This window comes from Flavobacterium notoginsengisoli, assembly GCF_042686225.1.
In the GTDB taxonomy this organism is placed as follows: domain Bacteria; phylum Bacteroidota; class Bacteroidia; order Flavobacteriales; family Flavobacteriaceae; genus Flavobacterium; species Flavobacterium notoginsengisoli.
Window position 1 is genome coordinate 1 of sequence record NZ_JBHUOT010000015.1, and the last position, 115,343, is coordinate 115,343.

At 36.7% G+C, this 115,343-nt stretch carries 94 protein-coding genes (1 of these 94 running past the window's edge); 63 read left to right on the forward strand and 31 right to left on the reverse strand.

Going from position 1 to position 115,343, the window contains the following annotated elements; genetic code table 11:
• The first annotated feature begins 538 nt into the window (after positions 1 to 538).
• Together ACFS3A_RS24665 and ACFS3A_RS24670 are read left to right on the forward strand one after the other, a co-directional pair.
• Positions 539 to 1,999 carry a hypothetical protein gene (locus ACFS3A_RS24665; RefSeq protein WP_379828214.1) on the forward strand — a complete coding sequence of 487 codons (1,461 nt, stop codon included), beginning with the start codon at positions 539 to 541 and terminating at the stop codon, positions 1,997 to 1,999.
• Between the two features lie 8 nt (positions 2,000 to 2,007).
• Positions 2,008 to 2,619 carry a hypothetical protein gene (locus ACFS3A_RS24670; RefSeq protein WP_379828215.1) on the forward strand — a complete coding sequence of 204 codons (612 nt, stop codon included), beginning with the start codon at positions 2,008 to 2,010 and terminating at the stop codon, positions 2,617 to 2,619.
• Between the two features lie 344 nt (positions 2,620 to 2,963).
• Here ACFS3A_RS24670 and ACFS3A_RS24675 read toward each other — a convergent pair whose 3' ends face one another.
• A complete protein-coding gene (locus tag ACFS3A_RS24675) occupies positions 2,964 to 3,248 on the reverse strand; it encodes a hypothetical protein (RefSeq protein ID WP_379828216.1) in 285 nt (94 codons plus the stop codon).
• 428 nt (positions 3,249 to 3,676) lie between these two features.
• Between ACFS3A_RS24675 and ACFS3A_RS24680 the strand changes: the two genes are divergently transcribed.
• A complete protein-coding gene (locus tag ACFS3A_RS24680) occupies positions 3,677 to 4,030 on the forward strand; it encodes an SH3 domain-containing protein (protein ID WP_379828217.1) in 354 nt (117 codons plus the stop codon).
• A 237-nt stretch (positions 4,031 to 4,267) separates the two neighbouring features.
• Here the strand turns inward: ACFS3A_RS24680 and ACFS3A_RS24685 are convergent, their stop codons facing one another.
• The 7 genes from ACFS3A_RS24685 to ACFS3A_RS24715 all read right to left on the reverse strand — a co-directional run bounded on the left by ACFS3A_RS24685 (position 4,268) and on the right by ACFS3A_RS24715 (position 10,543).
• The gene (locus tag ACFS3A_RS24685) at positions 4,268 to 5,158 is read right to left on the reverse strand and encodes a hypothetical protein (protein WP_379828218.1); all 891 of its coding nucleotides are present in this window, start codon (positions 5,156 to 5,158) and stop codon (positions 4,268 to 4,270) included.
• A gap of 296 nt (positions 5,159 to 5,454) precedes the next feature.
• Entirely contained in the window at positions 5,455 to 6,192 is a 738-nt protein-coding gene (locus tag ACFS3A_RS24690) for a hypothetical protein (RefSeq protein ID WP_379828219.1), read from the reverse strand.
• An 82-nt stretch (positions 6,193 to 6,274) separates the two neighbouring features.
• The gene (locus tag ACFS3A_RS24695; protein WP_379828220.1) at positions 6,275 to 7,411 is read right to left on the reverse strand and encodes a hypothetical protein; all 1,137 of its coding nucleotides are present in this window, start codon (positions 7,409 to 7,411) and stop codon (positions 6,275 to 6,277) included.
• A gap of 440 nt (positions 7,412 to 7,851) precedes the next feature.
• Positions 7,852 to 8,385, reverse strand: a complete 534-nt coding sequence (locus ACFS3A_RS24700) for a hypothetical protein (protein ID WP_379828221.1) — start codon at positions 8,383 to 8,385, stop codon at positions 7,852 to 7,854.
• A gap of 172 nt (positions 8,386 to 8,557) precedes the next feature.
• Entirely contained in the window at positions 8,558 to 9,379 is an 822-nt protein-coding gene (locus tag ACFS3A_RS24705; protein WP_379828222.1) for a hypothetical protein, read from the reverse strand.
• An 82-nt stretch (positions 9,380 to 9,461) separates the two neighbouring features.
• On the reverse strand, positions 9,462 to 9,692 hold the full coding sequence (locus tag ACFS3A_RS24710; protein ID WP_379828223.1) for a hypothetical protein: 231 nt from the start codon (positions 9,690 to 9,692) through the stop codon (positions 9,462 to 9,464).
• A gap of 176 nt (positions 9,693 to 9,868) precedes the next feature.
• Positions 9,869 to 10,543, reverse strand: a complete 675-nt coding sequence (locus tag ACFS3A_RS24715) for a hypothetical protein (RefSeq protein WP_379828224.1) — start codon at positions 10,541 to 10,543, stop codon at positions 9,869 to 9,871.
• A 582-nt stretch (positions 10,544 to 11,125) separates the two neighbouring features.
• On the opposite strand from ACFS3A_RS24715, the gene ACFS3A_RS24720 reads away from it, so the two are divergent.
• A complete protein-coding gene (locus tag ACFS3A_RS24720) occupies positions 11,126 to 11,530 on the forward strand; it encodes a hypothetical protein (RefSeq protein ID WP_379828225.1) in 405 nt (134 codons plus the stop codon).
• Positions 11,531 to 11,556: 26 nt separating this feature from the next.
• The gene (locus tag ACFS3A_RS24725; RefSeq protein WP_379828226.1) at positions 11,557 to 11,835 is read left to right on the forward strand and encodes a hypothetical protein; all 279 of its coding nucleotides are present in this window, start codon (positions 11,557 to 11,559) and stop codon (positions 11,833 to 11,835) included.
• Positions 11,836 to 12,153: 318 nt separating this feature from the next.
• Here the strand turns inward: ACFS3A_RS24725 and ACFS3A_RS24730 are convergent, their stop codons facing one another.
• Complete coding sequence (locus tag ACFS3A_RS24730; protein ID WP_379828227.1) at positions 12,154 to 12,438, reverse strand: hypothetical protein; 285 nt, start codon at positions 12,436 to 12,438, stop codon at positions 12,154 to 12,156.
• A gap of 206 nt (positions 12,439 to 12,644) precedes the next feature.
• Between ACFS3A_RS24730 and ACFS3A_RS24735 the strand changes: the two genes are divergently transcribed.
• Complete coding sequence (locus tag ACFS3A_RS24735) at positions 12,645 to 13,223, forward strand: hypothetical protein (protein ID WP_379828228.1); 579 nt, start codon at positions 12,645 to 12,647, stop codon at positions 13,221 to 13,223.
• 468 nt (positions 13,224 to 13,691) lie between these two features.
• On the opposite strand, the gene ACFS3A_RS24740 is transcribed toward ACFS3A_RS24735, so the two are convergent.
• The 3 genes from ACFS3A_RS24740 to ACFS3A_RS24750 form a co-directional block, all read right to left on the reverse strand.
• Positions 13,692 to 15,272, reverse strand: a complete 1,581-nt coding sequence (locus ACFS3A_RS24740; RefSeq protein ID WP_379828229.1) for an HD domain-containing protein — start codon at positions 15,270 to 15,272, stop codon at positions 13,692 to 13,694.
• A gap of 327 nt (positions 15,273 to 15,599) precedes the next feature.
• Positions 15,600 to 16,178, reverse strand: coding sequence for a hypothetical protein (locus ACFS3A_RS24745; protein ID WP_379828230.1), 579 nt, complete (start codon positions 16,176 to 16,178; stop codon positions 15,600 to 15,602).
• 132 nt (positions 16,179 to 16,310) lie between these two features.
• Positions 16,311 to 16,868, reverse strand: coding sequence for a hypothetical protein (locus tag ACFS3A_RS24750; RefSeq protein ID WP_379828231.1), 558 nt, complete (start codon positions 16,866 to 16,868; stop codon positions 16,311 to 16,313).
• Between the two features lie 468 nt (positions 16,869 to 17,336).
• Here ACFS3A_RS24750 and ACFS3A_RS24755 point away from each other — a divergent pair, with 468 nt between their 5' ends.
• The 4 genes from ACFS3A_RS24755 to ACFS3A_RS24770 all read left to right on the forward strand — a co-directional run bounded on the left by ACFS3A_RS24755 (position 17,337) and on the right by ACFS3A_RS24770 (position 28,245).
• Positions 17,337 to 23,624 carry a hypothetical protein gene (locus tag ACFS3A_RS24755; RefSeq protein WP_379828232.1) on the forward strand — a complete coding sequence of 2,096 codons (6,288 nt, stop codon included), beginning with the start codon at positions 17,337 to 17,339 and terminating at the stop codon, positions 23,622 to 23,624.
• The gene (locus ACFS3A_RS24760) at positions 23,569 to 24,291 is read left to right on the forward strand and encodes a hypothetical protein (protein WP_379828233.1); all 723 of its coding nucleotides are present in this window, start codon (positions 23,569 to 23,571) and stop codon (positions 24,289 to 24,291) included. Before ACFS3A_RS24755 ends, ACFS3A_RS24760 begins: the two co-directional genes overlap by 56 nt.
• 282 nt (positions 24,292 to 24,573) lie before the next feature.
• Positions 24,574 to 26,274: a hypothetical protein gene (locus tag ACFS3A_RS24765; protein ID WP_379828234.1), complete on the forward strand. Its 1,701-nt coding sequence runs from the start codon at positions 24,574 to 24,576 to the stop codon at positions 26,272 to 26,274.
• A gap of 111 nt (positions 26,275 to 26,385) precedes the next feature.
• Positions 26,386 to 28,245 (forward strand): DUF4365 domain-containing protein, encoded by a 1,860-nt coding sequence (locus ACFS3A_RS24770; protein WP_379828235.1) that lies wholly within the window; start codon positions 26,386 to 26,388, stop codon positions 28,243 to 28,245.
• 77 nt (positions 28,246 to 28,322) lie between these two features.
• On the opposite strand, the gene ACFS3A_RS24775 is transcribed toward ACFS3A_RS24770, so the two are convergent.
• Positions 28,323 to 31,010: a DUF4365 domain-containing protein gene (locus tag ACFS3A_RS24775; RefSeq protein WP_379828236.1), complete on the reverse strand. Its 2,688-nt coding sequence runs from the start codon at positions 31,008 to 31,010 to the stop codon at positions 28,323 to 28,325.
• A gap of 792 nt (positions 31,011 to 31,802) precedes the next feature.
• On the opposite strand from ACFS3A_RS24775, the gene ACFS3A_RS24780 reads away from it, so the two are divergent.
• The 4 genes from ACFS3A_RS24780 to ACFS3A_RS24795 all read left to right on the forward strand — a co-directional run bounded on the left by ACFS3A_RS24780 (position 31,803) and on the right by ACFS3A_RS24795 (position 35,451).
• Positions 31,803 to 32,219 (forward strand): single-stranded DNA-binding protein, encoded by a 417-nt coding sequence (locus tag ACFS3A_RS24780; protein WP_379828237.1) that lies wholly within the window; start codon positions 31,803 to 31,805, stop codon positions 32,217 to 32,219.
• A gap of 34 nt (positions 32,220 to 32,253) precedes the next feature.
• Positions 32,254 to 33,315: a DUF932 domain-containing protein gene (locus ACFS3A_RS24785; RefSeq protein WP_379828238.1), complete on the forward strand. Its 1,062-nt coding sequence runs from the start codon at positions 32,254 to 32,256 to the stop codon at positions 33,313 to 33,315.
• A 240-nt stretch (positions 33,316 to 33,555) separates the two neighbouring features.
• Positions 33,556 to 35,088: a DoxX family protein gene (locus ACFS3A_RS24790; RefSeq protein ID WP_379828239.1), complete on the forward strand. Its 1,533-nt coding sequence runs from the start codon at positions 33,556 to 33,558 to the stop codon at positions 35,086 to 35,088.
• A gap of 87 nt (positions 35,089 to 35,175) precedes the next feature.
• Complete coding sequence (locus ACFS3A_RS24795) at positions 35,176 to 35,451, forward strand: DUF6520 family protein (protein WP_379828240.1); 276 nt, start codon at positions 35,176 to 35,178, stop codon at positions 35,449 to 35,451.
• A gap of 73 nt (positions 35,452 to 35,524) precedes the next feature.
• Here ACFS3A_RS24795 and ACFS3A_RS24800 read toward each other — a convergent pair whose 3' ends face one another.
• From ACFS3A_RS24800 to ACFS3A_RS24810, 3 genes are read right to left on the reverse strand one after another with little or no spacing between them, the layout of a single operon-like run.
• Entirely contained in the window at positions 35,525 to 38,158 is a 2,634-nt protein-coding gene (locus tag ACFS3A_RS24800) for a S9 family peptidase (protein WP_379828241.1), read from the reverse strand.
• An 11-nt stretch (positions 38,159 to 38,169) separates the two neighbouring features.
• The gene (locus tag ACFS3A_RS24805; RefSeq protein WP_379828242.1) at positions 38,170 to 39,546 is read right to left on the reverse strand and encodes a RagB/SusD family nutrient uptake outer membrane protein; all 1,377 of its coding nucleotides are present in this window, start codon (positions 39,544 to 39,546) and stop codon (positions 38,170 to 38,172) included.
• A gap of 10 nt (positions 39,547 to 39,556) precedes the next feature.
• Positions 39,557 to 42,523, reverse strand: coding sequence for a SusC/RagA family TonB-linked outer membrane protein (locus ACFS3A_RS24810; RefSeq protein ID WP_379828243.1), 2,967 nt, complete (start codon positions 42,521 to 42,523; stop codon positions 39,557 to 39,559).
• A 618-nt stretch (positions 42,524 to 43,141) separates the two neighbouring features.
• Between ACFS3A_RS24810 and ACFS3A_RS24815 the strand changes: the two genes are divergently transcribed.
• From ACFS3A_RS24815 to ACFS3A_RS24850, 8 genes are all read left to right on the forward strand, one after another.
• Positions 43,142 to 43,390: a transcriptional regulator gene (locus tag ACFS3A_RS24815; RefSeq protein ID WP_379828244.1), complete on the forward strand. Its 249-nt coding sequence runs from the start codon at positions 43,142 to 43,144 to the stop codon at positions 43,388 to 43,390.
• A gap of 31 nt (positions 43,391 to 43,421) precedes the next feature.
• Complete coding sequence (locus tag ACFS3A_RS24820; RefSeq protein ID WP_379828245.1) at positions 43,422 to 43,544, forward strand: hypothetical protein; 123 nt, start codon at positions 43,422 to 43,424, stop codon at positions 43,542 to 43,544.
• A gap of 146 nt (positions 43,545 to 43,690) precedes the next feature.
• Positions 43,691 to 44,554 (forward strand): HNH endonuclease, encoded by an 864-nt coding sequence (locus tag ACFS3A_RS24825; RefSeq protein WP_379828246.1) that lies wholly within the window; start codon positions 43,691 to 43,693, stop codon positions 44,552 to 44,554.
• 171 nt (positions 44,555 to 44,725) lie between these two features.
• Entirely contained in the window at positions 44,726 to 45,640 is a 915-nt protein-coding gene (locus ACFS3A_RS24830; RefSeq protein WP_379828247.1) for a DUF2971 domain-containing protein, read from the forward strand.
• 168 nt (positions 45,641 to 45,808) lie between these two features.
• The gene (locus ACFS3A_RS24835) at positions 45,809 to 46,384 is read left to right on the forward strand and encodes a hypothetical protein (RefSeq protein ID WP_379828248.1); all 576 of its coding nucleotides are present in this window, start codon (positions 45,809 to 45,811) and stop codon (positions 46,382 to 46,384) included.
• A 531-nt stretch (positions 46,385 to 46,915) separates the two neighbouring features.
• Positions 46,916 to 47,875, forward strand: coding sequence for a hypothetical protein (locus ACFS3A_RS24840; RefSeq protein ID WP_379828249.1), 960 nt, complete (start codon positions 46,916 to 46,918; stop codon positions 47,873 to 47,875).
• A 278-nt stretch (positions 47,876 to 48,153) separates the two neighbouring features.
• Entirely contained in the window at positions 48,154 to 48,444 is a 291-nt protein-coding gene (locus ACFS3A_RS24845) for a hypothetical protein (protein WP_379828250.1), read from the forward strand.
• A gap of 117 nt (positions 48,445 to 48,561) precedes the next feature.
• Complete coding sequence (locus tag ACFS3A_RS24850; RefSeq protein WP_379828251.1) at positions 48,562 to 49,365, forward strand: hypothetical protein; 804 nt, start codon at positions 48,562 to 48,564, stop codon at positions 49,363 to 49,365.
• Positions 49,366 to 49,491: 126 nt separating this feature from the next.
• Here ACFS3A_RS24850 and ACFS3A_RS24855 read toward each other — a convergent pair whose 3' ends face one another.
• On the reverse strand, positions 49,492 to 51,255 hold the full coding sequence (locus tag ACFS3A_RS24855) for a DUF4209 domain-containing protein (RefSeq protein WP_379828252.1): 1,764 nt from the start codon (positions 51,253 to 51,255) through the stop codon (positions 49,492 to 49,494).
• Between the two features lie 71 nt (positions 51,256 to 51,326).
• Between ACFS3A_RS24855 and ACFS3A_RS24860 the strand changes: the two genes are divergently transcribed.
• From ACFS3A_RS24860 to ACFS3A_RS24880, 5 genes are all read left to right on the forward strand, one after another.
• Entirely contained in the window at positions 51,327 to 52,115 is a 789-nt protein-coding gene (locus tag ACFS3A_RS24860) for a hypothetical protein (protein WP_379828253.1), read from the forward strand.
• A 66-nt stretch (positions 52,116 to 52,181) separates the two neighbouring features.
• Positions 52,182 to 53,171 carry a hypothetical protein gene (locus tag ACFS3A_RS24865; RefSeq protein ID WP_379828254.1) on the forward strand — a complete coding sequence of 330 codons (990 nt, stop codon included), beginning with the start codon at positions 52,182 to 52,184 and terminating at the stop codon, positions 53,169 to 53,171.
• Positions 53,172 to 53,832: 661 nt separating this feature from the next.
• The gene (locus tag ACFS3A_RS24870) at positions 53,833 to 54,045 is read left to right on the forward strand and encodes a hypothetical protein (protein WP_379828255.1); all 213 of its coding nucleotides are present in this window, start codon (positions 53,833 to 53,835) and stop codon (positions 54,043 to 54,045) included.
• A 91-nt stretch (positions 54,046 to 54,136) separates the two neighbouring features.
• A complete protein-coding gene (locus tag ACFS3A_RS24875; RefSeq protein ID WP_379828256.1) occupies positions 54,137 to 54,604 on the forward strand; it encodes an N-acetyltransferase in 468 nt (155 codons plus the stop codon).
• Complete coding sequence (locus ACFS3A_RS24880) at positions 54,597 to 55,145, forward strand: hypothetical protein (RefSeq protein WP_379828257.1); 549 nt, start codon at positions 54,597 to 54,599, stop codon at positions 55,143 to 55,145. Before ACFS3A_RS24875 ends, ACFS3A_RS24880 begins: the two co-directional genes overlap by 8 nt.
• A gap of 169 nt (positions 55,146 to 55,314) precedes the next feature.
• Here the strand turns inward: ACFS3A_RS24880 and ACFS3A_RS24885 are convergent, their stop codons facing one another.
• Positions 55,315 to 55,491 carry a histone H1 gene (locus ACFS3A_RS24885; protein ID WP_379828258.1) on the reverse strand — a complete coding sequence of 59 codons (177 nt, stop codon included), beginning with the start codon at positions 55,489 to 55,491 and terminating at the stop codon, positions 55,315 to 55,317.
• A gap of 76 nt (positions 55,492 to 55,567) precedes the next feature.
• A complete protein-coding gene (locus ACFS3A_RS24890) occupies positions 55,568 to 57,265 on the reverse strand; it encodes an AraC family transcriptional regulator (protein WP_379828259.1) in 1,698 nt (565 codons plus the stop codon).
• 327 nt (positions 57,266 to 57,592) lie between these two features.
• On the opposite strand from ACFS3A_RS24890, the gene ACFS3A_RS24895 reads away from it, so the two are divergent.
• From ACFS3A_RS24895 to ACFS3A_RS24980, 18 genes are all read left to right on the forward strand, one after another.
• Positions 57,593 to 58,285, forward strand: a complete 693-nt coding sequence (locus ACFS3A_RS24895) for a hypothetical protein (RefSeq protein ID WP_379828260.1) — start codon at positions 57,593 to 57,595, stop codon at positions 58,283 to 58,285.
• 284 nt (positions 58,286 to 58,569) lie between these two features.
• Complete coding sequence (locus tag ACFS3A_RS24900) at positions 58,570 to 59,454, forward strand: helix-turn-helix domain-containing protein (protein ID WP_379828261.1); 885 nt, start codon at positions 58,570 to 58,572, stop codon at positions 59,452 to 59,454.
• Positions 59,455 to 59,486: 32 nt separating this feature from the next.
• Positions 59,487 to 60,683, forward strand: coding sequence for a hypothetical protein (locus ACFS3A_RS24905; RefSeq protein ID WP_379828262.1), 1,197 nt, complete (start codon positions 59,487 to 59,489; stop codon positions 60,681 to 60,683).
• A 155-nt stretch (positions 60,684 to 60,838) separates the two neighbouring features.
• Positions 60,839 to 61,036 (forward strand): YqaE/Pmp3 family membrane protein, encoded by a 198-nt coding sequence (locus ACFS3A_RS24910; protein WP_379828308.1) that lies wholly within the window; start codon positions 60,839 to 60,841, stop codon positions 61,034 to 61,036.
• A gap of 219 nt (positions 61,037 to 61,255) precedes the next feature.
• Positions 61,256 to 61,699, forward strand: coding sequence for a hypothetical protein (locus ACFS3A_RS24915; RefSeq protein WP_379828263.1), 444 nt, complete (start codon positions 61,256 to 61,258; stop codon positions 61,697 to 61,699).
• Between the two features lie 131 nt (positions 61,700 to 61,830).
• Entirely contained in the window at positions 61,831 to 62,169 is a 339-nt protein-coding gene (locus tag ACFS3A_RS24920; RefSeq protein WP_449267448.1) for a DUF4134 domain-containing protein, read from the forward strand.
• Positions 62,169 to 62,483 (forward strand): DUF4133 domain-containing protein, encoded by a 315-nt coding sequence (locus ACFS3A_RS24925; protein ID WP_379828264.1) that lies wholly within the window; start codon positions 62,169 to 62,171, stop codon positions 62,481 to 62,483. Before ACFS3A_RS24920 ends, ACFS3A_RS24925 begins: the two co-directional genes overlap by 1 nt.
• A 32-nt stretch (positions 62,484 to 62,515) precedes the next feature.
• Positions 62,516 to 64,999: a TraG family conjugative transposon ATPase gene (locus tag ACFS3A_RS24930; RefSeq protein ID WP_379828265.1), complete on the forward strand. Its 2,484-nt coding sequence runs from the start codon at positions 62,516 to 62,518 to the stop codon at positions 64,997 to 64,999.
• Positions 65,000 to 65,013: 14 nt separating this feature from the next.
• Complete coding sequence (locus ACFS3A_RS24935; protein WP_379828266.1) at positions 65,014 to 65,697, forward strand: conjugal transfer protein TraI; 684 nt, start codon at positions 65,014 to 65,016, stop codon at positions 65,695 to 65,697.
• Positions 65,698 to 65,714: 17 nt separating this feature from the next.
• Positions 65,715 to 66,335 (forward strand): hypothetical protein, encoded by a 621-nt coding sequence (locus tag ACFS3A_RS24940; protein WP_379828267.1) that lies wholly within the window; start codon positions 65,715 to 65,717, stop codon positions 66,333 to 66,335.
• 11 nt (positions 66,336 to 66,346) lie between these two features.
• The gene (locus tag ACFS3A_RS24945; RefSeq protein WP_379828268.1) at positions 66,347 to 66,988 is read left to right on the forward strand and encodes a TerB family tellurite resistance protein; all 642 of its coding nucleotides are present in this window, start codon (positions 66,347 to 66,349) and stop codon (positions 66,986 to 66,988) included.
• Between the two features lie 32 nt (positions 66,989 to 67,020).
• Entirely contained in the window at positions 67,021 to 68,193 is a 1,173-nt protein-coding gene (gene traJ / locus ACFS3A_RS24950; RefSeq protein WP_379828269.1) for a conjugative transposon protein TraJ, read from the forward strand.
• A 25-nt stretch (positions 68,194 to 68,218) separates the two neighbouring features.
• Positions 68,219 to 68,839, forward strand: coding sequence for a conjugative transposon protein TraK (gene traK / locus ACFS3A_RS24955; protein ID WP_379828270.1), 621 nt, complete (start codon positions 68,219 to 68,221; stop codon positions 68,837 to 68,839).
• Positions 68,840 to 69,114: 275 nt separating this feature from the next.
• On the forward strand, positions 69,115 to 70,398 hold the full coding sequence (gene traM, locus ACFS3A_RS24960) for a conjugative transposon protein TraM (RefSeq protein WP_379828271.1): 1,284 nt from the start codon (positions 69,115 to 69,117) through the stop codon (positions 70,396 to 70,398).
• Positions 70,399 to 70,407: 9 nt separating this feature from the next.
• Positions 70,408 to 71,289 carry a conjugative transposon protein TraN gene (traN, locus tag ACFS3A_RS24965; protein WP_379828272.1) on the forward strand — a complete coding sequence of 294 codons (882 nt, stop codon included), beginning with the start codon at positions 70,408 to 70,410 and terminating at the stop codon, positions 71,287 to 71,289.
• A gap of 38 nt (positions 71,290 to 71,327) precedes the next feature.
• Positions 71,328 to 72,128, forward strand: coding sequence for a hypothetical protein (locus ACFS3A_RS24970; RefSeq protein ID WP_379828273.1), 801 nt, complete (start codon positions 71,328 to 71,330; stop codon positions 72,126 to 72,128).
• A gap of 28 nt (positions 72,129 to 72,156) precedes the next feature.
• On the forward strand, positions 72,157 to 73,191 hold the full coding sequence (locus tag ACFS3A_RS24975; RefSeq protein WP_379828274.1) for a hypothetical protein: 1,035 nt from the start codon (positions 72,157 to 72,159) through the stop codon (positions 73,189 to 73,191).
• Between the two features lie 320 nt (positions 73,192 to 73,511).
• Complete coding sequence (locus ACFS3A_RS24980; RefSeq protein WP_379828275.1) at positions 73,512 to 73,844, forward strand: helix-turn-helix domain-containing protein; 333 nt, start codon at positions 73,512 to 73,514, stop codon at positions 73,842 to 73,844.
• Between the two features lie 68 nt (positions 73,845 to 73,912).
• Here ACFS3A_RS24980 and ACFS3A_RS24985 read toward each other — a convergent pair whose 3' ends face one another.
• Entirely contained in the window at positions 73,913 to 74,521 is a 609-nt protein-coding gene (locus ACFS3A_RS24985) for an NAD(P)-binding domain-containing protein (protein ID WP_379828276.1), read from the reverse strand.
• 660 nt (positions 74,522 to 75,181) lie between these two features.
• Between ACFS3A_RS24985 and ACFS3A_RS24990 the strand changes: the two genes are divergently transcribed.
• The 9 genes from ACFS3A_RS24990 to ACFS3A_RS25030 all read left to right on the forward strand — a co-directional run bounded on the left by ACFS3A_RS24990 (position 75,182) and on the right by ACFS3A_RS25030 (position 86,239).
• On the forward strand, positions 75,182 to 75,451 hold the full coding sequence (locus tag ACFS3A_RS24990; RefSeq protein WP_379828277.1) for a hypothetical protein: 270 nt from the start codon (positions 75,182 to 75,184) through the stop codon (positions 75,449 to 75,451).
• A gap of 62 nt (positions 75,452 to 75,513) precedes the next feature.
• Positions 75,514 to 77,562 carry a DUF4365 domain-containing protein gene (locus ACFS3A_RS24995; RefSeq protein WP_379828278.1) on the forward strand — a complete coding sequence of 683 codons (2,049 nt, stop codon included), beginning with the start codon at positions 75,514 to 75,516 and terminating at the stop codon, positions 77,560 to 77,562.
• 519 nt (positions 77,563 to 78,081) lie between these two features.
• Positions 78,082 to 79,398 carry an AAA family ATPase gene (locus tag ACFS3A_RS25000; protein WP_379828279.1) on the forward strand — a complete coding sequence of 439 codons (1,317 nt, stop codon included), beginning with the start codon at positions 78,082 to 78,084 and terminating at the stop codon, positions 79,396 to 79,398.
• Entirely contained in the window at positions 79,382 to 80,011 is a 630-nt protein-coding gene (locus tag ACFS3A_RS25005; protein ID WP_379828280.1) for a hypothetical protein, read from the forward strand. The genes ACFS3A_RS25000 and ACFS3A_RS25005 overlap by 17 nt, the downstream gene beginning before the upstream one ends.
• Before the next feature lie 1,085 nt (positions 80,012 to 81,096).
• Positions 81,097 to 81,720: a papain-like cysteine protease family protein gene (locus ACFS3A_RS25010; protein WP_379828281.1), complete on the forward strand. Its 624-nt coding sequence runs from the start codon at positions 81,097 to 81,099 to the stop codon at positions 81,718 to 81,720.
• 179 nt (positions 81,721 to 81,899) lie between these two features.
• Entirely contained in the window at positions 81,900 to 82,469 is a 570-nt protein-coding gene (locus ACFS3A_RS25015) for a papain-like cysteine protease family protein (RefSeq protein WP_379828282.1), read from the forward strand.
• A gap of 25 nt (positions 82,470 to 82,494) precedes the next feature.
• Positions 82,495 to 82,983 (forward strand): hypothetical protein, encoded by a 489-nt coding sequence (locus ACFS3A_RS25020; RefSeq protein WP_379828283.1) that lies wholly within the window; start codon positions 82,495 to 82,497, stop codon positions 82,981 to 82,983.
• A 243-nt stretch (positions 82,984 to 83,226) separates the two neighbouring features.
• Entirely contained in the window at positions 83,227 to 84,846 is a 1,620-nt protein-coding gene (locus ACFS3A_RS25025) for a hypothetical protein (RefSeq protein ID WP_379828284.1), read from the forward strand.
• An 898-nt stretch (positions 84,847 to 85,744) separates the two neighbouring features.
• A complete protein-coding gene (locus ACFS3A_RS25030; RefSeq protein ID WP_379828285.1) occupies positions 85,745 to 86,239 on the forward strand; it encodes a M16 family metallopeptidase in 495 nt (164 codons plus the stop codon).
• Positions 86,240 to 86,721: 482 nt separating this feature from the next.
• On the opposite strand, the gene ACFS3A_RS25035 is transcribed toward ACFS3A_RS25030, so the two are convergent.
• The 10 genes from ACFS3A_RS25035 to ACFS3A_RS25080 form a co-directional block, all read right to left on the reverse strand.
• Entirely contained in the window at positions 86,722 to 87,621 is a 900-nt protein-coding gene (locus tag ACFS3A_RS25035) for an oxidoreductase (protein WP_379828286.1), read from the reverse strand.
• Between the two features lie 87 nt (positions 87,622 to 87,708).
• Positions 87,709 to 88,614: a helix-turn-helix domain-containing protein gene (locus ACFS3A_RS25040; RefSeq protein WP_379828287.1), complete on the reverse strand. Its 906-nt coding sequence runs from the start codon at positions 88,612 to 88,614 to the stop codon at positions 87,709 to 87,711.
• 1,885 nt (positions 88,615 to 90,499) lie between these two features.
• The gene (locus ACFS3A_RS25045; protein ID WP_379828288.1) at positions 90,500 to 91,234 is read right to left on the reverse strand and encodes an SDR family oxidoreductase; all 735 of its coding nucleotides are present in this window, start codon (positions 91,232 to 91,234) and stop codon (positions 90,500 to 90,502) included.
• A 78-nt stretch (positions 91,235 to 91,312) separates the two neighbouring features.
• Positions 91,313 to 91,879: a Crp/Fnr family transcriptional regulator gene (locus ACFS3A_RS25050; RefSeq protein ID WP_379828289.1), complete on the reverse strand. Its 567-nt coding sequence runs from the start codon at positions 91,877 to 91,879 to the stop codon at positions 91,313 to 91,315.
• Positions 91,880 to 92,710: 831 nt separating this feature from the next.
• Positions 92,711 to 93,916 (reverse strand): sialidase family protein, encoded by a 1,206-nt coding sequence (locus ACFS3A_RS25055; protein ID WP_379828290.1) that lies wholly within the window; start codon positions 93,914 to 93,916, stop codon positions 92,711 to 92,713.
• A gap of 36 nt (positions 93,917 to 93,952) precedes the next feature.
• Positions 93,953 to 95,449, reverse strand: coding sequence for a TlpA family protein disulfide reductase (locus ACFS3A_RS25060; protein ID WP_379828291.1), 1,497 nt, complete (start codon positions 95,447 to 95,449; stop codon positions 93,953 to 93,955).
• A gap of 77 nt (positions 95,450 to 95,526) precedes the next feature.
• Entirely contained in the window at positions 95,527 to 96,762 is a 1,236-nt protein-coding gene (locus ACFS3A_RS25065) for a TlpA family protein disulfide reductase (protein WP_379828292.1), read from the reverse strand.
• A 50-nt stretch (positions 96,763 to 96,812) separates the two neighbouring features.
• Complete coding sequence (locus tag ACFS3A_RS25070; RefSeq protein ID WP_379828293.1) at positions 96,813 to 98,759, reverse strand: protein-disulfide reductase DsbD family protein; 1,947 nt, start codon at positions 98,757 to 98,759, stop codon at positions 96,813 to 96,815.
• A gap of 12 nt (positions 98,760 to 98,771) precedes the next feature.
• A complete protein-coding gene (locus ACFS3A_RS25075) occupies positions 98,772 to 99,218 on the reverse strand; it encodes a protein-disulfide reductase DsbD domain-containing protein (RefSeq protein ID WP_379828294.1) in 447 nt (148 codons plus the stop codon).
• Positions 99,219 to 99,232: 14 nt separating this feature from the next.
• A complete protein-coding gene (locus ACFS3A_RS25080) occupies positions 99,233 to 102,049 on the reverse strand; it encodes a M16 family metallopeptidase (RefSeq protein ID WP_379828295.1) in 2,817 nt (938 codons plus the stop codon).
• A 565-nt stretch (positions 102,050 to 102,614) separates the two neighbouring features.
• Here ACFS3A_RS25080 and ACFS3A_RS25085 point away from each other — a divergent pair.
• The 8 genes from ACFS3A_RS25085 to ACFS3A_RS25120 all read left to right on the forward strand — a co-directional run bounded on the left by ACFS3A_RS25085 (position 102,615) and on the right by ACFS3A_RS25120 (position 113,279).
• A complete protein-coding gene (locus ACFS3A_RS25085; RefSeq protein WP_379828296.1) occupies positions 102,615 to 105,992 on the forward strand; it encodes a SusC/RagA family TonB-linked outer membrane protein in 3,378 nt (1,125 codons plus the stop codon).
• Between the two features lie 11 nt (positions 105,993 to 106,003).
• Complete coding sequence (locus ACFS3A_RS25090) at positions 106,004 to 107,419, forward strand: RagB/SusD family nutrient uptake outer membrane protein (RefSeq protein WP_379828297.1); 1,416 nt, start codon at positions 106,004 to 106,006, stop codon at positions 107,417 to 107,419.
• Positions 107,420 to 107,432: 13 nt separating this feature from the next.
• Positions 107,433 to 108,212 (forward strand): DUF4843 domain-containing protein, encoded by a 780-nt coding sequence (locus tag ACFS3A_RS25095; protein ID WP_379828298.1) that lies wholly within the window; start codon positions 107,433 to 107,435, stop codon positions 108,210 to 108,212.
• Between the two features lie 17 nt (positions 108,213 to 108,229).
• On the forward strand, positions 108,230 to 109,711 hold the full coding sequence (locus tag ACFS3A_RS25100) for a PKD-like family lipoprotein (protein ID WP_379828299.1): 1,482 nt from the start codon (positions 108,230 to 108,232) through the stop codon (positions 109,709 to 109,711).
• Between the two features lie 132 nt (positions 109,712 to 109,843).
• Positions 109,844 to 110,401, forward strand: coding sequence for an RNA polymerase sigma factor (locus ACFS3A_RS25105; protein ID WP_379828300.1), 558 nt, complete (start codon positions 109,844 to 109,846; stop codon positions 110,399 to 110,401).
• Positions 110,402 to 110,406: 5 nt separating this feature from the next.
• On the forward strand, positions 110,407 to 111,582 hold the full coding sequence (locus tag ACFS3A_RS25110) for a FecR family protein (protein ID WP_379828301.1): 1,176 nt from the start codon (positions 110,407 to 110,409) through the stop codon (positions 111,580 to 111,582).
• Between the two features lie 320 nt (positions 111,583 to 111,902).
• Positions 111,903 to 112,142: an IS3 family transposase gene (locus ACFS3A_RS25115; RefSeq protein ID WP_379828302.1), complete on the forward strand. Its 240-nt coding sequence runs from the start codon at positions 111,903 to 111,905 to the stop codon at positions 112,140 to 112,142.
• A 387-nt stretch (positions 112,143 to 112,529) separates the two neighbouring features.
• Entirely contained in the window at positions 112,530 to 113,279 is a 750-nt protein-coding gene (locus ACFS3A_RS25120) for a thioesterase II family protein (protein WP_379828303.1), read from the forward strand.
• Positions 113,280 to 113,403: 124 nt separating this feature from the next.
• On the opposite strand, the gene ACFS3A_RS25125 is transcribed toward ACFS3A_RS25120, so the two are convergent.
• Positions 113,404 to 114,060, reverse strand: a complete 657-nt coding sequence (locus ACFS3A_RS25125; protein WP_379828304.1) for a 4'-phosphopantetheinyl transferase family protein — start codon at positions 114,058 to 114,060, stop codon at positions 113,404 to 113,406.
• A 298-nt stretch (positions 114,061 to 114,358) separates the two neighbouring features.
• On the opposite strand from ACFS3A_RS25125, the gene ACFS3A_RS25130 reads away from it, so the two are divergent.
• Positions 114,359 to 115,343, forward strand: partial view of a cyclic peptide export ABC transporter gene (locus ACFS3A_RS25130; protein ID WP_379828305.1) — the 5' portion only. It continues 680 nt past the right edge of the window; only the first 985 of its 1,665 coding nucleotides appear in the window; the start codon lies at positions 114,359 to 114,361; its stop codon lies off the right edge, out of view.

Here is a 115,343-nt window from a genome sequence, read left to right on the forward strand (position 1 = left end):
GTTAGTTAGTTAGTTAGTTAGTTAGTTAGTTAGTTAGTTAGTTAGTTAGTTAGTTAGTTAGTTAGTTAGTTAGTTAGTTAGTTAGTTAGTTAGTTAGTTAGTTAGTTAGTTAGTTAGTTAGTTATGTGTTTTCTCTTTGTTTAGATTTTTTTATTTTTTGTTTTGGCCGGTGAATGAGAGGTTGGTTTGAATGGGAATGTTTTTAGAATTAGAGGATTAAACTTAATATTTATTTGATTTACTAGGCTTTGCAAACCAAATATGCAGTAGAGTTCCATCTGAAGAATTAAATGAAGATAGTTCTGCATCTGATGGATTAATAATTGAGAAAAAAATTCTGAAGATTGATGCTTTTCTTCTTAAGCTCTGCAAAAATTACATTAAAAAAAGGTATAAGTACGTATTGTTTTGAGTATATAAAATTATTAATTTACAATCATAAATAATTTATTAATTGTTTGATAAATAGTGTTTTGTATGGTGGTGTTAGAATACCATACAAGAGTTACAAATGTTAATATATTTATTTCTGAACCGAATGAGAAAACAATTTAAATCATTATTTGTATTTCTTATCTTAGGATGTTCCTTTTTTAGCACATTTGCTCAAAAGGGCAGGTCTATTGGTGAGCGCCCCAATCATTACCAGTCAGTTCACGAATCCAGTCAAAAATTCGATCTATCAAGAAGAAGAGAAGATGTTTTAAAGGAAGGGGATCCTTATAAAGAAAAAAGTAGTGAGCAATCGCGAATTGACTATTGTAGAGTACAATATGAGTTATTAGAACAAAAAAGAATCAACTTTTTTAGTAATCCTAAAAATTATACTGAAGATATTTCAAAACTGTTTATTTTCATTTCGAATGTTCCATTAACAATACAGAACCGCAGAAATGATAAAGAATATAATGAGACTAAATTCTATAGTAATTACGGCACAAAATTAGGGAATGCACATGATATAGAATTTCAAATTAAATTAGGAGATTACAAAAAATATAATTCTTTATTTAAAAGCTCGTTTGGCGATAATAGCGTCAAAGACATAATAAAAAATGCTCATTTTGTATTTGAAATTGGTAGTGCAATCGGTAAAAATGAACGAGAGATACTGGCCCTGTCAAAAAGGACTTATCTACAGTTACCGGGGAAATTAGCTGAATGTGTGTACAATGAAAAAAATAATAAACTGTATTACAGAAATGGTAATCATTTTATGGAAGCCCCCAAAAGCATTGAAGACTATTTTATTGTTAAAGAAGCAATTGAAAGAGAAATGAACTTTGAGAAAAACATAATAATTTCTTTTGTAGATGACAGACTAACTGAAGAGAAACTGAAAAGAAATTTTGGAGGCAGCTATATTAAAATTGACAATCAGAAAAAGTTGGACGGTATCGAAGAATTATTGATTAGCCACAAAAATGACAGAATAATATTAGTGGGCCATATGGAGGATAATGCATTTGCCTCAAATAATAAAAATAAATTTGATTTTAATTTATCACTTGATAAAATCAACCAAATTCAAGCCGATAATAGTCTTTTTTTAAATGCATTAGGATGTAATTCAATAGAAAATGGATCCAATGCCGGATTTTCTAATAATGTGAATTCGACAAAAGTTGCTGATGCAGTTTATAGTGCAACGCAAAAGAAAACATATCGTGAATTTTTTGATGCCATGTCTGTTAAAAACAGCAAATTCTTTGTTAATACACAATCTGTAGGAAATCAAATTCGCTTTGAAGCTGAATTTAAAGAATATCAGCAAAAAGTAACAAAGGAAATCAATGAAAAGATAGAAAGAAAAGGTGAAATTTCAAAAGCTATTGTCTATTCCAAATTAATTGAAGTTCAAAATACCAGCAAAGCCGATAAAGAAACAATACACGATGCTAATACAGCTCTAAATTTTTTATTTAGGGCTTTGGGAATCGTGATAGTTATTTTAATTATTTTTTGGCTTTTTTTGAAATTATTTCTTTATTCAAAATAAATATGAAAATGGATACACAAATAAACGAAATGATTTATGCTTTGGAAAAGCTAAATCCTGCAAAGCTTAACCAAATAAGAACAAGATACTCTGATCACTCCGAAATACTGGAGTCAGGAGTAGTCTTGGGAGAAGAAGTAAATAAAAATCCAGACGCTGAGATTCTTATTAAAGCGGAAATTTGCAAAGAGTCAAACAATGAAATTCTAAAAAAATGCGATGTTGAATTTCCCATTATAAAACGAAGAATAAAAAATTATCGCAAGCTAAATCTGTTATCACAAATAATTACGGCATTAAGCAGTGCAGGAGTGGTTTCAACATTATTAGCAGATAACATTAAAAACCAAAAAAGTATTGGATTGATAATGGGGTTTATTGGTTTGGTATCCTCACTTATTCCTATTATTAATGAACATATTATAACGGGAATCAACAATAAAAAAATAAATGAATCATTTGAGGATATAGTAAAATACCGCTTGGAAATTGAGAGTAATAATAAAGAGCTATTTTATTTCATTACCGCTAAAATACCTGACTATGAAAAGATCTCGGCTATTATAAATAACTGCAATGAAAAAACATCCTTAATCATGCAAATTTTAATTTTAGCATAAAAAAATTATACAATTTTACAGATCATTAGATCCAGATTGGTTTTAATTGTACTGATTTGCTTCGCCGGTTTACTATTGATCGGGTGGCGAATCCAAAGAATGTTTTACTTTAGTATGTAAACTATTTTTTTATCAGGTGATTGTGTGCTGTTTTCAATCTTAGCATATTAAGCTAATGTAAGTAAGGGGATTTTACGGCTTAATTTGTTTAATACTGTTTTTATTTTTTTGTGATTGGTTTTGTGTGGAGAGAGAGGAGATAGTCTTGTATTATTCTGTTTAAACAAATCCTCTTGTTTCTGATGCAGGTAAAAGAATAAGAAAAGAAGAGCTGGCTGTGGAACCTAATTACACAAAACCTTATCATTCACCTGCATCATGCCTTTTATGGTGATGGCGCTCTGGTCGGTCTCAGGATCTAAAAAGACAAGGCGCTGCTGGTCTAATAACATCAGGGTTTCCAGTAGCATTGCTTGTTTATGGTTTTCGGCATTGAGCAGGCCTTGTGCATATTCGAAGCCTTTAAAGGCAGGATATACCTGCTGTGCAAGCTCTTCCAGAGAACAGCTCTTGGTGTAACTGGAAGCTAGTACCTGAAGCACTTTCTGGATGATCGTAGATGTTTCCATTAGATTAAGATTTTTAATTATTTACGCAAATAAATGAACTGCGGTTTTATCACAGGACATGATCTAAAATACGGCTTGCGGCCTGAGTTTCGCCTGGAAGAACTCAGTATATAATCTGCTGTACCAAAAAAAGTGCCATCATTATGGAAAACCGTAAGATCCCTTACAGGCCTTTTTTTAAGTTTGCTTCAAAACCAAAATATTTAACCATGTTTAAAACAATATCTTTTTACATTTTATTCTTTTTTAGTGCATTGGCAGCTGATGCGCAGAACAGTAAACTGGTGGCAAGCTGCTGCGAGCCAAAAAAGGAAGAGGCGGGCAGATGTACCTGAAGCGCCTACTGCAGTGCATGCTCCAATTGCAGCCGATGCGCGCACTGTTCCAGCGGGGGAAGCTGCGGGGTATGCGCTTCTTATTCAGCGCCTGTGAGGTATACTGCCCCGCGCAGCTCTAATAGCAGTTCAGGCTCAGGTTCTTCAAAGGGGACTTCTAAAGCTTCCGTAAAGGCTTCTTCAAAAAATAGCATTTATACGGCTCCCAAAAAAGAACCTTCCAATGCAAAAGTGAAGGAGGTTTACCGCTCGGAAGATATGCTGGCAGCTAGTTCCGATAATGTGAGACTGCTTGAAGGGCCGGGCAACGAGTACGAAGTTATCGAAGTGCTGAAAAAATATGCGGTACTGAAGGTGATAGCCGTGGACGGGGAGTGGCTGCAGGTGGTGGTGATCGAGTCTAAGAATTTTGGGTATGTGAATGCGAAGCTGGTGTATAAGATTTAGGGGATTGTGACACGATGGTTTGGCTCCATTTGTTTTTTTTCTTTTTTCTTTTTGGCCAGTGATGGGGATGATGGTTGGTACAGGGAGTTGATTAGAAAGGTTAAGATTCTTTTGGCATTATTTGATTGTAGAATTCATAATATCTACTATTGGAGAATTATTTGTCAAATGTTGGGTAGTCTCTTGTTCATGTTATCAAATAAAAAGCTTCAGATTCATCTGAAGCTTTTTATATATTTAACCTTCCTGAACAATTCTATTGATCACAACAATAGGAAACTTTTTGGGCTTAAAGAAAGAAAAGAAAAATATTAAAGGTTTTTTAGGTATAGTCAAATATCTGTCTCCAGTGCTTCCAGGGAATAGAAAATTTGGAAGTTTATATTTGCCGCAGGTGACGACTAAAGTTTCTATTAGTCTATCCCAGTCTGAGGATTTAGAAATGTCGAAATCTTCACCTTCTCTTCCTTTGAGCATTCCAATTATAAGAGAACCCATTGATTCTTTACACTCTTCTTCATAAACTGGTCTGCCGATATACCATTTTTTTGAATTATAGCCCGCAAATTTCGCATTTGGTTTTGTAGAGTCGAGCTGAATATTATTCAGTAAAGGGGTTTTAGATTTCGAGGTTTGATACAAATCAAATTCAGGCCATGAACTTAGCAATGCTAATTCTTTACTGGTGGATGATACGCGACTGTCTGATATTTTTGCAATTGGAACTTTAGGATTTTTATCGCCTGCAATTTTTGCTTGAACGATGGCTGCTCTGTTTTCAGCCGATTGAACCTCCGTCCCTTTTGAAGTAATATTTATTCGGTTATGAGTATAAATGAGCAATAGATCTCCTAATTCCATTTTTGTTTTGATAGGATTGCCGTTTACATCATTTACGGCATGAACAAATTTCGCCAGCGGAATTTTGTCAATCCATCCGACGCTCACTTCATATCGATCTTTGTAGTGCTTTTCCATGCGGCTGTTTTTGTTAAGAATATTTTCCAATTCCTTTAAAAATGCTGTATCAAAAAGTTTGGAAAGAGCCTTCAGTTCTCCATAATTTGAAGATGAGTATTGAGCGCTAACTAATTTATCAATTTCTTTTATCTGCTGTGTTTCTGTCATATATAATTTTTATAAAGGTTGCTTATTTATTCTTTTCGGTGACCGAAGGCGGATATTATGGAACAGTTGTCAATTATTAGTAAATTATTTTTTAGATTGTTCCTAGGTTATAAGCTGCTGCTTATCCATCTAATTATGATATAATCATTGATAGCAATTAAGATTTTTTAGCGCAATTACTGTTTCGGCATAAGCATCTGCCATTTTACGTTTGTTTTCTTTGATTGATAAATGCTTCCATTTTCAATATTTCTTTGTTGTTGAGTTCATTTTTATTTGATGCATTGAATTATTTTTTAAGATGTTCTTTTAAATTTTTTTTTCGAATTGCTAAAAACTTGTAAGAATTCCTTTGTGAAAATAACGTGGTGCACTTCACTGTCACTGAAAATAAAAGTATGCATTTTCCCTTTTTCATCCTTTGCGAGTATGAAATACCGCCCATTCATGGATGATATAAATCTGCCTCTTGTCCTGGATCCGTCATTGCAGAAAATCTCCATATCGGGGTTTTTAGAATCCTTCACCAGTTTTTCTGCATCGTTTCTGCCTTTAGCACTGTAGACAAAAAAGGAAACTAAATACATTATGAGTAACGAGAAGTAAATAAAGATCCTCTTATCAAAAGATCTGGAAGGGATTTTGAATTTAGGGGCTAGAAATAAATAAAGGCAGAATAAAAAAACTGCTCCTGTAAGCAGAATCGGAAAAATTACGTTATTGAAGTACTTTTCAAATACGCATAGGACAGCCAGAATAATAGTTGCTATTGCCGTGTGGGCATCTATCCTGCTTCCTGTGCTGTCATATGCATGCACTGCGCTTATCGAGAAAGAGAAGATAATAAGTACGGAAATATTCCATGTTGTCGCAATTAATTTTTCAAAAGACATTTCTACAAAGGAAGAGTTTATGCTGAGTGCTGAAAAATAGCTCGTCCAGTAAATCCATCCCATTTGATATAAAATTATTCCACCGACGGTTATGACAGCGGCAGTGTCAACTAATTTAATTTCCGATGTTATTTTTGCCATATATTTTAATTTATTTTTTGCAAAGCACATTCTTTTCGGTCTTTGAATTAAATGCTGCTTCAAAGATCAAAATAAGAAGTTTTCATTTAAATTGGAGAAAGCCGGTACGTTTGTCTTCAAGTTTTTCGATTATTTGCGGAAGTGATTCAAGTGCTTTTTTATATCGTGCTATTAATTCATTCATATTATCCAATACATAATCTTTTTCTGAATCTACAGCACGGAGATCATTATATAAAACAGATGTGGATGTTGTAATAGGCAAGATGCGATCATCCTTCTTTAGCTTTTCCAATTCGATTATAGCAGGTTCTAAAAAATCCTTGTTTAAGTTATGCATATTATAATTTGCATTCTGCCGTAGCTGTAAAATAAACTGAAAATACAAATTGAAAAAAGGCTCGTAATCCGCTTTCTGATATATTTTCAAAACGTCGTTTGAAATATGAAATCTAAAGGTATTAAACTGAATATTTAATGTTTCCATGTCCTGATTTAATTTCTTTGTGGTTGCGGAAATTCCATCTTGAAATTGGTCCCAGTTGTAGTTAAGCATCTGAAAATTATGATTAAGAACATCAATGAAGCCGTGTATGTGATTTGAAATCTTTACAGCTTTGTTGTTCTGCTCTTGATTTTTACTGCTAAAAAGCTGTTTATACCAGGGAAATCTGGTGGTATAATCTATGTAATCCATTAAATCATTTTTGTCCAGCGATGAAAACCTATCACTATTGATTGTGGTCATTAATTCTAAGGAATCGTATTTCCATTCTCTTTTTGCAACACTAGTCTTAAATGCTTCGATATATTTAATCTGATCTTTTATTGGTTCTTCCAATGTCTTCAGCTCAATGTTCCATCTCTTTCCGCTTTTCTTAATTTTCTTTTTATTGGTATACCATTCGTAAAGTCTGTTCATGAAAAAACCAGTAACCAGACCCGTTAATGTAAAGATCAGGGGAAGTAACCTGCTCAGGCTGTCAGATGAATCTTTTTCTTTAACTATGATAGTTTGGACAGCTGGATTTCTTTGCTGGGATATCGAGGAAGGTTTATCATCCAATTCTATTCTAAGGGTATCGGTGAGTTTTATTTGTGGTTCGCTTCCGGCTTTAGCCATTTGAATCTTGGCTTTTGGTGTATCGGGAGGATTAGTTTGTTTGGATTCAGCTGGGAATGAAACCGCGATTAGGAAAGAAATAAATATAGGGGCCATATTCTATTTATTTTTGTGTAAAATATTTCAAACTTATTGATTACGAGTCAAAAAATAGTAAGTATAAATACTTGTTTTAAATGTTTAGAGTTTTCTAGATTTTATTGAATTAAATATAACAGCAACAAACAGGCCTCCTTTCTTTTTTTTGCTTCCCATGGATATGTAATCTTTGAATCTTCTTACTATTTTTAGTATTATTTTGGCGGGATGTTATATCGTTAATCAGATACTGAATTTATTAAAATGGATAGACTATTAAAAAGTTAGTTAGTTAGTTAGTTAGTTAGTTATATTTATTTATGTTTTTCTTTTCTTTTTCCTTCCTTTTTTAAGACTATTTTTAAATGTTTCAGATTTTTTTTAGTTTGATTTTGACCAGTGAAAGGGGAAGTTGGTTGGAAAGGCTGGTTATTTTAATGAAAAGGATTATTTAAACTTTATTTTTCTTTACTTTTTGAAGGTCTGTTGTAAATACAGTCAAATGCAAGTTCAGCCTGTTCTCTGATCATTTTTGAACTATCTTTCATTTTATGTACAATTATTTTCCAGGAGTAATTACAATAGGGTTGTTGGTTAATATTTATTCCTTCAACACCATCCTCGATTTTTAAACAGACCGTATATTTGGTTCTGTGTTTTGAAGGATTTTTATTGTAATCCAGATTGAATAGATGGCTCATAATTCTGTCCTTTACAAAATACGAATGTCCACGATAGATAGCCTGAAAGTCATCATGTTGAAATAAACAGTTATTGTCTTCAAATTTTAAATCGGTCATCAGGATATAAAATCCAGGACCCGAGTAAATAGCCTGAAGGTCCTTAAGATTTTTGATATCAATAACTTGAAAAGAACTTGAAGGGCTTGCATAATTACATTCTTTCAGATATCCGATTATATTAGTGCGAATTCGCTGCTCTTCCGCCTGCATTCTGATTTTGCTTTTGCTTTCTTTTATAATATTTATCATTATTGTGGTCTGTTATTTTTTTATTTTGATTAAGCTGACCTGATCTTCTCGTATTGGTTGTGTTTTCATTTTCATTTAAATTGCTCAATTCTTTATCTGTAAAACATGTATATTCGGGTTGTTTTTGAATAAGATTCCGAATTTAAAAACAAGTACTGAATTTCATTAAAAATTAAAACTCAAGGGGATATCCCATTTTGTCTGCCAGTTCTTTACAGATCGAATACGGGAATTTATCAACAGAGCGGTAAAATGCAATTTTTTTCAGGTTTTCTTTTTGAGTCTTCAAATCAGAATAACACAATTCGGCCAGGTCACTTTTGCTGAAGCTGTTACCTTTTTCTATTCTGTTCAGATATTTATTTAAGTCATTGTTCAAATCCAGGTTTTCATCATTACCTGAAAAGAAGGCCTCAAAAATTTCGATATATTCCTCAATGGTAATCTTTCTCCCTTTTCTTTTAAACCTGTCTCCGAAACAGATTTCAAGCCATTTCAATAAGGTTCTTTTACTGCATCCGAATTCTGCGGCAATACGCTCCTTGGTGGTAAAAAATATTTTTTTTGTAAGGATCTTGCTTTCTTCTCTGGTTTTGTTTTCTAAATGAATGCCAAAAACTGCTTTTAACTGACACTCAGCCAATGATTTTTGAATCGAAAGACTCCTTTTCAGGCCTTCGGGATTCTTAATAAGACTCAGTAACTCACTGCCGTCCTTTTGCTGTGCGCAGAGCATTTTAATTAATCCTGAGATATTTTCCAACTGAAAAGTTTGAAGTGCCATGCACCAGAAATCCAGATTGGTTTCATTTTTGAGGATTTCGAAAATTTCCTCATCAGTGTATGACTGCTCCTTTAATTCCTTTAATCGGGATATTAGTTCAGTCTCATCATTATAAAACAGGTTGAAGAACTGGTCTGTTAATTCCTGTTGCTGCTCCAAGGAAAGCCTTTTATAATTTATGGCATAATTATCTAAGAATTTATTTAACATATAAAGCGTGGATTGTCAAGAGGTAGTAAGCTAATAACAGCGAGGTTTCAGGATTCGAAACTAAATATATATATTATAAAAATTAATCATGATTGAACTCCCAGTCATCACCAAAAGTATCCTCTTTCCAGTCACAATCATCCTGGTTTTTATAATTTGTTTTTGTACAGCTCTTTGCATAAGACTTGCAATATTGAATATTATTTGGATTTAATTGATTAGCCCTGTTGTCCAATGATTTTTGGTCAGTCTGTCCTGTCGCGTTTTTTTTAACATTTCTATTGTTTGTTGTGACTTGATTCTTTTTTGACATTTTGTATAATTTTATTATTGCTCTTTCAAAATTAACACAAAGAAAAACGGCAGATCCAGATTATGCACGATAAGGAATTATTCCTTGTTTTTTTCACTACATGCTCTGATATTGATTGTACAAATATCGTGGTCTGATACATATGGAATTTGGGTTGCAAAAAATATGACATAGGGTTAATAGTTGATTTCCACTTCAACACATTTTATGTTCAATTTTTGCCAGTTGCCTTGTCTGAAATCTGATCTGCTTCTCAAATTTCTTAAAATATCCGATTTCTCACTCATGTTAGATGCATTCCATTCCTTGATTACTTTAGTGCCGTCGTTATAAAAAATGGACAGATTGGCCCTTTTGTATTTCAGTAGTAATTCCTTGAATTTCAAAATATCATTAGGTATCAGTTCGATATCCAGTGTGGTTTTAAGCAGCCTGTTATCTTGTTGCTTTTCGATGGACTGGTTATCTTCGCCGCTCTCTACGCTTATATTTTCGATAGTGATACTTTCCGTAACATTGTCATATTTTCTGTGGCATTCCTTACAAAGGATCATAAAAGATTTTTCCAGGGGATAGTGCAGTTTGACAAATGTCTTTTCAAACAGATTCAAATCCAGATCAACTATTCTGCCATCAACAATACTTTCACCCAGTGATTTTTTGATAAGAGTCTTTCTATCATTTCCGTGTATATGTGCAGCTTCGAGATTTTCTGTAGTGCCACACTTTTCAAATTGGCATTGGGCAATACTCCTTTTGTATTTTCTTGCAATGGAAGTTTGAACAATGTTTCTTAATCTTGGACCAACGAATTTTTCAAAGTCCTTGATAGTACCATTAAATTTAGCCATTTTGATCTGTTTTGATTAGAGGGGTGTACTGATTTGCAATTTCTTTTTTCTCTTAGGCTTAAGGAACCTTTCCACAGGTGCTGCGAGTTCGCTTTTAAACCCAAGGTTGGATGGTTGCCTGTGATAAGTGTCGGTGCTTTTTATTCTCAAAAATAGGATTTTTATTTCATAAAATATATGATGTATTTTTATTTGCTTCATAGTTTTCATGCGGAGGGAGGGTGTGTTTTATGGTCATGCACCACTAAATTGCATTATATGGGGCTGTAAGGCTTTTGTCTGATCATCAGCCGATTTAAAAAGGATTCTTTTAAAGTGCAAATTCTGGATTAGTTCTATTTTTAAAATGTATTCAGGGGTTTCCACCTGCTGCTTCTTTTATAAAATAGCTGATTTTTGCAGTTACGGAAAGCCGTAGGATTTATCCATTTTATTGTTTCATTTTTGCTGAACGCCAGAGCATGAAATGTCTGAGGATATAAGAGGCCAGTATAGGATGTTTTTGCAGAACTAGACAAATAGGGTCTCCTGCTTCAGACAGCCGACTATAAAGATTAATATATTACATAAAAAAAAACAGTTATGAACAAAGAACAGCTACATGCATTGACAGGGGACATTGAGGTGATTTCGAAATACTTTGAAGAGAAACCTTTTACTGATAGCGTTAAGATGCTTAAGGAGAATTTCGACACTGAATCGGTCCAGTCGCCCGGACATTACCTGCAGGTGATGGATCAGGTTTCAGAGCTCCTTAGGCAGACCAGGTTCCTGTTTATCTGCTCGGTATTGAACAAGGTATGTTTGGAGGAAAACAAATGGTATTCTTTCAGCGAGCCTTTTCAGGCAAAAATGGCGTACAGTGCCGTGATGAAAAGGGACGGATTTTTTTATGTTCTGGACGAGGACGGTGATCATAACGAAATATTCACCAGTGAAAATTTCATGCAGTTTATTGATGACCAGTACTGGGAGCTGTATGAATAATTAGTTTTTAATTAAAACCATTTTTGATGACTGCAACAAAAGAAGAGCTGATTCAATTTTTGGAAGAAAACGTACTGACACCTACCGAGACCAATCCGGATGCGGATGCAACAATCAGAAAGAAAATTAAGTTTACCCGTATGAGGCTGAACAGTCAGGTAAGCGCAGAGAAGGTGAGGGATTATTTCTGGAGTGCCATGGCAACCGATAACGGAATAGATTCTTATCACAAGATATCCAATATAGGGGCACCTACATTTGAGGATGTAAGATTTGAGTTTAAGAGATTATGCGGGGACAGGTAAGGCTTTTTACTTTCAAAAGGTAGTCTATTGTAAAAAAATATGCATAATAGGAATAGAATGAAATTATATGTAGATGAAAGCGGAAACACTGGCGGTATCATACGAAATAGGCTTTTTATTTAAGTGACCTTGACGGGATTCGAACCAGTGCTTTTCAGTAAAGATTTGTTTAGTTAGTTATTTTTTTAGATTGTTTTTAATTTTTGTTTTGGCCGGCGGGAGTGATGTCGGTTACAAAGGAATGTTTATTTGAATAGGAAGATTGTATCAGCTGTTTTTCATTTATATAAAAGAAAAGCAGGATGTTGCCTGCTTAAACTAATTGCACAAAACGGTATTGTTAACCTGCATCAGCCCCTTAATGGTGATGACGCTGCGGTCGGTATCGGAGTCCAGAAAGATAAGCCCCTGCTGGTCCAGAAGCATCAGAGCGTCTAACAGCACGGCCTGTTTGTGCTTTTCGTCATTGGGCAGGCCGTGATCATCCGAAAAGCTTTTAAAAGCAGTATCTGTTCTCTGTGCCAGCTCCTCAAGGGAACAGCTTCTTAAGTAACTGCAGGCAAGTATCCGAAGCACTTTCTGCATGACGGCTGATGTTTTCATAGGATACGGTTTTTAATTTATATACGGCAATAAATCGGATACAGTTTTAAACGTAAGGCTGATTCTAAAATCTTCGGTTGGGAAACTTTATTGATATAGGCCTTGCATGTAATCCACTGCTTCAAAAAACATTCCACGATTACGGAAAACCGTAGCAACGGTTTGAAACCTTTTTTTATGTTTGCCGTAAACCAAATTATTGAACCATGATAAAAACCATATTTTTTTACATATTATTCTTTTTTACGGCACTGGCGGCTGATGCCCAGAACACCAAACTTGTGGCGAGCTGCTGTGAGACAAAAAAGGAAGAGGCGGGAAGATGTACCGGAAGCGCGTACTGCAGTGCCTGTTCCAACTGCAGCCGTTGCGCGCACTGTTCCAGCGGGGGAAGCTGCGGGGTGTGCGCCTCCTATTCCGCGCCTGTGAGATATACGGCTCCTCGAACAAGCGGTTCGGGCAGCAGAAAGGTTTCTTCCGGCTCAGGGATTTCTTCTAAAAGTACCGTAAAAGCTTTTTCAAAGACTGATGTATACAGCACACCTAAAAAAGAAGCCGTAAGTGCAAAAGTGAAAGTAATCTACCGCTCTGAAGACATGCTTGGGGTTAAGCTGGAGAATCTGAAGCTGTACGATGGACCAGGGACCGAATATGAAGTACTTGAAGTGCTTGAGAAATATGCAATCTTAAAAGTGATAGCCGTGGATGGGGAGTGGCTGCAGGTAGTGGTGGTGGAGTCCAGGAATTTTGGGTTTGTGAATGCGAAGCATGTTTATAAGATTTAGATTTTCTCCTATAATGATTTTATATTTTATTTTGGCCGGCGGTTATTGTCGCTTTGCTCTGTCAAAATGCTTATTTAAAGAATAAGATTATATAGCATTATTTTTTTGAGAATTAAAATTTTATATTATGAAATCTCGATAATTAAGATAATCTAGAGGAACTTTACGCAGATTAAAGGAAGTGTTAAATAAAGCTTCAAAATCGAAATGGATATAATGCAAAATGATTCTGTGCTGAAGCATTTGGTGTTAGTGGAGAAGAAAAAAATTAAGCCTGAGAAATCTATATTTCTTTCTCAGGCTTTTAATTGTTAAGGCTTACACTGGATAGCAGAATTACCACAATTTTTAATGCATAATCAAAAAAAATGAAAATAATGAGTTAGTTCGAGATATCGTGAAATTGCGGTACTAATCTTGTTAATTTACTTTGATTTTTATCCTTGTTTTTTACTGTAAAATAGGGAATCAAGCGCTCGCATATTTTTCCAATTCAGAAATTTCTTTAGAAACGGTTTCATGGATAATTGTTTTTTTTGCTTCAAAATCACTGGAACTGATAAAGGTCCTTCTCAAATAGATTCTGACCATTACGACATTCATGTTCATTAGCGAGAATTCTTTATTCACATTTTCCCACTTCGCATTGAACTGATAATTTCCTTTTCCTTTTTGTGCTATCAGAATGCATTTTAAATCCGAATCCTTAAATGTCTTATTCTGGTAAATATCTGTTGCAGCATAAATCTCATCGGAAACCAAAGGTTTTAATTTTTCATTAATGGCTTCCTTTATGTTTTTTATTTTATTAAAGTCTTCGAAGTTGTCCTTGGTCAATATAATTTTTACCTGATAGACCCTCTTGAATAATTTTCTTTTCAATAAATCATCTAAAACTTCTTTTTCTGCTTTTTGTGTGCTTACTTTTTCTTTTACTGTGTAATTTAGAAAAACTTCATCGCTGTTTTTAATATAAAAATCCATCAAGGACTGTATCGTTGTCCTTTTATCCAAGAGTTTTATGCCTGAAATTTTACTTGAACTGCTTGCGTAGGCCAGCATTGAATTGGCTGATCTGTTTGTTTTATGAAAATATACTTGGTTATAAAGGTGGGATCTGGACTGTATGAAACGCAGCATGGAGTCTAATCCGCTTTCCTTGTAGGCTAAAAAAACATTTTTATTGCTGTCAATAGTCGCCATAAAAGAGGCGAAGATCCTATTGATATCATAGATCCCGTAGGTGACTCCGGAAAAATAGCTGTCCCTTAAAAGGTAATCCATCCTGTCGGCATCAATTGGAAATGAAGTGATTATTCGGGAAAAGAAAGAAGTATAGTTATTGTCTTTTGAATCTTTAAAATCTTCAAGATTTTCAAAATCGGGCTCAATCAGTTTGACAATCCTTTCAGCAGATAAACTTTCAATGATAAACTTAGCTGATGGTGAAAACCTATGGACATCATGTATGTTTTCATTTTTTAATTCGTCGATTAAAATAAAGATGAATGCGCATGATATAATTTCATGTTCCACTTTATCATTATTAGCCGTTATAAGATTTTCAAATCCTTTAGAGTAATTTTTAAGTGCTGAAGAATGATTTACAATCTTTAGAAAAGCATCTTTGCTTATTGCGAATTCATCAAAAAGATGAGATAGCGGGCCATGGCCGATATCATGCAGAAGGGCGGCAAGCCTTAATTCCTGATAATAAAACTGTTCTCGGTTATCCAAATTATTAAGATTATAAAAACTGGTTTCCCCTTTGATGGAATATTTCTCTTTTTTCTTCTGTCCCGTGGCAAAATTTTCCTTGCAGGAATCAAATATTTTTCCTGCCAGATGCATTACTCCGATGGAATGTTCAAATCTTGTATGATTTGCTGAAGGAAATACATAATATAGAAATGTGTTCTGTTTTACTCTTCTCAACCGAGTAAAAATAGGCTGTTTTATTATCCATTTTTCAATTTCCGATAATTTGATATCGCCATGTAATGGATCGAGAATGCTTCCGTAGTAATTATCTCTGTAATTGTCAATCATAATATTCCATTTGCTTGTAAAACCGATTATATAAAAAACTTTTCCAATGCGATCTGCATCAGTTTTTCCAGACCTATCCCAGCTTATAATTCACAGCTCTCTTATTAGGGAACCTATGAAAAGTCATGATAAAAACATCGGGATGGCACCCCATGGCGAAATGAACTGGGAATCGTTAAAGTTCCAGTTTTCCTCCTTCATGAGCCTGAATGCCGCCTGCTAAGGGACTGCTGTTGAAAATGCTGTAGGATTAGGGGTAAAAATATAAACTTTTTTCCGTTGAAAACAGGGGGTTTATACTTGATTTGATTATATATATAGGATTGATCAGTTCCTATGGGAACCTAATACGGGTTTTAATTTTTTGGCCAGCTCAATTTCAAGTATGCCGATTAAGGTCTTCATCTCCGGCTCGAGAACTATATAGTTTAATTTTAGATTGCCGTACAGTAGGGTGTCGTACCAATAGGTCAGCTGAAGGCTTCCTGTCTTTGCGTTTACAGAATGCCCTAAATGATTGACAAATCTGTAATGGAATTTATCTTTCACTTTGCCGACATACAGCGTCCCGCAGGATTCTCGTGGAATTTTCGGTATTTCCGCTGTTTTTCTTTTTTGGACAAGTCCATTTATGCTTCCCAGCGCCTGCTGCAGAGTTTCATTTTTTAATTTTTCCGTATCGAAGCTGAACCAATACAAGACCGGTTTGTTTTTCGGCAGGCTGTCATATAGGCCTTTAAATTCCCTGCACGTTGAAAATGTCTTGGTCTGCCTGTAGCATTCAGCGAGGTGTGTGCTGTCTATATCGATCGATTTAATTTCCAGGCCATTTTTTGCCAGGTCATCAAAGTAAGCTGTTAATTTATCAATCTGGTCGCCAAGAATGTTTTGTATGATTTCTTCCATGTGTTTCTGCTGTTTTTTTAGCATTAATATGCGGCATGCAGTTTCCAAAGCCTTTTTATGCCGCCTGTTGGTTTGTTGGATTTTCTCCCAGCACTGGAATATCGCTTTTGTGCGTATTGGCCTGCAGTGCTGTCAGTATGCACTGCTGCCTGAAATGGTCAGCACGTGCGGGGTTCTGATGGAGGGACAGCAGTGCCCGTCATTTTCTGCATATTCCAGCAGTTCGACATGAATGCGACCACCGGTGATTTTATCGAACTGGAACAGCGTTGCAGGTTCGTATCCGGCGATCACCTTGACATCGTGTCCGCTGTTCTGGTAAAGCGTTAAACCCTGTGCAACAATTGCATTTCCCCCGTCTTTTGGAACCAGACAGAAATATACCGCTACATCTTCAATGCCGTCACCAGTGAAATCTCCTGTATAAGACTGTTGGAGATCAAGTGCCGCGTCATGGGAAGCCAGGATTTTAGGCAGGTATTTTTTGAACTGCCTCTCGGCAAGTCGAACCGCATCGTTGGTAGTTATTTTTGGCCTCTCAGCCTGCTGTTCCTTAAGGGAAAGTTCCCTCTCCTTCAGCAGCAGCTCTTTTTCCTTAAGCTCCAGTTCTTTTTCTTTATTTGAATTGTTGCAGCCAAGCAATGCTGCAGAAATAAGGATCAGTAGGCTGAATTTGATGTTGAGGTTCATTTTATAATGCCTGGTTTTGGTTAAGTTAGTGGTTAAAAGATGTTATACTTCTAACGAAGCTTGTATGGAACTAAATTAAGCTATTATTTGGATTTGGCAAATTAACATCTTCAAAAGCTCTTTTTAAATAGGACTGCTGTGGTTTTCCATCTTGCTATCTTTTTTTGGGATTGCTTTAATTTTTAAAGATTGTTTATAATTCACCATTTCCTTGCCATCAAGTGCTGACACGCCTTAAGAAGGAGAAGCCCGTGGCATTCTTTTTTTAATTGAACTACTCAAGCTGTAAAAAATAAAGGAGCATTAAGATGCATTTTAACTTTTTATTCAGATTAAAAAGTAAACAGAGGGCTCTGAATGCGGGTGTCCCTGCATGAAATTACTAAATCCGGTAATCGAAGATTAAGAAGAAAAATAGTATATTAGGTGCTTGTAAATTCAGTTTCACAGCGTAAAAAAAAAGAGAGAATGTCAAATGATTTAGTTGCCTATTCAAGGGCAGGTGATGTATTTCACTACAGATGGGCAGCAAGACGCTGCTTAGCGCTTGTGCATCCTAACTCAGAACTTACCCACATGGTGATCGAGGGGTCTGATCCTAAACAGGACCAGAAAGAAGGAGAGTATGTAATAGATGTTTCTGAATATTACGAACAGTCGGGTAGAAAGCGGGTTAAATACTATCAGCTCAAGCATACAACTGTGCAGATGGACAGCCCATTTACGCTTAGTGATCTTGAGGAAACCATTATTGGTTTTTCCAATAGGTTTTGCGAGCATATGCAACAGAGCGATGCCCCTGAATTCTCCTTTGCTGTGGTTACAAACCGCCCGATCAATGCGGAATTTAAAAGCAATATTTTGCTGCTGGCAAAGGGAAAAAAGGTTCCGGCGAGGTTTAGAAAAACAATTGAGGGATACACCGGATTAAAGGATACAGCACTTTCGAAGTTTTGCAGTCTGCTCGGCCTAAACGATGGCGAAGGCAGTTATCACAGCCAAAAAGACAGCCTAAGGATGGAAATGGCACATCTGCTTGCAGGAACTCCGGACAATTCACAGATTGAGAGCCTTGTTGCAATGGTACAGGAAAGAGTGCTGCCAAAATCAGCTAGGGTGATTTCACGTGAGGATGTTCTGAAAAGATTTGATGTTTACTTTGAGAAAGACCTTTTTCCTGCACCTGCGCTTTGGGAAAACAGTGTAAGCTTAATCGGAAGAGCACAGCATGAAAGTTTAATAAAAGAAATAGCAGCATCCGATTATCCGGTAATAGTGCATGCGCCGGGAGGCGTCGGGAAATCTGTTTTCTGCAGACAGCTGGCCGATTCGCTTCCCATTGGATCTTTTGCAGTAGCCTATGACTGCTTCGGTGCCGGCAAGTATCGAAGCAGCAGCGGATTAAGGCACAGGCATCGTGATGCACTGGTGCAGATCGTCAATGAGATGGCTGTGAAGGGTTTGTGCGATCCGCTGCTTGTTACCAATACGTCTCAGGATAGTGATATTATGAAAAAGTTCCTGATCAGAATTGCATCGGCTGTTGAAACGCTTCAAAAAGCAGCAAACGGTTCAGAGCTTTTTATTCTCATTGACGCGGCGGACAATGCCGAGATGGCCGCAAAGGAATACAGCAGTCTTTGTTTTGCCAGTGAACTGCTGCGGGAAGATATTCCGAAAGGCTGCAGGCTGGTCATGCTCTGCAGGACCGAGCGCATCGAAATTTTAAAACCAATATCAAAAATTGTGAGGCTGGAGTTGGAAGGTTTTTCGGAAAATGAGACACTGCAGCATCTAAAACTGAAATTTCCGGATGCCGGTAAAAAAGAGGCACGGGAGTTTCACCGCCTTACCAGCGGTAATCCGCGCGTGCAGTCCAATTCTTTAAACGTTCCCGCAGATGCGGTTTCCGAACTTCTTGCTAGACTGGGGCCTTCGGGAAAAAGTGTGGAAGAGCTTATAGAAAAGCAGTTAAGGGAGGCCGTTTCTTCTATGAAAGATCTGCGGGCTGAGCTATATCATGAACAGATTGATGCAATCTGCGTTGGTCTGTCGAGCCTCCCTCCTCATATTCCGCTTGAGATACTGGCGGTATCAGCAGGAGTGTCTGCCAGTGATGTCAGAAGCTTTGTCTATGACATAGGGCGATCTCTCTGGCTGACTGATAACGCGGTCCAGTTCAGGGACGAGCCCACTGAAACCTGGTTCAGAAAGACATTTCTTGCGGAAAAGAAAAATTTTGAATCATACGTCAATCTATTGGAACCCCTTGCCTCAAAGCATACCTATGTGGCAGAAGTGCTTCCGCAACTCTATCTTCAGGCTGAAAAGTATGATAAGCTCATTGAAATGGCTTTATCTGATGATCTGCTTCCGGAAAATAATCCCATAGATGCAAGAAATGTAAGGGTGTATAGGCTACAGTTTGCATTTCGGGCGGCGATAAGAACCGGTAAAATCAATGATGCCGTGAGGATTGCAATCCTTGCCGGGGAGCATTCCGCGGGAAGCGAGAGACAGAATCAACTTTTTGAGAAAAACTTATATCTTCTAGCTGCTCTTCAAGATAAGGAGAAAGTTCAGGAGATCGCATTTAAACGACTGCTTCATGGCGGCTGGAATGGTTCTGAAAATATTTATACGGCTTCTCTACTGTCCGGTATTGAAGAGTACAAAGGGGAGGCAGCGGGCTACTACAGGTCGGCTATCAACTGGATCCAGATCTACTATGAGGAACACAAAAAAAGAAAAGAGAAGTATCACAGAAGTGAGGTCAGCGAGAGGGACGTAACGGAATTGGCTTATGCCTGTTTTAATATTTACGGCGAACAAGAATGCGTAGCTCTTTTAAACCGCTTTAAACCTAAAACATTTATTTTTTCCGTAGTGATGAATCTAGCCAAGAGGCTGATTGACCAGGGAAATTTTGCAGCAGTCGACTCTTTCTTGCAATACAGCAGATTAGAGCCCTATTATATCATAGCTATTGCTGATGAACTTTTAAAAGTCGGCAGATATCCTCAAAAAAATGATCTTGAAGACTGCCTAAAGATGTTAGCTTCCGCATCAAAACGCATTAAAATGAAAGGCCGTTTCTACGAAAATGAAGCCATAGTGACAGCTGTAATCTCTTTTCTGGAGGTGGCCATCCATCGAGGGCTGCCTGCGGTAAAGATCAGGGGAGTCCTGGAACATTACATGCCGCAGAAAGCAGGCCGGATGGTCAGCAATGAAAACCAGTTTGCAGAAAGATCCGTTTTTTTAAGGGCGACTGCCCTGAAAAATTTAATTGACGGCAGACCGGAAATGGATTTAGATGCGTTAATGCCTGATGAACTTCTGGAAAAAAAGAAGAGTAAAAACTATCAATATGACAATGATATAAGCAGTTTTAATGAAAAGGTAGGCGGAATGTATCCTTGGTACCTCCTTCGGGCCAGAATCATAATGGGGCAGGAGTTTAATTTTAAGCAGGAAATCAAAGATACAGCGCAGCAGTCCAGCAAAGCCAGAGGCAACCGATACCGTGCATATGACATATTGCCGAGGGAGACAGCAGCGGTCCATTCTTCAATTTTAGCTGTATACAATGTTGGAACTGCTGAAGAAGTCCAATGGTTCTACACTGCCTACATGAAGGATAATAAGGCGTTTGGAATTAAAAAACAGATTGAAACATTAAGGTCGACTGTCCGTTTGAAGCACTTGAGCGGGATTAAAGATGAGATGGAAATTGCTATTTATAATACCCTGACAAGCATTACGGACGAAGGGCCTGAAGATACTGCTGACAGATATATGCTGCTGGCAGATGTGGTCTTAATTGCTTCACCCCAGGATGCTGCGGTATATTTTGAGCAGGCGGTTGATATCGTATCTAAATTCGGTGATGAAATAGTCAGAAGGTGGGAGGCAGTAATCGGCCTTGCAAATCAAGTCTGTCTCGGCGGTTCTGTTTCAGAGGAACTCGCCTATCGATTTATCCGCTGTGCGGAACTTGTAGGTAATTATGTAGACCGCGAAAAATACTGGGAACGCAGTGAGGCGTCTGCTCTATGCGCAAAAATGTCACATGGAACCGGAATAGCTGCTTTAAGCAGATGGAGAGACCGAAACATCGGAAGATTTGAAATTCAGCTCGAGGCTCTGCTTACTGAAGTGCTGGAGTCAGGCAGCATATCGCCAGCAGCAGGATGGGCAATGTGCAGGTTTTTCTCTGAGCATCAGAAAGAAGGACTTCTCAGGCTCTGTCTGGAAAAAGAAGCAGATAACGACATAAAGCAAAAGCTGTTTGAGGACGCCGTAAGGCTTGTCCAGATGCAGGGAGGCGATGCAGCATACTGGAGAAAAATTATAAAGATTGCCAAAGATCATAAGATTGCAAGCGAATATATTACAGAGCTGCAGGTTTTAGTGCCCGAGCATAAAGAAATGGAGATCGAACCGCTTGCTGATGATTTTTTTGTAGGTTCCCAAAAAAAGAAGTCGCCCATGCCTTGGACTTCTATCTTTGGCAGTCTGGATATTCTCAATGCTGAACAATTTGAAAAATGCAGGCAGGCATACCAAAAAAAGGCTGGCAATTTTTACCAGGCAGGCGAATTTTGGAGCCAGACAGTTGTAAGGCTAACTGAGAAAAATCTCTGGACTTTCATTGATATGCTGATGCTTTCAGCCGATATCAGCCGTTATGATCTTAAGTCATTTCTTGACGCCGTGCCTGCGATGTGGAAGGAGAAGGCAAGCTTTAGGAAAAATAGAATCCTGCTGCTAAAAGCAATTGGAAGAAAATTCGCACTTGAACTTTCGTCAAGATATGGTTTGAAATATTTTTTGGATGAATTTGGACTGGATGGACCTGATATAGAACTTGTAAAGCAGGGAATATTTGAAGGGCTTGGCAGCGGTTATGAATTCTCTGATGCAGAAACGTATTTTGGTTTTGCCTGCCTGGCCGCGCCAATGATTGCACCGGCACAGGCAGCCGAATTACTCGATTTTGCAGTCTCCAGATTTGAAATCCATATGGAAGATGGTTTTGCAGATGGTAATTGGGACAGCTGGCTGAAAGTAGAAGACGGAATCGAAAACCAGATTGCCGGTTTCATCTGGTCTGCTTTGGGGTCGCCTAGTTCAAAGCAAAGATGGAATGCCGCTCATGCAGTGCGTGTACTGGGTAGCCTTGGATGCCAAAATATTATAGCAGAACTTATGAAATGTCTGGATCGTGGGACGGCAGGTGCGTTTTCAAGCAGGGAATTTCCTTTTTATAATCTTCATGCCCGGCTTTACCTTCTGTTTGCCCTTGCAAGAATTTCACTCGATAATCCTCAGATTCTTCGAGAATATACCGAAATGTTTATTGGGATTGCCAAAGGGCAGCCTCATATCATTATCCAGAAGACAGCCGCTGACACGGTGATAAATCTAGCGGCTGGCTTCCCCGATTTATGTGGTGCGAAAATTCTTGAAACCATGAAGTATGCAGCAAAAAGCAAGCTTCCACTTTTGCAGCAGAGAGATGGAGAATCTGTGGAGAGCTGGTGGCACCTGAATGATCAGATTATAAAAGATTATTCTTTTTACTTTTCCCATGATTTTGACAGTTATTGGTTTGAGCCTCTGGGAAGTGCTTTTGGCATATCAGCAAGGCAGACAGAGCAGATCGCTGCAACAGTACTTGTCAACGACTGGAGGATTGATGCCCAGGAAGACTTCGGCATTGATCCCAGACAGAATCTATGGAGCAGGAGTTCAAAAGAAATGGATACATGGCACGATCACAGCAGTTATCCTCTGACTGACAATCTGGAGTTTTATTATTCTTATCATTCTCTGATGGCAGCAGCTTCAATGCTTCTGGATAAAATGCCGCTGGTCATAGACAGGTATTCAGTACATAGTGAATGGAAAGATTGGCTGTCAGGACATCTTCTTACTTGCAGGAAAGGGAAATGGCTGTCGGATTACCGAGATGCCGTGCCGATGAACAGACCGCAGTGGACAGAAGGCGAAGTAACTGAAAACTGGCAGGAAAATATTTCGGAAAATGAGTTTTATGAAGCACTTTGTGCTGAAAAAAAAGACGGAATTGACTTTTTTAATGTACGCGGAGGCTGGGAAGAAATAAGCAGCGGAAGGTCTGAAAAAATTTCTTTTTCCTCTGCGATGGTATCGAAAGATGCATCGCAGGCACTATTACGGGCTTTAGAGAGCTGTGAAGATGATTACAGCAGTAACCTGCCGGATTACAATGAAAAAAGAATGGAAATCCATTCGGATATTTTTCAGCTCAAAGGCTGGATTAAAAGCAGGAATGTTTCCAAGGCATTAGATGAACTGGATCCCTATGCGGACAATATTTCCTATCCCTGCTTTGCAGTCGGAAAAAAAATAGCCAGGCAGCTGGAGTTATCCAAGGCTACAGAACACGGCCAGTGGATTTTAAACGGATCGCAGATTCCTGATCTGAAGTATACGGGCTGGAGCAGCTATAGAACAGACCGTGACCGAAGTCCCACCCAGTCAGGAGGAGTGATGACAGCATCGATTACGCTCCTGTTAAAGATCTGCAGAACTTATGATTACGATTTGATTTTCAAAGTTAACATCAAAAGGGATGACCCGCAGGCCAAAGCAAATACCAAAGAAAAACAGCGATACACAAAACCAAAAGCAAAATTTTTTATACTCTCATCAGATGGAGAAATCAGAACAGCAGCAGAAACTCATAGAACTGGGGAAAAAGATCGTTAAAGAGCTCGAAAATGAAAAGGGATTGACTACCCTGTCAAGATGGATGGCACATTATCTGGCTGAAAAAATAACTGCAGCCGAACAGGCTGAAGGAACTAAAAAGAAAGCCTTGGAGAAGGAGTGTTCAGATCTGATACAAGAACTCTGGAATAAACGCTCTTTTTTTCCTCCCGAAACTAAACCTTTGAAGAGTTTTGACCCATTGCTCAGAGCACTGCAAAATATCAATCCGGATAATAAGCAATCCTATTTTTATGAATTGCGGAGCAAGAGAAATAGAAAGGAGCTGGATATAGATAATTTAAAAGAAAAATCTGTTGATATGTGGCTTGAAATCATGCTGGCAGCAGACCGATCCGCAAGAATCTGGATCGAGTTTGCCCTGAAAAAGGCCGCTGCAGCGGCTGAAGATGAAAAAACCAGACAGTGGATTGAAAATGCATCAGCTGTTTCAGAAGAACATACCGATATCAGGATAATAAATTCTTTGGTTCATGAAAGCCCATTGTTTTTTTTTGATGGAGAAGAAGATGAGTATATCAGAAATCTTGAAATCGACCGCTTAAAATTACGGATATCCGACCTTGAAAAATTCGCGCATTTAAACGAGGTCCTTTTGGAGAACTACCAGCAGGAACTTAAAAAAATTACTGAAGAAAAAAAATAGCGTCAATACCATATTATAGTGTAGAAATAGGGAGAGCTGCAGGAACTCCCCAATATCAAAAGCCCTTCTGATGAATTCGCAGTAATACTATCTGCTTTCACTATTTTTAAGCTGTTTTTTAAATGACGCCAAACAGATAATTGCTCAGGGGAAGCTATTATATCATAAAGTCTGCTGTTCTTGAAATTGATCTAATCTTATCTGCACCTTTAAAAAGAATTTGTGATATTTGTATTTAAAAGCTAAAACATAAAGAACAAGGTTATTAAAAAAAAGCAGCTGATGGCACTACAGGCAAAAGGGATTTTTTATAAAAAATTAAATGATAATGAAATAATTGATTTAGATATTACTATTGATTATGAAATTATTCTTGATCAGTCTGTTATCAACTGGAACCGAAGAACTATAAAAGGAATAATTTTTAAGGAGAAAGTGCTCATCAAAGACGCTGAAATAAATTTTGGCTTTTTATTTATTGACTGCAGATTTGAAAAAGGAATTAGATTTAATAACGTAAAAGCATCAGGTTTTGACGGTGCATATAAATACAGTATAGAATTTGAAAACTGCCATTCCGCATCCTTTGTTATTGAAAACAAAAGCATCCTGACAAGAAATATTTTTATAAACAAATGCCAGATTGAAAAAATTATTATAAGCGAAACAGCAGCTGATAATGATGCTATTGCCATTCATGATTCTACAGTATCTTTTTTGCATATTCTCAATTCTAAATCCAATCTGAATTTAAGGCAGTCTGTTTTTAATAAGCAGGTCAGGTTTGACTCTATAGCAGGGGATTTCAGTTTTTACGGCAATGAATTTAATAAGGACATTGAATTCTGGGATATTGAATGTTACAGCAGTTTTTCATCAATTCATAATGTATATAAAGAAGAATTTGAGATAAGTGCATCAAGAATTAAAAAGCTTTCCTTGTTTGGCGATCACTTCCTGAAAAAATCAGAACTTGAAAATAGGGATATTTCGGTCAGATCAGCAGAACCAGTCAAGTCATTTATTAAGGAAATTTATATATCCGAAACAAATTTTACCCAGGGCTTTGATTTTAATGGTCTGGGCGAAAAATTGGAAAGACTTGAAATAAAAAGCAATCCGGAATTAAAAGGAGTTTTAAAATTCGAAGGCTGGGAAATCGATAATGTATTAATTACAGGAGTTAACCAGAATTTAAAGTTATTGTTTAAAAGAGTTTCATTCCGTTTTTTCGTAATTAATGATTTTACTAATTACACTGATATCAGCTTTGATAAATGCAGAGGTTATGATGGTAGCACGCTGAATCTGTCGGATTGCGATTTAGGCAGCACTCGGTTTAATGAGTTTGATTTCAATAGTTTTGTTGAGTTAAGGTTTGATAATGTAACACTGGATAAAATCAGGCCTGCAAATAATAGATGGTTTGATGATGTAAAACTGAAAATTGAAGTTGCAGGGCAGACCGTTGAAGAAAGATTCAAAAGAAAACGCGAAGTGTACAAACAGCTGAAACACGCTTTAAAGAACAATGGAAATCAGATAGACAGCCTCTTTTTCCAGGCAAGAGAAATGCAGGCATACAGAGATGAATTAAGGCATTCAAGAAAATATGGAAATGGCGATAAAATAATTATGACTTTCAGTAAATTTAATGATTATGGACTGAATTGGATAAAACCTGTAAAAATAGTCTTAATTGTGACGTTTCTGCTGTACTTATTGATTCTTCCAGGCATTTCAGATAAAATATTATTTTCATTTTCCTGTGATGCGGATGATTTAAAAAATACTTACGAAATTTTCATTGCTAATTTCAAAGTTTTATGGAGTCTTTTTAACCCCGCTAGAAGAACGGATTTGGCTTATGGGAAGACGATTCAGACAGATTGGATTTATTTTCTAGACCTGCTTCATCGAATATTTCTTGCCGTTATGATTTTTCAGATTATTAAGGCATTTAGAAAACATGTATCCAGTTAAGCTCTAAGTATTATAATAAAAGAGTTTTTTTTAAAAACTTTAAATTATTCTGATAGCTCTGTGAATTGATTTTTTTGAATTCAAACATCAGGATAAAACATTCAAAACATTATGCCACGTAATATTATAAAAGCGGAACCAGCATCTTATCCCTATACAAATACGGCAGAAATAAATGCTGTTACGGTTCTTACGCACATCTTGGATAAAAGCAGGGTAAAACCTTTTTTAAATACGCTGGATAAAGTTCCAAATGTTGACGGATACTTTGAAATAGTTAATGAAAAGCAGCAGCCTGTCGGCAAGATCGAAGTTCAGATAAAATTTCTACCGGAAAAAAAAACAGTCAAACCAAAGCAACAGTGCGATGTCGCTTTTTTAGCATACTGTGAAGGAAGCATTCTCCCTGTACTTTTAATTGTCGTTGAGCCAACGGCAGAAAAAGCATTCTGGATTCATCTGAATAGAAAGAATCTTGCCGTAATCAGTAAGAGGATTAAGGGGGGCACGGTAAATGTTGACATTCCTTCTGAGAATAGAATTGAAAAAAATCAAAATTCATATATCGCATTGTGGGAGGAGATTCTGGCAGAGTATAAAACGCGGCACATTAATTATGACAGTATCAAGGAGGAACTTGACACAGTCAGGGCATCAGAAAAAAAAATAAAAATGATAACAAACCCGGCATTAGGGATTGAGAGAGATTATTTTAGGGAAATCCACCATTTTCTGGATTATTACAATCATCTGCTTGAAAACGATTTTGAAATTATCAAAGAAATTTTTTTCAAAGACTGCTGGAAAATTGGATTGGCATATTCTGCTTATTCAGATCATCTTTTAAGTTATTCTTTGTTCACAATTTTATATAATGCCAACGATATCCAAATAAAAGAAATTCATCAAAATCATTCCTACCAGCTGGAGAATGTCCTTAACTATAGAAGCCACAATGCAGCAAATCCGATCAGGCATTCACCTGAACAATATGCTTATGAACACATAATAGAAAATCTGAAGAAAATTGTTGATGGGAAAATGCTGCTGCCGGTAAATGAATTTGTCGCAAATGAATATATTGTTTCTTTTTTAGACTGTTACGAAGAACTTACTGGATTCGATAAAGGCGCTGAATATTATAAACTTAACGATATCTTATATGCCATTGATGTATATATGCCGCTGATCTGTTCGGAATATTTTCAAAGCGAAAATCAAACAGAAGAAAGCAGTTTTGACCTGGAACATTTTCGATGGCATATTTTTGCTGAGGAAATCGAAGAACTCAATAGAAACGTCACAAAAAAACTAAAAGAAAACAAAAATCTAAAATCAGCGGTAAGGATTTTTTCATCGGATTTTAATTTAAAGTATTTAAGGGAGCTTATAAAGTACTTGGAAAACTTAAATGAATTATCAGTGAAAAGACTTTATCCCCAAAAACGCTGGTGGCCGGAAAAGCGATTTATTTGGGAATCCTATGATAAGGAACAGATAAAAAGTATTATGACTACCATATTCAAATGCCTTCCGAAAGTTTATGATGAATTTGCTGCAGAATATTTCCCTAATATAAAAGATCATATTTCTTTTTTTTCGCAATTTGACATGCTTATCATAAATCTTGAGGTTAAAGAAGAGGTATTAGAGGCGCAAGACGCTCCTGGCATAGAAATGATATATTTGGAAAAGCTGGGTCATAAAGCGGAGCCCCAGATAAATCTTTATTTGAACGGAAAGAATATGCCTTTTGTTTTACGCGATGCTTATTTAAACTTGGACCGGACAGTGATTATTGAGAATGAAAATTATAAAGTTTTAGGCTCTTCTTCGAGTTTTCTGGATAATATTTTTCATGCTGTGCCAATGCAGGATTATATCTATGATACCTTGAAAAACCGGCTAGAAAATTACCTTCATTCTTTTAAGGCCGGCAGCTCTTCAATTTTCAAATTTACAAGATATTAGATAATTTTTGCAGGATGATTTAAATGAAATATTGCCTGAGAATATTTCAAAGAAAATAGGGAAGAGAAGATTGCTGTCTATGTAATGATTTCCAAGTATACTTTTGCAACACCCTCAATGTAATTTTCTTTCAGTGCGGCCGCTAAATGTTTCTGAAGCATTGGGCTTCCTTTAAAGGCTTTCATATAATAAGAACTTTTATTGTAAAGAACCCAGTAGCTGTTGAATTTCGTATAATCAAAACCGTTCAGGTTCATCAACCAGTTATAATATTCTTGATCAAGCGCCTTACTGGATAAGCTGCGGATTTGCTCGGTAAATTCTAAGTCAAATTTAAAAAACAGACTGATTAGCTTTTCTAAATAATAATTTCTGGTTTCTTTCTTTCCATAAAAAAAGGCAGTACTAAGCGGTTCTTTGGTATAATCCGGAGTTGCGTCAATGTATTGCTGCATAAGGACAGCATCGTACTCGATAATGTCCAGTATAGTAAATGAAAAGAAATTGCTGCTCCTGAAATCTACATGCAGTTTTTCAGCTGCATAATTTCTTATTCTATTTTGAGTGGTGTCGGTTAATTTTGGTATAATAGATATTAAGCCTGAAAATTTGTTTCGATGATAAAAGTCTTCTGGATTAAATTTTTTAATGGAAAGAATGCTTTTAAGTTCATTTTCCAATAGCTGTCCTTTTGGAAATTTTGCGGCATATATAGTGACCGCCAGTGAGAAAGTGCCATAATTGTATTTCTCATAGGATATTACAAAAGCAATTATTTTTTGGAGGTTTTCAGTAGAGATATTTGAAACAGTATTTAGAAAAACATGAAGGTACTCAAATGAGGTGAAATACCAGTGGTTGAGCTTTACAATAAGAATTAAATATTTATTTAAAAGAATATTTCTAGATTCATCTTCAATTTTGACTGCAGATATGATCAGAAGATAGTTTTCGATAATGCGTGAAATTTTTTTATTATGAGAATGATTTTTTTCTACAAACTCAGATTCTATAAGGGAGGCGGAAGCTGTTAAATTGTCAATATATAAAGACAGGCGTTCCAGCAGACTGTCATCTGCTGCTAATTTTATAGATTTCACGCGATATTTTTTAAGTAGCTTTTGCACATGTGCCGGCTCTGCGTGAAAAAGCCACATATCGATGATTGTTGTTTCAAAATTCCCATATTTTGAAGAAATTGGATTCTTTATGGAGTGCATCGCAAATATCCCTTCAAGCAGTTTGTTTACCAGTATTTCAAACTCTCTGTACTCGTTATAAATCAATAAATTATATTCTATGAAATAATAGGTGCGTAAAAATTCTGTTATTATTGTTCTGGAAAAACTGTTATTTGAGCTTCCTCCGAGCTGGTCCTCCAACCACATATTTTGAATGTCAGTCAAAATACTGTCAATCGAAAGAACACTATTTGGCACCAGTCTGTTTTCCTTGGTCAGCTTTAGAAAATCATGGAAATATCCAGGAAGTATAATCTCATCCAGAACGAAATTTTGTTTGTCAAGTTCTTTTAATATTTCTTCTCTTGAAGAACTGAATACATTATTGGATATTAAAGTTTTTAACTGAAGTAGATTGTATTTAGCTGTAATATAGATTCCGGGATTATCATTTCTGCTGATTTCTTTCAGCAGGCTGCTATATTCCCGAAAGGATTTCTCATAATCGCTCATTAGAAAAAAGGAATATGCTTTTTTCAGTTTATCCTCCTGTTTTAAATTATTGTTTTGTGCTTCCAATAATTCTGAAGTTTTAACCAGATCAAGCTTTTTATATGTACACCTTTCACATTTGCAGTCATTTGAAATGAAGAGATCATGCACACAGATACGCGTTTGTTCTTTTTCAGCAGGCCCTTGCCAGTCAATGTGGTTAATTAAATTTAATTCGAAAAACTCTATAATTCTGAGGAGTTTATTCTCAAGGTCATCTACATTTTTATATTTTGTAAATTTCGTGCTAAAGGAAATTGTATTCTCGCTGAGATTGAGGTTCTGAAAGAAATCAAAGAAAATCTCATTATCGGTTGTCAGTATGTCACCGGACAAGGAAGTTCTGATGCTTATGAAAGCAAATATTTTATTGATTATGAATGTAGGGAACACATTTATTCCACGATAAAGATCCAAAATTTTAACAAATGCATCTACAATATTTAGCTGCTTCACACTTTGATAGATAAAATCATAATTTGAAGTGTTGTTGATTTTTAATTTGTTTTTATGAATCTGGGATTTTCTCGAATTTTCCAAATCAGTTAAGAATCTTTCAAAATTTTCTTCATTGAGTATATTAAAAGTGGAAATATTGACCTTTAAGGATTCTATATTGGAATTGGTCTGTGTAATAATTCTGTCTTCCAGCTGATGATCTAACTGAACGGGATACCAATAGACTTTCGTCGATTGAATATCGCATACAAAAAATATGAGAGGCTCCGAAAGCTCATAATAAAAGTAATTCGCATGCCTGATTGACATTTGAAAAGAAAACGTATTGTCCTTCTTGAAATTAAGGTTACCATTTGTTCCCTTGCATTGAATTAAAAATAGAAGCTCTCTTTTTGTTTCTTTGTCAAATACCTCAATATAGTAATCAATGCCCCAGTCTTGGCTTGAATCGGTTTTGTTTTCCCCCAGCTCTCTATGCTTGAGAAGGAATAAGTCTCTCAATGATCTTGTTATGGTATCATTGGCCGTTTTTTCAATATATCTGTTGCTTGGAACACTTTGTTTATCAATCATAATTTTACAAATAATATTCTAACTTAAGTTTAACCAGCGCTTAATTAAATGCGCATCTATTCAAATTTTGGCTTAATTTACATTTTTGCATCAGCAAATCTTCTTAAGCAGGTTTAATATTTTCTAATAGGAGTTTAGGGTTAAAAAATATTTATGGTTTCAAAAACCTGTCTATATATTTATAAATTATCAGGTTTTATTGCTATGGTCAAATTGAATAATTTTAACGCCATTCTTGTTTCTAAATATGACTGTTCAGTCAATTGGCATCACTACTTTTCACTTGTTTTTACTCCTTTTTAATTTCATTTTCATTCTATGTTTTACGCTATTTCAATTTGCGTGATTATTTATAACATAAAAACATAAAGCTGACGTAAATATAATAGAATAACACAAATCACATAGCAGGTATTTATACCCGTTTGATAATACAGTGACAGCTCTTAAGCAAACGAACGGTAGGCTGTTGTTTCTCTGTAATTAATACATAATACTTTAGGTTTTATTTACTGTGAAATAACAGAATTTGATGTTTTCATTCGAAACGGCTAAAAAGGCAGCCAAGATAGCGCCGGCTAGTCTGCTTCGTGCGCATAACAGACTCCGTTTCACTTCTTCTGCCCTTCGGGACTTATAGCACTGTGCAGCCTTTCTCTTGCGCTTAACTGCTGCTTTCTTTTTTTCCGTTTTTTCTTTTGAAAACAGTTTTCAAGGGCGGAGCGGGACTTAAGGGAAGCAGTTAAATCATTCAGTATTAATAGGTTTTACAAGCCTTTAAATTTTAAGATTATGGAAATTACAGGAAGAGTCACAGCAGATGCCATAGTGCATAAGGCAGGCGAAAGAGAAGTGGTTAATTTCAGCATAGCGGTCAATGACCGCTACAAACCGAAAGGAAGCACAGAGTACAAAGAGGTTACAACCTTTATCAACTGTTCTTACTGGCTGAGTGTGAACTCAGCGCAGTTTATCAGGAAAGGGGCGGTGGTGCAGGTATCAGGAAGAATCGGAATGCACGTCTACATCAACAGCGAGGGAAACCCTATGGGAAGCATTGATTTTCATGTGAATTCGGTAAGCATTATTGTTTTTGCTAAAAAGGGAAATGAAGCTGACGCGGCAGGCAGTAATGCGGGGCAGAAAGCAAACAGTAGAAAAGCTGCTAAGAACGCAAATGGCGCGCCTGCGGACGATGTGCCATTTTAAAGGAGTCAGTTTAACTATTAAAAAATCAGAAATCATGGCACATCATATTTATTTTAATGAGCAGACAGGAAAACACAGTTTTTTCAGCGTAAAGGAAAAGCCGTGGCACAACCTGGGTCAGATAGTGCAGGACTACCCGACAAGCGCCGAAGCGATAACACACGCAGGACTGGATTTTGAAGTGGAGAAAAGAAGGCTTTTTACGCCTTCTGCTCCGATTGTGACGCAGGATGATATTATATCGGGCAGACTGGATATAAAAGACTACTGCAGCACCGTGCGCACCGATACTGATACGGTGCTGGGCGTGGTGGGTAAAGATTACCATATCGTGCAGAACAGGGATGCTTTTTCTTTTTTTGACAGCATTGTGGGCGGTGACGGCATTCTTTACGAAACAGCGGGGGCGCTTGGAAACGGCGAACGCATTTTTATCACGGCTAAACTTCCCGATTATATCCGTGTGGGAAAGGATGACCTGATTGAAAAGTATCTTTTCCTGACCACCTCCCATGACGGAAGCGGCAGCATTACGGCAGCGTTTACGCCCATCCGCATAGTATGCGCCAACACTCTTAATGCGGCCATGCAGTCTAAAACCAATACTGTACGCATCCGACATACCTCAAACGCAAAAGAACGTTTGGAGCAGGCGCATAAAGTAATGGGCATAGCAGATAATTTAACTGCGAATCTGGAAGCAGTATTTAACCATTGGACAAAAATACGGGTAACGGATAAGGAATTTAAAAAACTGATACAGCATGCCATGGCACCAGGAAAGGAAGTGCTTAAAAAACTTCAGGAAGGAAAAAACGAGCAGTTATCTGCCTGTTTCAACAACATGGTGGATGATGCTTTTGAATACGGCATGAGTCATCCCACGCAGCAGACAACAGAAACAAAAGGAACGGTTTTTGGCGTTTACAATGCCGTTACGGGCTATTTTCAGAATGTGAGGAAGTATAAAAGCGGGGAAGCGAAACTTGCTTCAATCCTAATGGGAGGCACAGCCCAGCTCCGCGGGCAGGCAGCTTTTAATATCTGCAGCGGTCTCGCCTTTAAGGGAATCGATTCTTATGTGATGCCGAATTAAATTAGTTTAAAAAAATTAGGATGCAGGCAGTTTTAGACTGCCTGCATTTCTTGTGCCCGCCGCGCTGCAAATCTAGCCGATTTACAGCGCGCTATTTTTGAAATCCGCTTTGAAGGAAAAATCCCTGTTTTGGAAAAATTAATCCCTGATTTGGATATGTTTTATGCGAAAATACTGATTTACATTTGTTTAAGTTTTTATCAGGATCGTTTTCTGTTTCATTTCTAATCAAAATAAGTTATGGCCCTTTCACCAAAAATCAAAAGTATCATCATTGAAATTATCTGTATGCTTTATGTGCTGCTGTTCGTTTATGCGGCAGCAAGCAAGTTAATGGGTTTTGAGAATTTTCAGGTACAGCTTGGACAATCTCCTCTTTTAAGTGCATTTGCTTCTTGGTTATCCTGGATAGTTCCACTGGCTGAATTATTAATTTCAGCACTACTCATTTTTCGCACTACCAGATTATGGGCGTTAGCGGCAGCTTTTAACATCATGGTTATGTTTACGGTATATATCTTTGTTATACTCAATTACAGTTCTTATGTTCCTTGTTCGTGCGGCGGCATATTGGAAAAAATGAGCTGGAATGATCACATGCTGTTCAATCTAGTTTTCGTTGTCTTAGCTTTTACCGGTATAATAATGCATTGTCAAATAGATAGGGATGTAAATAATAAAAAATGGTTTATGCCATCTTTAAAAACAATAATGCTCTCTAGCTTTACAGGTACAATTGGGGTCATATTTTTGTTTTTATGGTCCGAGGATATAATGCGCTACAATAATCCCTTTCAAAGAAGATACGTTAAAAATGCTGCGGAAATGCTAAAACAGACGGATTTAAAGTTTAATTCATTTTATATAGCCGGATTTACCAACAAGAGATTATATCTGGGGAACTACAGCAATCCTCAGATTATGGTATCTTTTGGCAGCAATCTGCAGAATAAAAAAATTGAAAAAATTGATTTTGATCCTGGTAATATCCCTTTCCAAAATGTCACTTTAAGCGTCAGGGGTAATTATATTTTTTTAAAAGACGGAAGAGCTCCTGCATTATTCAGAGGCAGTGTTGGAAACTGGAAAATTAATAAAAAATTCATCGGGATGCCTTATTTCACCCGTGCAGAACCGGCGGACAGCACTACAATAATATTTCGCAACAATAGCGGCCGGAATTTATCTAATGTACTGGGGATTTTTATTGCCGAAAGCAAACCCAAAATAAAATACCATAATTCTATTTTGGAGAAACAGATTGACGGGATTTTTGATACGGATGGTGCCTTGTTGTATAGTGAACATCTTGAAAAGATGATATATTTATATTATTACAGAAATGAGTTTATTGTTACCGGCAAAGACTGTAAAATTGATTACAGAGGACATACTATCGATACTATTTCAAAGGCAAAAATTAAAGTCACTTACGTAAAGAACGGATCTGGAAGGACTATGTCTGCACCGCCGCTTTTAGTTAATGCTCACGGTTATGCCTTCAAAAATCTACTTTTTGTCAATTCCAGGATAATGGGAAGATATGAAGATGAAAAAACATGGAAACATTCTTCTGTAATTGATATATATGATATTAGCAAGCATTCCTATCTTTTAAGTTTTCCAGTTTATAATATTAAAGTAGAAAAGTTAAAATCCTTTATAGTTACAGATACATATTTATATGCTTTAATAGGTAATCATCTAGTGGCTTATCAACTAAAAGAAAACATCAGAAAGGAAATAAAGAACTCATCGCTGAAATCGAACTGAGTTTTTAAATTATACCGGCCGGTTTCAGGATAAAAGATCGAACACCTGTAAAAAAGTAGATCATTGTTTAATATAATCTTAATTATTATGAAAACACCATTTAAAAATGTACTGCCTATTGCTGTTGTTGCACTGGCGGTATCCGGTGCCTTTGTAACTACTTCGATGCAGAGTGCATCTAAGAGTACTGCACCTCAAGTTGGTTACCCAAGAAATGCCATGGGAAATTGCATACTAAATCAGCCTCAGAACTGTAATACCACCGAGGCAGACTCGTACTGCTATGTTGGTGGTGGCACAAGCGGAACACGCGCCTTTGGCACAGCTGATGACTGTAAAGAGATTTTGTGGCGTCAACCATGATTATGAAATTTATTAATTAAAAAAAGAATGCCGCTCAATTGAACGGCATTCTTCATTTTTCTTTAGGCTATAGCTATTTCATTGCTTTGCTTATCCATGTATATTTTTTCTCGTCCTTAAGATAATAATCCATCCACTGCAAGACTCTTTCGAAAATATCATTCTGGTTAACAGGATTTGACAGTACATGATTTTCCCCCGGATATAAAAGTAAAATGCTTTTTTTTTCAAGTCTTCTGAGAGCTAGATAATACTCAATACTTTGATGCCAGTCAACTTGCGTATCTTCTTTACCTGTCCACATAAGCAGTGGGGTATCGAGCTTTAAAATAGATTCAAGCGGGGAATTCCTGTCAAAATCTGTCGGATTTTCGAATGGAGTTTTTCCTTTAAGTCTCCACTCTTCAGTTGCAAAGCGCCACATATTGGCTTTCAAATGGTTCCATCCGACAGTCAGATAATAACTCCTCAGATCTGTTATAGCTCCACTGGCTACAGCTGCAGCAAACATATTGGTGTGATTGATTATAAATGCAGTTTCATAACCTCCAAAAGAGTGTCCTAATAAAGCTATTTTCTTTGAATCTACAAGTCCCATATCTATAACTTTTTGCGTCCCGGCCGTCACGCAGTCAAAGGATGATGGTCCTGCATTTTCACTTTCATGAATAATATCGGGAAGAAAAAAGAAGTATCCCTGTGTAGTAAATACAGTTGAATTTATTCCTGCCGCATTATAGGACGTAGGGTTTTTGTAAATATGCAGATCCCTAGACTGTTCTTCATAAATGCTTACAATCATCGGATACTTTTTTTGCGGATCATAATCTGCTGGATAATGCAAGACCCCTTTTACTTCTTGTTTTTTTGAATTTTTAAAATGTATCAGTTCAGTCTTTCCCCAATAAAATTTATTGTGCTGAGGGTTACTCTGAAAAATTGTTTTGCAGTTAGATGTGTTTTGGCAGGAGATTAAGCTAGGCGGCAGGTCAAATTTTTGTTCAGTAATAAAATAGGTCTGCTTTTTTGAACTGTAATTCAGATCACTGATGTAAGAATCTCTAAATACAATTGGCTCTTCTCCAGTTTTTTTATTCCATCTAAAAAATCCAGTCTTTCCGTCATCGCCTTCAGCTTGCAATAGGAACTCCTTTTCGATATCAATATTTGGAATAACTAGTCCGCTATAAGTGAATGCAAGAACATTTTTGCTTGGAATTTTAGCAATGCGAAATTTAATTTTTGATTCACGTCCTTTTGTAAGCCGCCTAACATATTTGCCATCTGGCGTTATGGCCCAGATATCAAACTCATCATAAAGCAAAATTTCTTTATCTGCTTTACTCCAGGCGGGATTTCCAAATGTGGTGTTATATTCAAATGTTCGTATCTTTCCTTGAAAGGAAACCCCAGTTTTTAAAGTTATATTAGTATGGGATTTAGTTGCGATATCATAAATCCACCAATTTTTTTCACGATAATATGCAATGTAACGGCCAAGCGGCGAGGGCACTAAATCCCAATATATTGCTGACTGTTTTTTAAGTAGAAGCTCTTTACAGCCATTTTTAACATCCATAATGTAAAAATCTCTCGGCCCCTGGAAATCGAACTGAGGTTCGTAATCCTTGGGATTGGATAAAATGGCATGCTCATAGTTTCCCGTCAGGATGACCTTTGGAAGTGAATCTGAGGAAATTGCAGAAATGCTTCGTGAATAAGGCTGCCATAGCATTATTTTTTGCTTCTTGTTAAAATTCCCACGGCTCTGCTCATCAGGGTATATCCATTTATCATTTGTGTTCCATATTTCCACCTTTGATTCCGGAACATTGGAGGCTGAAGATTTTGCCGCTGCATTAAAAAAGAGCATCTTCGCATTGTCGGCAACAACCAAGGCATCCCCATATTTATCTGCTAAAATCATATCATTTGGAATTGTAACATCCATCGCAGGATTAAGCTCAAACAATTTTTCTGGCTGCAGAGCTAAAAAAAATAATGATTTTATGCTATAAGCATCGCTTTTTGAATAAAATGCAACTGCTTTAGAGTTATTGGACCATTTAAAATTCTCAAACGAATTACTTCCTTTTGTAATTGTTTTTGTACTATTGATTTTACGGAGGTCTACAATTTGTGCAGAATTAATTCCATTATAAAAGGTTATGTAAATAAGGCTGTGTGAGTCTGGACTGACGGAATAATTCTTTGCATGGGAAATTTTTCTTAAAATTTTTCCAAAGGGGATTTTGATAAGCAGTTTGTTTTCTTGCACGTCCTCTATGATAAGCAGATCAGTAATTTGGGAATAGTTGTAATTCTGGGAAGCAGGAAAACTCTCTTCCCTGTTACTCTCAGGATCAAAAATATGTATAGAGTCCTTGGAATGGTATATAAAATAGTTGTTCCTGGTAAAAATTGTCTGGCGAACAGATGGAAACTCATATACTTTATTTGTAACCGTATTTTTGACAAAAAGAGTGTCTGCTCCATTTTCATAAGTCATTCGATAGCTTGTCCAGTTTTCATTAGGTGATATCCTGTCGACTTCTAGCGACCCCCATAAATCATAATCAGAGGATGAAAGCTGTTTTTTTAGTACTGCCTGCCCACGTATCGGACAGGCTACTAAAAACAAAATTGAAAACAAAACTAAAGCTGGTATTCTAAAAAGAAGTTGATTTGATTTATAAAGAGTGTGCATAAGTGTAAAAATTAATATCCTGGATTTTGCGGTCTTAGATTAGGATTAGTATTAAGCTCATTTTCTGGAATCGGGAGCAACTGGTCATTGATATCCCAGCCAGGCTTAACTAAGGAAAGAACGGCGTCAAGTTTTTTGAAACGCTGCAGATCAAAAAACCGATGTCCCGATTCTGTAAAAAGTTCCCATCTTCTTTCATCAAGCACCGCTTTTAGGACTTCGTCCTGTGACTCGGCAGCTGTATTTCCAAGTCCGGCACGGGTTCTGAGTTTATTCAGGTCTTCTTTAGCTCCAATCAAATCTCCTATTCTGGCTCTTGCTTCCGCTCGTATAAGGTACTGTTCGGCTGTCCTGAAAATTATGGAGTATTCCTTTGAAACTGGAGTGTTACTCTGTTCTTTGTATTTATAAGCATGAAACCATGACTGTCCATTGTTTTTCACTTCTTTTGTCCAGTTAATTTTTCGAAGATCCTGTTCTGAAAATGATTGGACAAGAGAAGAACTAAGGGCCGTAAATGCAGGTGGCCCTTGGTCAAATATAAATAAGGTCCCCTGCAGAGTATTCTGTCCTGCTGTGGCTGACTGAAGCTGCCAGATGGTTTCTGTGGAATTTAGTAAAAAAACAGAGTTTGGTGCAGGAAGCGAGTACATCGCAGTATTATTAATTACTGATGATGACTCATTTGCCGCTTGCTCATAAGAGTGGTTTTCTAAATATGTACGAGCCAGTAATGCCTTTCCGCAGTATTTGTTTGGACGTATTCTCTGACCGCTGCTGTAGTTTACAGGAAGAAAAGATATCGCTTTTTCCAGATCTGAGATGATATTTTTGTAGACCTCTTCTGCACTAATCCTGTTTGCAGTACTGTTTTGCCGATAGTCCGTGCTTTTTATGTAGGGAATACCGCCAAAGAGCTTAACCAGATAGAAATGCGAAAGCGCGCGAATAAACATTGCTTCCCCTAAAAGCCTGTTTTTATTCTCTTGTTCTATATTCTTGCTGGCTTGAAGTCCTTCAATTACTGCGTTGGCGGCATAAATCTGGTTATAGGAAGTATTCCAATATGCTAAAACATTTCCTGACGAAGCTAGAAGAGTATTATTAAAAAAAGGAATGCTGGGGTTCGAGGGACCTCCAAATGCTGTCAGTTCATCAGTATAGTTTCCTAACTGATTTGATATTCCCGTATAAGAACCGTTAAGCAGTCCCGAGTCCCTTATTTTTGCATAAATATCAGCCATTGCTGCATCAGCGGTGGCATAACTTTCAAAAACGGCTGTATTTGTTAACTGCGATTTTGGAAGATTAACTTCAACAAATGAATCGCATCCAGCAAGCATAATGATTGTGCACAATATGCTTATTTGCATAATTATTGTTCTCATAATTTTAGATTTAAAAATTCAATTGTACTGCTGCTGAAATAACTTTTAAAGGGGGTAGAAAGCCATAAGTTATAAATTCGGGATCTCCATCTTTATAATTTGTAAAAGTCAGCAGATTCTGCGCCTGCAGCATTATTGTGCAGCTTGTCTGCTGCGGTTTTAAAGGCAGTTTGTAAGAAAGTGAAATATTTTTTAGTCTTATAAACGAGGCATCAGTCAATGTTGCGTCGCTGTCATTGTAATAAAACTGCCCCATAACAGCTGCACTGTTCTGTCCTGTAGTGTAAATTTGGTACTGGGAAGCATCTCCAGGATTCTGCCAGCTGCTGGTAAATCTTTGCTGCTTATTGGACATATCACCTGCAGCTCCCATGGGATATATCTGGTTCTGCTGTTTTACGAATTGGAACAGAAAGTCAAGTTTCCAGTTTTTATATTCTATATGGTTTTGCAACCCTCCAAAATACTTAGGATTCAGGTCGGCAGCATATTGTTTGTCTTCTGGATAAGTAATTTTTCCATCGTTATTTAAATCTTCGTATTCATAAATGCCAGTCTGCTGATTTATTCCTTTTAATTTGTACAGGAGTAAAATATTCAAAGGACTTCCTATTCTATACCTTTGGCTGTAGGTAGAACTTTCCAGACCTGGAAACTGGAGAAGCTCATTTCTTTGCAAAGTGAAATTAAAGCTGGTGGAAAATTTAAAATTTTCTGAATTGAAGTTAATGGTTTGAAAAGTAAACTCAATGCCTTTGTTTTTAACAGTTGCCGCAAGATTGGCCTGCAGTGTCGAGAACCCTGTAGTTCCAGGCAGCGGTATCCCTACGAGCTGATTAGAAGAGCGGTTTTGATAATAAGCTGCCGACATCGTAATACGATCTTTCAAGAAGCCAAGTTCAACAGCAGCTTCCAGCTTTTTATTGATTTCCCATCCAAAATCAGGATTAAAAAGTCTGGATGGCTGAAGACCTATAACTCCATTGTAATTTACTCCGGAACTTGAATAAGTGTTTAAAAATTGGTAGTCACCAATTTGATCGTTGCCTGTAGAGCCATAGCTGGCTCGCAGTTTTCCAAAACTCAGCCAAGAACTATTTTTAAGAAAATTTTCATTGGAAAAAAGCCATGCAGCTCCGGCCGCTCCAAAAACTGCGAACTGGTTTCCCGGACCAAACCGGCTTGAACCATCACGTCTCGCAGTTAGGTTTACTATATACCTCTTGTTCCAATTGTAATTTATCCTGCCGAAAAATGCTTGATACTTATATTCATTTTCATTGTTCCCTCGAATGCTGACACTATTTGCCGATGCAAGATTATAAATTAGACTGTTTGAACTGAATCCGTTTGCATACAGGTATAGAGTAGTACTTAACTGCTGCTGGTATGTAGCGCCGGCCAGCATGTCTAAATCTCCATCCAAAATGTTTTTTTTCCAATTAATCTGCGGTTCAACAATCCAAGATGACCTTCCGGTATTATTGGTATAAATTGACGATCGAATACTGCTTATATTATAAATTGGATTGTACAAAGTGGAAGGATTGGTTCTGGTTTCCAGCGTGCTAAGATCAGAAAAACCGAAGCTGCTTTTAAGGCTTAAACCATTGAAAATCTCATAAGACAAAAGGGTACTTGCAATTAAATCTTTTGTATGTGAATGAAACTGTGAATTATTATTACTAAGGGGATTCTCCCAGGTTGCATTCTCCCAATTCAGAGAACCATCTGGATTATATAAAGCGGGGGCATTTGGAGAAAGAAATCTGGCGAGACTTGAATAATCAGTTGATGGCAGGTTGTTGTCCTGTATGGTGTAACCTGCAGAAAATGTAATGTTGAATTTATTATCTTCGGAGCGATGGTTGATATTTAGTTGTTCGCCACCCCGCACATATTTAAAATCGCCCGGAAAGACGCTGGTTTGGCTATGGTAATTTCCATTAAACAAAAACTGCGTTGTATCGCTTCCTCCTGAAACACTGCCTTGCAGGTCATTCATTTGCGCTGTTCCGCCTAATAATTCTTTCTGCCAGTCAGTGTAGCGGTTTTGATCCCATGTTCCATTTACATCGTAATCAGTTTCTCCATATGGAATTCCATCGTTAATAAATGCCTGTCTTCTCATTTTGAGATACTCCTGTGTATTCATTAGTTTAAGAAATCTAGTTACGGTTCCAGCTCCCGTTGAACTGGTAAGGCTGAATTTTGTTTTTCCGGCTTTTCCTTTTTTGGTCGTGATAAGCACAACCCCGTTTGCTCCTCTAGAACCATAAATAGAGGTGGCATCTGCATCTTTTAAAACCTCGATACTCTCTATCGTATCAGTGTTGATGCTATTAAGAGGACTCGTTGAGGATTGAAATATGGTAGAAGTGGCAGTTGAACCAATTGGATCTGAAGAGTAAGGAACTCCATCAATAATATATAATGGCGCATTTGCTGTGGCGCGCAAGCTATTCTGTCCCCTGATTTTAATATCGAAACCTCCGCCGGGAACTCCGGAAGACTGCGTAATGCTAACACCTGCAATGCGCCCCTGCATGGTTGCAAGAACATTGGTTACCGGCTGGGTTTCTATGTCTTTAGAAGTTATTCTCGCGATACTACCGGTGCGTTCGCTTTCCTTAACGGAATAATAACCTGCATTGACCCTGACTTCCTGCAGCGTAGTAGTATCATAAAGAAGAATAACATCTATCTTAGTTTGTCCAGACACAGGAATAAGTTTAGTTTTAAAACCAATGAAAGAAACTGTAAGAGTGTCATTAGCACCAGCATAAATTAGATAATTACCGGTATAATCTGTAATAGCGGCTTTATCTGCCCTGCCTCTGACAGAAATTGTTACGCCGGGAAGCGGAGCACTTCCGTCAGTAATAATACCTTGAATCTGATGTTGTTGAAAAAATAATTTGTAACTCCGTGCTGAATTTCGTGCTGAAGAAGATGAGAAAGACAATATAAAACCCATAAAAAAAAGGCAATAAAGCATTTTCCCACCCTTGTAAAATGAAAAATAATTCATAATATTGGATTGGTTAGTTTAATGATAGTTTGATTAGCTACGGTCCTCTATGCTAGTTTGGTCGCTGCGGTAGAGGGCCATTTTTTATGCATTAAGTAAACGGCTTAATGGTCATATAAGGAAGATAATTTGTTTAATTCACATTTAAATAATTAAGTTAAAGGTTCAACACTTGCAATGCGAAACTTTAAAATAAAGAAAGATTTACTTTGAATTTTATTCGAGTTATTATAAAAGGACGCAGAACTCAGCTTATTGTTTCAGAGGCATTGGCATACCCAACCACTAATAAGTGAGCCCACGTCCATAAGGTCGTGAGCATCTTACTTATCATCTCGTGGTTTTAAAAACGCCAATTTTCTGAAACGAGATTCAAAGCGAATGCTTCAAATATTTTATAAGAAGTATCGCAAAAATACAATCCTAACGGATTAAAAGCAAATATAAGAAAAATATTTATCCGTTTGCTATCGCAAACGATTTTTTTATGTAAATGGTTTTATTTTGTTAATACAAACTGATAAATTGAATACAAATAAATCTACTTCTTTCGCAACTAAATGTATGCTTTCCAAAAAGCATATATGTAATTTTATTGCAAAAAAATGGATAGTTGGTAGAAAGGATGAAGAAGGAAAAGATGTGAGTTTTACATCATATGGTAATCAATGTGATCTTGTAACCAGTACTATTTCAAAAATCGCAAGTGATGAAGGGTATAATATTCCCATAAATACATTAATAAAAATTTTAAGGAAAGAAGAGATGACATTATCACAGTTCTTTATAGAATGTGAAAAGGAATATTTATAACTATACAATCAATTGATAAAAAAGATGCCAAATGGCATCTTTTTTTATGCTCAATAATTTAAAAACAGGTATTTCTACGGTGGTCTTTTCATTCTTAAAAGAATTATTTTGCAGCTACAACGATAAGGTTATGGAAAACCGTAAAGAAAAGTAAAATGATTTGTAAGTTTGGTAAATTAAGTGCAATGACATAAAGCTAAAAGAATTTGGATTTATTTAAACTATTTTATGACTAGTATATAATTTACCAGGAATTAACCCACAGAATCAAGAATATAATTCCATTTTATAATTTAATTTATGAGTATTTCTGTAAAAACACGAAAAACACTTTGGGCAAAATCAGGAAATCGCTGTGCCATTTGTCAAAAAGAATTAGTTTTAGAAAAAGATCAATTCGATGTGATTTTGAACCTAGGCGAAGAGTGTCATATAGTTAGTAGTCAAGACAACGGTCCACGTCATGAAGTTATACCAAATTTTGATTATGACCAAACTGACAATCTTATTTTACTTTGTAGCAATGATCACAAGATGATTGACGAGCGTGTCGAATTTTACCAAAAAAATTATTTAAAAATTATAAAGGAAAAACATGAAGCATGGGTGCGAAATACTCTTGACAATCCAAAAGAAAAAATAACTAAAGAAATTTCAGTACAAGAAAATTTATTAGCCTTCATGGTAAATAAGAATCAAAAAATTACAAGTATGAAATATTCGACAGAAGCTCTGTATCATCCTAAAAGTTTAGATCTTGCATTCACTGAGGTAGGAGAACTTAAACAACATATTAAGGACTTTATCTCCAAATCACATTCAATGGCTCCAGACTTAAATATTATTGCTCGGGATAATCAGCACCATATTTGCGATGTAATGCTCAACGGTTTTTCCTTGTTATGTCAATTTTACCAAGCTTATGGAAACATGGCGCTAAATTCATATTTGCTATTTGCTATTGTAAAGGGTTATTTTGATAAACATGGTCGTAGTGATCCTTTTAATCCTGTCACAAAACAAGAATTAATACGCCTAGAAGTTTCATGTGACAATACTGGAAAGATTGTTTGGAGGGATAAGCAAAATAAAGAACAGTATTTTGAATCAGGAAAAATAGCAGACATTTGGCTTGACAAATTTATTAGAAAATCGTTAAAATAATGCCAACCTGTAATAGCCACGACAACTTATTTAGGCATTTGCCTAATGTAAAAATGATGTTGCATTTGGGATGATTTTGCAAATCCGAAGAATGGACTTTAATTTAATTCCAAACCCGCTGTAAGTTCCAGAACTCCAGCTGTAATCATGTAAAGAATTCTATAAACAAATATGAGCTATTTTAAATACACAACATTAGGCACTACTAAACTTATTATTGAAAACAAATCATTAAGATGGTCAAGTCCTTTACAATTTAACGATATTGAAGAATGTCAATTTGTTCCATACTCAAAAGAAAGTTTTGAAAAAGCTAATCGTGAATATTATGATATTCTAACTAGAATAGCTAAAGGTGAAACTTTAGATTATGATTATAATAAATTCAGTTCTATAACAAATATGATTATAGGAATGATTCAAATATCTTTACAACAGAAAACATTTGATTCATCTTCTATAGTTGATAAGGTAATAAATCTTGCAAGTAATCCTGAAGCAGATTTTCGAGAATATATTAATAAAGGATTAATAAAAATTTTTAGAATACTTTGTGTTACAAACAAATATGATAATAAATTAATGTGGGCACATTATGCTGACCAACATTATGGCTGTGTTATAGAACTTTCAGATTTATATATTGAGAGACCATATAATTTAAATGAGGGAAAAGTTGAATATCATGAAAATTTACATCCAAAAACTAATTCTTTAGATTTACTACTGTATGGTGAAACACAAGAATTACGTGATTTAATTATTAAAGATGTTATTTTTTCCAAAAGGTCAGCATGGAGTTATGAAGAGGAATATAGGTTAATGTATGCTGAAAACTTTGGTCAAATTAAATTCGAGCATAATTTCCAAACAAATCAAAAATCTCTTATGGCAATAAATCAGACCGATAAATCTTATACTGATGTACCTATTGATAAAGAATTTATTAAATCTATTACATTCGGCACAAGAGTGAAAGATGATGATATATTTGAAATTAAAGATCATTTAAAATCAAATGATATAAATTGCACTTTATATAAAATGATTTTAAATGGAGTAATGTTAGAGAGAATCAATATATAAAGATTAACTATAACTAAACATTAACTACAAATTATTTGAGAAAATTGGCTTAAATAGAAAGAATGCTTTGTCAAAGAAGATGCTTTGAAAATTTAAATTAAGGGGGGACTAATTTAACCCTAAACCAAATATAATTAAAGATTTAAGTTTTAATAGTTATAAAAAAAAATGTTAGAAATAATTAGAGAAATATTCAAAGATTTTCTACCTGTCGGTGTTTTCCTTACTTTTTTAATTTCTTTGACCAATATTATTGTAACCACCAAAAACCTTAAAAAGACCAAATTCATTGATACAATTACATCAGAAAGGATAAAGTGTTTAGAGACAATAAGAAACGAAGGAAGTGAAATAATAAGTGAATTATCTGGCTTTTTAAATTACTTACAATTAGAAGTTGAAGAAATTAAAAATGAAGATCCATCTGAAAATCGAAGAGTCGAAATAACTTTCGAGTATCAGCAAAATTTTTTTAATGCAAAAACTTCAAATATTCTTTCAAAAAATAGAATATGGACAAGAACTGAATTTATTAAAAATCTAAATTTATTTAAGTTAAGACTCAATTATAAAGAAGACATTGAAATTATCACATTAATCAATGGATTTATTAAGCTAGTAAAAAATGAATATAATTCAGAAAAAGACATCACTGAAGCGAATGAGAATTTGGAAACTTTTATAAATAAGCTAAAAGTAATTCTTAAAAATGAATGGGAAAAAGTTAAAAAAGAAACAAAATAAAACAACTTTCAGATTTACCTTTTGGGTACTAAATCCTAATTTTCAATAATGAAGAGTTATTAAAAAAAATAGCCATTAAAGTTGACAGGGGGTATTCTTCAAAAAATGTTAGTAGATGTAAACAATATTAATAATGAAGTTATGCATTTTAATCGAAATGCTGAGGAAGACAACTATTTATCAATATTAAGAAAAACTCATTTTTTACAGTAAATTATAAAAAACACATAAATATCAATAATAAATAAGTCTCTATGTATTTGCAAATAAACCTGAGTTATCGCTTTATCGTATTTTCGTCTAGCCAAGAACATTTGTTTTTAGCAAATGCAGCTAATAAAATTAAATTAAGATATGCTTGGAAGTTTTAAAGCAGAATACATTATCGCTTACAATTTTATGACTACTGATGTTCAATACCGACGAGAATTGCAAATATCACTAATAGACCCTAATAAAAAAGTAAAAAATATTCTCTAAGAAAAAAAATGAACAGAACAGCCTTTTTTTGAAATTCTAAAAAATATATTTATGTCGAAATCAACTCTTATGGGTGAGAAAATTATTAGTGAAATAGAGAGTGGACAAACTATTGAACAATTAAAGCAAACATTAAATATTGATGATAATGAATGGTTTAGATTCAGTTCAAAAGCAAATCAGTTATATCTTGACAAGAAAAAAAAAGAAAGAAAAAAACGATCGACCGTGCCAAATACACAAGGAACTTCTGAAAAAGAAATTACCAATCTAATTAACCTAAATAATACTTTGGCTAATTATGCGCTATGCATGAATATTTTCACAACTCAATCTGAAGTGGATTATGCCAATAAACTAGTAGTAGATCTTCCGGTTACAGAAGCACAATTAATCAAATTAATAGGAGATGTAACTATGCATCCAAAATTAAGAGTAATGCAAAAAAAAGGCAGGATAGAAAAACTACCTCATTTTGATTTATTTACAAAGATGATTGATGCAGCTACAATTTCATATTATAGAAATAATTTCATTAGTTGTTTTATGACATTGCTTCCCGTTGTAGAAGGTATTCTTATCCGTTGGATGGGTTATAAAGATTCGGAGGAGAAACCACCTTTCGAAGATATTAGAAAGTTTTTTAAAAATTCATTCATGCGTCAACCTTGCCCTTATAATATTTTATTTCATGATGTTTTTTGTAAAGCATGCGACAAAATTATTAATGACCATTTCTATAAACCGACTACCAATGGATTGGCTCACTCAAACTTTAACCGTCATGTAGCTTCCCATATTTTAAACGATAATCAATTTGCAACAAAAGATAATTGTATTAGACTATTTATACTAATAGACGCTATGACGGAAATATATATTTATGAAGCACGTCAGCATGATTTTCGTTTTGATTTAGGTAAAGAAGACACCGATGCTGAAGTTGAACTATATGTCGACCTTATGTTTAACAATATAGATCAAAGTCCAGAAAACAGTCTATTATTTTAAACTGCTAAGAAAAATGAACGAGAAGATTAAATAATTTAGTTTAAATGCGATAGCACCGTTACTTAATGTTTTGGAAAAGGACGCAAAACATATTTATCAATTTGACATTGACTGTTTCGGAATGAAAGATTACAATTTTATAAATGTTTTAAAACGGAGTGATTTTTCGTATATTCTTGATGTAGTTACAAAAAGAATCAGGACCTTGTCTTTACTATTTTGAAATTCAATCAAATCATTCTGCCTAAGAAATAGTAAATAGAGTTACAGAATACAAATTGAGAGAAAATTCTAAGGTAGTACCTGCAATTAAAAAGAATTTTCCAAAAAGCAAAGTTCTTTATGTAGGTAAAGTCAAGAAAGGAATTTGGGGAAGATTAGCTCAACACTTGGGTTACTATAAAACTACTAGAGCACAAGGACTTCAGCTTTTCTCTTGGACAAAAGGTACTAATGTTTCTTTAAAAATGAATATATTAGAATTTGAATATGAAATGGCAGATTATATCGGAGTTTTGGAAAATAAACTTGCAGAAGAATTGAAACCGATTTTAGGAAAACATAAATAATTTAACATATAAAGATAAAGAGTTAGTTAATAGATTGGGTTTACTTAATCCAAAACTGTTTTTAGCTCTAGAACGTTTTGAGGAATCAAAACTCAACAAACCAAAAAATATGCGAATATGGCAAAATCAGAATTTAGTGAAACACAATTCGTTTTTGGGTTTCTAAATGAATTACATAGTCGTAGTTCTGCATTTGGATATTCTCAATGGAGCTATTTTATGTTTCCTTCAACTTCTCTTGAAAAGGATTTACCTGTAGATTTTTTTGTAGATTTTTATAGTCACTCAGAATATTATCAATTCAAACGAAGTGATTACTTATTCGGAAGAAGAGGAGCTGCAGAAATTAAGTCAGGTCTAACAAATACATATTTACCTTATTATAGATTTCATATTTATAATAAGGCATCGACGAGAGGAGGAATGATTTATCCAGGCCAATTTGAAATGTTAAGAAAGCTAGCCTCTACTTTTCCAACTGATAGGGTTTATTATTGTGCACCATGTTTTCATAATGAATTTGATTTTCATAATTATTTTCAAAACAGATTAATATTAGCCAATTCCATAGTTATAGATTGTAGTCAATTTAATCAAACCAAGTTTTTCCCTCCTAACTTTGATATCAATGATGGAGATGAGCATTATATGATTTACAAATTATCAACGAACGGCTATATCTGTTCTCAAACACAGGAAATATCCATTCAAAAAGCAGAGAAAATCTTGGAATATAGTGAAACTAGAAAAGATGGAAATTTTTTGGCGACTCTAAATACCTTATATAACGAAATTTACTTAAATGATGGTCTTGATAATATTGAAAAACTTGCATCTGAAAACATAATCAATCAAATTATTTTAGTTCAATCCCATCTTATTCAAAATTATAATATTATTTGGAATCCTATTTTAAAATGAAAATATTGGATACCAATAACAACTAACACTATTTATTTGAACAATTGAATTAATTGAAAGTTGGTTTTGCATTTGAGATTATTTGGCAAATACAAAAATTGTAAATTCTAAATCAAAGAAAACTATCTATATCTGTTTTTCAAAAGTATATTTCCCCAGTCTCAGTATACAAAAGAAAACAAGCGATGCGGTTTGTAGACTATAATCTGAATATTCCATAAAAGAATGCGCTACATTATTGCGGATATTTTTACCCTTTTTTGTAAAGGTGAATTTAAATAACTCGATATCTTTTTCTGAAAAATACTCTTTGGTAATAGGATTTTCCAGCAACTCTTCCAGTAAATGTTCCTGTGTTTCTCCTTTTCTTTCTCCCGTTGTAGAACCACCGGAGAGTCTAATAAAATCACGTAATGCACCCTCGAATTTAATTGTCATTGAATCAATGCAAAGAATAAAATTGCTAATTTTATTTGTGTTCATTAATATTGATAATTCAAACTGAGAAAGAAAGTTATGTATGCCGGGGGCTAATAGAGAAAGCCAAGACGAATTGGCTTCTTCTTCATCATTTTTTAAGCTTTTTCGAAACTTCATTCCGTACCATGAATGTTTTTCAAGAAATTCAAATGTTTTATAATAATTTAGCTTACCATATATGACGCCATCAATAAAAACTCTTAAAAACAAGACAGAAACTTGAATGTTATGAGCAACAACATATAAGTTAAGTTTTTCAAAATCAAATTTTTCCTTATCATTTAATTTTTTTGTATTGCCGTTTATATCAAATATACTAGTACTGCAAAGACCGTATAAAGAGTTATTAATTTTTTGGTTAGCCTGTTCAGAAATATTTTTTGGATCCACTAATATTTCTTCATTGATAGACAAGAAAGCTAGGATCTCTTCAGTAGGGTGTTCAAGTATTGAATCAGATTTTGCTCTCAAATATATATTGAATATTTCGTTGAGATCGTCATCTAGAGGAACACTTATTTTGTTTAGTTTAATTTTCTGTTTAAGTCTGGTGTATTCTAATTGAACTACATTATATTCCTCTTCTTTCTTAGCTCTTTTTAAGTATTTTGCCTTTTCAGCTAACGCAGTTGATTTTACAAAACTTTCATCGTCATGTTGAGCTATAATTTCATCTTCGTTTTCAGCTAATAATTCATAAATTCTTTCATTTGGGCGTTTAACCTTGTCAAACAAAATTAAAGCCACTTCTAATGTTTTTTTGTTGTTGAAATATGCTACAGGCGATTTTTCATCAACCCAGTCTAAAATTTTATCTGCAATGCTATTTAGTTCAATATGTTTCAAAAAATTATGTTTCAAAATACTATTTAGAATTACAGTTTTAAAATAGTTTGGAACACCTTCGATTAAATCTAACGTTATCTTTTTAGCTTCTTCCTGTTTTCTTTTTGTAGATTTTGATATGAAAAAAATTGCTTCTAAAATGATGTCGAGTTCTCGAGATTCTTTTGCTTTAATCAAATTTATACTCTCCATATAGTTTTGAATTGCAATTTCGGCATAATTATTATTTTTGGTTTCTTGCCAAAGAATATGTGAATATCTTGATTTCAACCATACGTTTGATGTCTCATTTAATCGAGTAATGATGTAACTAATGTCAGTTTTGGAAAACAGTAATGTTTTATCTGATCTACCCCTGTTATTTGTGCTTTGTGCATTAGAACATAGCTGTCCATCATTCAAGTTGTGAAACAAAACTTTCCTTTCTATGATGATTTTTTTTCGCCAAGCTGTAGTTTTAATTTTATCACAATCACTTAGTTCTTTAGTAATATTCCAAACGTTTAATGATTTTATATTTTCAAGAGAATTGAAAAAAGCAGTAACTTCTTCAGGTCTTTTCATTGATGAAATTTTATGTTACATTTAATTAAAACTATTTTAACTAATTTATGAATCATTGATAAATAAAAGATATGTATTATTTAATAGATTACGTTCAAAGTAATGCAAAAGATTTTGCAAATATATTATTCTGGATATTTACGGGATGCTTAGCTTTTATGACTTATGTGAATGCGAAGAAAACACTCTTTAATCCAATAAGAAGTGAAATGGTTAAATATCAAATGAAAATTATTACTGAATTCATTGATAATCATACAGGAAAAGGATTAAATTTAGACTTGTCAATTGATTATTTAAGTATGACGAAAATAAATTATGATATAAATTATTTACTTGATATTTATAAAAGCGAAGAAAGCTTTGAGAATCACATATTTGATGATCTAGATAAAGAAGTTATCAGATATTGTGAAGAAAATATAGCTGGATTATTTGAAGTTATAAAAGATAAAGATCTTTATAGTTTTGGTTCAACTGTTATAGGCGATTACCAAACAATTAAACAATATGCTCAGAGAATATTTGTCAAATCAAAAGAGGCTACAAATAAAGGTTTGCCTTTACAAAAATTGTACTTTACAAAGAAATTTTACAATTTATATTCTGATCTAATTAATTTACAGACAAATCCATTTATCCCAAGGGAAGTTAAAACTTCTGTAGATACTATATTGCTAAATATAACTAAAAATTTATGTTTATTATACGAGAGTCTATCTATCTATATTCCGGAAGAAAAAGCAAAGTTTTATCGTGAAATATATTACCATTTTGAACAAAAAAAAATCGATCATAAAAAAGATTTAGAAATATTACGTGAGACAATAACCAAATATTTTAAGGTGAATAAAATATAGTTACCCAATTCTGTTCCTATATGAAAATTATTCTAATAAACATAGTCCTATCTAATCTAACAATATATGAACAATCCTTTTGATAAAATTGATTACAAATTTGGTACGGAAGGTATCTTATCGATGTATATGGATACATATCAATTAATTTTGGGAGCAGATTTAGAAAGCTACTCGAAACAAAAAAACGAAACTTTTAACGACAATAATCCTTGTCATATATATTTTATCCTTAAAAGACCAAAGGTTACAATAAATCCAGATTCATTTAAAAGCAGAGGTAAAAAAGTCAAATTTGATTTTATTATTCATCATCAAGACGGTTATGGAATAGTACATTTAAATGCAGAATTCCTTGAGGCAAAATCAAAATTAGAACTTATTACAGAATATCCGTATAATTTATTTGCAATCATGGAGAAAGAAAAAACTCATATTTTTGCCAGACCCAGCACACTGATTGATAGCAATGGAATTTCTGATAATATTAATCCAGACATTTTAAATTATGAAGTCTTATATATCGGACAAGCTTATGGGAAAAATGGAAAAAGGACTGCTATCAAAAGGCTTTTTAAGCATGAAACTTTACAAAAAATTTATACTCACTCATTAACACAAAATCCTGAAAGTGATATTTGGATAATGCTAACTAGTTTTTCTCAGGCAGACATGCTGCTTTCAATTGGAAAGAATCACATAAATCATATAAGAAACAGTTACAAAAGAGATAAAAATTTAGTTGAACATTTTTTTAATAATAAAGGATTCAAAATCTCTGAAAATCAAAAGATAAATTTTACTGAGGCTGCACTTATTAAATACTTTGAGCCAACTTATAATCTGGATTTTAAAAAGAATTTCCCAGATAAAAAACATAAGTCGTACTCTGAATGTTACAAGCTCGATATTCGAGCCTTAAATATTGAATTAGATACTTCAGAACATATTCGGAATTTGTACTCAAAGAAGGCAGGTAATAAAAATAATCATTCTGCAATGTTTAATTTTGAAAATGATAGTGATAGAATTAGTTTTTTAGATATGTATGAATAAATCATATACTATTTCTTTGAGTTTACTTTTAACAATACATAGTTTGAAGCAATTTTACATTTCTATTTATCATTAAATCAGGTAGTGAATTACCAACAAAATTAAACCTGGTTTAATAAAAGAATAATTGCATAAAATGGCAGAGTTTTTAATAACAAGTGGAACTTCACATCATCTGGAAAAAAATATAATTGAAGCGAAAAGAGAGATGATACTAGTGTCTCCGTATTTGCAAATATCAAAAATACTTCTTCAAGCCTTAAAGAAGCAGCGAGTAACAACATTGTAATAAAGATAATTTACGGTAAAGATAAACTAAATCGAAATGAACGTAAGGCCTTTTAAGAGATAGACACTTTGGAACTATACTTTTCCGAAAATCTTCATGCTAAATTTTAATTCAATGAATCAAAGATGATTATAACATCAATGAACATGTGTGATTTTTCAGAACGCAATAATTGTGAAATAGGAATTCTTATTGACGCAAAAAATGAAGGAGAGATTTACAAGAAAGCTACTAAGGAGGTTAAATCAATTTTGCAGTTTTCCAGATTGGAAATAACTCAATTAGGTAAGCTTCAAAATTTCAAAAATAAATAAGTTTATAAAGCACAAGGATTTTGCATTCGATGCCACCAAACAATTTTTTACAATCCAAATGCCCCATATTGTCAAACTTGCTACAACAGATGGTCATATTGGAACAATTATAATTTTGGAGAAAATGTTTGTCATACATGTGGAGATAGCACAAGAGCAGCAATGGGAAAACCTCAGTGTTACATCTGTTACATTAAAAATTAAATTCAATTATTTACTACATGACATTAGTGTAAAACATATTATTGAAGGATTATTGCTTAAATTATAAGCATATAAGTAAGTTAACTTCGATTTTCCTAAAAACGTAAACTTAACAATAAAAGTTTCCGCTATATGGAAACTATTTGTAAATTTGTAAAATGACAATTAGAGAAACTTCTTCAGGAAAAATTTACAATGTAGAAATTCTGCCTGTAGAAGATAATGATTTTAAGTCTATAGATAAAAAACGCTATTTTTTTGATTGGAAGGCTGAAAAGGGTTACGAAATCTATAAGCTGAAAATTATCAATTCAAATGATATTTTAGGAATTATTTCTTTGGAAAGAATACCCGAAGAATTTAGAATTCATATTAGACTTCTGACTGTTTCATTAGAAAATAAAGGTACAAATAAGAAATTTGACAATATTGCTGCAAACTTAATTGTCTATGCTGCGAAAATTGCAGTAGTAGAGTATGCGCAGTTCGCTTGTGTATCACTTAAACCAAAAAGTAGTATTGCCCAGCATTATATAGACAAATACAAAATGAACATAACCGGAATGACTTTGAGTCTTGAGGTTCCGGAAATTTTAAATTTGATAAACAAATACGATAATGAATAAGAAAGTAAATATTGAAGATATTGAATTTGGAGTAGATTCAAGATACATATCAGATTCAGAACGTGATACCGATGGAGCTGCTTTAATGGAAGCACGTTTACAACGGATTAAAAGCTTACCTAAAGATCAGGTCATTCGTGCCAAATTATTACAATTAAAATTAAAAATGGAAGCTTATATAAGCAAACCGACTTATGATGATCACCATTATTTTTCAGAATTCCTATCCGTATATATTGATACTATTTACAATAAGAGAAGTAGTTTTGCAAAAGATATTGATATAACTCCGGTAAGTTTAAGCCAGGTCATAAACAATCATAGAGAACCTAAAGAAGAATTTATTTTGAAGTTAATGATACATTCGGAAAAAACATATCAGAATGTTTGTGAGTTCCATAAAAAGACATGGATTCAAGTTTATTTTCAGGAAAAAATTTGTGATACTATGTCAACACAAGACAAATGGAGACCAAAAATTGAAAAACATGTAAAGTTTAATGAATCTATAAAGTTAGAAACTCTAGATATCAGCCGGTAAACAACAATTACTCTTTTGAGTTCCAATTTAATTGGAGTACTTTTAATAAAATATTGGGTGGCTAGGTTTAAAATCACTTATAGATTTATATATGATTTATAAAAATCTATCTATTAAGAAAAAGCCTTCCAGAATTTCTTGAAGGCTTAATAATTAGAGTAAGATTGAATTATTTTTTTGATTCTTCAATAGAAACTTTTCTAAACTCTTTTAATAGTTTTTCCAGTTCTAAGGAAGATTTTCGCGCTCTTGCCCCGGCAGCTTTAATTCCTTTTTCTGATAATGATTCAGATTCTGTTTTGAATGTTTCGATTTCAGCATTGATTTTTGCTAATAGATCTTTCATAAATTTTCTGTTTTTTAATTACGGTGCAAAAATAGAAAGTAAAAAATAATATCCTAATGCGTGCTGCTTTAAAGAATTATATTTTTTCTTTTTTTATTTCTTCAATGAAAAACTGCGGCGTAATACCTGTCTTTTTTAAAAAGGCCTTCGTAAAACGTTCCGTGGTGCTGAAGCCGGACTCTACTGCTAAAGCTTCATACGTATAGCCTCTCAATTTATGTTCCTTGCGCAGCAGTGTTATAATATGCTCAATGCGGAGGCCATTGATATAATTAGTGATTCCTTTTTCTCTGGAGTCCTCCAGCACAATGGCCAAGTACTTGGGATTGGTGTTAAAAGCGGCGGAAAGGCTGGTCAGGTTCCAGTCTTTTTCTAGGAATCTTTTATTTTTTTCGAAATTGTCAAGTTCCCTCAGAAGAAAGTTCACCGTATCAGGACTGATATTCTTAATCGCATCTTTTACGGTTTTTGTCTTTGGCGCGGTGATCTTTGCATCAAACTCATCCATTAGAGCCTGATATCTCTTTTTGGCAGTTCTTTTAGTCCTTTTATGAAAGTAATTGGCTCCTAATAATATAAGGAATAATATAAGGATTACGGCAGCAAATATGATGTCATACCTTTTTTCTGAAATAAGCTCCGCTGTCATGCTTTCATTTTCCGCCGATATCCTTTCCTTTTCATGAAGCAGCTCTTGAGTGTCATACTGTTTATGGATTTTTCCAATTATGTATCTGTTGGTTTCGGTCAGAACAGTGTCTGCTTTTAAAAGCTGATCGATATAATAAAGTTGTTTTCGTAAATCTTTTTTGGTTTTATAAAAGCTGATCAGCAGTTCGAAAGCCTGTCTCAGATCTGCTCTGACATACTTTTTATCCCGGAATATTTTATCTACAAGTTCAAAATAGGGAACCGCTTTTTCTTTCTGGCGCAGTGACCAGTAGTTTTTGCCGAGATAAAAGTAACCTACGGCTTCATTTCCGAAGTCATTGTTTTCCCTGATGGGTTCAATTGAGGATTCCAGATTTTTGATTGAAGTGCCGTAGTTCTTTTTAAAATATTCGTTGATTCCTTCGGACTGCGTGAAATAAGGAACCATCTCTTCGATTTTTCTTGTTTTGCTTTCTGAAATTCCAAGGCTGTTTATTTCAGCGCTTTTTCCGTAATCTCCCAACTTAGTGTAACAAAGCCCGAGTGAATGAAGTGAATTCAGATACGGTCTAGGATCTTCCTTACTGTAGTAATCCGCACATTCGCTGAGAAGGGAAACGGCTTCGTCATAAAAACCGGCGTACAGTTTAGTGAGGGCAATGCAGTATTTTACTTTATGGATCAGGTACTGGTCCTTGGTTTTTGAAATATAGCCGTTTGCGATGAGGTAATTGTCCATGGCAGGCTGATGCATTTTCAGCCCGTAGTATACGGTCCCTCTGGTAAGGTAAGCTGATCCGATGAGTGCATTGTCAGAGGACTTTTTGGATGCGTTTATCATGCTGTCCGCATAAATGATTCTGATTTTTCCGGGCGAAAGCAGCATCAGATTCTGGAAACCGTTGACTATTTGTTTGCTATTTTGCTCGTTTTTTGCTTTTTGCAGAAAAGCGTATGCATACACCGACGCGGCTGCACTGTCCCTTTTCAGCTGGTAGAATCTTTTGTCCAGATAGTCGTAATTCCTATTTTGAAGGGAATCGGGTATTCTGGAAAGGTTTTTCTGTGCTAATGCTGGTAAGTGAGACAGCAGTAAAAAAAGGAGTAGAGTATTTCTATTCATAGCTGGCTGATTAAGTGTTTTAGGATATGGTAATCTGATTCCTCGGATTAATTGTCCGAATAATTTTACATTGAATCGCGCTAAATATAACACAAACTATTGGAATTTTATTGAATTCTTCGGAATAAAAGCACTGCGGATTTCTCGAAAATCCATAGCGGAAATGCCGAAAACCCGCAAAGCTTATGTTGCATGGTATTTTAAGGCTGTATAGATTTGCCTCGAATTCAAAAGCATAATGTCCGGCAGGGTGCCGGATAAAAGTTCTGCTTATCCGGATGAAAGGAACTGGGAAGAAATTTCCGTTCACATTCAAATAACTAAATCATGAAAACCATTTTATTATGCATTATAATACCTGTTTTTTTTATTTCATGTTCCGCTGAACCAGATGCTCAAACTTCGGTTAATCTCCCGAATGCCGACGCAGGAGCCGCTGCCCAAACCGGTGGTCCCGCCAATCCCGCTAACCCCTATGATAAAAATGGCGCCAAAGTTTACAGCGTGCTTAACGAATATTATAAAAACAGTCTGGCTCCCAATTCGGTTTCTGAACTGGCCGGACAGATCAGATTTGTAGCGGAAAATTTCTATAATAATAGAAATACAACCGGAAGATTAATACCCTTGAGCGATGAAATGGTCCAGTCCATAATGGAGGATCCGGATAACAGCATGATTTCGATTGTGCAGAATAGTGTCCTGCAGAGCCAAGTCAAAACAGGTCTTATTGCTTTTCTGCAGGGCCTTATCCTTAAAAGGCAGCAGGAATTCGATATTACCTACAGCTATATTGTTCAATATGAATCGGATGTGCTGGCTGATGTTGTTTTCTCAAATGAGGAAAAAGAAACCATTTTAACGATCTGCTCGATTTCCAGATATTCACTTTATTCCGAAGAAGAGCGTAAGGATAAAGACTGGGATATTCTTATAGGAAATAAGCGGGCTAAAAGGTTCTTTAGCGCCGGCGAAGCTCCGCTCATTTCTGTAATAGCCCTGCTGGAAGGATGCTTTTAGTTACAATATAATATATTAATCTACCCACAAATGAAACCACATGCTATTTTGTATATACTGCTGCTTTCCTTTAATCTGATCAGTCTTTATTTTATTATTGACCTTTTCCTATTTAACGGGATAGAGGATTTTATGAGATACGGACACAGAAGGTTTATGTTTTACATCCTTTATCTGACGATACTTTTGAATCTTTATTTTTTGTGCTGGATAGCCATAAAAAGAAGATTCGAAGAATGACAGGGCAGTTTTTTCAATTTTTTAAATGACTACTATTATATATTATGCTGAAAGATTTGATTAATATTGAACGCATTGAATTGTCTGCTAGGATGTTTAAGATCTATTTTGTTAAGAAATATGTCAGCAGGACCGCTGCTGATGAAACTTTTGTGATTGATAATCCTGCGGTTCTTTTAATGAAGTCCGGCAGTTTTAAGGTGCAGCTGAAAAAGATTAATCAGGATTTAAAAGCACATGATCTGCTGGTGTTGCCTAAAAACACTTCGTTTACCGGGATAGAAGCAGGCAGCAGGCTGCAGTTTTTTTTAATTACTTTTTCTTCCGGTATTAACGGACACGGTTTCAGTTTTAATCAGAATGATTTATTCTCGTCCGGCTCCGGAAATGAAGCTGTAAAAATCAGTCTGGATGAAAATGATTATATGGTGCTTTCCTTAATCTGCAGGCTGCTCTATGCAGAGATCAGCGGCAGTCTTGCCAATGAATTTGAAGTCAAGCTGCAGCAGATCAGTTTAAATCTGCTTCTTTTTGAGATGAATCTGATTACTGTCAAGTACCTCTCAGCAGGTGGCATGAACTTTTCAAGGTCAGAAAGCTTAGCTTCGCAGTTCCTCACAGTGCTGTCCATCCATTGCCGAAAACATCATACTGTCAAGTTTTATGCCGGCGTAATGTATCTAAGCCCCGAACACCTTAGCAAAATGGTCAAGGATGTGACTGGCAAAGCCGCCAAAAAAATTATAACGGAAGCCGTTGTTTCAGAGGCAGTCGGCCTTTTAGAGAATCCGCATCTCACGATGGCGGAAATAGCGGAAGAGCTGGAATTCAGTTCAGTCGCTTCTTTCAGCATTTTTTTTAGAAAATCAATGTTCTGTACCCCATCTGAGTACCGTAAGAATACTATCGAGAGATTTAAGAGTCGTTAGTTTTCACCATTAACTGCTATTAAAACATGAAAATGATAAACAACAAATATCCTTTAGAGTGGCTGGATTATCTGGTATTGCAGCATTTTAATCCCGCTAAGACAGATGTCAGTATGCTTTCGGAAGCCGATCTGGCAGTAATTTCAGAGAATGCGACACTTGAATCCAGCAGGATTCAGGTAAGGGTCAAAAATGAAATTTTCGCAATGAGGCGAAAAAGGCAGATCCGTCTGCTGGTAAGAAAGTATCATTCCACCCTGATTTATCTGATGGATCATATGGCGGAAAGCAGCAGATCAGCTTCTTTTCAGCGTCCGGAAATTGTACGAACTGCAGAAATCATAATGAAATGTCTCGATGAACTTTTATCCTTTCTTGAGAACAGATATACTGCTTATCTGAATCTGGATGAAAAGGTACCGGTTTCCTATCTGTTGGTTTTCCGAAAAGAGATGCAGCTTAAACTAAAAAAAATGCAGCATCAGAAGCATGTAGTCAATTCTGGTGACCAACAGGAGGTTTTAAAAATAGTCAATGACGAACTGGCAGCTGTGCTTTCACTGAAAAACAGAAACCGCTTGACATTTCGCCAGACACTTTATCAAAAGACAGTTGTAAGGGAATTGGAAAGTTTGGGTTCCATAGAAAGTGAGAGTGTTTTTTTTTCCGTGCTTGACCGCAGACTGATTGCGCTGAATTTCAACAGCAAGAGTTACATTAACCTACTGCTTAAGAGAGTATCGGGAAAAGTGGATGAATCAGAACTTATTTCTGAAAAGCTGAGCCTGATAGCTTATTGTTTTAAGGAGTTCAGCCAGATTGAGACAGACTGCCGCCTGTTTTTCAATGGGGATATGCAGTCGCTCAGGACGGTTGTAGAAAACTGGTTCAGGTATGAAATCGAATATTATGAGAAATTGATGAAACTTTCAGCGCTGGAAACCGAGAATGAGCTTCATCCCGGTCATAAGAATGTAAACAAGCTGGAATGTGATCTTTCTGCGGATCAGATAGGAATTATCCTTAGGGCGGCAGATGAGGCAAGAGTGGTGAAATCCAGATCCATGACCCTGGTATTCCAAAGGATTGTGCCTCATTTATCCACAACATTTAAAAAAGACCTTTCCTATCAGTCGGTCAGAAGCAAATCCTACAATGCGGAGGAAAATGATAAAAATATTGCCATACTGACACTCGAGAAAATGATAAGAAAGATTAAATCGTACTAGATTGTTGAATTTCCTGCACGTGAATGAAACAAAGTCATCCCAAGCGGGTCTGATATTGCAGCTTAAGGATTAACAGAGGGGCAGGTGCGGACTGAATTAAGACCGCCATTAGCTGCCGCAGATTGATTTTATGAATTATTAAAACAAAAACTATGATGACATTAATCGCTATTTTTTTTCCGCCGCTTTCATTTCTTCTGAGGGGAAAACTTTTGACGGCCCTGCTGTGCTTTGCACTGCAGCTTACTTTAGTCGGGTGGATTCCGGCAGCCCTATGGGCAGTAGTCTCTCTTCAGAATTCAAGAGCGGACAGACGAAGCTCCAAGCTTATTAAAGCAATGAGATCAAAATAAAACCTGCCAGCCGGCCAATGGAGCCTCTGGAAACCTTAATGGTTTTCAGAGGCTTTTTTATTTCCAATAATTGCATTAATCCCTTTTTTTACTCGGGGTACAAAAGGGTACAGAAAAAGTTGTACTTGTAGCACACCCGTTGCAATTGTTCCTTTGCCCTGTATTAAAATCGGAATGCGCAGGATGATTTGCAGATGTTCAACCAATAAATAAAAAATTATGCTTTCAAATATTTCATGGAGCAGCTACTTTGCTGCAATGCTGATTCTTGTGGCGGTATGGTACGGCTTTCTTATTTATAAATACAATCTGAAAGATCTCCTGGACCTTTTTCAGGGAAAATGGAATAGGTTTTCCGTAAAGGAGAAACCTGTGACGCAATCTGGATTATTTTCAGAATACAAAGAATCTTTCATTACTCTTGAAGATGCTGAGGAATTGTATAATAAAATTTTAGAAGTATTTACCGAAAGTGATACTAGAGGTATTTCCAAAATGGAGTTTCAAAATTATATGCGGTTTATTCTTTCTGAATATCCCTTCGTAAAGAAGTCCGCCCTTCGGGAAAAAATCAATTCACTTGTAATCTCAGAGAGCGTAAAATACCCCGAATTTGTTTTGACCTATGGGGAAATTGACGGGCTGTGGGAAGAGCAGCAGTAAAAAAATAGACAGAGAAATTTCCCCTGTTCACTCTAATGCGGTATGGCGATTTGTGACAAGGAGATAGTAGTTGTAACAGTGGGATTTCTCGGTCTTTATTTCAAGTACTAATTTAATTTAAATGAGCAGAGATGAAAAGATGGTGTAGGAAATTAAAGAGTTTCTGGAGAAGGAATAAAGTAGTAATTGCGTCAGTTTTTTTACTGATGGTAATTAATGGAACCGGATATGGTCAGGATGGTGTGGCCGGGATTAATGAAGCCAATCAGAAGGTACGAAGCTATTTTGATGCGGGTACCGAACTTATGTATGCAGTTGGAGCTATTCTTGGCCTTATAGGGGCTGTTAAGGTTTATCAGAAATGGAATGCCGGTGATCCTGATACGGGCAAGGTAGCAGCGGCTTGGTTTGGAAGCTGTGTCTTTCTTGTTGTGGTGGCTACAGTGATCAAATCTTTCTTTGGTGTCTGATGGCAAACAGTGTTTATACCGTCAATAAGGGTATTAATCAAAGCATTGAATTCAAGGGGTTAAAATCACAGTATATCTGGTATTTAGGAGGGGGAGTAGTGGGATTGCTGGTACTCTTTTCGATCCTGTATATCATAGGGATTCCTTCGCTTTTATGTGTTGGGATTATTGGAAGCTCGGGAGGTCTGCTGGTTTTTAAGATCTACAGGATGAGTAACAAATATGGCGAGCACGGCATGATGAAAGCGGTGGCGCGAAGACAGCTTCCAAAAAGCATTAAGGTTTACAGCAGGGCGGTTTTTATTAAGATATAGTCGCAGAACGTTAATCGTTAAAAAGCAGAGGGATGGAGAAGAGGATAGAAGAACTGCTGCCTGTTATGGCAGTGGAACACGATTGTATTGTGTCCAAACAGGGAGATGTAACGGTGGTATTCAAGGCAGAGCTGCCGGAGATTTTTACCTTATCGGATCAGGAGTATGAGGCTTTTCACCAGTGCTGGATTAAAGCTTTGAAGGTGCTGCCGAAATTCTGCGTTTTTCACAAGCAGGACTGGTTTTTGGAAAAAGGGTATAAAGCGAATTTCTCGGGTGCTGACAGCAGTTTTTTAAGCAGCAGCAGTGAACGGTTTTTTAATGAAAGGCCTTTTCTGGAGCATTCCTGTTATATCATGCTGACCAAGAAACCTGTAGGAAGGAAAAATTCCACCTCCTTATTTTCCAGTCTGATCAGAGGCAGTCTGGTGCCGGAAGAGACTTTGAATAAGCTGCTGCTGCAGGAGTTCATTGACTGTACAGGGCAGTTTAAGAGAATCATGGAAGACAGTGGTTTTGTCTCCCTTATTCGTCTGAAGAATGATGCCCTTAAAAGCGAAAGCCGGAGTATCGGGCTGATTGAAAAGTACTGCTTTTTAGCCGAACAACACGATTCGTTTGTTTTTTCAGATATTGAGTTTGATCAGGGATTGCGGGTTGGGGACAAACACTGTCAGTTGTTTACCCTTGGTGATGCGGCAGACCTGCCGGCTTTGTGTGGTTCACGGATAAACTATGACCGTTATTCCACCGATAAAACCAAGTTCAGTGTGGGTTTTGCTTCGACACTGGGACAGTTGTTGTCGTGTAATCACATTTACAACCAGTACATTTTTATTGAGGATGCTCAGAAAACCATCCGGAAAATGGAGAGTAAAAGACTTCGGCTCCAGTCGTTGTCGGCTTACAGCAGGGAGAACCTGATTGCCCGTGATGCGACGAATGATTTTCTGAATGAAGCGGTATCCCAGCAGCGATTACCGGTGAAGGCGCATTTTAATGTGCTGGCCTGGAGCACGGACAAGGAAGAGCTGAAGGAGATTAAAAATAAGGTTTCCTCGTCACTGGCGCAGATGGATGCCGCAGCCAAGCAGGAAACGGTTGGAGCACCTCAGATCTACTGGGCCGGCATGCCGGGAAATGAAGCGGACTTTCCCATGAATGATAGCTTTGACACTTTTACGGAACAGGCAGTCTGTTTCCTGAATATGGAAACGGGTTACCGTTCATCGCTCAGTCCCATGGGAATCCGTTTAGGGGACAGGCTGACCGGTAAACCGGTTCACGTGGATATCAGCGATGAGCCTGTTCGGATGGGGATCTGCACCAACCGCAATAAGTTTATACTGGGGCCTTCGGGCAGCGGCAAATCGTTTTTTACCAACCATATGGTCAGGAGTTATTACGAGCAGGGAACCCATATCGTGCTGGTGGATGTCGGACACAGTTACAAAGGGCTGTGTGATATGGTTGGAGGGTATTATTTTACCTATGACGAAAATAACCCGATCCGTTTTAATCCTTTTTATATTTCGGAAGGGGACAGTCTGGATACGGAGAAGAAGGAAAGTATTAAAACACTGCTTTTGGCACTCTGGAAAAAAGATGATGAAACCTTTAACAGAAGCGAGTATGTCGCCCTTTCCAATGCACTGCAGCTGTATTATGATAAACTGGACAGGAGTAAGGATATTTTTCCCTGCTTTAACAGCTTTTATGAATTTTTAAAGGAGGAGTTTGTTTCGGTTTTAAAGGGTGATAAAGTAAAGGAAAAAGACTTTGATGTGAGCAATTTTCTCTATGTGCTGCGTCCGTATTACAAAGGCGGGGAGTTTGATTATCTTTTGAATGCCACGGAGAATCTGGATCTTTTAAAGGAGAGGTTTATCGTGTTTGAGCTCGATAATATCAAAGACCATCCGATTCTTTTTCCGGTGGTAACGATTATCATTATGGAGGTCTTTATCAATAAAATGCGAAAGCTCAAAGGGATACGTAAAATGATCCTGATTGAAGAAGCCTGGAAGGCTATTGCCAAGGAAGGTATGGCAAGTTATATCAAGTATTTATTTAAGACGGTTCGGAAGTTCTTTGGAGAAGCCATAGTGGTCACGCAGGAGGTGGAAGATATCATTTCTTCTCCCGTGGTCAAGCAGGCCATTATCAATAACAGCGACTGTAAGATCCTTTTGGATCAGAGTAAATACCAGAACAAGTTTGACCAGATTCAGGAACTGCTGGGATTAACAGAGAAAGAAAAAGCACTGGTACTTTCGGTCAACAAGGCCAATGATCCGGCCCTAAAATACAAGGAAGTTTTTATCTCCCTGGGAGGAATGCTGTCCAAAGTATACCGAACTGAGGTATCACTCGAAGAATATCTGGCCTATACCACAGAAGAAAGTGAGAAAGTGAAAATGAATGCCTATGCCGCAAAGTTTGGAGGGGATATCAAAAAAGGGATTGCGGCGATGGCTCAGGAGATGCGGGAAGGAAATTACGTGATGGGAAAATGAAGATGAAGATAAAGATGAAAGCAAAAATAATACTCTTGATAGCGTGTCTGCTACTGGTCAGTATTCCGGTGAGACCGGCCAATACCATGGCAGTGATTCCGATACTGGAAATTGTAAAGACAGTGACCAAAAAAGTAATCAAGGCCATTGACCTGAGGATTCAGAAACTGCAGAACAAGACCATCTGGCTGCAGAATGCCCAGAAACAGGTGGAAAATGTATTGTCTAAATTAAAACTGGATGAGATCTCGGACTGGACCCAAAAACAGAAAGACCTCTATAAAGGTTATTACGAGGAACTGGCCAAGGTGAAGTCACTGATTACCTATTATCAGAGAATAAAAGAAATTACCGTGAAGCAGACCAGACTGGTCAGGGAATACGAAAGAGCCTGGAATCTTTTCAGGCAGGACCCGCATTTTAAGCAGAATGAGATACAGTACATGGAAAAGGTGTATTCAGGGATTTTGGAAGAAAGTGTAAAGAATATCGACCAGATTTTTTTGATATTGGATTCTTTTACTACCCAGATGAGCGATCTGAAAAGGCTTGAGATTATCAATAGGGCGGCAGACCAGATCGATGCGAATTATGATGACTTGTTGCTTTTTAATCAGCAGAATGTGATGCTGAGCCTTCAGAGGGCTAAAACAGAGGCAGATGTCAAGCAGCTCAGAGAATTTTACGGAATCCCATAACTGATAAAAAAAAGATCATGAAAAGAGGGTTGGTGGTTGTAGTAGTGTTGGTAATGCTGGTTTTTCATTCGGTGGTTCAGGCTCAGGCCAAACAGCAAAAGGAATTGCTGCTTCAGATTGCGGCGCTCCAGGTATATATGGATTATGCCAAAAAAGGATATTCGGCCGTGTCTAAAGGCCTGAATTTTATCGGAGATGCGAAGAAAGGGGAGGTGAACCTGCATGGGGATTATTTTACCTCGCTTGTTAAGATCAATCCAAAAGTCAGGAATTATTATAAGGTCGCAGAGATTGTTTCATTGCAGCTGAAAATCATGAAGAGCTGTAAAAAGACTTATGTTGCTCTTTCTACAAGTGATTTGTTTCATGGGGATGAACTGGATTATATCGAACGTTCTTTTGAAAGACTGCTCAAGAATTGCAGCCGGACACTAGACGAACTATTGGTTGTTGTCACTGATGCTGCATTGGAGCTCAAGGATGACCAGCGGATAGAACGTATTGACGTATTGCATGAAACCATGCTTGCCGATTATAATTTCTGTCTGTCTTTTGGAAAGGAGGCTAAACTGCTTTGTATTGCAAAAGCAGGGGATCGAAAGGATGCAGTTGATTTGGAGGGTATTTATGGATTGTAAATTAGACAGTGATGAAAAAGATAGGAATTATATTATTGGTACTGGTAATGTGCCTGGGTTTGGTGCCTGAGAAGGCAGCAGCGCAGTCGGCAGAAGTACAACAGCTGATTTTGAATATTGAAAAGCTTTCCCAGTTTAAGAAGATTCTCAGTGACATGAAAAAAGGATATGATCTATTGTCGGGAGGTTACAAGACAGTTAAGGAAATGTCTGAGGGGAACTTCAGTCTGCATAAAACTTTTCTGGACGCCCTGATGCAGGTGAGCCCTGCAGTTAAGAACTATAAAAGGGTCGGGGACATTGTCAATTTTCAGCTGCTGTTGGTGAAAGAAAGCAAAAACGGTTTGCATCGTTTTACGGGCAGCGGCAGTTTCAGTGCGCAGGAGATCGGGTATTTTGAAAAGGTCTATGGAAATCTGCTGAACCAGAGTCTGCGCAACCTGGATGAACTGCTGATGGTGGTGACGGCTGATAAACTCCGGATGTCAGATGATGAGAGGCTGGAAGCGGTAGACGGTATTTATCTGCAGATGCAGGACAAGCTTTTGTTTCTGCGCAGTTTTAATAAGCAGACCAATGTGCTGCTAGTACAGAGAGCTAAAGAAGTTTTAGATGTATATGTTTCGGGAAATCTTCACGAATTAAAAAACTAAAAGAGATGGGCCGTTATAAAACTTTTGGCAGAATGGTTTTTACGACTGTTGTGCTATTGATGCCTTTTCTTAGTGTGGGACAGGGACTTGGTGATGAGATGCAGAGTCTGCATTCGGTTTTGGACCAGCTCTATGAGGAGATGATGCCGTTATGCGGCAATCTGATTGCAGTGGGACAGGGGATAGCCGGATTTGGAGCGATCTGGTATATTGCCTCAAGGGTCTGGCGACATATTGCCAATGCGGAACCTATTGATTTTTATCCGCTCTTCCGTCCTTTTGTGATCGGGTTCTGCATCATGATTTTTCCTTCTGTTCTCGCTCTTATAAACGGTGTGATGAAACCCACCGTTATCGCTACCGGAGCTATGGTCACAGGTTCCAATAATGCGGTGGCGGTGCTTTTGAGAGAGAAGGAAAAAGCAATTAAAGAAACCGATCCCTGGAAGATGTATGTGGGAGTTTCAGGAAGCGGTGACCGGGACAGGTGGTACAAATATACCCATGATGAAGATCCTTCTGATGAGGGTATGCTGGCCGGAATCGGCAATGATGTCAAGTTTGCGATGGAAAAGGCTTCTTATAACTTCCGGAATTCCGTCAAGGAGTGGATGAGCGAGGTATTGAGGGTGCTTTTTGAGGCTGCGGCACTGTGTATTGATACCCTTAGGACTTTTCAATTGGTGGTATTATCCATTCTCGGGCCACTGGTATTCGGGATAGCGGTCTTTGACGGGTTTCAGCATACGCTCACGGTGTGGCTGGCGCGGTATATCAATATTTATCTCTGGCTTCCGGTAGCCAATATTTTTGGAAGCATCATCGGTAAGATTCAGGAGCTCATGCTCAAACTGGATTTATCCCAGGTTCAATCCTCAGGGGACACTTTTTTCAGCAGGACCGATACCGCCTATTTGATCTTTATGGTAATCGGCATTATCGGGTACTTTACAGTGCCTTCGGTAGCCAACTATATCGTCCATGCGGCAGGAGGAGGGGCCCTTGGGCAGAAAGTGACCAGTCTGTTCAGCAGCTCGGCATCTTTAGCGACAGGAGGAGCATCACAGGGAGCAGGAATGGTGCTTGATGCGATGGGGAATGCGGCAGGAAGGATGACGCAGAGCATGTCTTCTTCGGCAGGAAGTTCACCCTACTTTGAAGAGAAGGGAAATTACAATAAGGACAGGCTTAAAGGGAATTCCTGATATCACCTAAAAACAATAAACAATCATGTTTACCAAAATGAAAAACATAGATACGGCGTTCCGTTATGTCAGGGGATTTACCATGCTGGTGATTACAGGCTGTGTACTGATCAGCTGTTATGCGCTTTACAAAAGTCATCAGTTGGTCACACTGATGCAGGATAAGGTCTATATACTGGCCAACGGCAAAGCTTTGGAAGCCTACGCTTCGGAGCGGAAGGATAATGTGGCAGTGGAGGCCAGGGATCATGTCAAGACCTTTCATCAGTTTTTCTTTACCCTGGATCCTGATGATAAAGTGATCAGGACCAATGTGACCAAAGCGCTTTATCTGGCCGATGACAGCGCCAAAAGGATTTATGATGACCTGAAGGAGAATGGATTCTATTCCGGGATTATCTCGGGGAATATCAGCCAGACCATTCGCATAGACAGTATTGCCGTTGATGTCAAGGAGTATCCTTACCGGTTTAAATGTTTTGCCCAGCAGCATATTATACGAACAACAAGCATACTAAGGCGAAACCTGATTACCGAAGGCAGTCTGCGTAATGTATCGAGAAGCGACAACAATCCGCACGGTTTTTTGATAGAACGTTTCAATACGATTGAAAACAGGGATTTAACAATGAAGAACAGAAAATAGACCACCATGAAACCGATATCTCATAAACCCCGGATATTTTTCCTTTTGGATCGGTATTATCATTTTGCACAGCATAAATGGGCAGATAAAATGAATGGTCTGGTGCAAGGACTCTCCAGAAGGAAGCTGATCTGGCTACTGGTTTTATTTGTGCTGTGCTCAGCAAGTTGCTTGCTGTGGATTGTATATGTATCCTTTTCCTAAGGATGTTGTATCGGGAATAGGGCAAATGCCTTTGAAGCTGAGACCATTAATTTTTTTAAAGTAAATAGATCATGGAACAAAAAATAGTATCAATCAAAGAAAATAAAAAAAGAAAAATGCTGCTGATGCTGCCAATTATAACACTTCCCTTTATAACCTTATTGTTTTATACACTGGGGGGCGGAAGGATAAAAGCAGAGGAAGGGAAGGACAGCCGCAAAGGATTCAACTTTAACCTGCCCGTTCCGAAATTTAAGGAAGATTCGGCGCTGGATAAAATGAGCTATTACGATCAGGCTGCGGTTGATTCCATAAAACTTCGGGAGCAGATCAAAAAAGATCCAAATTATTCCAATGCCGTGCAGGGGGAATCAGTTCCCGATTTTACAAGGGATGATTTTGAAATGCAGCGTTTTCCCAATAAAACACATGGGCTCAATACCCTTTCGTTTCAGGACCAAAAAGAGCAGAAAGTATATGAAAAGCTTGAGGCGCTGCAGAAAGTAATCAGCCGGCCTTCCACGCCGGATAAGTATGGACAGAAAATGAGGGAGTTTGAAAATTACGGTTCTTCCAATGAACTTTCAGGACAGATTAAGAATCTGGAACAGCTGATGTCTGTGATGGGCTCCTCTCAGGAACCTGATCCTGAGCTGCAGCAGCTTGGTGGTATGCTTGAGAATATACTGGATATCCAGCATCCTTCAAGGGTACAGGAAAGGCTGCAGAGGGATGCTGACAGTAAAAGAGGAAAAAGCTTTACTGTCAGCCGTAAAAAGGAAGTGGACAATATGACTTCCTTACAGCAGGATATGCCGTCATTAGCTTCAGTACAGTTGAATGGATTCTATGGTGCTGATTCGGTTCAGGCTTCGCAGGAGTCTGGAAATTCTATTGAGGCAGTTGTTCATGAAACCCAGACCATTGTCAATGGATCAGTGGTGAAGCTCAGGCTGGTGAGTGACATGTTGCTTCAGGATGTTTTAATACCCCGGAATACTTTTTTGTACGGTACGGCCTCTTTGAAAGGGGAACGGCTGGAAGTGAAGATTGAGAACATTCAGTTTAAGAATTCCATTTTTCCAGTAGAGCTTGCAGTTTATGATCTGGATGGGATTGACGGGATTTATATTCCGGGAGCCATTAACAGGGATGTGGCCAAGGCTTCGGCAGACCGATCCATTCAGACTTTGGGACTTTCCGGGGTGACGGATTCCTGGGGAGCACAGGCGGCAGGGATGGGAATTGAAGCGGCGAAAAGCCTGATGAGCAAAAAGGTGAAACTGGTTAAGGTAGTGGTGAAGGCAGGCTATCAGGTATTGCTGTATGATGAGAAACAGAAGAATTTGAGATAATTGTGAGGGATGAAGATAGAGATAAAGATGAAAAAGATGGAGAGTGTTGGAAAAAGGAATTGGATCGTCATAATGGGGCTTTTGTTAAATGTTATGGCAGTCTTTGGACAGGGGTATAAGAATACGGTATTGAATCAGGAAGAGTTGAAAAACCTTCAGATTGCCTGTTCCAAGACCACAAGCATTGTTTTCCCGTATGCCGTTAAGAGCCTGGATAAAGGCAGTGCGGATGTACTGGTGCAGAAAGCCAAAGGGGTGGAGAATATAATACTGGTCAAAGCGGCCAGGCAACATTTTGTTCAGACCAATCTCACGGTGGTGACGGCAGATAACAGGTTGTATGTTTTTATGCTGAACTATGAGGAAACCTGTCCTGATTTAAATGTAAAGGCTGATTATTCTTATGCGGTAAATGAATCGGTTTTGTTTTCAAAAGAGAATGATAACCAGAAACAGATTGAACAGTATGCCGGATTGGCCTTGTCTAAAAAAAAGAGTGTGTCGGGACTGAACTGTGCCAGGTTTGAGATGAGCCTTCGTGTCAGCGGAATCTTTATCCATCAGGATGTATTGTTTTTCAGGCTGGTGCTGGGCAACAGATCCAGAATCAATTATGATATCGACCAGCTTCGTTTTTTTATCCGTGATCAGAGAAAGTCAAAACGCACCGCCTCCCAGGAAATAGAGCTACTGCCTTTGTACTGCACTTCTTTGTTGACCACGGTTCCCGACAAGTCGGAAGTGACTCTGGTGTATGCCCTGTCAAAGTTTACCATTCCTGAGAAAAAGTATCTGACCATCCAGCTCATTGAAAAGAACGGAGGCAGGCAGATTGAAGTGGATATTAAGAACAGGGATATCATGAATCTGGATATCCTGAACGGCATTTAAAACGAATACTAATAATACTAATCTTAAAATACAATATCATGAATCAGACAAATTTAAAATTTTTGGAAGACCAGATCAAGTACACTGGTTTTGGGGAAACCTTACAGCCGGCGTTAAAAGAGAAAATGGAAAAAGGAGAAACGGAGTTTACCCTTAAACATGAAACTGCATTTGAAAAAAGCACGCTTTTGTCAGAGCTCAGCTTTAAGAAGTCTGACCAGACCGATCTGTATTTTTTTAATTCCTACAAGGCCAGCCTTTCCAAAGAGGGGACGGACCAGTCCGTACAACAGATTTTTTACATCGGCAAGGACAATAATTTTACGATGAAGGAAGCCTTTAACCTGCTGGAAGGCAGAGCTGTAAACAAAGACCTAGTCAACAAGGAAGGGCAGCTGTACAACGCCTGGACGAAGCTTGATTTTAAGAATTCCGAACCAGATTCCAATTTTAAGATGGTTCATTATCATCAGAATTACGGCTATAATCTGGAGGCGGCATTGGAGAAACATTCCATTAAGGAACTTGAAACTCCAAAGTTTAAGGAAGACCTGATGAATTCGCTTAAAAAAGGCAATATCCAGTCGGTGACTGTTGTGGTAAACGGAGAGGAAAGAAAACGTTTTATCGAAGCCAATCCCCAGTTCAAGACAGTGAAAATGTACGATTCCGATATGCTGCGTATCAATGACCGTGAAAGTAAAGAGCAGAAAAAAAGTGAGACAGAATCCCAGGGCACATCCAAAGAAGTGAAAAAAGGAAAGCAGGATCAGGCGGAGCCTGATGAGGAGGAAGAGAGGAAAAAGAAACAGTCGCGTGGTCACAGGGCTTCGGTCTGATTTTGAAACCAATTAACAAGAGCAGGCCATGGAACCGTCTATAAATAGGGTAGAGCAGGAGCTGATTCAGTTCAGGGCCCATACGGAAAAAATCGGAAAACTCTTCCCGTCTGATAAGGGCAGAGACCGTTATCTTCTCTCGGAAAAGATAAGACATTACGGGTATCTTCTTTTGGCATACAAACAAACCAGGAACCCTGAAGAGCTTTATCTTCTTAAGAGAGTCAGATTTGAAAAGGGAATGCTTGAAAAAGAACTTTACCCTAACCGGTTTGTGCGGTTTCTGTCGGGGAGATTTACTGCTGCTTTTTCAGAAAAAAAAGCCGTTACCGCTTACCTTAAAGAAACCGCCGCAAATAGTGAAAAGCTTTTGGAGGCTGTCTCCAGGTGCGGTTTTCAGATAGCTGCAGATAAGATCCTGTCGAACCTCTTGTCAGGAAAGAATCAGTTTACTGTTCCTGTTTCCCGTTATGTAAATGAAAAAGAGCGGATGGAGCATCAGCTGTTTTTTTTTAAAGACAGCTCCGGCGGGTATGGTTTTGATGGTTTTAAAGCATCTCTTTTTAATGATTCAGATTCCACGGTTGCAAGAGCACACTTTTTTAAAAGCGGGGAAACTTTTTTTAATCCGCAGCAGGCGTATCATCTGCTGGCGGGACGGGCAGTGGAGAAGGACGGGGTTTGGGTCCAGTTCGACCTCAATGACCGCAGTGCCGAGGGAAATTACCGCATGAAGGAATTTTATCAGGATTACGGGTTTGATCTTAAAAACGCAATTGAAACGCTGCCTCTAAAGAATAAAAGCACGGAGAATATGGAATCGCTTTTAAACGGTTTGAGACACGGTGAAAGGTGCGCTGCAGTTTTTGAAGTAAAGGAAAGAGACTACTGTTTTTCGATTGAGGCCGGTCCGCAGTTCAAGGCTGTGAATATTTATGACGATGATGGGAAGAAAATCAGTCTTTCCGCCCTGAAGGGAAAAAGAACGGCCGCCGGCGCGCAGAAAAAAGTGGAGGCGAAGACCGTAAAGCAGAAGAATAAAAGGACGGTGCGGATCCGATAAAGAAGAATACTTATGGAAAACCTGAAACCCTTAACGGATTTCTTTTCTGTCATTGAGAAGGATTTTCGGATAAGCAGTACCCATATTGCCATATATAGCGCTCTGCTTTGCTTCCGGGCCCTTAAGGGTTTTATTAATCCCATAGAGGTTTTCAGGGTAGAATTGTCCCCTATTGCAAAAATATCTTCCAAGTTCACCTACCACAAATGTCTCCAGGAACTGCATGAATACGGCTATCTGCGGTATGAGCCTTCGTTTAAAAAAACAAGAGGGAGCAGGATTTATTTTTTTGATTTTGAAATATCTAAAACAGAGCTATTATGAAACCTTTTACCTTTGAAGATCTGCCCGATATATTGGGGACGCTTGTCATGCGGGTGGAAAACATCGAACGGATGGTAAAGGAGATTAAAAACGGGAAACTTACCCCTAACGACGATCCTGGATTTATGACTGTTATCGAAGCGTCCAAACTCATTAACCTTTCCGTTGCCACTATTTATTCCAAAGTGTGCCGAAATGAGATTCCGGTCAGCAAACAAGGAAAAAAGCTTTATTTTATAAAGTCGGAACTGCTGGACTGGATAAAGTCCGGTAGAATCAAAACCATGTCGGAAATACAGCGGGAGGTGGTTCAGAAATACAACAGATAGGAATATTTGTTCTAAGCCTGCAGATTTTCTGCAGGCTTTCTGTTTTCGGTTCTATTTTGCCGGCGTTATTAATTATGGCTGTTTTTGAAAGGTTTTACAGCAAGCGGATTAATAAAGTTTTTTAAGGACAGTCCTTTATGGTGCAGATCCATTCTGGCAGAAAGGTCAATAGGGACATAGTGAAGTTTTTTTAGAAAGCTTCTGATCAGATTTCTGGAATCTGAGTGATCGGTGATATAAAAAATATTTTCCTTTATTTGATCGGAAACGTCTGCTTTTTTATGCTGAGTTTCAACGGGGCTGAATAATTTTACTACATGAGCCTGCGGCAGCAGTGAGGCAGTGATTTTATAGGTCATTGCATTTGTAATTCCGGAGAGCAGAAGGTGCGGATCAAATATAAGCCCGCTTGTATGCACTACGATCCTATCTGACATATCCGGCAGGGATCTGATAATGTTTTCAAGATCATCCTTTGGAATGAACAGCACTACTATTTCTGCGGCAGCGGCCTGCTCTAGGCTTCCGATCCATGCATGTGTCCCCATTTTTTTGACAGCATCTTTAATAAGGCTTCCGCCCCTGGGATTGTTGATGATGACTTCACAGCCTGCCTGTGCGGCCCTGCAGGCTAATTCCAATGTAAAGGTGCTGATGCCGATTATTCCAATTTTCATAACTACTGCTTTTTAAATTATTATTGCTCACTAATAAAATTTTAAGAATGCTTGAGATGCGTATAGTTGAATTATGATGGAGAACGTTTATAAATTCATGGATTAAAATTAGGTTTAATATGTCTTTTTTAGTCAGGTATTTCTACCTGTTTTTTAGGTGAAAGGGTATAAATGTTATTTTCGATGGTAATGGAAGACCGTTTTCAGGTAAACCGACAGATTTTCTACAGGTTTATTGTTTATATCTCGTGTTTTGGTATTGCTTATAGATGCCGGAAAAATGAATTCGGACCTTGATCATCTTAATTTTTATCATAGAAGACAATCAAAGTATTCGAGAGCAGCTTTCGAGGATCAGAATTTGTGTTCGACTTTTAAAGACGCAAAAGATCAAAAGCATAATGGTGACAGAAAAATGGAGTCAATAAGCAATTTTCTTAATAATTGTAAGGCCTAAATTTGTCAAATAAAAAGGTTATTTCTTTAAATGACATAGTTATCAGCAGATACTCGTGAACAGAAAAGAATAACTTTCTGACTAAAAATGTTTGCAATCTGGCTACACCAAAATTCTAGAATTAATTAGAATTACACTTTCTTTTTGTCGGTAAATTCATAATTTTAAAGTTTTGAAATAGTAACATTTAAATCCTCATAATAATGAATCTGGTAATAATTGACAATACCAATAAGAAGTACCATCCTTACAGTGACTCCACTTTTGCTCAAGAGATGTTTATACGCGAGACCGTTATCGCAATCAATAAAAAGAACGGTACGTTTCTAACAGTTGATCAGGATTGTGATATAAGATTGCTTGATAAACAGGGTTTTATAAAAGATCAGGGAATGTTTGAAAAACTTGTCTGGAATTACAACGAAAATTTGGTCTCAGGTGAAAAGAGATTGGAAACTTGGAAAAGATTCTAGTTAATTTATAAACGAAAAGAGCAATAGTTTTTAGAAAAAATCTTTATACAACAATGCTAAATATGGACGATTTTTTTAATGAAATGCAGCTGCCTTTTGCAAATGCAAAGGAAGAGCTGGAAAGCCTGTCCGGCGATTTATTCAAAGCTTTATTTGATATCAAAAGGTTTGAAATCCGCCCAGAGATTGACAAGGACAAAGGCGTAGATTTCCATGTTGAGCTTAAAATAGAAACTCCTGACGGGAGATCGGTCCATACCAACTTCCGGTTCGCCGTCCAACTGAAGGCTACCGAGGCTATTGAGCAAAATCTGGATGGCAGTTATAGCAAGCAGATAGATCTTTCAAATGTGAACTATCTTTTCAATAACGGAATGCCGGCTTATTATGTTTTGTGCCACCTGCCATCCAAAACCTTCTACTATGAAAATGTAAGTGATTTCCTTAGAGCTATTGAAGCTAAGGAAAATACCGGCAAGACACAGCAGAGCTACTCGCTGCGATTTGAAAAACATCTTGATAGCCACGCTATAGATAATATTTACAGCGAAGTATTGAAGAAAGGTAAGTTTCACAGGTATATAAATGAAAAAATGACTTTACGTCCAAGCGCGGGGCACACTGAGGATAAAATTTCATTTGATGTAAATCTGAATATAACAGATGATGCCGATGTCAGAAATAATATTGAAGTTGTTGGTCTTAGTCTGATTAATAAGGCCCAATGGAAGACTGTCATAGCGTACCATAAAAAAGCATCAGGAAATGTTGCCTCTTCTTCGTTTTACAATCTAATCCTCGGCCTTGCTTATTATTACGACGGAAATATGTACGATGCGCTGAAATACCTTAAAGATGCTTATAGATTGAAAAGTGAATTGTCAGCTGATATGAACAATCACCTGGAATACTTTTACGCGGCTGCGCGCTATTTCTTTGGAATGATTGAGGAAGACGAATTCACTGCAATGATGGACAAGTTGGAATCGGACATGAATATAGGGCTATATGTTAAGCTAGAAAATGCGAAGAGCGAATATCAGAAAAACAGGCACCCGGATGCATTTTTAATTTTTAAGAGATCAGTTGAGCAGATCATGCAGAGCCCTGATGCAAATGAGCATATTGTAATCAATGCCAGAAGGGAAATACTGTTTTATGAAGGCATCCAAAATAATATGGATTTTGTCAAGAATTGCTGCCATGTTTTTGCCTACGAAGATGTTACCCTGGACAAATCGACACGATTGGAGTTTGTAACTGGGATAGTAAAGCTTCACACCGGCTGGTTAAGGCAGGTCACAGATCTGCACAATGACGCTGTTGCCGTTCAGGATTACTTTTCCTTCCACAATTCTATTTTGGTTGAGGTGAGGATAAGGTACCAGTTTTTGTGCAATTTTAAGATTCTTTTCGACACGCAGGAGAAGTTGATCAGCGAACTAAGCGGAGAAATGAAGGAGCAACTGGAAATTTTGCTGGATAAGATTAGTAAATCCGTGTCGTATTTCGCCGAAGTCGGCCACATTGAAAATCAGGCTGTAGCAATTTCATTTCAGTATGAAATCCTTCACTTCACTGATGATTTTGTGAAGGCATCAAGTGTTTTGGATGAATTGAAAAGGATTGTTGATATTTATGAGAGCAGGGATCTAAAAAAGAAATTTGAGCATCTTAAGAACAGAGGCACGCAGCATGAAACTTTCATTGATTTTATTTCGGAAAGCAGACAAAGGGGAAGCAGGAATGCTGAAATACTCAAGAAGAATGCGGAAGAGATGCAGAAGATGGACGAAGATGAAATTTCTTGCTTAGCTTATAAACGCAATGAGACCTATGGCATCCACCTTTTTCCTATAGGCTATTTCAGGTTTCCAAGAACAGAGGTTGAAAATGTTTTAGAGGTACTGAACGTAGAGGAACACGGTAAAGAGAGTTTCAGGCAGTTATTCGGAATAGCGCAGCCTGTAGTGAATATTTTAAATGAAACTGTAAAATGTGAAGGCTATGGTAATGGTAAAGAAGATGATCTTGGATTTGTTAGCTGGCAGAATATTTACAGGATTCGAAAATATTTTTATGAGAACAAGTTCTATAGAACGGGATCTTAATCAAAATGGAAGGTAGTTGTATCAATATGATTGAACCGTATGCTGGGATGAAGACCTTGTTTTTTTTACTAACAGCGGCCAGATTGTTAAAAGTAATTTATCCTTGATTTACAGGCAGGTTTAAAAAATGCGGAAGGAAATACGCTTAGAGGTGGGAAAAGATTCAGATTAGCACCAGCAGCTCACACTCATCTGACCAAAATACAGCCGTATTTCGAAAGGTTACACGGAAATTCTACACATCCTGGATCAGGAGGAAGACTTTCAAATCTCGCCTGAATTGTACAATGAGGTGCAATAGTGCAGTCTGATTTATTAAAAGTGAAAATCTTTTAGAAGCCGTTTCAATAAAATAAAGTTTTTACGGAAGTCTGATACCTTTGCTATTTTCTATTATTCTGAGCTGACACTATCCTGATTTGAACATTATTGCGGACTAATATTGCATTCCATATTTTTAATCGTTATTTTTGAGCTGTTAAAGGCAGGTTTTGTCTTTTATTTATCCTTTCTATATTCATGAAAATTAAGTCATTACATCTAAGAGGTATAGGGCAATTCGAGGAATTGAATTTGAAGTTTGCCCCTTACCCTGAAAAATTATTTAATAATACTTTAATTATCGGCAGTAATGGCGCCGGAAAATCGACCATCTTGGAATCAGTGGCTATTGGTTTCAGCTGGTTTGTGTCCAGGATTAGAAGTGAGAAAGGAGCAGGTATGCCGATCAGTGAACTTAAGATCAATAATTCATTTGCAAGCGGTCAGATCACTATTATAACCGAGCATGATAACGAGGAATTTGAGTGGACCGTATCAAAAGCTAAAAGAGGAAAAAAAACGGAAAGACCTACTAGGCTGGAAGGACTAAACAGGTTAGTGAACCAATACAAGGATCGATATTCTGTGGACGATAAGCTTTCGTTTCCTTTGTTGCTTTTCTATGATGCCAATAGGGGAGTATTGGATATTCCGCTAAAGATACGGGGAAAACACACTTTTGAGCAGATGGACGGCTATGATAACGCACTTCGTGGAATTGTTGACTACAGACGTTTTTTTGAATGGTACCGAGAAAGAGAGGATGTTGAAAATGAAAAGAAAATAAGAGTCCTGGAAAGTTTTAAACCGGGACACAACATGGATGAAGTATTTAGGCAATTGAATAAACTTTCGGATATTCAGCTTATGGCTGTAAAAAGTGCCCTTGAGAGTTTTCTGCCCGAGTTAAAAAATTTCAGAGTACAGAGAAAACCGAGGTTGCATATGGCAGTGGATAAAAATGGAGCACCCTTGAATGTTGAACAGCTTTCCCAAGGGGAAAAACTGACCATGGCATTAGTGGGGGACATTGCAAGAAGGTTGGCAATAATGAATCCTTCAATGGAAAATCCTTTAATTGGGAGTGGTGTTGTGCTAATCGATGAAGCAGAGCTGCATCTGCATCCCAAATGGCAGAGAAGCCTTGTAGGACGCCTAAAAGATACTTTTCCGAATATACAGTTCATTATCACCACGCATTCACCGCTACTGATCAGTGATGAAAAAGATCTGCTATGTTACTCATTGGATTTTGGCAGACTTGCTGAAATTGATCCACTTTATGGTGAGGATGTAAACAACGTACTGATAAAGGCGATGGATACCGATATCAGAAACCAGGAAGTTGAACTCAAAATCAGATCTTTAATGAATGCAGTACAGGATAAAAACCTGGAAGATGCCAAGATACTGTTAATCGAACTGGGAATGGAACTTCCAAAAGATCATATTGAAATGGTAAAAGCAAGATTGTTAATTAAAAGATTGCAGCTGCAGAATGAAAGTCATAACTAAAGGTTTAGCTCCAGTCACTCTTACTGCTTTTATTGCTCATAACCCAAATGTTTTGTATCATGAATTGCGTGATCACGATGCGGGCCCGCAGGTAAAGAGTGATATTCGTAATTCCTGTCTTACAGAACAGCACTATATTTGTGCCTACTGCTGTTGTAGCATTGATCATGATAATTCACATAATGAACATATCATAGCGAGGCATACCAGCCCTCAGCTATCGATGACCTATACCAATTTTGTTGCAAGCTGCAACGGAAAGCATCATTGCGGTATGCATAAAAAAGCATATCATCTGCCGATCACACCATTGCACGCATCGTGTGAAACCGATATCAAATATTATTTAAGCGGTGCAGCTGTCGGACTCACTGATGATGGAAGAAAAACTATCGATGTATTGGGTTTGGATACCGAAAAGTTAACTGCTGTAAGAAAGGATCTGGTTAATAGTCTGATCTATACCATTGGAGAAAATCCTGCTGATATAGGATTATTGGATAATGAATTGTTGGGACTTCTGATAGAGGATCTATCAACTCCTTCCGCTCAAAATCGGCTCGAAGCATTTTCGCCTGTGCTGGTGAGAATACTGCAAGATTTTATCACCTAACTAAAATTTATGGTTAGAAGTGTGCGGCAATTAGCTTGTTTACGATATGTTATAAAAAAAGCTATTGCAGAGTCGTTCAAAAAAAACTAGCCTGGCAAGTCTGAAATCTTTATGGAAGGCATTGAAGCATTATGAGCATGTTGGGATTATTGGAGAACACAAAAATGCTATGTATATCAGTAGTGATGCAAATCAGAAAATAAAAGGAGTAATTCCATTTCATCAAGGCCAATTATGTAGGTGCCGATTTAGATGATATTTAAAGTTTTTTGGGGTTCACGATCTTTCTTAAAAATCTCTTTAAATACTTGTCTGTTTATTGTCTAAAATCTTAATCAGATGCATATGATAAATGGAAAGGGTTGCAAAAAATGCATCATTAACGGTTCTTGGGTAGGACCCAATAGTTTGTTTATTTAATTTATTTCTATTTTTATACTAGAATGCATTTTTTACTTTTGAAGCAACTTCGGAATTCATAAACCTTACTGAATTAGTTGTTGAATGCATATAAAAGTTTCTTTGTTAAGTTTTTTTGAATTGTCTTACGGGAAAATAATAGACCATATTTGTACTTCAATGTATCGAATAAGGATTGCGAATTTCTGAAACTGCCAGGTATTTTAAATTTTTAATCATTAAAGCTGTATTGAGTGGTTAAGTCTAAAATTATATCCTTTAATTTTTTTATTAAGCATATGTGGAGTTTCATTTTATCTTATTTTTTTTTCGACAGTCAGATTAAAAAATGGAAATATTATTCTTTGTTATTGATGGAAAATCAATCATTTAATAGTTTTATTCTTGTTTATTTTTAAGTTTTATGTTTTTTGACTTAATTAATTGATTTTTAACGATTTGTGTTGTTTTTTTAAGAATAATACTAGTATTTTTTATAAGTTTGATACAGATTTGTGTACAGATCAAATAACCGCTAGTTTACTTGAAATATTACAATTTGACTCTAATTTCAAAATCAATTTTGTTTTATAAGCTAATTCTTAAAATTACTGCTTTTCTCTTTCCACGCCAATTGCCCACAGGAGCTTAATGTAATATTGCAATAATCTAAAATCAGCAATATTATGATAAAGAGATTCAAATATTTACGTGTTATAATTTTTCTACTGTGCTTCGGACATCAGTCTTTTGGACAGCAGGCTGTCTACGTTGGGATACCAAGTGAAAGTTTTAATTATTTTGCATCTGCCCAACGAAATTCTAATTGGTGCTGGGCCGCCTCAATACAAATGATTTTTAATTATTATGGTTTATATATTACTCAGGAGCAGATCGTTTACAGGAGTTATGGAATTGAACCGACAGGAAGCCTGCCAAATTGGGCGGGCAGTCTTTCAGTAATCACAGCAAACCTGAATAATTGGAGTGTTGATAATTCCGGAAGGCAGTATGTGGTATCGGCATCCTTAAACTGGGGTGCACCGAGTCCATCTTATTTAATCCAGGAACTTTATAATCAGAGGCCGGTACTGATTGGATATAAGTCAGGTCCCAATTCAGGTCATGCAGTTGTGCTAACAGCATGCAGTTATATTTCAACGCCCTCAGGTCCGCTGATTCAAACCATTGTAGTGAGGGATCCATGGCCCAGTGAGGAAAATATCATGACCAACGGCAGAAACGAGTACTACGGAAGTAATCTTGCAAGCTTAATGCAGTCCCATTGGTATGTCAGAATTCAATACTAATAAGATTTGAAAGAATAAAAAAAATGTAATGGTTCAATAAGACGGTTTGTATTGCTTGCTGCCTAGTTCAGAAAGGGGCTTCGGCCTTTTTTAAATGCCTCAAATAAGGGCAGAAGCACCTGTTAGAAACGCCATTAAAAGTGAAGTTTATTTTTAAACCCTGATAAATGAAAAAATATTTGATAGCTAGCTTATCTGCTATATTTTTTACCTGGCAGATATATTCGCAGACCTATTCTGTCGATATCCCAAATGCACAGTATTTGTATGCGAAACAAAAAGAATGTAACTGTTGCTGGGCGGCCTGCAATCAAATGCTGCTCAAGGCATTTGACATAAATGAAAGTCAGGAAAACCAGTCGATGAAAGTATTTGGTTCAGTCGTAAATCAAGGTGCCGGGCCTACCTACGAACTGGCGAAAGTTGGACTCAGGGGCACCTACAGCACTAATAGCGGAGAGAGTATTGCGATAATTCCCTATGTGTCTTATTTATCGCAAATGAACAATAATGATCCCTGGATTATTATAGATCAATTAAGTGACGGAATACCTCTTGTGATGGCAACACGCGCACATGGTGTAGTCTGCGTAGGTGTTGATTATGTCAAAAACAATTCGAATCTGCAGATAACAGCGCTCCGTTTATTGGACCCAAGGCCTGACGGCTCTTCAGTAATAATCCAGAAAAGCATCAATGCACTGCTTCAGGAAGGTTTAATGGGATTTATGACATGTAATGTTAGATGAAAATAATTTATAAAAAACAGAAAAGATGGGAGTTAAAGAGAGCAGAAATTCCAATAAGATCAACAGAGAAAGGATTTTACTTGCATCGATACCGGTTATTGGAAGTATCATTGTAGCTTATTTTGCATATGTACCAAAGCCGGATCCTGTGAAAACAGTGGATCCGGTAGAGGATACAGTGCGTCTTGATAAGACAAGAATTTCCCGTTTAAAGGAAACAGCTAGGAAAGTTAATGACATGATTGTATACAAAAGGTATAGCGACCTTTCAGAAATGATGTCTGACGGTTTAAAACCTATTGTAACAAGGGAAAAGTTTAATGAGGTTTCCGAGAAAACTTCTAAAAATCTGGGTGCCTTTGTGAAAGCTTTGGAGATTACCTATACTTACAATAATGGCAACGATAATTTCTTTGTTAAGAATCAATATCAAAAAGGGTTGAATATCAATCAGATTATTTTTGACAGCAATGGTAAAGTGTACGGCATTTTCACTGACAAGTATCCGGACTGACACTTTCGATGGAGAAAAGGTTATTCATAATTTTAAATTTTTTAAACAAGATTGTTAATACAGAGTGAGAGTCCAAAATCGCACTTGAGATTTGTGTTTTGTAAAAACAATGCATGGAAAACCTTAATTCCAATGATTCTCTTTGCGTCTTGCTGAATTGCTTGTTGTTTTGAATGTCCTTTATTTCATTGCTGCTGATTCGACAAAACAAAATGACCAAGTATAACACTAAATATTATCTAAATGAAATCCTTAAAAAATATATTATTCATTTTAGCCTTATTGATACTAAACTCCTGTACTAAAGATCCTGAACAACCAATTGAGGATGATAATGTCATAACTGAAACCGTATCGAATTTTCAATTAGTCTCAATAGATACAGGACAAGAAGATTTTAATCAAAATGAATACACTTCAGAAATCGGAGGTATTCAGATTAACATAACAAAAGGTTCAGATAATAGATTGCATTTTATTATACCAGGGAATCTTCCGGAAGGAAATTTTAATTTTCAGTTAAAGACAATTAAAAGAAAATACATTGTAAAAAAGCCGGTTTTAGCAGAAACACCAGAAAAGACCATACAGCCCCTTAGAAATCAGATTGACAACATATTACTGACATTGGAAAACACGAGTGAAGCGGTAATATTCACAAATAATATCAATTCCTTTAATATTGCTTACACCAATTTAACAGCCGAGCAACAAAATAACCTTGCATTGTTCTATAAAGTAAATAAAAAGTGGTTCGATTTTATGATGAGTAATAATTATAATGAAAACTATACCGGAAGATTGACAGACATAATCAAGACTGAATTAAAAAAATCTATGGTTGGAACTTCCGCTTTGGTAATTGGAATTGTGGGTGTTTATTTTGGTACTCCGGAAATTAAGTTGCTGTCAGTTGTGCCTTTGTCATATGGTTTGTATAGTGTTGCAAAATCGTTAAAAAAAATTTATGACGAAGGTTTTAAAACAACTAGCCTAATAATGGACGGTGAAATTAGTGAGGTAACTAAAAAGGCATTAGCTGTAATTTCATTTCAAAGTGAAACAGAAAAAACATTAAATTTTAATACCCAGGACAGAAAAATTATATTGTCTGATTCAGCCAATGCCAAAAATGAATTAGCTGATTTTTTTGATACGTACAATAAGTTTAATTTTTGCATTGATAAGGCCAATAATATAATCGTATCACTTAATACGCTGCCTTTTGTTACTTTGTCATTATTTACAAAGTTCCAGTTGCCTGCCGATAGTCCATTAGTAAGTAATGCTATGATTCCGGAAATTTTTAATAAAATAAAATTCAGTATTACAAGTAGCAATCTAGATTTACAATCCGTTGGTTTTACCAATGGTCAATTAAAAATGAAAATCAAAAACAATAGTAACAAGGCGGTTTCGGATTATTTAAATTACAGTTTTAGTGACGGTTTTTCAACTTTTTCAGGCAGGTTTCCAATTACTGTGACATTACAAAATGATATAGTTGGAACCTGGAAAGCTATAAGCTCGGTACTGTGTGGTGTTGACCGGTTTACAATTCCTGTTAGCGCTATTACTACCACTCCTTGTGGTCAAGGTATTAATGGATATATACTTTGTTCTCAGGATGACCTAATGATATTTAATTCGGATATGACATATGAATATAACGAAGGGGTAATTTCATGTAATCCGCCTCAGGAAAAGATTAATTCCACTTATTCTGTAAATGGTAATCAAATAATTGTTTACGGTAGTGGCTACGGATATGCGACAAGCACTAGTGAAATTTTGGAATTAACAAGCTCAACAATGAAATGGAAATTTACAAACGGAGAAATTATGACGTTTCAAAGACAATAAACAAAATGTGAATTAATATGTTGTTGGGGTTATGAAAAAAACAAAGACAGATCAAAAAATCAGCACAGAAATTAATTGGAAATGAATCCATTGACAATTCTTCTGATGCTGTTTACTTTCATATTAGGTTGCGTATTTTGATAATTTTTTGTTCGGCTTATTTGCGCCTCATTGCTACTGAAAGCCGGTAAATACCTCAATCCTGTTTTCTACACCAAATTACTGTCTTATATCAAGATTTTCCATTGGGATAGCCTTAGAGAAGCTTTACTCTTATTTTTAGAGTAAAGCTTCTGCAATTTTGAACAGTTGCTTTATTTTTTAATCCTTTGAGTTGCTAAATTCCAAAGACGGCAAATCTATGTCCGCTGCGTAAAACATGAAGCATATTCATTTTTTGATTCGTATGCGCAATTTTATTGATGTGCTTAAAAAGTATCATTTTGGGTTCTATTCTTCTTACTAAAAAAAGAAGGCAGATTATTTCTTTCGGCTTTCAGTTTTATATCCACTCAAGTATTTTCTTACGGTTTAGCAAAATCATTAATATATCCGTATGGCGGGTAATTTGTTATTTATCGCGGTCTTTTAACGATTTCTTGATTTTTGTTTAAAAATAAGTGAAACTTTAATAGTACTTTTTTAATGCTTTGTTGTTCTTATTATATAACCCTAAAAAAACAACAGATGAACTTTTCGAGAAAACCGCACTCTAAAACATTTAAGGATGTCCGTAATCGGATCGCCAAGATCTTTATATCTGCTCCGGGTAGAACAATCCATTTAGGGTAGCAATTAATCAATTCTAAAAATATGCAGCATAAACTGCTGAAACCTCATTTACAAATTTAATTGTACCGCAGCCCGGTGCTTTATCAGTTTCAAATTTTATTTATCAATGACAAAAAATCCGTTTATCAAGTTATCCGTTTTTCTGCTGTCAACCGTTTCTGTTTACGCACAGGATAAACAGTTGAATTTTAAAAAAGTTCAGGAATTGCAGGGAATTGAAGAATACCTCTACCAGCCCAACGGGATGAATGTATTGCTGGTTCAGGACAACTCATCACCAGTGGTTACTGTACAGATTGTGTATCGCGTAGGCTCTAAGCACGAAGTTACCGGAAATACTGGTTCAACACATCTGCTGGAGCATCTTAATTTTAAAGGAACTCCTACCTTCAATAAGAAGAACGGAAATCCCATTTTTACTGTCCTCCAGAATATTGGGGCGCAGATGAATGCCACAACATGGTACGACCGAACGAATTATTTTGAAACCATTCCAAGCGATCAGATAGAGCTGGCGCTTCACATCGAGTCGGACCGCTATGCTACGGGGGAAATAATAGCAGAAATTAAAAAAACGACTATAACGTTTGAAGCAGAATAATAAAAAAAAATACTGATACGGCAGTTAAAAGTGCTTAACTGCGTCTTTGCAATCATTACAATTATTTCAAATCTTCTGGCAGCAATTAAATACCACTATAATTTAAATATTTTGTTTAGATAAATTACTTTAATGAATTGAAAATGAATATGATAAGTTTTTTTAACTTTTGAAAAATTGATCTGTCCGTACTGTCTGATTATATCAGAACGCTTATGATCATAATAATTTAAAAGCGATAAAGAGAATATCCGGATAAAAAAAAGCTTTATAGGAGTACTTACTTCCAAATTTAATCAAAACAGGCTCGCTTAATCAGTATTAAGCAAGCCTGTTTTAATAAGCAGCGATTTTAGGAATTTCTGCAGACATTTAGTCCTGCTTCCTGGATAATCTAATAATCAAGACAATCGAAAGCTTTTTTTACTTGTTTTCTTCGGGTAAAGAAACGCGTGCTGAAAATTAATCAGATGAATTATAGATCACGGATAAATAATTCCGGTTGCCTCCTGAGCATACTTCCATAGTTTCTCTGCCTCAAGATGATAAGATCCGGAAAGCTCTATGACCGCTTTTGTTGGATACCCGCGGAGTCCCCCGTCCTGATCCGGTCCAATAAGTTCGCCTCCGCTAATCTCAGGACTTACTGCGGCGAACAATGACGGCAGCGCACCCTTCCAGGCAGGCATAAGTTCTCCATAAGTCTCGATCATGCTGTCAAATTGTTCCTGGGTGATGAAACGTGCAAGATTCGTAAGTGTCGCTCCTGGATGAGACGCGGCAGATATTATGTTTTCCCCGGCTTTTTCGATCCTGTCCTGAAGTTCAAGGGTAAAGAGAAGATTGGCTAATTTACTCTGTGCATATTCACGATTGGGATCGTAATTTTTTTCGCTTTTGAGGTTCTCGTAATCAATTTTGCCAGCGGTGTATACTAAGCTGCTGACAGTTATTATCCTTGACTGCGGAGCTGCTTTTAAAAGATTGAATAAATGTCCCGTAAAAGCATAATGTCCAAGCACATTGGTTCCAAATTGAAGCTCGAAACCCTGTGCAGTGAAAGATGCGGGAGGCACCATGACTCCGGCATTATTAATCAGAAGATCCAGCTTATCATGCCTCTTTTTAAACACATCTGCGGCTTCTTTTATCTGATTAAGGTCTGACAGATCTAATTTTAATACTTCTATGCTGCCTTTAGATTTTGTTTTTGAAATTTCGTTCGCTGCGCTGCCGGCTTTTTGCTCATCACGGCAGGCCAATGTGACAGCTGCCCCTTTTTCGTACAATGCAAGTGCAGTTTCGTATCCTATCCCTACGTTAGATCCAGTGATTATAACGGTTTTTCCTGTCTGATCAGGAATGTTTTCTTTTGTCCACATACTATTGCTATTAAATATTAGGACAAAGTTCTTAAACCTATGCTCTTAGTTCTATACAGCAACGAAACAATAAAATACAAAAAACAATCAATTTCCGTTTCTAAAATCGCTGGCGGTTACAGACATATTTTCCTTAAAAAACAAAGAAAAATGGTTCGGTTCTTCAAAACCCAGACAATGTGAAATCTGTGTAATAGTCCAGGTTGTTGTTTTAAGAAGCACTTTTGCCTCTGTCAGGATTCTTTTTTTTATCAGCTGTGAAGTAGTATGGCCCGTTGCAGTTTTCAACGCTTTATTTAAGTGATTGACATGCACATTTAAACTTTTGGAAAAATCGGAAGGTAATTTCAACAGCGCTGTATCGTTTACATCTTTTATGGAAAACTGGCGGTCTAAAAGATCATTGAAAAGCAAAGCCAGCCGTTCAGCAGCATTAGAAGAAATTACTTTTATACCTTTTTCAGGCACCATTTTCTGGGCTTCATGTACCACCTGCATAAATAAGGTACGCAGGTAATCGTATTTATGGTTGTAGTTGCTGCGCAGTTCAATTTCCATTTTTCTAAAGATTACGCTGAATTTTTCAAAACTTTCTTGATCTAATAAAATGACTGCATTAGCAGCACTTTGGAAAACCTGGCAATCTTTAATGGGAGGAGGGGCGATGAAAAAATCTTCTGTAAAGACACAGATAAAACCGTACTGTTCTCTGTTTAAAATTTCCCATTTGTAAGGTACGCTGGGGTTTGTAAAAACAAGCCCATATTTTTTTACTGTAATGCTCTGGTCCGCATAATGCACAACGCAGTCCCCCTGAATAAGACTAGCTTTAAAAAAACTGCGGCGGGAGTAAGAGGTATGAGCTGGTTTTCCATCAGAGACAAAATCCTCAACTTTTAGGATGTCAAAATGACCAATGTCTGCTTTTTTTTCTGCACTGTGGGAATCAGGCAGCAGATCGTATAATTTATTTAAGCTTAAAAAATCCGGCATCCCGTAAAATTACAATAAAAAAATGTTTTTGGGTGAATCGTTACTAAAATAGCTATTTATGAAAAATTCGAGAAAGTGTAGAGGAGAGACGATATTTTTGATGGAAAATGGTTAAAATGTTAGAAAGGAAATCGTCGTTCAAAAAGACAATTGAATTTTAATTTTTTAGCGGATGAAATATATAATTGTTATCTATTTGATTTTTAAGGTGTTTTTATTAGGATTAAAGTTTATTTTTTTACTTTTGAACCAGCTGCAACCTATGTAAGTTCATTATTGACTCTATTTATTAAGCCACAAAACAACTTTTTTTTTGTTTTTTTTGTAGTTTTTTATTTACGTAAAATTTGTACCTTATTTGTACCTCGCTACCGCTAACCCCTTATGAAATAAGGAAAGTTAATTTCTGCATCGGAAAATAGAGGGCGCAAATAAACGCAAAGTAAAAATAACAAAAGGGTCTAAAATATTGGTAATTAACATTTTGGATCTTTTTTTATTGAATTGTTTTTTTGGAATATTTAGGTGTTGTTTTGCTAAAATTTGTACCCCAGTTGTACCTCGAATTTTGAGGTACAAACTTTGTGACAAAAAAGGATGAATTATGAAACACTTGGGTATTTTTAAAGGTTTTTATATAATGTTAATTTCTGGAACTGTTTGTAGTTCTTCATTTGAACTATTCCTGAGATCATCCATAATACCATTGAGCCGTTGATTATTGGTTGCGGGAAGCTGAATCGAAAAATTTTAAGATTTTCTTTCGACCAAGCCAATTTTAGAAATAAACATATTTTAATCTTACTATTTAATAATTTTGACTTTATCACTGTATCGAATTGGTATTTCAGGACTTTCTGCCGGATGACCAAGAGCTACATTGATAGTAACTTCATATCCTTCAGGAATGTTCAATAGTTTAAGAATGTTTTCATTTTCATGAAGGTTCAGCACAGGTACCAGAGAACCAATAGAGCATTTCTTTTTGAATGCCGCAGAAAAATGTCTCCGTTTTTATATCCAACAACATTTGCTACTTAGCGTATATTCATATTTTGATCTAATATAAGAAGTCTGGCTTGTTCCATTTTAGTGTCGTTCCAAAAAACAAAAACCATTGTCCCAAATATTTCTTTAAACCCTTTTTTAAAAGTAAATTCATAAGTGCCAGCTTTGTGTGCAAGGTCAATGTCAATTGTAATACAGTTTCGAACCTAGGCTTCTAAGGTCTTTATTTTAATGGATTTCTGTTTTGTAAAAGGGTTATTTGTCACGATGTTGCAACAAAACTTACACTTGACAAAAGTCGGTAAAATCAGCCTTAACTTGTTGTGGCAAAAAAGGGAACAATTCCACAAAAAATATTCGCATGCCAACAGTAATAAATATAGACAAAAGCAACTTTAACACCAGTGCAATACGAGGTTACAACAAGAGATCCTTTTAAATATAAAGATTGCTTAGTGCAATTATCTCAATGATATTATTTAGCAGGATTATCGTTTTATAAAATGGAGGATCTAAAGGATTTGGGGTTTAAAAGTTTGAATCTGCCAGAAGAACCCTAGGAGGAATTGAAGATGTGCAAATTTTGAGAAAGAATCACATACTTCAGCTGGGAAGAAGTATGTTCAAATTATTTTGTAAAATGGCTGCATCATTTTCGGGCTACTGATTTCTTTAAGGATTTAGATTGCAGATGTAACAGAACCTAGTAAATTGATTTATAGTAACAACTATAGATATTGCCACAAGCTGTAAGGAAGATGAAGTATCAGCGTATCTTCCTTACTTTGCGGGTTCATTAGTACCAGATGACAATATAAAAAGACAGAGTACGGTGCCTCCGGAAATTATGCTGGGTCGAACTGAGGAGTCATTTAAACTACCATGGAATTTCCCCAGTTTGGGTTTTTAGTTCTTCACTAATAAATTTACCAGTTACTCCATTTTGATCTAGTAAAGCATATTTTACTATACGTGCTCCAGCATCTTGGATGTCTCCTCCTGTGAATCCAGTTTGGTCAGTCTTTGTATAACCTGGACAAACGGCATTAACTTTGAATGCTGTGTTGCTAAGTTCATAAGCCAAATGAATAGTATACATGTTTAAAGCAGATTTTGACGAAGAATAAGCTGCGAACGATTTATGCTGATAAGAGTGATAAGTTGAATCGTTATGAAATGTAAGTGATCCCATACTTGAGCTTACATTAACGATACGAGGCTCATCGGATTTTTTTAATAAATCGATAAATGCTGTGGTGACCCTTACCGCTCCAAATAAATTGGTTTCATAATTTTTTTTAAAATTGTCAGCAGTCGCTTCAGTGGTATTTTGCGGAATACCGTTAATTCCTGCGTTATTAATTAAAACGTCCAGAATTTCAGTTTTTTTTCCGAGTTCAGTTCGTGCGTTTTTTACTGAATTCTCATCTGTCACGTCAATTTGAATACACTCAACATTTGTAAAACCTTCTGTCTGCAGCTTTTCAATAGCTTGTAAACCATTCGAGAAGTTTCGGCTTCCTATGTAAACATAAAATCCCTGTTGTAGAAGCTGCTTTGCGGATTCAAAACCGATGCCTTTGTTTGCTCCTGTAATAAATGCTTTTTTCATTTTCATTTTCTTTTAAAAATTATAGAGCAAAGTTTGCTTTATAAAAATTAAAAGCATTTACCATTTGGTAAAAAACGATTAACGGATATTTTTTCGTATTCTGCTTAAAGACTGTTGAGTAACTCCCAGATAAGAAGCGATATGATTTAATGCAACACGATTTGTAAGTCTTGGAAAGTTTTCAATAAAATTCAGGTATCGTGTTGTAGCATCCTGTGAAATAGCAGGAGTCTTTCTGAGTATTTGATACATACATTTTTGTACCATTTTATTTTTAATTTGTTCCCAATCTAGTATAGTATGCGAAAGTTCATCCCAGTCATGTTTTGAAAATATAATGAGTTTACAATCTGTACTGGCTTGTAAATATTCAGCTGAGGCAACATTAGCTTCAAAACTTACATAATCAACAACCAAGTTATTTTCAGGAATAAAACAGCGTGTAATTTCTTCACCTTTATTGTTATAATAGCATCCTCGAATTACACCCTCTACAATGAATCCGATTTGAAGAGGAATTTTACCCGCTTCTGAATAATACTTATCTTTTCGAAGTTCCATTTCAGTTGCTTTGCTGATAATTAAGTCGATTTGCTGTTTGTTTAGATTACCAAACTGCAGGATATATTCTATCAATTCTTTCATTGTTGCAAAGTTAACAATTGACTTGTTCCGTTATTTACCAATTGGTAAAAAGTGTGATTAAATTATTTTTTAGAAAGAGTCTTTGCAATATGAAGATACATTTAGGATTGTATTTTCGGCTATTTGATAAAATTTATTTATCTAACGATCCTATTTCAGTTTTTCAATTGGAACAACGAAAATGGAAAATTTAAGCTCACAAGCCATTCTATCATCTTTCGAAACTCCATTAGAATAACTATTGTCTTAATAGAAAAGGATGGTATTATTGTGGGCAAATGGATAGGTAATAGTGCAAAAAACATAACAGTGATCGAAAGCATAATTACTAAAATTTTTGGCTACTCAATTATATTTGCCTACAAATACCTTAAAGAATAAATGATTTTTTTTTTAACATCTCTATGTAAAATCTTTATACTTGTTTTTGTCTTGATGAAATAATATCTTTTTAATGCACAATTAATGCTTTAAGATAATCAGCAAAAATTTAGTATTAACATAACCCATTTTTTTATGAGAGAAAGAGTAAAAAGGAACGGTTTAACCGTAAATGCTATTGCAAGTGCGTATGGCGTATTTTAAGGAATGGATATTGAAACCATTCTGAAACTGGGTTTTAGAAGATTTGCAATTAAAAGAAAAAATCATAGTGATGGGGCAGAGACGTGGTAAAATCCGTTACACAAATAAAATTTAGCAAAAATATTATTGGTTTAAAATCATATTATTTGCGGTCTTCTTTTTTTGTGGAATAATAGATATCAGTTCTAAAAAGAAAGCTGTTCCTTAGAGGGAACAGCTTTATCTGAAATAAAATGACAGAAAGGTTTAATTGATTTTCCAGTTTGTCAGCTTTAGGGTATGATCGTCCGGATAGTCTATCCAGAATGCGTTTAATTCATAATTAGTGATTAGTAATTTTTGGAATGCGCCTAAATATTCATTAAATGCGGGGAGGGGGGCAGATTCCTTTACATATCCGTGTTTGATAAGATTGTTTTTTTCATCAAACTGTTTGTACGAAACTGAAAAGCGATCGTCTGCGAAGTCAGAATAGATACAGTGAAGATTGCCTTTCGTATCAAAAACCCCGGAAAATAAGTTCCCGAATTTTATTATCTGCTGAGGACTGTTCCAACTGCTGCCACTGTCTCTGCTTACAGCCATCCATATCTCGCTTCTTTGATGGGGATTCTGCCAGCTTAGTACTAATCTGCTTCCGTCGGAATATAACTCTGACATTGCAGCTCCCTGTTCCCTTGTAATCTTTGCAACCGAAACTGGGGTTTCAAAAACGGCTTTGTCGGTATCCATTTTTTTCTTTACAAAATAGATTTCTTTATTAAATCCGTAAGATCCCACAGATACTGCTACCTGCTTGTTATCCAAAACAGTTATGGAAGGACCCAAATAGCTTCCTGTGCCGTTGGTAAAAACATCCATCGGTTCTGACCATGTCAGTCCGTCATCTTTTGAGTACAGGTATTTCACTGAATTTTTATCCCTTTTTGGATAGGATATGTAAACCAGATGAATTTCCTTTCCATTGCAGACAATGGCGGGTTTGTCCAGTAAATGGTCTGTACTCTTTATGGGTACTGATTTAAGAACAAACTTTTTCAGTTTGAAATTAAACTCGTAAAGGGAAATATTGCCGGAATAAAAGTCCGTGCCAATATGCATACAGACCAAATAAACAGCTCCTTTCCTGCTGCTGGTAACAAAAGGATTTCCGTTGCCAAAAGTATCCGGCATATCAATTATGCCTTTTTCGTTCCAGGTTCTGCCATTATCCACAGATGATTTATACGCTATACGCATATCGGCAGCGTCTTCCGAATTGTCTTTTCTTTCGGGTCTTTTTTCCATCCATGCCGCTACAATGTTATTATTGAAGGGGGCACAGGCCGTCACCTCAAAAGATCTGACGTCATTTAAAATTTTAGGTGCTCCGATCTGAGCCGAGACAGAGATGTTGAGGAGTGTAAAAATAAAACTTAAGTTTCTTAAGAGCCTAAATGATTTTTGTTTCATTTGTTTTTAGATTGTTGTATAATTTTATTTGGCCTCTTATCCTTTTCTTGCAAATTCAATCATGTAAGAAAGCTCTTCAACGGCTTTGTCTGCATCGGCAGAAAATCCTGATGTATTAAAGCGGATGTTTCCTTTAGGATCAATAATAAATTTTGAAGGAATACCATCTACTTTGAATGCCGATGCTGCTGCGCTATCTTTAGTTTTGGGATCCCTGAGGTCCATCAGAACTTTGAAAGTGTAATTATTGTCTGTAACATATTTTTGAGCACTCTTTGCCGGTTCCGGACTGTTTTTTTCCCATGTATGAAGAAACAAGAACTGTACATTCTCATCATTCTTATATTTATTGACTGCTTTCTGCATTGCCGGAAAAGAGGCCTTGCAGGGACCGCACCATGTGGCCCAGAAATCGACCACCACAACTTTATCTTTAAAGTCGCTCAGTTTAACGGTTCTGCCTTCAGTGTCTTTCAGCTCAAAGCCCGGAGCCGGTAGATTTACAGCTGATTTTTCAACTTCTTCTTTGAAGGCTTGTTTCTGCGCGGCAAGAATCTTCGCTTCATAAGAAATGTAGTCTGCGTCTGCACCGTTCACTTCGGTATAAGCCAGTTTTAGGTTTGCCAGGTTTTTACTGCTGATATCTCCGTTTTTTACTGCTGTTTCAATTAGTGGAAGCGCCTCTTTATAACGTTTGGTCTTGATCAGCGTTTTTACATATGCCCCTTCTATACTCTCCTTTTTGTAATTTTCTGCCGCTGTAATTTTTAACTGGGTGTCGTACATTTCTTTGGCCATCTGATAAGCTTTCTCCGGTTCCTGTCCGTTGGCCAGAGCTGTCATATAGTTAAGCTGCATTGAGAAATAATTGTTTTTGGCCCGCACAAGTTGGTTTTCATTTGCTGTACCGCCTGTAGTTATTTCGTCAAGCGCTTTTTTTGACAATGCGACTCCTTTTTGAAGATATGCGGCTGCGGCGGAAGGATTGGACTCTACCATGTCAGTGGCCATTGTAGCATAAATGCTTTCTTTTGATATGGCATTGCCGCGGCCGTCCCTAGCATCGGCTGACATGATATCAGCATAAAACTTCATTTTGTTTTCATCGCCTTTTGCGGCAAATTCTTTTCCTAAGCTGTAAGTAAGAAAGCCGGTGTTTAAGCTGGGATACTTTTTATGTAGTTCAACAAATTTCTGGTCTTTTTGGTTAAGATCGGAAATCTGATCCACTTGTTTTAAAAGTTCCTGCTGTGCTAAGCTTCCTTCGGGGAATTTTTTTAGGATCTTTTTTCTGGTGTCTTCAGCCTTATCGGTTAATTCTTTTGCGTTGTAATAGCTCAATGCTGTAATGGCATCCTGCTCAGTATTACTTTGAAGCAGCAACTTCAATTTTTTATCGATTACTTTTTGATCTGTTTCTGCAGTGAGTTCAGCTAATTTTTCATTTCTGTCTGCTTTTGATTTTTTTTTGTCCTGAGCTTGGGCAGCCAGCAGCATGAAAGCTGCCAGAGCGGTTAAGATAATCCTTTTCATATTTATTTTTTGTTTTTATGGTTGTTAGAAATTTTTAGTGTTTTATTTTATCGTGTTCTATTTTGAGATAGGAGCATTTATTTTTGATTTGCTTTTTCAACCATCAGCTTAATCTCCTCAACAGCTTCATCCTCGCTTACATAACCACCATTTGAAAATTTTATGATCCCTTCGCGGTTAATTACAAATTTGGCGGGAATCCCCCTTACATTGAATTTTTCCGCGGCAGGCGATTTTCCGGTTACGGGATCCTTAAGATCCATATAGATGTCGAAGTTGTAACCCTTTGCCTTGAGCAGATCCTGTGACTGTTTTTTGACATCAGCGCCTTTTTTTTCCATAGTATGGATGAACATGAAAACAACGGAGGTGTCATTCTTGTAATAATTAACGGCTTTCTGCATTCCGGGGAATGAGGCGACACACGGCTGGCACCATGTAGCCCAGAAATCAAGAATTACCGTTTTACCGCGAAAGCTCGAAAGGGCTACCTTGTTTCCATTCATGTCAAGAACCTCGAAGTCAGGCGCCGGTTGATTTACAGCCATTTTTGCAACCACCGATTCTAATCGGTTTTTCTCCTGTTCAGAAGCCTGCTCATCCAGTGCATTAAAGGCGTTGGAGTTTCCGTCTGTTTTTACGAACCAGGATTTAACGTCTTGTCTGAAAGCGTCTGATCGCCTACCTTTCATCAGGTAAATTTCCGATATCAGATTTCGGTCTGCCTTTTTTGAGTTTCCTCTAATAAGCGCACGCAGGTAATCTTCTTTATAATTTTCCCCGTAATTGTTGAGGGTCATTGAGGCGGCTAAAAAATCGGATGCCTCTAAATAATGCGTTTCGCAGAAAAGCAGTCCGCCATATATCATGGCTGTCATCATCTGATTTTTTTCAGGAAGCCTGGTGCCGTTGCTATCTTTTTTAATAACAGATACCTTACTGTCAAGAATGGCATGAGCCTGCTGGTATTTTTTCTGTGTGGTGAGGGATTCCGCTATGCCGTCCTCAGTACTACTTTTAAGTTCCGTATCCTTAATTTTTGCAGTGTACACTAAAGCCTTTTTCAAATCGCCCTCTTCAGCAAATGCTATAGCAACTATCTGCAGGCTCGCGTCGATGAGAAAGCTTGTCTGAGGTTGGTCGGCTCCCGCATTTATGGTTAGTATTTTTAAGATATAGGTTTCTTTATCAACTGCTTTCGAAGCTGATTTTAGGGAGTTGTACCACATGGATAAGTCTTCGGAGCTGTTCTGTCCGAAAAGATAAGGTCCGGTCAGTTGCAATAAAACAAATAAGAGAAGCCGTTTTTTCATTTCTATTGTTATTTAAGCCGTCTGCCCTGCAGCAGACGTATGAGGTTAGTTTAGTTTTTAAAATTCCTGATGCCGGACTGAAGCCACAGTAAATATTCATCTGAATCCGGTGTGTAGGCAATTGGTTTGATAAGGTTGCGTTCCTGATGGTCGATAATGGCATAGAAAGGCTGCGAATTTGCTTTATATTTGATAGTCTGCATTTCACTCCATTTCTGGCCGATGTATTTGAGCTGTTTGCCGGGGTTTAGCTGAGATTCAACTATTTTATTGGTGTCTAAAGGTCTTTTATCATCAACGTACAATGAAATCAGGACAATTTTGTTCTTAAGCATTTCAAGAACTTCAGGTTTCGGCCATACGTTTTGCTCCATTTTGCGACAATTCACACATGCCCAGCCTGTGAAATCAATCATAACAGGTTTTCCGACGCTTTTTGCGTAAGCCATCCCTTTATCATAATCGTCAAATGCCAGTATATTATGAGGCGCAATCAGATGCGCGCCGTCGGGCAGTTCTGTGGCAGCTTCCGTGGACAGGGCCTGTTGTCCGCCTCCGACACCGTATGGTGATTCGCTGTAATTCTGAGGGGGAGGGAAGGCGCTGATCAGGTTCAGAGGTGCGCCGAACAAGCCCGGAACCATGTATAACGTAAAGGCCAGTACAACCATTCCTAGGCTTAGTCTTCCAATCGAAATATGATTTATCGGACTGTCATGCAGCAGGGTGATTTTTCCAAAAAGATAGAGTGACAGGGTTCCAAATACAGCAATCCAAATCGCCAAAAATACTTCACGCTCGATGAGATGCATCTGAGCGACTAAATCGGCCTGGGATAAAAATTTAAAGGCAAGGGCAAGTTCCAGAAATCCCAAAACCACTTTCACGGTGTTGAGCCAGCCCCCTGATTTGGGAAGTGAATTCAGCCAGCCGGGAAAAGCTGCAAAAAGAGCAAAAGGGAGGGCGATAGCCAGCGAAAAGCCAAACATTCCAAGTACAGGGGCAATGCCTCCTTTGGAGGCAGCCTGAACCAGAAGCGTTCCGACAATAGGGCCTGTGCAGGAGAACGATACAATAGCCAGTGCAAGAGCCATAAAAAATAGGCCGATCAGCCCGCCCCTGTCAGCCTGAGTATCCACTTTATTTGCCCAGGAGTTCGGAAGCACTATTTCAAAAGCACCTAAAAAAGATATAGCGAAGACCACTAAAAGCAGAAAAAACATAAGGTTAAACCATACATTGGTAGCCAGCGCATTGAGGGCGCCGGCCCCAAAAACGGCCGTTACAATAGTTCCAAGCAAAACATAAATAACAATAATTGAGACACCGTAAAGTACAGCATTTCGTATTCCAAGGGCCTTGTTTTTGCTTTGTTTGGTAAAAAAACTGACAGTCATCGGTATCATAGGAAATACGCAGGGAGTCAGAAGTGCCGCAAAACCCGAAAGGAAGGCCAGAATAAAGATTGACCAAAGGCCTTTGGAATCCTTTGGAGCGGTTTTCATGTTTGCTTTTACTAGTTCCTTTGATGAATGCGAGGCAGTTGCACTGGTCATATCAAATAAAAGATCCGTTTCCTGTGTACTGTTATTTTTATTTTTGTCCTCGATGGTGTATTCTACAAAAGCGTTTATTTTTTTAGATGGCGCGGTGAGTTTGATTTTCTGCTTAAAAACGGCCTTGCCGCTGAAGACAAAATAGGTAGCGTGGGTGACTGCATTTGTGCGTTCAGTAGCTTCCAATTCTTGCGTATTTCCAATAATTGTAAAATCCCCGTTACTGTCGTCAAAAGTAAAGGCAGTAGGTACAGCCGCGTTTTCTGTGGCATTCTGTGAAAACAGCTGCCATCCCGGATCAATATTGGCCTCCGCAATAAGATAAAACTCCTGTTCGGAGAGTTTTTCTACTGCGGTAGTCCATATTACAGGTTTTGCATTCTGGGCCGTAAGTATCGTAATGGCAGCAAAATAAAACACTGCCGTAAACCATTTTTTCATTTAATGCCCAGGTTAGTTAATGTTAAAAATAAGCTCCTGTTCGGTTGATGGCAGACAGCGCGTATCGTCACAGGCCATAAATTCCACGGTCGTTTTAATTTTGAAGGGGGCTTTTGTCTTTAGTTTTACTCTCTGTCTGAAATTTGCTTTGTTTTCGAAGAATTTGATCTGCATCTCAAAAATAGGGTCATTAACTATGCGCCCTTTATCTTCCTGTGTAATGCCTTTTTTGAGGTAATTCTTATTGGATTCGAAAGTAAATTTGGTTGGTTCGGGACCATTAGGCGCTACATTCTGGGAATAAAGATGCCATCCCTTCTGAATGGACGCTGTTGCGGTTAATTCATATTCCGTATCGGAGATTTTGGTCGTAGTTACTGTCCATTTTACAGGGGTTACAATTTGTGCTCCTGCATTTGCTGCAAAGAACAATAGTATAAAAGCTATTATATTTTTCATTACGTTAGAGATATTTATAAGGTTTGGGGTTTGGCGATGTACTCATAAGATTTTCCTGAGACAAGAATCTGCTGTACGAGCGTTTGGATCTCGGCAACTGTAAGTGCACTCACGATGTCTTCAAAATTTTTCGGATCCGTATCATTTTCATTGTACCTGAAATAGTCCGTCAAAACCATTGCCTCATAGCTGTTTTTACCTTTCAGCTGTTCACGTTCTTTGATGAAGTTTGTTTTTACCTTGCTTAAGTCTTCTGAATTGATATTTCCCTGAGCCATTTTTTGCAGCTCCTGATGAAGGATTGAAACTAATTTATCCGCCATTTCAGGATTGCAGTCAAAACTGAACCCGATATAGGAAAGTGGTTTTGGCTCACGCATGAAACGGGCAAATGCCGATGGACTGTAGGCGCCTCCTTCCGATTCGCGGATGGTTTCTGTGACACGCAGCTGCAGTAGATCACCCAACGCTGCAGTAAGTATATTGTTTTTTGCACTGTATGGCATTTGTTTTTTGTACGCAATATTCACATATCCTTTCGGAGACTGCATGGGAATTAACACTGTTTTTTTTGTTTTTTCCGATTTCCATTCCACAATATTTTCAGCTTTAAAATTTTCCTTTTTATTGGTTGTAGGAATGCTTGCAATATATTTTTCCAGCAGGGGCTTTAAGGCTTCAGTTTCAATGTCACCGGTAATAAAAAACTGGAAATCAGCGGCATTGGCAAAACGGCTCGCATAAATTTGTTTGGCCTTTTCAAAAGACATATCAGCCGTATAGGCCTCATTGAAGAGTCTTTTTCTCGGGTTGCCAGCACCGTATAAAGCCATTGTCAGGCTGTCGCTTATTTTATTGTTAACATCATTTTTCTTAGCCTGCAGGCTGTTCTGAAGTTTGTTTTGCAGTACCTGAAATGACTGCTGGTCAAATCTTGGTGCAGTAAAGCAGAGATACACCAGCTGGAGCATGGTTTCCAGATCTTTGGTGCTTGAGGACCCTGAAACCGACTCGGTATAATCCGAAATATTGGTTCTCACGGTAGCATTTTTTCCCGAGAGGATGCGTTTTAGATCAATGGCAGTAAACTGCCCGATGCCTGAAAGCTGAGCGAGGTTGTCAACGATATCTGCTGAAGGGAGATCTTTGGCCTCGATAAGGGTTTTACCTCCATAGCTGACGGCATTTAGAGTTACATTATCTTTTTGTTTATTGACAAATTTATAATGTACTTTAATACCGTTATTCAAAACAAAGGTAGTGGCTCCGATTTGTTTTGTTTCTTCAGTTTTGTTTATTTTGCCGGCTTTTATTGTAATACCGTCAACCAGTGATTTTACAGCTGCATTTTCAGTATACGGTGTCATTTTCTGATCATTCTCAACTGAAGTAAGAATCGATAGGGTCTGCTGCTCTGTCAGGTTGTTCTGTCCAGAGACTCCCGTGACGAAGATGTATCGGTTTTTTTGACTGTAAAGCCCTTTAAGGGCCTGGTGCAGTTCTTCAGGTTTTAAATTTTCAAAAATGCCCTTAGCGATTTTGTATTCTTCCTCAATAGGTGAAATGGTTTCATTATCAAGATAATTGGCCTTAATCTCTTGGGAAATGCTTTCGTGGCTTTTATCGTTTTTCTTTGCGATCTGATTTTGATAGGAGCTTGTGAAACGGGCAACAGTCCTTTCAATTTCCGAAGTTACAAAACCAAAGTTTCTTGCCCTGATCCATTCTGTCATTACCTCTTTGAATGCATCTTGCTGTCTTTCTGGTTTTGGAGTAATGTCAATGTCCAATTGATTTTCAGTACGGCACAGATCACCATAACGGACTGAAGCAGAAAGAAAAGAGGCATCCGGCATCTGTGCCCTGTCTGCAAGACGAGAGGAAACCATGGCAACGGCCATGGTTTGGAGGAGTGATTTTTTAAAAGCTCCTATTGAAGATCTGTCTGAAGGTTTATCGTGTCTTATTCCAAAAGAAATAGAGGCAGAAGTGATTTCCAGATCAACAGCTGTTTTAAAGAGTAGTTTGTCATTTTCGGGTATGTGCACAACGGTACGCTGCAATGGATTTTCCACAGCAGGAATTGAAGAGAATTTCTGTTTGATTTTTTCTTCAATTTCATCAACATTTATATCACCTATTACGGCGATTGCCTGCAGATCTGTGCGGTACCAGTCGTGGTAGAAATCGCGAAGTGCTTTGTATTTAAACCCTTCCACGACAGACATCAGGCCGATAGGCATGCGGTCCACATATTTTGAATTGTTATAAGTTAGGGGCAGGGAAGCCTCAAACATCCTCATACTTCCGTTCTGACGCGTACGCCATTCTTCTTTTATGACGCCCCGCTCCGAATCAATCTCCTGATCAGTCAACAACAGGTAGTGTGACCAGTCATGCAGTACTGTCAAGCAGTTGTCGATCATGCCGTTTTTATTTGGGATATTGCTCAGATTGTAGACTGTTTCATCAAAAGAAGTGTAGGCATTGATGTCTTTACCGAATACAGCGCCATTTTTTTCCAGGGTGCCCAGCAGTGCTTTTCCCGGAAAATTTTGAGTGCCGTTGAATGCCATATGTTCCAGAAAATGAGCAAGTCCCCTCTGGTCCTCATTTTCAAGGATGGAACCGACATTTTGTATGATATAATAACTGGCAGCATCTTTGACAACCTGTGTTTTTTTTATGTAATAAACCATGCCGTTAGCCAGTTTTCCTTTACGGAAAGAAGGGTCTGAAGGCATGAGCTGCTGGTCGGAGGACTGCTGCGAATATCCTGCGATTGGATACAGTCCTGTGGCGCACCATAAAGTAATGAGCATTTTTTTCATAATAGTTACTGGTTTTTGTTAGCTGCACTTATCAATTTATACCAAAGAATTTAAAAGGGCTGAAAAAACAGCCCTTTCTGTGCAGAAAAGTGATTTACTAATTCATGAAACCTCCTGCAAAAATTTTAAGGCAAAATCAAAAGTGTTTTTTTTATCTAATAGCCGAAAAAAAAATAATGGGTGACAAAAAAAACAGTGTAGAGAACTTTTTTGTGTAAAACGGATTTGGGGAGCAAAAAAAAATTATCTGTTAATTATTGATTATTAGTTGTTTAAAGTGATATTGGATTGTTTTGGTATTTGAATTATTAATTCATTAAAAAAAAGTTAAATTTTTTGTCACCCATAATAGCTATTCTTGGATATTACAGATATAAAGACATGGAAAGCCTCTATTCTTTACGAAAAAAATAATCCTATTAATTAACCAGCCATTTTTTTTTAATACACGAAATGCCTATGTTTAAAAACTAACCGCAAAGAGTTCCGAAGAAAATTATTTCTTTTTACACGATCAAAAAAACATGAATTAACCAAAGATTAAAACCAACTAAAAACCAATTAAATGAAGAAAGAATCATTGCTTTATCTGAAAAAAAACAGGCTACTGCTCATTAGCAATCTGCATATATGGGCCAGTGCTTTCCTATTTATTACGGCGGTGCAGTTTTCTCATGCTGCAGTATTTTTTCAGGCCTCAAAAAAATTTGAAAATGCAAGTGTTGAATATATTCTCAATCAGATTGAAGCTACGACAAATTATAAATTCTCTTATAAAATTGAAGATGTAGACCTGGCGCGAAAAGTATCTTTAAGTGCGGGGACAGGTAATATGAACCTGCTTATGGAGCAGCTGTTTAAAAATACAGGGACTACCTATACAATTGACGGAAAACATATATTCTTAGCGAAAAGGAAGTCTTCAGGGGCTGTAATAAAAGTAAATCAGGATGCTGAACAAAGACAGTCTACAATTCGTGGAATTGTAACAGACAGCAAAGGGTTGCCGCTTTCGGGGGTTTTTATCCAGCTCGATAAAAGTCTACTGGGAACCGTAACAACTGAAAAAGGAACTTTCAGTCTGATAAATGAAGAGGGAAGCACCTATCTGACTGCAAGTTTATTAGGTTTTGTGAGTCAAAAAATCCCCCTTAAGGATAAAGTGCAGTTTAGTATTGTAATGAAGGAAGATGTCACGGAATTAGATGCCGTAGAACTGACAGTAAACACGGGTATGTCTAAAAGAGATGTAAAAAGTTATACCGGGGCGGCCATCACCATGAGTGGAGAGCAGCTCAAACAGATCAGTCCAAACAATGTATTCAATGCTATTACGGCAATGGATCCATCGATTCGTATTCTCCCTAATAATATAGCAGGGGGAAATATAAATAATATGCCCACTATTAACATCAGGGGAACCAATTCATTTCCAAATTTAACCGGAGAATTATCAGCCGATCCCAATACACCTTTATTTATTCTTGATGGTTTTCAGGTAGATATCGAACGTATCTATGATCTGGATATCAACATGATAAAAAGTGTTACCATTTTAAAAGATGCCACAGCAACGGCAATTTATGGATCAAGGGGAGCTAACGGGGTAATGGTATTTACAACAATAACCCCAAAAGCCGGAAAACTCAGGGTAACTTTCAACAACGATTTTAATATTCTGGATCCGGATTTATCGGTTTACAAATATTTGAACAGCACTCAAAAGTTAGATTTTGAGAAACGTGCAGGGGTTTATGACAGCGACTATGCAGATCTGCAGTATGTTAACAATGTATTGTACAATACACGTTTAAAAGCCGTTAAAAGCGGTGTGGATACAGACTGGAAAAAAATTCCGATCAGAACCGGTTACGGAAATCAATCTTCATTATACATCCAGGGAGGAGATGAAACAATCCGTTACGGCGGGCAGGTTGCCGCAGATTTCCAGAGCGGGGTCATGAAGAAGCAGGACCGGGATAATTACAGTGGACAGTTTGACTTTTCGTACCGTCACAACAAAATCAGATTCAGCAACTCGATTCGTATTTTTCAGAATGTAGCCAATGAATCGTCTTATGGTAATTTTGATGAGTATTTAAAACTGAATCCTTATTGGTATCCGTACGATGAAAACGGAAATGCTAAACAATATTTAGAGCAGTTGGATATTGCCAACAGAAGATTTACCACGACAAACCCATTGTATGATGCTACTTTAAATTCCGTTAATCAGACTAAATATTTCGGATATTCCAATAATTTCCAGTTTCATTATGATATTCTGCCTTCGCTGTTTGTGGAAAGCAGTTTGAGCATTAATAAACGAAATACGCAGAAAGATGAGTTTTATTCTGCGCAGGACAGCCGTTTTGCTGAAATTGAAGATGTCAACCAGAAAGGAAGTTACACCGTTACCAACACCAATACGATGTATTATGAGAATTTGACTTCTCTGAACTATAATTTTTCTAAGAATAAGAACCAGTTTTTCTCCATGTTCGCATTTAATTTATCCAGTACAGTTACGGATTATTACTCTATGGTTACCACTGGATTCCCATACGACAAACTCGATAACTTATTATTTGCTGCCCAGTATCAGGAAAATGGAAAACCCACTGGAGATGAAAGTACGGTTCGCAGAGTAGGATTTGTTTATAGTGGTAATTACAGCTATGATAACAGATTCTTAGTAGATGTATCAGCGCGTAGGGACGGATCCTCACAGTATGGTTCAGACAATAGATTCGGATGGTTTTGGTCAGCAGGATTAGGCTGGAACATTCATAACGAAAAACTCTTCAAAGATTTAGAATGGATGAACCGTTTTAAGATTAGGGGAAGTTACGGAAGCACCGGTTCAACTAACATTCCGGCCTATGGGGCTCAAACACGCTACAGTTATGGTACGAACACTTTATATAATGGTTTGGTAGGAACAGAACTTACTAACTTGGGTAACCCGAATCTAAGCTGGCAGAATGTTTATAAATTTAATGTAGGTACCGATATAGAATTATTTAAAAATAGATTGGATGCACGTTTTGATTATTATATAGAAGATACAAAAGATGCCCTAACACAGGTAACCTTACCAGGATCATCCGGATTTTCAACCTATTCAGAAAATTTAGGAAGTATAAGAAATAAAGGGTTTGAATTTGCCTTACGTTATAAAATTTTGGAGGATAAAAGCCGTAGAATGTTTTGGAGTGTTAATATAAACGGTTTTACCAATAAAAATATTTTACTTAAATTATCGAATCGCTTAAAGTCGGCTAATGACCAGCTGGATGAGGCGAACGCTGATCAAACCACCCCGAATGTTTTATTTAAGGAAGGAGAATCAATCAATACATTATATGTTGTCCGATCATTAGGTGTTGATCCTATGACGGGTTCTGAGGTTTATTTAACAAAAGACGGCAAACCAACCTATACATGGGATGCTGCCGATAAGGTAGCGTACGGGGTTACGGATCCTAAATGGAACGGGGTGTTTGGAACCAACTTCATGTTATATGGTTTTGAATTTAATTTGATTTTTAACTATCGTTTTGGCGGAAAAATTTATAACCAGACTTTAGCTGACCGTGTAGAATCCGTTGATCCTACAGAGAATGTCGATGTAAGGGCATACACCTTGGGCTGGACAGGTCCGGGGGACGTAAGTCAGTTTACCCGTATTACAACAAATAAAGTACCTACCAAATTAACTTCGCGTTTTGTGCAGCAGGAGAATTATTTAAACCAGTCGGTGTTTTCGGTAGCCTATAATTTTGATCCTAAAAGCCGCTTTTTAAAATCTTCGGGTTTAAGTGCCTGCAAACTGGCATTTACATCCAATGATGCCCTGCAATGGAGTAATGTACAAATTGAAAGAGGAACCTCTAATCCTTATACGCGTACAACATCACTTTCTTTACGTGTAACATTTTAAATATGAGCAAAATGAACAGAATAAAAAAGATGTTTTTTATAATAATTGGAGTCTTGAGTTTGACAGGATGTGAATCGTACCTGGATGTCGAACCTAAATCAAGCCTGTCAGAAGATAATCTTTTCACCTCAGAGACGGGATACCAGCAGGCTGTTACGGGTATTTACGCCTTAATGGCAAGTCAGGATCTGTACGGAGATAATTTATCTATGGGTTTTGTTTCAGGACTGGGACAGAATTATAATCAGACCAGTAATATTTCACCGCTGTATAATACTTCAAAATATGATTACAATTCTGATGAGGTGGTTAAATTTGGTACCGTAATCTGGAACAAAAGCTATAATTTGATTGCATCCGCAAATAAAATTATTGAAAACGTAAACAAGCAGTCAGGAATATTAACAAATGCTCAGGCTAATCGTATTAAAGGTGAAGCTTTGGCTCTCAGAGCGTATCTTCATTTTGAACTGCTGCGTCTTTACGGCAAATCGTTCACATACAATCCAAATGCCATTGCCATTCCCTACAAGACCATTGTTAACGAAAAGCCGACACCACCATCAACCACCAAAGAAATTCTGGATTATATTATTGCGGATTTAAATAGTTCGGCTGATTTGCTGAAAAACGACACCACTGTCGATTATACTTTATTAAGCAGTCATTTCACTGTGAACTATTTTGCCGTAAAAGGTATTTTAGCCCGTGTTTACATGTACTACGGGGACGCGGCAAATGCTAACCAAGCTGCAAAAGAAGTCATAAATTCAACGCATTATGCCTTTGTTGATCCAAGCCGTGTCTCCGCGCAGTCTATTTACAGAGACCGATTATTTACATCCGAACTGGTATTGGGATTAAGGGCAAAAGACATATTAGGCTGGGAACAGCGTTATTTTCACGATTATCAGGGAAATTCCAGTAACAGCTTAACGAGAACAGAAACCGATATTAATTCAATTTATGAATTAAGCACTGGCGGAGGAACCGATATCAGAAGGCTTTATCTGTTTGAAGTGGAAGGGACATCCATATATCCGACCAAATTTTGGCAGACCAGCAGTTATACTGCCAAAGAAACCCGTTTAGACCAGATTGTACCGCTGATTCGTTTGTCAGAGATGTATTATATTGCTGCAGAAACTGAAGCCACACAAACAGCAGGAGCTGTTTATCTCAACGCAGTCATTGCAGCCAGAAGCGTAAATAAAGTTGTTAATGGTGCAGGTATAACGCCAGCAGCCTATAGAGCTGAAATAACTAAAGAATATCAAAAAGAGTTTTATGGCGAAGGACAGCTGTTTTATTATTACAAACGATTGAATCTTTCCACAATACCATTTTATGCCAATACACTTTCAGGCGATACGTATGTACTTCCAGTACCGGATAGTGAGAAAGAATTTAATCCTAATTATAACTAAATCTGAATAACTTATGGATAAAATATTAAGAAAAGGACTGACAGTTGTACTGATGTTATTTGCAATTGTTTTTACCAGCTGTGATCAGGCAGAACTTATAGAGTATAATGATAATTATGACGGCATTGCCTTTTTTATTGCAGGAACAGCTGAAGCCGATAGTTTAAGTTACTCTTTTGCATACAATACCGATGAACTGGAAAGAGATACGATTTTCATAAAAATGCGTTTGGTAGGTAAATTGCGAGACAGCGACCGGACTATCAAGGTTGTTGCCGACCAGGGAACTACTGCTACTGCCGGGATTCACTATGAATTGCCTGACATTGTATTACCAGCAGGAGAGGGATATGTAAATTATCCTTTGGTGCTGTTGAATGCAGATGATTTGAAAACAACCGATTACAAAATTAAGCTAAAGATTGTCGCAACTGAAGATCTAAAAGTGGGAGCTACAGGAAGAGAAATCGGAACGACCACAGTAATCAACGGAAGTACCTCCACTAGTACTACAACAATTAATTTAGATCATTATACAGTGAATTTCAACAATAAATTAACGGAGCCTGATTACTGGTCCTCTTTAGTTATTTATGGCTACGGCTCATTTAGTATTACTAAATTTCAGTTTATGCTCAAGACGTTGGGAAGTGAATTAATGAACGGTGCAGCTGACTGGTCCTATAACCAGACTCTTAACTACCGAATTAAACTGATTAACGCCCTTGGTGAGTATGAAACTGCAAATGGCCCATTGTTGGATGAAAATGATGAAAAAGTGCAATTTAATTAATTGTTAAAAAGTAAATTATGAAAAAATTTATAAAGAACGGCACCGTTGTTTTAAGCACAGTCCTGTTGTCTTTTATATACAGCTGTGAAGATGACAGTATAAATACCAATCTGGAGAAAACGAATGATTTGATGGTCACAACTGAACAGAGTGATTTTGAAGTTGTGCAGTATGATAAATTGAAAATCAGCCCCAATGTAAGTGCATCTATCCAGGATGGGCGAACGTACAGTTATGAGTGGAGTGCATATCCGAGAAATGGAGCCGCTGCTGATGAGTTGGTCTCTATCAGTAAAAGCAAAGATCTTGATACCGCAATTGAATTAAAAGTAAATGATTATTACTTAGTACTGACAATTAAAGATTCTAAAACAGGTGTATTGCAAAGCCAGCGTTATACCTTACGTGTCAATTCAGGATTTTACGAAGGATGGTTGGTAGCGAACAACAGCAGTGGAAAAGGTAAATTATCATTCATTCGGGTTGATGGCACAGTAATTGAAAATGCAATGGAAGAAATTAACGGAAAGACTTACGACGGTTTAGCAATGGACGCAGCCGCCCCGATTGATGAACTGTCAGGTCTTCAGCAGATTTATTACTTTACAAATAAGGGTGCCTATTTGTTTGACGCAGATACATTTGCGGAATTAGGAGATGCCACACAAGTTTATTCTGAACCGATAAGTTCTCAGGGAAGGGTAAGTGTTACTGTCGGCGGACTTGGTTATAATATGAACGTTGTAAATAATGGGAAAATCCATACCACAAGTTTATTTTATGGTTTTGATGGGTTTTATTCTCCCAAGATTATTACCAGTACTTATAGCAACGTTTTTCCCTTCCAATTTGCTATTAATAGCGGAAGCGGGCTGGGAAGAACATATCTTTATGATAATACAGCGAAACGTTTTGTATATAATTCTTATGCCGATCCGACCACAATTAGTTACGCGGCAGCAACTCCAACAAATGCATTTTTTAATATGGCGGATGCCAAAGGGACTATGCTGGCAGGAGCACACGGAGTCGGAACAACCCATTACGCTCTGATGAAAGTAGAATCTGCAGGGACCTACCATATATACTCTTTGGCTGCAAGTGTACCAAGTGGTAATAAACAATTAACACTTAGTGGTTTAGACAGGGTAAAAGGATTTGATGCGCTTTCATCCGGTGCCAGTTTAATTTATTTTGCAATTGACAATAAATTATACCGATATGATTTTGCAGCCAATACGGCTGAACAGATTTATGAATTTGATGCAGCAAGTACAATATCTGACGTGAAGGTATATAAAAATCCATACCTTTATTTTTCAATCAGCCCGACAGCCGAAATGCATAATAAAAGAATTGCGGTAGCTGTCAATAAAGGGGGAGCCGGCGAAGTTTTTTACTTTGATCTAACAGGAACCGGATATATCAGCAATTCAACATATTCTGCCCATTTCAGCGGATTTGGTGAAATTACTAGCTTAAATTACCGAAACAGATAATGATGTGAAAAATTTTGGTACACTGTCATAAAATGATAAAAAAAAATAAATTTGCAACCATACTAATTTTATTAGTATGGTTGCTCTGTTCAAGAGTTTTTATCACCTAACAGTTAAAGCCAGGATTAGCGTATGAGATCAAATGATGTATCAATTCTTTTAAAATTAAAGGAAAATGAGCGCGAGGGATATAAGGAGTTGTTTGACTTTTACTATCGTCCTCTTGTTTCTTATGCTATGAATTATTGCGATTCTCTGAGTCAGGCGGAAGATATAGTGCAGGAATTATTTGTCGTCATGTGGGACAAAAAACTCCATTTGGCTTTAAAGGCGCCCATAGGTCCTTATCTGTACCGTTCAGTTAAGAATAACGCATTTAAAATAGCGCAGCGAAGTAGAATGGTATTACTCGAGCAAGTCGAAGAAAATATAAAAAATCTTTATGAGGAAGATTATCTGGAGGAAAAAAAGGTAGAAAAATATAAGAAAAAGCTTTATGAAGAATTAGACAGTTTGCCGCTGAAGGGCAGAGCCGTTTTTACGGCAATCGTTTTTGAAGAACGATCCTATAAAGACATCGCAGAAAGTATGAATATAAGTATAAATACAGTAAAGACCCATTATGCGAGGGCACTAAAGCAGTTAAGAAGTTCTATAGAAGACATCATTTTATTTTTAATGATAAAGTAATTCCGATGAATCAAGAAGAAAAAAAATTCAATTTATTAGTGTTATCGTACATTGATCGTACAATGACAGCTGATGAATTAAAGCAGCTGGAGGTGCATCTGGCTGCTGACCCGATCTTCGAAAAGCAATTCGTGAAAAGCGTTCAAAACTACCGTATATACAGGCAGTTAAAGGCTTCCGAAACTGTTGATCCTGATACGGCATGGGAAATCACTAAATCAAAATTTAGTATTCCTTTTGAAAATAAAGAATTGCCAAAAGCAAAAAAGAAAAGATATCTGAGTTTTTACAGCGCTGCGGCTGCTGTAACAGTTCTATTGTGTTCGGGGTATTTTATTAAGGTTTATGTTATAGGCACCAAGTCGCTGGAGAGCCTCAAAATACCAAAACAGGAAATCACTCTTATTTTGCCCGGCGGAGAGGTACAGCAGTTAAATACGAAAGAAAACAAAAATGTTACATCTAAAAATGGCGAGGTAATTGGAAGACAGAATGGAGCAGCAGCTTACTTTTCACAGAACGGTAAAGCTGATAAACTTCAATACAATACCTTGAAGATACCATATGGGAAACAGTTTAATGTCACGCTTTCGGATGGAACGAAAGTTTATTTGAACGCGGGAACTTCTCTGCGTTTCCCTCAATATTTTTCCGAGAATTTAGCGCTCAGGGAGGTAGAGGTTGATGGTGAGGCCTATTTTGAGGTAGCCAAAAATAAAAAGCAGCCTTTTGTTGTACATAGTTCCAAAATAGAAGTGACAGTTTTGGGAACACAATTTAACTTCAGGACCTATCCGGAAGAGAAAAAAGCGGAAGTGGTACTCAAAGAAGGTTCAGTGAGGCTACAGTCCATGGAAAACAATTTGGTTATACTCAAACCAGGCGATATGGGATATTTTATTGATGGAAGTAAGACACTTCAGACTAAAGAAGTCTTCGTCGCTAATTATATTGCATGGATAAACGGAGAGCTTATTTACAGAAACGTCACATTTGGAACAATTCTGAAAAGTCTGGAGCGCCATTTCAACGTCAAAATAGAAAATCATAGTGATGTGCTGAAGGACGACCGGCTGAATGTCAATTTCGGAAATGAATCACTTCCAAAGGTGCTTGCATACTTAAAGGATGATTTTGGAATTGACTACACGATTAAAAACAATACCATTATTTTAAAATAAAGAGAATCATGTTGAAATTAAAAAGCTGAAATTTTATGTTTCAGCTTTTTTTATCTTGAATCAAAAGAAGATGGAGCCGCTTCCACTTCCTATGTACGATTTTCACGGCATCATCAATATGTCTGAATAAAAAAATGAGTATTGATAGTATTTTGAAGAGACAGCATACCATCAACCAATTATTGTTGACAGAGTTTCAAAAATCGACAATCTCTATACTGCGTAAGCGAATGAAAACTGACAACTAAGATAAGTGGGCATTTTTGCCTAGTAATATTTTAAAATATAAGGTGGATGACCTGTAAATTTTCTGTAGCTTTTTGTGGCACTTTTGGAGGCAACTCCACTGGTGGCCTTTTGAAAAACTGCCTCCGGAATATTTAGTCAAAAGCAAATTTGTATATCATAGAAAATTTCAAAACAGAGAGGCTGCCAAAATAGAAATTTTTAGATATATTGAAGGATTTTATCATCCAAAAAGAATACATTCTTCTATTGGATACAGAACACCAAACGAAATGGAATTATTACACCGGCCAAATGAAAAATTAGTAGCCTAAAAAAGTCTCAACTTTTTACTTGCAATTTCAGAATTTAGGTTACTAATAGATCAGAGATCTTTTCTAAAACTTACCAATTTACAAAAAAATCTAACCTATTAAGAACAAAAACAATTAAAAATCAGCCTTCTTATAGTAGTAGGGGATCAGAACAAAATCTTTGCCTCCTGATTTTATAAAAATGTGGACTTGTAAAATATCTTTAAAAATCCGCCTTAGGTTCATGTGGCAAAATTGAAGGAAACTTCAGTCTAGTTTACTCGCTCTAAAAGTATTGTTAAAATATTTAAATCTTGAAATTCTTTGCTATAATTTATGAAGTTTACTATATTTTTGCATAACGGAAGTAAGAAAACATCTTAATACACACCAATCTGTTTCTAATTTATGAAAGATAATAGGAATAAAATTATTGCTCTTCCTTTTGCTGGAGGTAATAAGTATAGTTTTAACAAAATAGAGAAATATATACCTAAAAACTTGAATTGGATTACTATAGAGTCTCCAGGAAGAGGCAATAGGTTTAAAGAGGGGCTGTTACTGAAGGTTGATGAATTAGTAGATGATCTTCTGAATCAAATTATTCCACTTATTAAAGATTCTGATTATGTAATTTACGGACACAGCATGGGGACATTATTGGGTTACGAACTATCAAAAAAAATAGTTCAACTCGGCTTAAAACAACCAACATGTCTTTTCTTTACAGGTAGGGGGGGGCCTGGTTTCAGTAGGTTCACCAGTAAAAAGTCGATATTGCCGACAGATGATTTTTGGAAGGAAGTTGAGAAAATTGGAGGATTGCCTAAAGAAATTTTGGAATGCAGAGAACTTTTAGATTTGTTTTATCCTATAATGAAATCAGATTTTCAGGCTATTGAAGATTATAATTATACAATGATGGAAGAACCGTTTACCTTTCCTATGTACATTTGCATGGGTAAGGAGGAAATTGGAGAGGGGCAGGAGAAAACAAGTTTAACAGATATGAAGGCCTGGAAAAATGAAACATCATCAGATTGTACATTTGAATTGCTGGAAGGAGATCACTTTTTTATTTTTCAACACGCCGAAACAATTGCCCAAAGAATATCTCAAATTGCAGTTGGCTATGTGATCCATTCCCAGGATCGGTAAGATTTAGTTTATCGATCTGTCTTATATAGAGGGGTAAATGCAGGTACAGGTGAAAGATCTATAAAGCGTAGATTCTTCTGGAGATTATAATGTAAATATTGGTTTAAGGTATCTAACTGTTTTGTCACTCATCTTTAAGCTGTGAATAATAATCTATTTCATAAAATTGAAGATCAGTGGCGATGATGTTGCTTGCAAGACATAAACAAATACCCTCATCAAGATTAAATTCTTTTAAATGCCAAATTTGATTGTCATATCCTGCCTCATTTTTTTTAATTGTAATATTTAACAATGGGATAGACATTCCTTTTGCTTCTGCCTTTATTACACTTTCTTTTATTGTCCACATTTTAAAAAATGTTTTTTTTGGATTATCGGATTCCAGAATGACTTTCCATTGCTCAAAAGTCATGACGTCTTTGAAATCTGAGAAATCTACGTCAACAATTGTCTCTATATCAATTCCCAGTTTAATACCTTTTCCAATAGCACATACTACAAATTTTCCTGAATGTGATATGTTGAAATCTATGCTATCATCCAGGAATGGTCTGCCAAATTTATTATACCTTATATCTGATATTGTTTTTTTTTCTAGTCCTATTTTGCCAAATGCTTCTATCAAGAGGAGCCTGCCAAGTAAAAATGCATGGTGATCTTCCCATTTTCTGTATTTTTTTGCTCTTTCTATTATTTCTAATGGCAAATGTTTATAAAAACTATTCCAAACTTCACTTGGAATTTGGGTATTAAATCTAGTGTAAAAAATGTGTATCAATAGGAATTTTTTGAGTTTTAAAATTAAATAAAATTAGGCTTATTTTAATCGATGCGCAATAGGAAAAAATATAAGTGAATTCACGGTAAGTTTATGTTAAAAAGTAATATTGTAGGATTAGGATTGTTATTTAATAAATATTTTTATGTTAATAATCTATTAAAGTTGGTTTTCTAGGGAGCTCAAATATAGATACGGTACATTTATTTTTTTTCAATACGGTTTCCCGTAAGGAAAAAAATAGAGATTATCTTACATTCGTCAGCGCTCAAAAATTAGACATTAAAATCATAAAAACTTGGAAAAAATAACTTTACTGAAAGTATTAAAATTAAAATTCACTCTAGCAATTCCGTTGGTGATATTATTTGCTTTGATTAATGGTTTGTGGAGTAGTAGTTTACTGATGATTGTTAGTAATAAGGTTGCGGGGACGCCTTTGCCATATTTCAACGATCGGGATTGGTTGGTCTTTCTCTTTTTCCTTTTGACGTCCTTTTTATTGACATACTTTTTTAAAAGCTACATGATTAAGGTGACATTGAGTTTTGGTAAGGAATTGACTCTTCAGCTAATCAACAAACTTAGATTGTCAAATTACGAATCCTATCTAAGAATTGGAGAAGCAAGAGTAAGGACTGCTATGAACGATGTAGGTACCCTGGAGACACTTCCAGAAGTACTTGTAATCTTTTTTAATGCTATCATCATGATGGTGGCAGGTGTTGGATATATGTTCTGGCTTTACCCAAAGGGAGCGATTTCGATATTGATTATTATGGTCGTCTTAGGTTTTATATATGTTTACAGAAATGAACATATTGAAAAGAATATGGATGCAGAAAGAGATCTTGATGATGGATTTATGCAAAATTACAATGATTTTCTGCATGGTTTTAATAAAATTAAAATGAGCAGCAAAAGAAGCGATTCAATATTCTTTAATTATATTGTTAAAAATCGTGATCAGGCAGTAAAACTAAGCATTAAATCAGAATCGGCGGCTCTGGGTAATGATTTAATAGGAGAATATTCGTTCTATGTAGTAATCGGCGCAACACTTTTTGTTATGCCAATGTTATTTGTTATCGATAAGGCAGTTATGTCAGGTTTTATGGTCACTTTATTGTTTTTAATTGGACCGATAAACATTTTTATCAATCTTATGAAGAGCATCATACGTTACAAGATTGCTTTTGCGAGAATCAATGAATTTAATGTTATGGTTCACGATAATATGAATGAATCTGACCAGTTTTCAAAATCAGCCAGTAATAATCTGT

Excerpts from the sequence above, each read along its gene's own strand:
- ACFS3A_RS24685 (WP_379828218.1), bottom strand. The coding sequence starts at position 5,158 with ATGACAGAAACACAGCAGATAAAAGAAATTGATAAATTAGTTAGCGCT.
- ACFS3A_RS24835 (WP_379828248.1), top strand. The coding sequence starts at position 45,809 with ATGTTAGAAATAATTAGAGAAATATTCAAAGATTTTCTACCTGTCGGT.
- ACFS3A_RS24740 (WP_379828229.1), bottom strand. The coding sequence starts at position 15,272 with ATGATTGACAATTACAGAGATAATTACTACGGAAGCATTCTCGATCCA.
- ACFS3A_RS24850 (WP_379828251.1), top strand. The coding sequence starts at position 48,562 with ATGGCAAAATCAGAATTTAGTGAAACACAATTCGTTTTTGGGTTTCTA.
- ACFS3A_RS24745 (WP_379828230.1), bottom strand. The coding sequence starts at position 16,178 with ATGGAAGAAATCATACAAAACATTCTTGGCGACCAGATTGATAAATTA.
- ACFS3A_RS24875 (WP_379828256.1), top strand. The coding sequence starts at position 54,137 with ATGACAATTAGAGAAACTTCTTCAGGAAAAATTTACAATGTAGAAATT.
- ACFS3A_RS24930 (WP_379828265.1), top strand. The coding sequence starts at position 62,516 with ATGGAGAAGAGGATAGAAGAACTGCTGCCTGTTATGGCAGTGGAACAC.
- ACFS3A_RS24725 (WP_379828226.1), top strand. The coding sequence starts at position 11,557 with ATGACTGCAACAAAAGAAGAGCTGATTCAATTTTTGGAAGAAAACGTA.
- ACFS3A_RS24830 (WP_379828247.1), top strand. The coding sequence starts at position 44,726 with ATGAGCTATTTTAAATACACAACATTAGGCACTACTAAACTTATTATT.
- ACFS3A_RS24920 (WP_449267448.1), top strand. The coding sequence starts at position 61,831 with ATGAAAAGATGGTGTAGGAAATTAAAGAGTTTCTGGAGAAGGAATAAA.
- ACFS3A_RS25110 (WP_379828301.1), top strand. The coding sequence starts at position 110,407 with ATGAATCAAGAAGAAAAAAAATTCAATTTATTAGTGTTATCGTACATT.
- ACFS3A_RS25045 (WP_379828288.1), bottom strand. The coding sequence starts at position 91,234 with ATGAAAAAAGCATTTATTACAGGAGCAAACAAAGGCATCGGTTTTGAA.
- ACFS3A_RS24905 (WP_379828262.1), top strand. The coding sequence starts at position 59,487 with ATGATAAACAACAAATATCCTTTAGAGTGGCTGGATTATCTGGTATTG.
- ACFS3A_RS24825 (WP_379828246.1), top strand. The coding sequence starts at position 43,691 with ATGAGTATTTCTGTAAAAACACGAAAAACACTTTGGGCAAAATCAGGA.
- ACFS3A_RS24980 (WP_379828275.1), top strand. The coding sequence starts at position 73,512 with ATGAAACCTTTTACCTTTGAAGATCTGCCCGATATATTGGGGACGCTT.
- ACFS3A_RS25065 (WP_379828292.1), bottom strand. The coding sequence starts at position 96,762 with ATGAAAAAACGGCTTCTCTTATTTGTTTTATTGCAACTGACCGGACCT.
- ACFS3A_RS25010 (WP_379828281.1), top strand. The coding sequence starts at position 81,097 with ATGATAAAGAGATTCAAATATTTACGTGTTATAATTTTTCTACTGTGC.
- ACFS3A_RS24810 (WP_379828243.1), bottom strand. The coding sequence starts at position 42,523 with ATGGGTTTTATATTGTCTTTCTCATCTTCTTCAGCACGAAATTCAGCA.
- ACFS3A_RS24880 (WP_379828257.1), top strand. The coding sequence starts at position 54,597 with ATGAATAAGAAAGTAAATATTGAAGATATTGAATTTGGAGTAGATTCA.
- ACFS3A_RS25080 (WP_379828295.1), bottom strand. The coding sequence starts at position 102,049 with ATGAAAAAAATGCTCATTACTTTATGGTGCGCCACAGGACTGTATCCA.
- ACFS3A_RS25095 (WP_379828298.1), top strand. The coding sequence starts at position 107,433 with ATGGATAAAATATTAAGAAAAGGACTGACAGTTGTACTGATGTTATTT.
- ACFS3A_RS25070 (WP_379828293.1), bottom strand. The coding sequence starts at position 98,759 with ATGAAAAAATGGTTTACGGCAGTGTTTTATTTTGCTGCCATTACGATA.
- ACFS3A_RS24755 (WP_379828232.1), top strand. The coding sequence starts at position 17,337 with ATGTCAAATGATTTAGTTGCCTATTCAAGGGCAGGTGATGTATTTCAC.
- ACFS3A_RS24795 (WP_379828240.1), top strand. The coding sequence starts at position 35,176 with ATGAAAACACCATTTAAAAATGTACTGCCTATTGCTGTTGTTGCACTG.
- ACFS3A_RS24885 (WP_379828258.1), bottom strand. The coding sequence starts at position 55,491 with ATGAAAGATCTATTAGCAAAAATCAATGCTGAAATCGAAACATTCAAA.
- ACFS3A_RS25025 (WP_379828284.1), top strand. The coding sequence starts at position 83,227 with ATGAAATCCTTAAAAAATATATTATTCATTTTAGCCTTATTGATACTA.
- ACFS3A_RS24910 (WP_379828308.1), top strand. The coding sequence starts at position 60,839 with ATGACATTAATCGCTATTTTTTTTCCGCCGCTTTCATTTCTTCTGAGG.
- ACFS3A_RS24945 (WP_379828268.1), top strand. The coding sequence starts at position 66,347 with ATGAAAAAGATAGGAATTATATTATTGGTACTGGTAATGTGCCTGGGT.
- ACFS3A_RS24815 (WP_379828244.1), top strand. The coding sequence starts at position 43,142 with ATGCTTTCCAAAAAGCATATATGTAATTTTATTGCAAAAAAATGGATA.
- ACFS3A_RS24985 (WP_379828276.1), bottom strand. The coding sequence starts at position 74,521 with ATGAAAATTGGAATAATCGGCATCAGCACCTTTACATTGGAATTAGCC.
- ACFS3A_RS25100 (WP_379828299.1), top strand. The coding sequence starts at position 108,230 with ATGAAAAAATTTATAAAGAACGGCACCGTTGTTTTAAGCACAGTCCTG.
- ACFS3A_RS24715 (WP_379828224.1), bottom strand. The coding sequence starts at position 10,543 with ATGGCTAAATTTAATGGTACTATCAAGGACTTTGAAAAATTCGTTGGT.
- ACFS3A_RS24750 (WP_379828231.1), bottom strand. The coding sequence starts at position 16,868 with ATGAACCTCAACATCAAATTCAGCCTACTGATCCTTATTTCTGCAGCA.
- ACFS3A_RS25030 (WP_379828285.1), top strand. The coding sequence starts at position 85,745 with ATGACAAAAAATCCGTTTATCAAGTTATCCGTTTTTCTGCTGTCAACC.
- ACFS3A_RS25090 (WP_379828297.1), top strand. The coding sequence starts at position 106,004 with ATGAACAGAATAAAAAAGATGTTTTTTATAATAATTGGAGTCTTGAGT.
- ACFS3A_RS24915 (WP_379828263.1), top strand. The coding sequence starts at position 61,256 with ATGCTTTCAAATATTTCATGGAGCAGCTACTTTGCTGCAATGCTGATT.
- ACFS3A_RS24935 (WP_379828266.1), top strand. The coding sequence starts at position 65,014 with ATGAAAGCAAAAATAATACTCTTGATAGCGTGTCTGCTACTGGTCAGT.
- traM (WP_379828271.1), top strand. The coding sequence starts at position 69,115 with ATGGAACAAAAAATAGTATCAATCAAAGAAAATAAAAAAAGAAAAATG.
- traK (WP_379828270.1), top strand. The coding sequence starts at position 68,219 with ATGTTTACCAAAATGAAAAACATAGATACGGCGTTCCGTTATGTCAGG.
- ACFS3A_RS24790 (WP_379828239.1), top strand. The coding sequence starts at position 33,556 with ATGGCCCTTTCACCAAAAATCAAAAGTATCATCATTGAAATTATCTGT.
- ACFS3A_RS24710 (WP_379828223.1), bottom strand. The coding sequence starts at position 9,692 with ATGTCAAAAAAGAATCAAGTCACAACAAACAATAGAAATGTTAAAAAA.
- ACFS3A_RS24705 (WP_379828222.1), bottom strand. The coding sequence starts at position 9,379 with ATGTTAAATAAATTCTTAGATAATTATGCCATAAATTATAAAAGGCTT.
- ACFS3A_RS25105 (WP_379828300.1), top strand. The coding sequence starts at position 109,844 with ATGAGATCAAATGATGTATCAATTCTTTTAAAATTAAAGGAAAATGAG.
- ACFS3A_RS25035 (WP_379828286.1), bottom strand. The coding sequence starts at position 87,621 with ATGTGGACAAAAGAAAACATTCCTGATCAGACAGGAAAAACCGTTATA.
- ACFS3A_RS24855 (WP_379828252.1), bottom strand. The coding sequence starts at position 51,255 with ATGAAAAGACCTGAAGAAGTTACTGCTTTTTTCAATTCTCTTGAAAAT.
- ACFS3A_RS24970 (WP_379828273.1), top strand. The coding sequence starts at position 71,328 with ATGAATCAGACAAATTTAAAATTTTTGGAAGACCAGATCAAGTACACT.
- ACFS3A_RS24940 (WP_379828267.1), top strand. The coding sequence starts at position 65,715 with ATGAAAAGAGGGTTGGTGGTTGTAGTAGTGTTGGTAATGCTGGTTTTT.
- ACFS3A_RS24805 (WP_379828242.1), bottom strand. The coding sequence starts at position 39,546 with ATGAGAACAATAATTATGCAAATAAGCATATTGTGCACAATCATTATG.
- ACFS3A_RS24695 (WP_379828220.1), bottom strand. The coding sequence starts at position 7,411 with ATGGCCCCTATATTTATTTCTTTCCTAATCGCGGTTTCATTCCCAGCT.
- ACFS3A_RS24865 (WP_379828254.1), top strand. The coding sequence starts at position 52,182 with ATGAACAATCCTTTTGATAAAATTGATTACAAATTTGGTACGGAAGGT.
- ACFS3A_RS25040 (WP_379828287.1), bottom strand. The coding sequence starts at position 88,614 with ATGCCGGATTTTTTAAGCTTAAATAAATTATACGATCTGCTGCCTGAT.
- ACFS3A_RS24895 (WP_379828260.1), top strand. The coding sequence starts at position 57,593 with ATGAAAACCATTTTATTATGCATTATAATACCTGTTTTTTTTATTTCA.
- ACFS3A_RS24860 (WP_379828253.1), top strand. The coding sequence starts at position 51,327 with ATGTATTATTTAATAGATTACGTTCAAAGTAATGCAAAAGATTTTGCA.
- ACFS3A_RS25005 (WP_379828280.1), top strand. The coding sequence starts at position 79,382 with ATGAAAGTCATAACTAAAGGTTTAGCTCCAGTCACTCTTACTGCTTTT.
- ACFS3A_RS24975 (WP_379828274.1), top strand. The coding sequence starts at position 72,157 with ATGGAACCGTCTATAAATAGGGTAGAGCAGGAGCTGATTCAGTTCAGG.
- ACFS3A_RS24890 (WP_379828259.1), bottom strand. The coding sequence starts at position 57,265 with ATGAATAGAAATACTCTACTCCTTTTTTTACTGCTGTCTCACTTACCA.
- ACFS3A_RS24820 (WP_379828245.1), top strand. The coding sequence starts at position 43,422 with ATGGCATCTTTTTTTATGCTCAATAATTTAAAAACAGGTATTTCTACG.
- ACFS3A_RS24785 (WP_379828238.1), top strand. The coding sequence starts at position 32,254 with ATGGCACATCATATTTATTTTAATGAGCAGACAGGAAAACACAGTTTT.
- ACFS3A_RS24720 (WP_379828225.1), top strand. The coding sequence starts at position 11,126 with ATGAACAAAGAACAGCTACATGCATTGACAGGGGACATTGAGGTGATT.
- traN (WP_379828272.1), top strand. The coding sequence starts at position 70,408 with ATGAAGATAGAGATAAAGATGAAAAAGATGGAGAGTGTTGGAAAAAGG.
- ACFS3A_RS24675 (WP_379828216.1), bottom strand. The coding sequence starts at position 3,248 with ATGGAAACATCTACGATCATCCAGAAAGTGCTTCAGGTACTAGCTTCC.
- ACFS3A_RS24670 (WP_379828215.1), top strand. The coding sequence starts at position 2,008 with ATGGATACACAAATAAACGAAATGATTTATGCTTTGGAAAAGCTAAAT.
- ACFS3A_RS24735 (WP_379828228.1), top strand. The coding sequence starts at position 12,645 with ATGATAAAAACCATATTTTTTTACATATTATTCTTTTTTACGGCACTG.
- ACFS3A_RS24840 (WP_379828249.1), top strand. The coding sequence starts at position 46,916 with ATGTCGAAATCAACTCTTATGGGTGAGAAAATTATTAGTGAAATAGAG.
- ACFS3A_RS25060 (WP_379828291.1), bottom strand. The coding sequence starts at position 95,449 with ATGAAAAGGATTATCTTAACCGCTCTGGCAGCTTTCATGCTGCTGGCT.
- ACFS3A_RS25055 (WP_379828290.1), bottom strand. The coding sequence starts at position 93,916 with ATGAAACAAAAATCATTTAGGCTCTTAAGAAACTTAAGTTTTATTTTT.
- ACFS3A_RS24690 (WP_379828219.1), bottom strand. The coding sequence starts at position 6,192 with ATGGCAAAAATAACATCGGAAATTAAATTAGTTGACACTGCCGCTGTC.
- ACFS3A_RS24900 (WP_379828261.1), top strand. The coding sequence starts at position 58,570 with ATGCTGAAAGATTTGATTAATATTGAACGCATTGAATTGTCTGCTAGG.
- ACFS3A_RS24995 (WP_379828278.1), top strand. The coding sequence starts at position 75,514 with ATGGACGATTTTTTTAATGAAATGCAGCTGCCTTTTGCAAATGCAAAG.
- ACFS3A_RS24780 (WP_379828237.1), top strand. The coding sequence starts at position 31,803 with ATGGAAATTACAGGAAGAGTCACAGCAGATGCCATAGTGCATAAGGCA.
- ACFS3A_RS24990 (WP_379828277.1), top strand. The coding sequence starts at position 75,182 with ATGAATCTGGTAATAATTGACAATACCAATAAGAAGTACCATCCTTAC.
- ACFS3A_RS24760 (WP_379828233.1), top strand. The coding sequence starts at position 23,569 with ATGGAGAAATCAGAACAGCAGCAGAAACTCATAGAACTGGGGAAAAAG.
- ACFS3A_RS25000 (WP_379828279.1), top strand. The coding sequence starts at position 78,082 with ATGAAAATTAAGTCATTACATCTAAGAGGTATAGGGCAATTCGAGGAA.
- traJ (WP_379828269.1), top strand. The coding sequence starts at position 67,021 with ATGGTTTTTACGACTGTTGTGCTATTGATGCCTTTTCTTAGTGTGGGA.
- ACFS3A_RS25075 (WP_379828294.1), bottom strand. The coding sequence starts at position 99,218 with ATGAAAAATATAATAGCTTTTATACTATTGTTCTTTGCAGCAAATGCA.
- ACFS3A_RS24870 (WP_379828255.1), top strand. The coding sequence starts at position 53,833 with ATGCCCCATATTGTCAAACTTGCTACAACAGATGGTCATATTGGAACA.
- ACFS3A_RS25020 (WP_379828283.1), top strand. The coding sequence starts at position 82,495 with ATGGGAGTTAAAGAGAGCAGAAATTCCAATAAGATCAACAGAGAAAGG.
- ACFS3A_RS24730 (WP_379828227.1), bottom strand. The coding sequence starts at position 12,438 with ATGAAAACATCAGCCGTCATGCAGAAAGTGCTTCGGATACTTGCCTGC.
- ACFS3A_RS24765 (WP_379828234.1), top strand. The coding sequence starts at position 24,574 with ATGGCACTACAGGCAAAAGGGATTTTTTATAAAAAATTAAATGATAAT.
- ACFS3A_RS25085 (WP_379828296.1), top strand. The coding sequence starts at position 102,615 with ATGAAGAAAGAATCATTGCTTTATCTGAAAAAAAACAGGCTACTGCTC.
- ACFS3A_RS24775 (WP_379828236.1), bottom strand. The coding sequence starts at position 31,010 with ATGATTGATAAACAAAGTGTTCCAAGCAACAGATATATTGAAAAAACG.
- ACFS3A_RS24665 (WP_379828214.1), top strand. The coding sequence starts at position 539 with ATGAGAAAACAATTTAAATCATTATTTGTATTTCTTATCTTAGGATGT.
- ACFS3A_RS24770 (WP_379828235.1), top strand. The coding sequence starts at position 26,386 with ATGCCACGTAATATTATAAAAGCGGAACCAGCATCTTATCCCTATACA.
- ACFS3A_RS25120 (WP_379828303.1), top strand. The coding sequence starts at position 112,530 with ATGAAAGATAATAGGAATAAAATTATTGCTCTTCCTTTTGCTGGAGGT.
- ACFS3A_RS25050 (WP_379828289.1), bottom strand. The coding sequence starts at position 91,879 with ATGAAAGAATTGATAGAATATATCCTGCAGTTTGGTAATCTAAACAAA.
- ACFS3A_RS24800 (WP_379828241.1), bottom strand. The coding sequence starts at position 38,158 with ATGCACACTCTTTATAAATCAAATCAACTTCTTTTTAGAATACCAGCT.
- ACFS3A_RS24700 (WP_379828221.1), bottom strand. The coding sequence starts at position 8,385 with ATGATAAATATTATAAAAGAAAGCAAAAGCAAAATCAGAATGCAGGCG.
- ACFS3A_RS24925 (WP_379828264.1), top strand. The coding sequence starts at position 62,169 with ATGGCAAACAGTGTTTATACCGTCAATAAGGGTATTAATCAAAGCATT.